Origin of the sequence: Bradyrhizobium sp. ISRA442, assembly GCF_038085055.1 — a bacterium.
Lineage (GTDB): Bacteria > Pseudomonadota > Alphaproteobacteria > Rhizobiales > Xanthobacteraceae > Bradyrhizobium.
Map to the genome: position 1 here is coordinate 1 of NZ_JALGCN010000014.1, position 115,343 is coordinate 115,343.

At 63.6% G+C, this 115,343-nt stretch carries 98 protein-coding genes (1 of these 98 running past the window's edge); 55 read left to right on the plus strand and 43 right to left on the minus strand.

Annotated elements, in window-relative coordinates:
- Positions 1–154 precede the first annotated feature (154 nt).
- The 3 genes from MTR72_RS26110 to MTR72_RS26120 form a co-directional block, all read right to left on the minus strand.
- Positions 155–1,474 carry a TRAP transporter large permease gene (locus tag MTR72_RS26110; RefSeq protein ID WP_341511547.1) on the minus strand — a complete coding sequence of 440 codons (1,320 nt, stop codon included), beginning with the start codon at positions 1,472–1,474 and terminating at the stop codon, positions 155–157.
- Positions 1,475–1,476: 2 nt separating this feature from the next.
- Positions 1,477–1,986, minus strand: coding sequence for a TRAP transporter small permease (locus MTR72_RS26115; RefSeq protein WP_027549560.1), 510 nt, complete (start codon positions 1,984–1,986; stop codon positions 1,477–1,479).
- A gap of 286 nt (positions 1,987–2,272) precedes the next feature.
- Positions 2,273–3,289, minus strand: coding sequence for a TRAP transporter substrate-binding protein (locus MTR72_RS26120; protein WP_280966898.1), 1,017 nt, complete (start codon positions 3,287–3,289; stop codon positions 2,273–2,275).
- Between the two features lie 257 nt (positions 3,290–3,546).
- Here MTR72_RS26120 and pobA point away from each other — a divergent pair, with 257 nt between their 5' ends.
- A complete protein-coding gene (gene pobA / locus MTR72_RS26125) occupies positions 3,547–4,716 on the plus strand; it encodes a 4-hydroxybenzoate 3-monooxygenase (protein WP_280966897.1) in 1,170 nt (389 codons plus the stop codon).
- A gap of 24 nt (positions 4,717–4,740) precedes the next feature.
- Here the strand turns inward: pobA and MTR72_RS26130 are convergent, their stop codons facing one another.
- Positions 4,741–5,373 (minus strand): glutathione S-transferase family protein, encoded by a 633-nt coding sequence (locus MTR72_RS26130; protein WP_280966896.1) that lies wholly within the window; start codon positions 5,371–5,373, stop codon positions 4,741–4,743.
- 11 nt (positions 5,374–5,384) lie between these two features.
- Positions 5,385–5,687: an ArsR/SmtB family transcription factor gene (locus tag MTR72_RS26135; protein WP_280966895.1), complete on the minus strand. Its 303-nt coding sequence runs from the start codon at positions 5,685–5,687 to the stop codon at positions 5,385–5,387.
- A 60-nt stretch (positions 5,688–5,747) separates the two neighbouring features.
- Between MTR72_RS26135 and MTR72_RS26140 the strand changes: the two genes are divergently transcribed.
- Positions 5,748–6,695: a threonine/serine dehydratase gene (locus MTR72_RS26140; RefSeq protein ID WP_445819640.1), complete on the plus strand. Its 948-nt coding sequence runs from the start codon at positions 5,748–5,750 to the stop codon at positions 6,693–6,695.
- A gap of 38 nt (positions 6,696–6,733) precedes the next feature.
- Here the strand turns inward: MTR72_RS26140 and MTR72_RS26145 are convergent, their stop codons facing one another.
- Both MTR72_RS26145 and glpK read right to left on the minus strand, forming a co-directional pair.
- On the minus strand, positions 6,734–9,181 hold the full coding sequence (locus tag MTR72_RS26145; protein WP_280966893.1) for a penicillin acylase family protein: 2,448 nt from the start codon (positions 9,179–9,181) through the stop codon (positions 6,734–6,736).
- A 44-nt stretch (positions 9,182–9,225) separates the two neighbouring features.
- Positions 9,226–10,728 (minus strand): glycerol kinase GlpK, encoded by a 1,503-nt coding sequence (glpK, locus tag MTR72_RS26150; RefSeq protein ID WP_280966892.1) that lies wholly within the window; start codon positions 10,726–10,728, stop codon positions 9,226–9,228.
- A gap of 193 nt (positions 10,729–10,921) precedes the next feature.
- On the opposite strand from glpK, the gene MTR72_RS26155 reads away from it, so the two are divergent.
- Both MTR72_RS26155 and MTR72_RS26160 read left to right on the plus strand, forming a co-directional pair.
- The gene (locus MTR72_RS26155) at positions 10,922–12,280 is read left to right on the plus strand and encodes an MBOAT family O-acyltransferase (protein WP_280966891.1); all 1,359 of its coding nucleotides are present in this window, start codon (positions 10,922–10,924) and stop codon (positions 12,278–12,280) included.
- Positions 12,281–12,291: 11 nt separating this feature from the next.
- Positions 12,292–13,176 carry a hypothetical protein gene (locus tag MTR72_RS26160; protein ID WP_280966890.1) on the plus strand — a complete coding sequence of 295 codons (885 nt, stop codon included), beginning with the start codon at positions 12,292–12,294 and terminating at the stop codon, positions 13,174–13,176.
- Between the two features lie 13 nt (positions 13,177–13,189).
- Here MTR72_RS26160 and MTR72_RS26165 read toward each other — a convergent pair whose 3' ends face one another.
- The 6 genes from MTR72_RS26165 to MTR72_RS26190 all read right to left on the minus strand — a co-directional run bounded on the left by MTR72_RS26165 (position 13,190) and on the right by MTR72_RS26190 (position 21,948).
- Complete coding sequence (locus MTR72_RS26165) at positions 13,190–13,963, minus strand: SDR family NAD(P)-dependent oxidoreductase (protein WP_280966889.1); 774 nt, start codon at positions 13,961–13,963, stop codon at positions 13,190–13,192.
- Positions 13,964–14,111: 148 nt separating this feature from the next.
- Positions 14,112–15,254: a pimeloyl-CoA dehydrogenase small subunit gene (gene pimD, locus MTR72_RS26170; protein WP_280966888.1), complete on the minus strand. Its 1,143-nt coding sequence runs from the start codon at positions 15,252–15,254 to the stop codon at positions 14,112–14,114.
- A gap of 177 nt (positions 15,255–15,431) precedes the next feature.
- Positions 15,432–16,622: a pimeloyl-CoA dehydrogenase large subunit gene (gene pimC / locus MTR72_RS26175; protein ID WP_280966887.1), complete on the minus strand. Its 1,191-nt coding sequence runs from the start codon at positions 16,620–16,622 to the stop codon at positions 15,432–15,434.
- Between the two features lie 166 nt (positions 16,623–16,788).
- Positions 16,789–17,976: an acetyl-CoA C-acyltransferase gene (locus MTR72_RS26180; protein WP_341511548.1), complete on the minus strand. Its 1,188-nt coding sequence runs from the start codon at positions 17,974–17,976 to the stop codon at positions 16,789–16,791.
- Positions 17,973–19,658, minus strand: coding sequence for a dicarboxylate--CoA ligase PimA (gene pimA / locus MTR72_RS26185; protein WP_280966886.1), 1,686 nt, complete (start codon positions 19,656–19,658; stop codon positions 17,973–17,975). Before pimA ends, MTR72_RS26180 begins: the two co-directional genes overlap by 4 nt.
- Before the next feature lie 193 nt (positions 19,659–19,851).
- Positions 19,852–21,948: a 3-hydroxyacyl-CoA dehydrogenase NAD-binding domain-containing protein gene (locus MTR72_RS26190; protein WP_280966885.1), complete on the minus strand. Its 2,097-nt coding sequence runs from the start codon at positions 21,946–21,948 to the stop codon at positions 19,852–19,854.
- A gap of 130 nt (positions 21,949–22,078) precedes the next feature.
- Between MTR72_RS26190 and MTR72_RS26195 the strand changes: the two genes are divergently transcribed.
- The 10 genes from MTR72_RS26195 (at position 22,079) to MTR72_RS26240 (ending at position 33,474) form a co-directional block, all read left to right on the plus strand.
- Positions 22,079–22,945, plus strand: coding sequence for an IclR family transcriptional regulator (locus MTR72_RS26195; RefSeq protein WP_280971139.1), 867 nt, complete (start codon positions 22,079–22,081; stop codon positions 22,943–22,945).
- Between the two features lie 66 nt (positions 22,946–23,011).
- Positions 23,012–23,809: an ABC transporter ATP-binding protein gene (locus tag MTR72_RS26200; protein ID WP_280966884.1), complete on the plus strand. Its 798-nt coding sequence runs from the start codon at positions 23,012–23,014 to the stop codon at positions 23,807–23,809.
- Positions 23,806–24,519: an ABC transporter ATP-binding protein gene (locus MTR72_RS26205; protein ID WP_280966883.1), complete on the plus strand. Its 714-nt coding sequence runs from the start codon at positions 23,806–23,808 to the stop codon at positions 24,517–24,519. Before MTR72_RS26200 ends, MTR72_RS26205 begins: the two co-directional genes overlap by 4 nt.
- 11 nt (positions 24,520–24,530) lie before the next feature.
- The gene (locus tag MTR72_RS26210) at positions 24,531–25,409 is read left to right on the plus strand and encodes a branched-chain amino acid ABC transporter permease (protein ID WP_280966882.1); all 879 of its coding nucleotides are present in this window, start codon (positions 24,531–24,533) and stop codon (positions 25,407–25,409) included.
- 2 nt (positions 25,410–25,411) lie between these two features.
- On the plus strand, positions 25,412–26,431 hold the full coding sequence (locus tag MTR72_RS26215; protein WP_280966881.1) for a branched-chain amino acid ABC transporter permease: 1,020 nt from the start codon (positions 25,412–25,414) through the stop codon (positions 26,429–26,431).
- Positions 26,432–26,456: 25 nt separating this feature from the next.
- Positions 26,457–27,692 (plus strand): ABC transporter substrate-binding protein, encoded by a 1,236-nt coding sequence (locus MTR72_RS26220; RefSeq protein WP_280966880.1) that lies wholly within the window; start codon positions 26,457–26,459, stop codon positions 27,690–27,692.
- Between the two features lie 119 nt (positions 27,693–27,811).
- Positions 27,812–29,038, plus strand: coding sequence for an ABC transporter substrate-binding protein (locus MTR72_RS26225; protein WP_280966879.1), 1,227 nt, complete (start codon positions 27,812–27,814; stop codon positions 29,036–29,038).
- Between the two features lie 266 nt (positions 29,039–29,304).
- The gene (locus MTR72_RS26230) at positions 29,305–30,534 is read left to right on the plus strand and encodes an ABC transporter substrate-binding protein (RefSeq protein ID WP_280966878.1); all 1,230 of its coding nucleotides are present in this window, start codon (positions 29,305–29,307) and stop codon (positions 30,532–30,534) included.
- A gap of 166 nt (positions 30,535–30,700) precedes the next feature.
- Positions 30,701–31,930: an ABC transporter substrate-binding protein gene (locus MTR72_RS26235; protein WP_280966877.1), complete on the plus strand. Its 1,230-nt coding sequence runs from the start codon at positions 30,701–30,703 to the stop codon at positions 31,928–31,930.
- A gap of 260 nt (positions 31,931–32,190) precedes the next feature.
- Positions 32,191–33,474: a glycerate kinase type-2 family protein gene (locus MTR72_RS26240; protein ID WP_280966876.1), complete on the plus strand. Its 1,284-nt coding sequence runs from the start codon at positions 32,191–32,193 to the stop codon at positions 33,472–33,474.
- A gap of 188 nt (positions 33,475–33,662) precedes the next feature.
- Here the strand turns inward: MTR72_RS26240 and MTR72_RS26245 are convergent, their stop codons facing one another.
- The 8 genes from MTR72_RS26245 to MTR72_RS26280 all read right to left on the minus strand — a co-directional run bounded on the left by MTR72_RS26245 (position 33,663) and on the right by MTR72_RS26280 (position 41,770).
- The gene (locus tag MTR72_RS26245; protein ID WP_280966875.1) at positions 33,663–34,187 is read right to left on the minus strand and encodes an NADH-quinone oxidoreductase subunit B family protein; all 525 of its coding nucleotides are present in this window, start codon (positions 34,185–34,187) and stop codon (positions 33,663–33,665) included.
- A 3-nt stretch (positions 34,188–34,190) separates the two neighbouring features.
- Positions 34,191–35,705 carry a hydrogenase large subunit gene (locus tag MTR72_RS26250; RefSeq protein ID WP_341511549.1) on the minus strand — a complete coding sequence of 505 codons (1,515 nt, stop codon included), beginning with the start codon at positions 35,703–35,705 and terminating at the stop codon, positions 34,191–34,193.
- A gap of 3 nt (positions 35,706–35,708) precedes the next feature.
- Positions 35,709–37,148, minus strand: a complete 1,440-nt coding sequence (locus tag MTR72_RS26255; protein WP_280966873.1) for a hydrogenase 4 subunit F — start codon at positions 37,146–37,148, stop codon at positions 35,709–35,711.
- The gene (locus MTR72_RS26260; protein WP_280966872.1) at positions 37,145–37,807 is read right to left on the minus strand and encodes a hydrogenase-4 component E; all 663 of its coding nucleotides are present in this window, start codon (positions 37,805–37,807) and stop codon (positions 37,145–37,147) included. The genes MTR72_RS26255 and MTR72_RS26260 overlap by 4 nt, the downstream gene beginning before the upstream one ends.
- 3 nt (positions 37,808–37,810) lie before the next feature.
- Positions 37,811–38,728, minus strand: coding sequence for a respiratory chain complex I subunit 1 family protein (locus tag MTR72_RS26265; RefSeq protein ID WP_280971138.1), 918 nt, complete (start codon positions 38,726–38,728; stop codon positions 37,811–37,813).
- Positions 38,729–38,763: 35 nt separating this feature from the next.
- A complete protein-coding gene (gene hyfB / locus MTR72_RS26270; RefSeq protein WP_341511550.1) occupies positions 38,764–40,764 on the minus strand; it encodes a hydrogenase 4 subunit B in 2,001 nt (666 codons plus the stop codon).
- Positions 40,765–40,804: 40 nt separating this feature from the next.
- Positions 40,805–41,074, minus strand: a complete 270-nt coding sequence (locus tag MTR72_RS26275; protein ID WP_280966870.1) for a helix-turn-helix domain-containing protein — start codon at positions 41,072–41,074, stop codon at positions 40,805–40,807.
- A gap of 174 nt (positions 41,075–41,248) precedes the next feature.
- Positions 41,249–41,770: a MarR family winged helix-turn-helix transcriptional regulator gene (locus MTR72_RS26280; protein ID WP_280966869.1), complete on the minus strand. Its 522-nt coding sequence runs from the start codon at positions 41,768–41,770 to the stop codon at positions 41,249–41,251.
- A gap of 176 nt (positions 41,771–41,946) precedes the next feature.
- Between MTR72_RS26280 and MTR72_RS26285 the strand changes: the two genes are divergently transcribed.
- From MTR72_RS26285 to MTR72_RS26295, 3 genes are read left to right on the plus strand one after another with little or no spacing between them, the layout of a single operon-like run.
- On the plus strand, positions 41,947–42,987 hold the full coding sequence (locus MTR72_RS26285; protein ID WP_280966868.1) for a branched-chain amino acid ABC transporter permease: 1,041 nt from the start codon (positions 41,947–41,949) through the stop codon (positions 42,985–42,987).
- Between the two features lie 6 nt (positions 42,988–42,993).
- Complete coding sequence (locus tag MTR72_RS26290; RefSeq protein ID WP_280966867.1) at positions 42,994–44,763, plus strand: branched-chain amino acid ABC transporter ATP-binding protein/permease; 1,770 nt, start codon at positions 42,994–42,996, stop codon at positions 44,761–44,763.
- Complete coding sequence (locus MTR72_RS26295) at positions 44,760–45,491, plus strand: ABC transporter ATP-binding protein (protein ID WP_280966866.1); 732 nt, start codon at positions 44,760–44,762, stop codon at positions 45,489–45,491. The genes MTR72_RS26290 and MTR72_RS26295 overlap by 4 nt, the downstream gene beginning before the upstream one ends.
- A 298-nt stretch (positions 45,492–45,789) precedes the next feature.
- Here MTR72_RS26295 and MTR72_RS26300 read toward each other — a convergent pair whose 3' ends face one another.
- On the minus strand, positions 45,790–46,416 hold the full coding sequence (locus MTR72_RS26300; RefSeq protein WP_280966865.1) for a pyridoxamine 5'-phosphate oxidase family protein: 627 nt from the start codon (positions 46,414–46,416) through the stop codon (positions 45,790–45,792).
- Positions 46,417–46,537: 121 nt separating this feature from the next.
- On the opposite strand from MTR72_RS26300, the gene MTR72_RS26305 reads away from it, so the two are divergent.
- Positions 46,538–47,422 (plus strand): LysR family transcriptional regulator, encoded by an 885-nt coding sequence (locus MTR72_RS26305; RefSeq protein WP_280966864.1) that lies wholly within the window; start codon positions 46,538–46,540, stop codon positions 47,420–47,422.
- A 58-nt stretch (positions 47,423–47,480) separates the two neighbouring features.
- On the opposite strand, the gene MTR72_RS26310 is transcribed toward MTR72_RS26305, so the two are convergent.
- The 3 genes from MTR72_RS26310 to metF form a co-directional block, all read right to left on the minus strand.
- Positions 47,481–47,897 (minus strand): PaaI family thioesterase, encoded by a 417-nt coding sequence (locus MTR72_RS26310; RefSeq protein WP_280966863.1) that lies wholly within the window; start codon positions 47,895–47,897, stop codon positions 47,481–47,483.
- 172 nt (positions 47,898–48,069) lie between these two features.
- On the minus strand, positions 48,070–51,930 hold the full coding sequence (gene metH, locus MTR72_RS26315; RefSeq protein WP_280966862.1) for a methionine synthase: 3,861 nt from the start codon (positions 51,928–51,930) through the stop codon (positions 48,070–48,072).
- A 6-nt stretch (positions 51,931–51,936) separates the two neighbouring features.
- Positions 51,937–52,872 carry a methylenetetrahydrofolate reductase [NAD(P)H] gene (gene metF / locus MTR72_RS26320; RefSeq protein ID WP_280966861.1) on the minus strand — a complete coding sequence of 312 codons (936 nt, stop codon included), beginning with the start codon at positions 52,870–52,872 and terminating at the stop codon, positions 51,937–51,939.
- A 385-nt stretch (positions 52,873–53,257) separates the two neighbouring features.
- On the opposite strand from metF, the gene MTR72_RS26325 reads away from it, so the two are divergent.
- Positions 53,258–54,274, plus strand: coding sequence for an LLM class flavin-dependent oxidoreductase (locus MTR72_RS26325; RefSeq protein WP_341511551.1), 1,017 nt, complete (start codon positions 53,258–53,260; stop codon positions 54,272–54,274).
- Positions 54,275–54,421: 147 nt separating this feature from the next.
- Here MTR72_RS26325 and MTR72_RS26330 read toward each other — a convergent pair whose 3' ends face one another.
- Complete coding sequence (locus MTR72_RS26330) at positions 54,422–55,279, minus strand: prephenate dehydratase (protein WP_280966859.1); 858 nt, start codon at positions 55,277–55,279, stop codon at positions 54,422–54,424.
- A 21-nt stretch (positions 55,280–55,300) separates the two neighbouring features.
- Positions 55,301–56,041: a 3-deoxy-manno-octulosonate cytidylyltransferase gene (locus MTR72_RS26335; protein ID WP_280966858.1), complete on the minus strand. Its 741-nt coding sequence runs from the start codon at positions 56,039–56,041 to the stop codon at positions 55,301–55,303.
- A gap of 219 nt (positions 56,042–56,260) precedes the next feature.
- On the opposite strand from MTR72_RS26335, the gene MTR72_RS26340 reads away from it, so the two are divergent.
- The 7 genes from MTR72_RS26340 (at position 56,261) to MTR72_RS26370 (ending at position 66,191) form a co-directional block, all read left to right on the plus strand.
- Positions 56,261–56,815: a c-type cytochrome gene (locus tag MTR72_RS26340; protein WP_280966857.1), complete on the plus strand. Its 555-nt coding sequence runs from the start codon at positions 56,261–56,263 to the stop codon at positions 56,813–56,815.
- Positions 56,816–57,027: 212 nt separating this feature from the next.
- Positions 57,028–58,938, plus strand: coding sequence for an extracellular solute-binding protein (locus MTR72_RS26345; RefSeq protein ID WP_280966856.1), 1,911 nt, complete (start codon positions 57,028–57,030; stop codon positions 58,936–58,938).
- 14 nt (positions 58,939–58,952) lie between these two features.
- On the plus strand, positions 58,953–60,833 hold the full coding sequence (locus tag MTR72_RS26350; protein ID WP_341511552.1) for an extracellular solute-binding protein: 1,881 nt from the start codon (positions 58,953–58,955) through the stop codon (positions 60,831–60,833).
- The gene (locus MTR72_RS26355; RefSeq protein ID WP_280966854.1) at positions 60,830–61,939 is read left to right on the plus strand and encodes a microcin C ABC transporter permease YejB; all 1,110 of its coding nucleotides are present in this window, start codon (positions 60,830–60,832) and stop codon (positions 61,937–61,939) included. The genes MTR72_RS26350 and MTR72_RS26355 overlap by 4 nt, the downstream gene beginning before the upstream one ends.
- A complete protein-coding gene (locus MTR72_RS26360) occupies positions 61,939–63,117 on the plus strand; it encodes an ABC transporter permease (protein ID WP_280966853.1) in 1,179 nt (392 codons plus the stop codon). The genes MTR72_RS26355 and MTR72_RS26360 overlap by 1 nt, the downstream gene beginning before the upstream one ends.
- 3 nt (positions 63,118–63,120) lie before the next feature.
- Positions 63,121–64,758, plus strand: a complete 1,638-nt coding sequence (locus tag MTR72_RS26365; RefSeq protein WP_280966852.1) for an ABC transporter ATP-binding protein — start codon at positions 63,121–63,123, stop codon at positions 64,756–64,758.
- 344 nt (positions 64,759–65,102) lie between these two features.
- Complete coding sequence (locus tag MTR72_RS26370; RefSeq protein ID WP_280966851.1) at positions 65,103–66,191, plus strand: winged helix-turn-helix domain-containing protein; 1,089 nt, start codon at positions 65,103–65,105, stop codon at positions 66,189–66,191.
- Between the two features lie 127 nt (positions 66,192–66,318).
- On the opposite strand, the gene MTR72_RS26375 is transcribed toward MTR72_RS26370, so the two are convergent.
- Entirely contained in the window at positions 66,319–67,161 is an 843-nt protein-coding gene (locus MTR72_RS26375) for a C40 family peptidase (RefSeq protein WP_280966850.1), read from the minus strand.
- A complete protein-coding gene (locus tag MTR72_RS26380) occupies positions 67,154–68,530 on the minus strand; it encodes a leucyl aminopeptidase family protein (RefSeq protein ID WP_280966849.1) in 1,377 nt (458 codons plus the stop codon). The genes MTR72_RS26375 and MTR72_RS26380 overlap by 8 nt, the downstream gene beginning before the upstream one ends.
- A gap of 206 nt (positions 68,531–68,736) precedes the next feature.
- On the opposite strand from MTR72_RS26380, the gene MTR72_RS26385 reads away from it, so the two are divergent.
- The 9 genes from MTR72_RS26385 (at position 68,737) to MTR72_RS26425 (ending at position 81,321) form a co-directional block, all read left to right on the plus strand.
- A complete protein-coding gene (locus MTR72_RS26385; protein WP_280966848.1) occupies positions 68,737–68,940 on the plus strand; it encodes a hypothetical protein in 204 nt (67 codons plus the stop codon).
- Between the two features lie 1,258 nt (positions 68,941–70,198).
- Entirely contained in the window at positions 70,199–71,149 is a 951-nt protein-coding gene (locus MTR72_RS26390) for a helix-turn-helix domain-containing protein (RefSeq protein ID WP_280971137.1), read from the plus strand.
- A gap of 253 nt (positions 71,150–71,402) precedes the next feature.
- Complete coding sequence (locus MTR72_RS26395; RefSeq protein ID WP_280971136.1) at positions 71,403–72,233, plus strand: alpha/beta fold hydrolase; 831 nt, start codon at positions 71,403–71,405, stop codon at positions 72,231–72,233.
- Between the two features lie 55 nt (positions 72,234–72,288).
- Positions 72,289–73,494, plus strand: a complete 1,206-nt coding sequence (locus MTR72_RS26400; protein ID WP_280966847.1) for an NAD(P)/FAD-dependent oxidoreductase — start codon at positions 72,289–72,291, stop codon at positions 73,492–73,494.
- A gap of 100 nt (positions 73,495–73,594) precedes the next feature.
- Positions 73,595–74,341 (plus strand): SDR family NAD(P)-dependent oxidoreductase, encoded by a 747-nt coding sequence (locus MTR72_RS26405; RefSeq protein WP_280966846.1) that lies wholly within the window; start codon positions 73,595–73,597, stop codon positions 74,339–74,341.
- A 284-nt stretch (positions 74,342–74,625) separates the two neighbouring features.
- The gene (locus MTR72_RS26410) at positions 74,626–75,573 is read left to right on the plus strand and encodes an MBL fold metallo-hydrolase (RefSeq protein WP_280966845.1); all 948 of its coding nucleotides are present in this window, start codon (positions 74,626–74,628) and stop codon (positions 75,571–75,573) included.
- Positions 75,574–76,803: 1,230 nt separating this feature from the next.
- The gene (locus MTR72_RS26415; RefSeq protein ID WP_280971413.1) at positions 76,804–78,261 is read left to right on the plus strand and encodes an NAD(P)/FAD-dependent oxidoreductase; all 1,458 of its coding nucleotides are present in this window, start codon (positions 76,804–76,806) and stop codon (positions 78,259–78,261) included.
- A gap of 26 nt (positions 78,262–78,287) precedes the next feature.
- The gene (locus MTR72_RS26420; RefSeq protein WP_341511553.1) at positions 78,288–80,327 is read left to right on the plus strand and encodes an FAD-dependent oxidoreductase; all 2,040 of its coding nucleotides are present in this window, start codon (positions 78,288–78,290) and stop codon (positions 80,325–80,327) included.
- A 61-nt stretch (positions 80,328–80,388) separates the two neighbouring features.
- Positions 80,389–81,321, plus strand: a complete 933-nt coding sequence (locus MTR72_RS26425; RefSeq protein WP_341511554.1) for a polyprenyl synthetase family protein — start codon at positions 80,389–80,391, stop codon at positions 81,319–81,321.
- 108 nt (positions 81,322–81,429) lie between these two features.
- Here the strand turns inward: MTR72_RS26425 and MTR72_RS26430 are convergent, their stop codons facing one another.
- The gene (locus MTR72_RS26430; RefSeq protein ID WP_280971135.1) at positions 81,430–84,483 is read right to left on the minus strand and encodes an AAA family ATPase; all 3,054 of its coding nucleotides are present in this window, start codon (positions 84,481–84,483) and stop codon (positions 81,430–81,432) included.
- A 560-nt stretch (positions 84,484–85,043) separates the two neighbouring features.
- Between MTR72_RS26430 and MTR72_RS26435 the strand changes: the two genes are divergently transcribed.
- Together MTR72_RS26435 and MTR72_RS26440 are read left to right on the plus strand one after the other, a co-directional pair.
- Positions 85,044–86,534 carry a metallophosphoesterase family protein gene (locus MTR72_RS26435; RefSeq protein WP_280966841.1) on the plus strand — a complete coding sequence of 497 codons (1,491 nt, stop codon included), beginning with the start codon at positions 85,044–85,046 and terminating at the stop codon, positions 86,532–86,534.
- A gap of 93 nt (positions 86,535–86,627) precedes the next feature.
- On the plus strand, positions 86,628–87,440 hold the full coding sequence (locus MTR72_RS26440) for a tetratricopeptide repeat protein (protein ID WP_280966840.1): 813 nt from the start codon (positions 86,628–86,630) through the stop codon (positions 87,438–87,440).
- 185 nt (positions 87,441–87,625) lie between these two features.
- On the opposite strand, the gene MTR72_RS26445 is transcribed toward MTR72_RS26440, so the two are convergent.
- From MTR72_RS26445 to MTR72_RS26490, 10 genes are all read right to left on the minus strand, one after another.
- Positions 87,626–88,600 carry a type II secretion system F family protein gene (locus MTR72_RS26445; protein WP_280966839.1) on the minus strand — a complete coding sequence of 325 codons (975 nt, stop codon included), beginning with the start codon at positions 88,598–88,600 and terminating at the stop codon, positions 87,626–87,628.
- Positions 88,601–88,609: 9 nt separating this feature from the next.
- On the minus strand, positions 88,610–89,587 hold the full coding sequence (locus MTR72_RS26450) for a type II secretion system F family protein (RefSeq protein ID WP_280966838.1): 978 nt from the start codon (positions 89,585–89,587) through the stop codon (positions 88,610–88,612).
- A 13-nt stretch (positions 89,588–89,600) separates the two neighbouring features.
- Entirely contained in the window at positions 89,601–91,064 is a 1,464-nt protein-coding gene (locus MTR72_RS26455) for a CpaF family protein (protein ID WP_280966837.1), read from the minus strand.
- 21 nt (positions 91,065–91,085) lie between these two features.
- Positions 91,086–92,354, minus strand: a complete 1,269-nt coding sequence (locus MTR72_RS26460; protein WP_280966836.1) for an AAA family ATPase — start codon at positions 92,352–92,354, stop codon at positions 91,086–91,088.
- The gene (locus MTR72_RS26465) at positions 92,351–93,085 is read right to left on the minus strand and encodes a CpaD family pilus assembly protein (RefSeq protein ID WP_280966835.1); all 735 of its coding nucleotides are present in this window, start codon (positions 93,083–93,085) and stop codon (positions 92,351–92,353) included. Before MTR72_RS26465 ends, MTR72_RS26460 begins: the two co-directional genes overlap by 4 nt.
- A gap of 21 nt (positions 93,086–93,106) precedes the next feature.
- Complete coding sequence (locus MTR72_RS26470; protein ID WP_280966834.1) at positions 93,107–94,582, minus strand: type II and III secretion system protein family protein; 1,476 nt, start codon at positions 94,580–94,582, stop codon at positions 93,107–93,109.
- An 11-nt stretch (positions 94,583–94,593) separates the two neighbouring features.
- Entirely contained in the window at positions 94,594–95,394 is an 801-nt protein-coding gene (gene cpaB / locus MTR72_RS26475) for a Flp pilus assembly protein CpaB (RefSeq protein ID WP_280966833.1), read from the minus strand.
- Positions 95,395–95,522: 128 nt separating this feature from the next.
- Complete coding sequence (locus MTR72_RS26480) at positions 95,523–96,047, minus strand: A24 family peptidase (protein ID WP_280966832.1); 525 nt, start codon at positions 96,045–96,047, stop codon at positions 95,523–95,525.
- A gap of 129 nt (positions 96,048–96,176) precedes the next feature.
- Positions 96,177–96,320, minus strand: a complete 144-nt coding sequence (locus MTR72_RS26485; protein WP_280966831.1) for a hypothetical protein — start codon at positions 96,318–96,320, stop codon at positions 96,177–96,179.
- Between the two features lie 74 nt (positions 96,321–96,394).
- The gene (locus MTR72_RS26490; RefSeq protein ID WP_280966830.1) at positions 96,395–96,559 is read right to left on the minus strand and encodes a Flp family type IVb pilin; all 165 of its coding nucleotides are present in this window, start codon (positions 96,557–96,559) and stop codon (positions 96,395–96,397) included.
- A 282-nt stretch (positions 96,560–96,841) separates the two neighbouring features.
- On the opposite strand from MTR72_RS26490, the gene MTR72_RS26495 reads away from it, so the two are divergent.
- The 3 genes from MTR72_RS26495 (at position 96,842) to MTR72_RS26505 (ending at position 99,027) form a co-directional block, all read left to right on the plus strand.
- Positions 96,842–97,669 (plus strand): sterol desaturase family protein, encoded by an 828-nt coding sequence (locus tag MTR72_RS26495; protein WP_280966829.1) that lies wholly within the window; start codon positions 96,842–96,844, stop codon positions 97,667–97,669.
- A gap of 158 nt (positions 97,670–97,827) precedes the next feature.
- The gene (locus tag MTR72_RS26500) at positions 97,828–98,331 is read left to right on the plus strand and encodes a pilus assembly protein N-terminal domain-containing protein (RefSeq protein WP_280966828.1); all 504 of its coding nucleotides are present in this window, start codon (positions 97,828–97,830) and stop codon (positions 98,329–98,331) included.
- Positions 98,332–98,379: 48 nt separating this feature from the next.
- The gene (locus MTR72_RS26505) at positions 98,380–99,027 is read left to right on the plus strand and encodes a TadE/TadG family type IV pilus assembly protein (protein WP_280966827.1); all 648 of its coding nucleotides are present in this window, start codon (positions 98,380–98,382) and stop codon (positions 99,025–99,027) included.
- Between the two features lie 28 nt (positions 99,028–99,055).
- Here the strand turns inward: MTR72_RS26505 and MTR72_RS26510 are convergent, their stop codons facing one another.
- The 3 genes from MTR72_RS26510 to MTR72_RS26520 all read right to left on the minus strand — a co-directional run bounded on the left by MTR72_RS26510 (position 99,056) and on the right by MTR72_RS26520 (position 101,364).
- A complete protein-coding gene (locus MTR72_RS26510; protein WP_063699053.1) occupies positions 99,056–99,268 on the minus strand; it encodes a cold-shock protein in 213 nt (70 codons plus the stop codon).
- A 270-nt stretch (positions 99,269–99,538) separates the two neighbouring features.
- The gene (infA, locus tag MTR72_RS26515; RefSeq protein WP_280966826.1) at positions 99,539–99,829 is read right to left on the minus strand and encodes a translation initiation factor IF-1; all 291 of its coding nucleotides are present in this window, start codon (positions 99,827–99,829) and stop codon (positions 99,539–99,541) included.
- A 26-nt stretch (positions 99,830–99,855) separates the two neighbouring features.
- On the minus strand, positions 99,856–101,364 hold the full coding sequence (locus MTR72_RS26520) for a DEAD/DEAH box helicase (RefSeq protein ID WP_280966825.1): 1,509 nt from the start codon (positions 101,362–101,364) through the stop codon (positions 99,856–99,858).
- Between the two features lie 504 nt (positions 101,365–101,868).
- Between MTR72_RS26520 and urtA the strand changes: the two genes are divergently transcribed.
- From urtA to MTR72_RS26595, 15 genes are all read left to right on the plus strand, one after another.
- Positions 101,869–103,191: an urea ABC transporter substrate-binding protein gene (gene urtA / locus MTR72_RS26525; protein WP_280966824.1), complete on the plus strand. Its 1,323-nt coding sequence runs from the start codon at positions 101,869–101,871 to the stop codon at positions 103,189–103,191.
- Positions 103,192–103,289: 98 nt separating this feature from the next.
- Positions 103,290–104,900: an urea ABC transporter permease subunit UrtB gene (gene urtB, locus MTR72_RS26530; RefSeq protein WP_280966823.1), complete on the plus strand. Its 1,611-nt coding sequence runs from the start codon at positions 103,290–103,292 to the stop codon at positions 104,898–104,900.
- Positions 104,897–106,075, plus strand: coding sequence for an urea ABC transporter permease subunit UrtC (urtC, locus tag MTR72_RS26535; RefSeq protein ID WP_280966822.1), 1,179 nt, complete (start codon positions 104,897–104,899; stop codon positions 106,073–106,075). The genes urtB and urtC overlap by 4 nt, the downstream gene beginning before the upstream one ends.
- Complete coding sequence (gene urtD, locus MTR72_RS26540) at positions 106,072–106,833, plus strand: urea ABC transporter ATP-binding protein UrtD (protein ID WP_280966821.1); 762 nt, start codon at positions 106,072–106,074, stop codon at positions 106,831–106,833. The genes urtC and urtD overlap by 4 nt, the downstream gene beginning before the upstream one ends.
- 3 nt (positions 106,834–106,836) lie before the next feature.
- The gene (gene urtE / locus MTR72_RS26545) at positions 106,837–107,532 is read left to right on the plus strand and encodes an urea ABC transporter ATP-binding subunit UrtE (RefSeq protein ID WP_280966820.1); all 696 of its coding nucleotides are present in this window, start codon (positions 106,837–106,839) and stop codon (positions 107,530–107,532) included.
- A gap of 37 nt (positions 107,533–107,569) precedes the next feature.
- The gene (locus MTR72_RS26550; RefSeq protein ID WP_280966819.1) at positions 107,570–108,415 is read left to right on the plus strand and encodes an urease accessory protein UreD; all 846 of its coding nucleotides are present in this window, start codon (positions 107,570–107,572) and stop codon (positions 108,413–108,415) included.
- A gap of 24 nt (positions 108,416–108,439) precedes the next feature.
- Positions 108,440–108,742 (plus strand): urease subunit gamma, encoded by a 303-nt coding sequence (locus MTR72_RS26555; RefSeq protein ID WP_172110074.1) that lies wholly within the window; start codon positions 108,440–108,442, stop codon positions 108,740–108,742.
- A gap of 9 nt (positions 108,743–108,751) precedes the next feature.
- The gene (locus tag MTR72_RS26560; protein WP_025576653.1) at positions 108,752–109,057 is read left to right on the plus strand and encodes an urease subunit beta; all 306 of its coding nucleotides are present in this window, start codon (positions 108,752–108,754) and stop codon (positions 109,055–109,057) included.
- Between the two features lie 290 nt (positions 109,058–109,347).
- Complete coding sequence (locus tag MTR72_RS26565; protein ID WP_280966818.1) at positions 109,348–109,887, plus strand: HD domain-containing protein; 540 nt, start codon at positions 109,348–109,350, stop codon at positions 109,885–109,887.
- 37 nt (positions 109,888–109,924) lie between these two features.
- A complete protein-coding gene (gene ureC / locus MTR72_RS26570) occupies positions 109,925–111,640 on the plus strand; it encodes an urease subunit alpha (protein ID WP_280966817.1) in 1,716 nt (571 codons plus the stop codon).
- Between the two features lie 140 nt (positions 111,641–111,780).
- Entirely contained in the window at positions 111,781–112,080 is a 300-nt protein-coding gene (locus MTR72_RS26575) for a putative quinol monooxygenase (RefSeq protein WP_063699041.1), read from the plus strand.
- 13 nt (positions 112,081–112,093) lie between these two features.
- A complete protein-coding gene (locus MTR72_RS26580) occupies positions 112,094–112,711 on the plus strand; it encodes an urease accessory protein UreE (RefSeq protein WP_280966816.1) in 618 nt (205 codons plus the stop codon).
- Positions 112,692–113,420 (plus strand): urease accessory protein UreF, encoded by a 729-nt coding sequence (locus MTR72_RS26585; protein WP_280971134.1) that lies wholly within the window; start codon positions 112,692–112,694, stop codon positions 113,418–113,420. Before MTR72_RS26580 ends, MTR72_RS26585 begins: the two co-directional genes overlap by 20 nt.
- A 165-nt stretch (positions 113,421–113,585) precedes the next feature.
- Positions 113,586–114,236, plus strand: coding sequence for an urease accessory protein UreG (ureG, locus tag MTR72_RS26590; RefSeq protein ID WP_280966815.1), 651 nt, complete (start codon positions 113,586–113,588; stop codon positions 114,234–114,236).
- Positions 114,237–114,514: 278 nt separating this feature from the next.
- A protein-coding gene (locus tag MTR72_RS26595) for a CHASE domain-containing protein (protein ID WP_280966814.1) crosses the window boundary here: on the plus strand, positions 114,515–115,343 show its beginning. The gene runs 830 nt beyond the window's last position; only the first 829 of its 1,659 coding nucleotides appear in the window; the start codon lies at positions 114,515–114,517; the stop codon falls past the right edge of the window.

Here is a 115,343-nt window from a genome sequence, read left to right on the forward strand (position 1 = left end):
TGGCGCGCGCAGCGCGCCGGATGAGGGGTCTCTGTCCGCGAATGAATCCTGTGCAATGGTGTTCGCGGATGCAACCCCTCATCCGGCGCTTCGCGCCACCTTCTCCCACAAGGGGAGAAGGGAAAGCAGCTCCTCGCTTGCGAGCGATCCATCATCAATGCGCCATCATGCGCGTCGGCAGCCAGGTCGCGAGCAGCGGGAAGGCGATCAGGATCACCAGCCGTACGAGGTCGGTCGCGACGAAGGGAATGACGCCCTTGAAGATGGTGGAGAACGAAACATCCTTCACCACGCTTTTGATGACGAAGACGTTCATGCCGACCGGCGGGTGGATCAGGCCGAGCTCGACGGTCATGACGATGATGACACCGAACCAGATCGGATCGAAGCCGAGATGCGTGACCACGGGGAAGATGATCGGCACAGTGAGGATGATCATCGCCATGGCGTCCATCAGGCAGCCGAGCACGAGATACATCACCATGATCAGCGCCAGCACGCCGTAGGAGCCGAGGCCGAGGCCGGTCAGGAACTCCGTGACCTTTTGCGGCGTTTGCGTCACCGTGAGGAAATAGCCGAAAATCAGTGCGCCGATCAGCACGGTGAACACCGCGGCCGCGGTGCGCGTGGCCTGAAGCAGCGAGGCCAGGATCTTTTCGCGATCGAGCCGTCCGGTCAGTACGCCGATGATGAAGGCCCCGGTGGCGCCGACGCCGCCGGCTTCGGTCGGGGTGAAGCGTGGCAGGAAAGGCAGACCGTAGAGACCGCCGATGACGAAGACGAACAGCAGCACCGGCGCCCAGATGTCCTTCAGGCCGGCAAAGCGTTCGCGCCACGGCAGCACCTTGCCCTTGGGCAGGAAGTCGGGCCGGAAGTATCCGATCAGGCCGATCGTGATCATGTACATGGTCATCGCGAGCAGGCCCGGGATGATGCCGGCGATGAACAGCTTTCCGATGTCCTGCTCGGTGATGATGCCGTAGACCGCGAGCACGGTGGAGGGCGGCAGCATCGCGCCGAGCGTGCCGCCGGCGGCGATCACGCCGGTGGCGAAGGATTGCGGATAGCCGAAGCGGCGCATCTCCGGATAGGCGACGGCCGAGAAGGTCGCGGCGGTTGCGACCGACGAGCCGCAGATCGCCGCAAAGCCGCCGCAAGCGCCCACCGTCGCAATGCCGAGGCCGCCGCGCAAATGCCCGACAAACCCGTTGGCGGCGCGGAACAGCTCGCGGCTCATGCCGGAATTGCTGACGAAGGAGCCCATCAGCAGGAACATCGGGATCACGCCGAAGGTGTAGTCGGTCACCGTGCGCATCGAGGTCTGGCCGACCAGCTTCAGCGCCGGGGTGCCGCCGACGAGATAGGAGAAGCCGGACACGCCGACGAGGCCCATGGCCATGCCGACGGGCACGCGCAGCAGCATCAGGAGAAATAAGGAAACGAAGCCGATTACGGCGACGGCATCGGTGCTCATGGTTACTCCGTCGCCTTCAGCTTGGGGTCGTGCATTTCTTCGGGGTGGAAGATCAGCCGGTAGGTGCGGATCGCGATCAGCAGCACGGCGGAAATGTCGCCGATCCAGGCGATCGCGAAGAACGGCCAGGTCGGCATGTGCAGGTCGAACGTCTGCACATTGTCGTTATAGGTGCCGCGCACCTTGTCGAACAGCGTCCAGGTCTGCACGGTGACGACGAACAGCAGCACCAGGGTCGCGAACACGTCGATCCAGCGCTGATAGCGCGGCGTGACATTGGCCCAGACCAAGTCGACGGTGATGTGGGTGCCGCGATAGGAGGTCGCGGCGATGCCCCAGAAGATCAGGATGCCGAGCAGCATGCGGCCGATGTCGAAGGAATCGGGGATCGAATAGTTCAGCGTGTTGCGCAGCAGCACAGACAGGAAGATGTCGAGCGCGACGATGCCGACGAAGCCGGCCGCGATCCATTCGATCGTGTCGATAAAGCGATCCATCCAGGCGCGCTTCATGGGATGGTCCTGTTGCGTGATGTCATTCTCTGGATCCAGGTCTCGCCGCGCAGTTCGCCTCTCCCCGCGTGCGGGCAGAGGCCGGAATTCGCGCGAAAGCGCGGTTTCCGGGTGAGGGGGACTCTCCGCGAGTCGGACTGTCACCGCCCTCGCGGAGACTCCCCCTCACCCCAGCCCTCTCCCCGCAAGCGGGGAGAGGGGGAGGAAGCGCCGTGCGCTCCCGACTTCCGCATCTGCAGAACAACGGCGGCGAGATGCTTCCCGCCGCCGCCTGCCTGTCGTCACGCTACTCCGCCAGCGCGTTGTACTTCTTCAGCGACGCCTTCAGGTCCGCGAGTGCCGCATCCGGATCGACGCCGGTCTTCTTCACGCCGTCGCCCCAGGTCTTGACCAGCGGCTCGGCGGCCTTCTTCCAGGCGGCGGTCTGCTCCGGGTTAAGCTTGTAGACCTCGTGGCCTTCTTCCGCCTTGATCTTGTCGATGCCGGCGTCCTCGAACTTGCCCCAGTGCTCGCCGACCACGCCGGCCATTTCGGTCGTACAGTTCTTGTCGATCGCCGCCTTCTGCTTGTCGGACATCGCGTTGTACTTGTCCTTGTTCATCACGAAGACGAAGGTCGTGACGTAGAGCGGCGCCTGCATGTCGTACTTCGTGACCTTGTCGATGCCGAACAGCACCAGCGAGCCCCAGGGGAAGGTGACGCCGTCGGCGACGCCGCGCTCTATGATGTCGCGCACTTCGGGCGCGGACGACTGCACATTGGTGCCGCCGAGCGAGGTGACGAAATTCGCCATGGTGGCGTGCGCCGGGCGGATCTTCAGGCCCTTCACGTCTTCCGGCATGACGATCTTCTTGGTGCGGGAGTGGAAGGAGGAGGGTGAGTGGACGAAGGCGAGACAGTATTTGACGTCCTTCATCTCCTTCTCGGCATATTTGCGGTACCACGCGTCGAGCCCCATCGAGCCGCCCTTGGCGTCCGAGATCAGGAACGGCACCTCGCCGGCACCGATGATCGGGAAGCGGCCGGGCTGGTAGCCCGGATTGACATAGGTGACGTCGGCGATGCCGTCGCGGGCCATGTCGTAATGGTCGAAGGCCTTGCCGAGCTGTTGCGCCGGGAAGACCTTGCCCTTGACGGTCCCGCCGGAATCCTTCTCCACCGCGGCCGCCCAGTCCTCCAGTGATTTCTGCAGCGGGTGCGAGGCCGGCACCCAGTGCGAGATCTTCAGATCGAAGGTCTTTTCCTGCGCAAACGCAGGCGTCACGCTTGCTGCCAGCAGCAGTGCCAGACAGGCTTTCCTCATCGGTCCTCTCTCCCTCTCTTGACCCGCAGCTTCACCGGCCCGGGCTCGTTAGTTAACATGTTATCTAATTCGCAGGCTTGTTCAAGCCGGAACCGGCGACGCATTGCCTGTGTTACGTCAGCCCTGTTGCATGGATTTGTCGCGCTGCGGCGACGCGCACTCCCTTTTGCCCAACCGTTATGTGATATAATTATCGTGCGCGGGCCAGCGCGACAAGCGAGCCGCGACGCACCCTACAGGATCGGGAGGAGCAAGTATTGCGGACAAAGGTCGCAATCATCGGGGCAGGGCCGGCGGGATTGTTGCTCGGGCAACTTCTGCACCTTTATGGCGTCGACAACGTCATCGTGGAACGGCAGAGCGCCGACTACGTGCTGGGGCGCATCCGTGCCGGGCTCCTCGAGGAAGGCACCGTCGCGCTGCTCGACGAGGTCGGGGCCGGCGGACGCGCCCATGCCGAAGGGCTGGTGCATGAGGGCATCGAGCTTGCTTTTTCCGGGCGCCGCCATCGCATCGACATGAAGGGCGCGACCGGCAAGACGGTCATGATCTACGGCCAGACCGAGGTCACGCTCGACCTCATGAATGCGCGGCAAGCGGCGGGCCTCACCACGGTTTACGAGGCCAAGGATGTCCGGCCGCATGATTTCGACGGCAGTCACCCGCGCGTAACTTACGTCAAGGACGGCACCACCCACGAGATCACCTGCGACTTCATCGCCGGCTGCGACGGCTTTCACGGCATCAGCCGCGCCACTGTCCCGTCCTCGGCGATCGAGGAGTTCGAGCGCGTCTATCCGTTCGGCTGGCTCGGCATCCTCTCGGACACGCCGCCGGTCAGCCATGAGCTGATCTATTCCAACCACGCCCGCGGCTTCGCGCTCTGCACCATGCGTTCGACCAAACGCAGCCGCTACTACGTGCAATGCGCGCTCGACGACCACATCGACCAGTGGCCTGACGACCGCTTCTGGGACGAGCTCAAGCGGCGGCTCGACCGGGAGGCGGCCGACAGCCTCGTCACAGGCCCCTCGATCGAGAAGAGCATCGCGCCGCTGCGCTCTTTCGTCGCCGAGCCGATGCGCTTCGGGACGATGTTTTTGTGCGGCGATGCCGCCCACATCGTGCCGCCGACCGGCGCCAAGGGGCTCAACCTTGCGGCCAGCGATGCGCATTACCTCGCGACCGCCTTGCGCGAATTCTACGACGAGAAATCAAGCGCCGGGATCGATGCCTATTCGACCACGGCGCTGGCGCGGGTCTGGAAGGCCGTGCGCTTCTCCTGGTGGATGACCTCGATGCTGCACAAATTCCCCGACACCGGCTCGATCGGCGCGCGTATCCAGCTCGCCGAGCTCGACTACGTCACGCACTCGAAGGCCGCGATGACGTCGCTGTCGGAGAATTATGTGGGATTGCCGTTCTGACGAGGCGCGGGGATCAGCTTCCGCTCACCCCTTCGGCGGGGCGAGCGGCTGCACGATCTCCTTGAACGGCGCCAGCGCCTCGCAAGCGTCGGCATGCGCGGCAAGCGCCGGATAGCGCGACGCATCGAACAGTGACGGGTGGGCTTCGCGGGTGAAGCGGACGACGCAGGCCACCGCGACGTCGGCGTGGCCGATGCGATTGCCAAGCCAATAGGGCGTCGTCACCTTTGCGCGCTCGGCCTCTAACACGCCGAGAACGTCGGCGATCTGCGTGGTGCAGCGCTCGACCCACAGCGCAAGCTGCTGATCCTTGCGCAGCACGCGCTCGTAGAGCAGGCTGACCGCCTTGTCGCCGAGGCCCGTGGCCAGCGCGCAGATGCGCAGGTGCCGCCGGCGCTCCGCGCCCGCGCGCGGCAGCATCGCCTTCTCGCTTCCGACGAGATCGTCGAGATAGTCGAGGATGATCGTGCTCTCGATCAGCGCCTCGCCGTCGTCGAGCACCAGCGTCGGCACGCGGCGCAGGGGATTGTACGGCGCGATTCTATCGGCATCGCCGAAGGTCGACCACGGTTTGTGGTCGAACGCGAGACCGTAGAGCCGCAGCGCAATCGCGACGCGACGGACGAAGGGGGAATCATATTGGCCGATCAGGAACATGGTTTGCACCTCTAGACGTTTTCCTCGATAGCGCGCTTCATCGCCGCGATCGCCGCCTCGTTACGCCGATACATCGTCCACTGCTTGATGCGCTTGGCGCGCACGAGCTTTGCGGCGGTCAGCACCCGCATGTGCTCGCTCACCGTCGGCGCGCTGACGCCAAGCTTCTCCGCGATCAGGAGACCGCAGACACCGTCCTTGACCAAGTCGCCGTCGACCTGCTCGCGGAAATGCTTTCGCGGCTCGCGAAGCCAATCCAGGATCTGCAGGCGGCGTTCATTGGCCAAGGCCCGCAGGACAAGCGCAATGTTCATTTAGCCATTTTGCTAATTATCTAATTGATGTCAACCCTCCGACGCGCTATCAGGGACATCATGACAGCGACCACGGACATCACGCGCGAGCGGATTGCGGCGACCGAGGCCATCATCCGCCCGCATATCCGGCGCACGCCGCTCCTGAAGGCCAGTCTCGCCGATTTTGGCTTGTCGGATCATCCCGTCATCTTCAAGCTTGAGATGTTGCAGCATTCCGGATCGTTCAAGGCGCGCGGCGCCTTTGCGAACCTGTTGCTGCGGCAGGTGCCTAAGGCCGGCGTCGTCGCGGCGTCCGGCGGCAATCACGGCGCGGCGGTCGCCTATGCGGCGCAGCGGCTCGGCATCCCCGCCACGATTTTCGTGCCGGAGATCACGTCGCCGGCAAAGGTGGAGCGGATCAGGAGCTATGGCGCGGCGCTCGTGATCGCGGGCAGCCGCTATGCCGATGCACTTGCCGCGAGCGAGGCCCATGTCGAGCGCACCGGTGCTATGGCGGTCCACGCCTACGACCAGACGGAGACCCTGCTCGGTCAGGGCAGCGTCGGATTGGAGCTGGAACAGGATGCGCCCGAGATCGACACGTTGCTCGTGGCCGTCGGCGGTGGCGGCCTGATCGGCGGCATCGCGGCATGGTACGTCGGCAACACCCGCATCATCGCGATCGAGCCGGAGCAATCGCCGACCTTGAATGCTGCTTTCGAGGCCGGAGCGCCGGTTGATGCGCCTGCCGGCGGCATCGCCGCCGACAGCCTTGCACCGCGGCGCGTCGGGCAATTGATGTTTCCGATCGCACGCGCTCACGTCGAGCGGGTCGTGCTGGTCGGCGACGACGCGATCCGGCGGGCGCAGGCCTCACTGTGGTCGAGCCTGCGCATGGTGACCGAGCCCGGCGGCGCGACCGCGTTTGCGGCGCTGCTCTCCGGCCGCTATCGTCCCGCGCCGAAGGAGCGGGTCGCGGTGCTGATCTGTGGCGCCAACACCACGGCGGTAAACTTCGAGAGCTGATTTGCGTCGGGGAGGATCATGCGCATCGTCCCCTCTTCCTACCGCGGCGTCAGCGTGATCGCCTCGGCGGTCGCGGCTTCGACTGCGGCGCGGCTGTAGAGCAGAGGCACATATTGCCCCGTCGCCCAGAGCGGCGCGAGGTCACGATAATGGCCGCTGAAGGGATCGCCCGACTGGCCCGGCGTGTTGATGGTGCGGCTCGCATCCCAATTGCCGACGTCGAGCACCATGCGGAACGAGGCGCCGGAGATGAGCCGGTAGTCTGCGCGGCGATAGGTGGCCGCGCGCGGTACATTGGCGGCGCCACCGAACGCGAGCGGGCCGACCGACAACTGCGTTGCCGTGGCTTTGTCGGCAAGTGGTATCAGCGCGTGGTCGAACTTTGCGACGTGCAGCCGGCCCCAGCGCCAGGTGGATGAATCAGGGCCGAGTTTGCTTGCGACATCGGCGATCGCTGCGCCCAGGCTGTCGCGCAGGATCTGGTCGCGCGTCGCAGCGGGATCGGAGCCGAGCGCGGCATCCGGAGATTCGAGGTAGGCGACGATCGCCGAAATGCTGGACGCCTCGGGCGCGATCATATCGGCCGCCTTGGGCGCTGTGGTCTTCAGCAGCACCGGTCCGAGATGGTTGGCGATCCAGACTTCGAACACCGCGGCCGCAGCGCTGTCGGCGGCGTCTCGCGCGTCCCACGGCTTGAGCAGTTCGAGGCCCTTCTTCACGTTGACATCATCGGAGGACAGGGGCTGCAGCAGTTTGACCAGCCGTCTCCCCAGCATCGCGGTGTCGTCGTTCTGCAAATCCATGGCGTCTGCGAGCGTTACCTTGCTGTTGGCCTGGAGCACCTCGACAATGCGCTGCCAGCGCGCGCTGTCGGCCCATTCGAAGCCGACCTTGCGTTCGCTGACGGGATAATCGGGCGGCAGGTTCATCTGGTTCGCGGTGGCGAGAAAACCCTGCTTCGGCTGATAGGCCTTCGGCAGGTCGTCGAGCGACAGAAAACCCTGCCATTCGTAGCGGCCGTCGCCCGGCACCGGCATCAATCCGTCATAGTTGCCGCGGCGCGGCGTCTTGCCGGCAGCGACCCAGCCGATATTGCCGCGCGTATCGGCATAGACCTGGTTCTCCGACGGCGCGCCCCAGCGCCGCATGGCCGCGAGGAATCCGTTCCAGTCCTTTGCCGTCATGTAATCCGACGAGCCGAAATAGGCCGAGGTGCCCGGCTCGAACCAGATCGAGCGCACGGCGAACGCGCGCTTGTTCGCCTCATCCACGAGGATGACGGGACCGTGCCGGGTAAATTTCAGCTCGAGGTCGCGATCGGCCTCGCCCTTGACCTGCTCTTTCTCGTGGACGACGCGCATGTCCTCCCAGCCGTTGCCATAGCGGTACTGGTTGGAGTTTTGCGGATTGAGCTCGTAGACGTAGAGGTCTTCCTGATCGACGTTGAAGATCGTCAATCCGAAGGCGATGGTGCCGTTGTGGCCGATCGAGATGCCGGGCAGTGCCGGCTCGCCGGCGCCGATCACGGACAGGCCGGGTGCGTTGAGCCCGACGATGTAGCGCAGCGAGGGCACGCTGTGCTCGCGATGCGGATCATTGGCGAGGATCGGACGACCCGTCGCGCTGCGCGACGGCGCGATCACCCAGTTGTTGGAGCCGATGGTGTCGCGCTGCTGATCGGCCTCGGTGAGGAACTTGTCGGGATCGTGCGCGAGCGCGGCGTGGCGGTCTTTCGGCTGCGCAAAGGCCACTGGGCGTATGGCGAGATCATAGGCCGCGAGCACGGCCTTCGGTACACTACAGGGATCGAGGCCGTCCGGGACCTTCGTTGTCCAGGCCGGCTCCAGCTTCACGCGAAACCGATCTGCGTCGAGGCCGGCCGCGCAGGCGACCAGCGAGCGCTTGACCTCGGAGGCGACGTTGCGCGTCAGCCCATGGCTGCGAACGCGAACAACATCCTCCGCGGCCCAGGGATCGGGCATGGTGCCGGCGATTCTGAACTCGATAGGCAGTGGACGCTTGCCCGCGCGGACCTCGGCCACATAGGCATTGATGCCGGCGACGAACGCCTCGGCATAGGTTTTCGCCTTGGGCCCGTAAGCCGCCCACTCCGCATTCATGTCGCCGCGATAAAGGAACAGCCGCAACGCCTTGTCCTGCTCGGCATAGGCCGGGCCAAAGTCCTTGGCGAGCAGGCCGAGCCCACGCTTGCGCCAGAGATCGATCTGCCAGAGCCGGTCACGCGCCGCGTTGAAGCCCTGCAGGAAGAACACGTCGTGCTCGTTGCCGGCATAGATGTGCGGGATGCCCCAGACATCGACCAGGATCTGGGCGGGCGCCTTGAGGCCGGCGACATCAGTCTTGACCTGGCGCGCGCTTTCGAGCGGGTTTTCCTTCTCGCGCGCTATGGCGGTTGAAGTCAGCAGTGCGGCGCAGATCGCCACGCCACAAAGCCTCGAGACGACCCGGTTGAAATCCGCGTTCATTATCGTTCCTCCGTTGTCGTTATTGGGCGCCCGCGGCGCGCCCGTCATTCCCCCTCGTCGCTCGCCAGCACGCCCTTCACCGCGCGCGCCCAGCCGGCGAGCTTCCGCTCCCGCGTCGCCTGGCTCATGTTGGGCTTGAAGCGATGCTCGAGGCGCCAGTTGTCGGCGAACTTGGTCGGCTCGGGATAGACGCCGGCATTGAGGCCGGCGAGATAGGCGGCGCCGAGTGCCGTCGTCTCCTGGATCACGGGGCGGTCGACGGGAGCGTCGAGGAGATCGGCGAGGCGTTGCATGGTCCAGTCGGACGCGGTCATGCCGCCGTCGACGCGCAGCACGACGCTGGCCGTCTCCGAGCTCGGCCAGTCGGCGCGCATCGCGGCCCAGAGGTCGAAGGTCTGGTAGCAGACGCTCTCCAGCGCGGCATGGGCGAGTTCGGCCGGGCCGGTGTTGCGGGTGAGCCCGAACAGCGCGCCGCGCACGCGCGGATTCCAGTAGGGCGCGCCCATGCCGACGAAGGCCGGCACGAGATAGACGCTCTGCATCGAATCGGATTGATCGGCGAGCGGTCCGGTCTCGGCGGCGTGCTTGATGATGCCAAGGCCGTCGCGCAGCCACTGCACCGCGCTGCCTGCGACGAAGATCGAGCCTTCGAGCGCGTAGGTGCGTTTTCCCTCGAGTTGATAGGCGATGGTGGTGAGTAGCTTATTCCTGGAGACGACCGGCGTGGTGCCGGTGTTGAGCAGCGCGAAGCAGCCGGTGCCGTAGGTCGACTTCATCATGCCCGGGCGGAAGCAGGCCTGCCCGATGGTCGCGGCCTGCTGGTCGCCGGCGATGCCGGCAATCGCGATCGCGCCGCCGAACAGGTCGGGCGTGCTCTCGCCGAAGCGGGCGGAGGAGTCCTTCACCTCGGGCAGCATCGAGCGCGGCACGCCGATGATCTCCAGGAGCTCGTCGTCCCACTGGCCGGTATGGATGTTGAACAGCAGCGTGCGCGAGGCGTTGGTGGCATCGGTCGCATGGACCTTGCCGCCGGTGAGGCGCCAGAGCAGATAGCAATCGATGGTGCCGAACATCAGCTCGCCGCGCGCGGCGCGGGCACGGGCGCCCGGGACGTGGTCGAGGATCCAGGCAACCTTCGTTCCCGAGAAATAGGGATCGATGATCAGGCCGGTCTTTTGTGAGATCACCGGCTCATGGCCGTCGTGCTTCAGTTTCGCGCAGATGTCGGCGGTGCGGCGGTCCTGCCAGACGATGGCGCGGTGCACGGCTTGTCCCGTAGCACGGTCCCACACCACCGTGGTCTCGCGCTGATTGGTGATACCGATCGCGGCGATGTCCTTTGCGGTGATCCCTGCCTTCCCGATCGCGTCGCGGCAGACCGCCACGGTCGAGGTCCAGATGTCCTCCGGCTCGTGCTCGACCCAGCCCGAGGCCGGAAAATGCTGCGGAAACTCCTGCTGCGCCGTCGCCGCGATGGAAATATCGCTGCGAAACACGATCGCGCGCGAGGAGGTGGTGCCCTGGTCGATGGCGAGGACGAAAGACATGGAAGCTACCTTGGCGTTTTCCCTGATCGGGAAGGTTATTGTGTTCCCGTCCAAGAAAAGGGATTGAACAAGGAAGGTCAATATCATCTGCAGCCGCCATGGCGAAAACTCGGGACGGCAAAGGCGAGCCGGGTCAGGGCACTAGGACCGTATCGACGCAAATGCTACATGCCAGCGGCAAAAACGGGGCTGCATGACGTTCACATCTCCAGAGTTCGGCGCCTACGTCGCTGTTGTCTTCGGCGCCTATTACTTGCCGCTGTTCCGAAACGTGCAGGTTCAGATCCTGGTACTAGCCAGCGTGTTCTTCTACGGCTTTGGCCAGCCGGATCTGTTGCCACTGCTGCTCGTCGCGGTGCTGGGGACCTATGCCTTCCTGGTACTGGCGTTCGACGATCGCGCGGTTTGGATGCCCGCAGGCATCGTATTCAACCTCGCGCTGCTCGCGTTCTTTAAATACAAGTTCCTGTTTATCGAGGCTGCCGCACTCCATCCGACCGGCGTTGCGCCGCTCGATTTCATGCTGCGGTTGCCGCTGCCGATCGGCATCTCGTTCTTTGTGTTCCACAACATCAGCCTTCTGGTCGACCTGACGCGGGAGAAGCAGCGGCCGCCGCTGAAGAACGTCTTTCTCTACATCATCTTCTTTCCGCAGCTTGTCTCGGGCCCGATCACACGCGCCGGCCAGTTCATGCCGCAGATCGTGCCCAAACGGATCGCCGACGTCGCCTTTGTGGAGGCGGCCAAATGGATCCTGGCCGGCTACTTCTTCAAGCTGTACGTCGCCAACAATCTCAACGAGATGACGTCCTATATGGACTTCCCGCTTTACGAGACGCTGCGCACGCAGGATCGCTGGCTCCTGGTGTTCCTCTACAGCTACCAGATCTACGCCGACTTCTTCGGCTATTCGGCGATCGCGCTCGGCCTTGGGCTGTTGTTCGGCTATCGCCTGCCGGTCAACTTCAACCTGCCCTACATTTCGACATCGTTCTCCGAGTTCTGGACGCGCTGGCACATCTCGCTGTCAAACTGGCTCAGGACCTACCTCTACATCCCGCTCGGCGGCAACCGGGGCGGTCCAGCGAGAACCTGTTTGAACCTGATGATCGTGATGACGCTCGGCGGACTCTGGCATGGCGCGAGCCTGAGCTACGCGCTGTGGGGTATGCTGCACGGGGCCTTTCTTGTCATCGAGCGCCCGTTCCTCAAGCTGCTTGACGAGGCCGGACCGACGATCCGGATCCTGCGCATGGGCATCGTGTTCCTGTGCGTGACTATGTTGTGGATTTTCTTCAAGCTGCCGAACTTCGATCATGCGCTTGCCTATCTGCAGGGGATGTTCGTGCCGACGACCAATCCAAATCCGACAAAGCTGTTCTACAATCTCGCGCTGCTCTACAGCCTTCCAGTGATCATCCAGCATCTCGGCATCAGTGGCCTTGTCGACGGCAAATGGCGACGATGGGAGCCCTATCTCTACGGCGCGCTCGGGGCGCTCGCTTATCTTGAGGCGGGGCCTGACGCGGCGTTCATCTACTTTCAGTTCTGAACATGAGGCGATTGTCGGCGGCACTGTCATGGCTGGCCAGATGTGCGGTGGTCGCGGCGGCCTTGCTGCTCGCGTGCCAGGTTGCGACGGCGTGGATCGGCACAGCCCTGCAACAGCCCGCGGTGACGACCCGCGATGGCAGCCTCATCACACTCAATCGCTATATCCAGGAGCCGCTGCCTGATGTTGTGCTGGTGGGCAGCTCGGTCACGTGGCGCCTGAAGGAAGAGTATTTCGCGCATCCGCGCGTGCGCAATCTTGGACTGGCGGGCGGCTCTCCGCTGACTGGCCTTGAGATCGTTGCGAAGCAGCGCCGCCTGCCGCGGATTGTGCTGATCGAGACGAACGTGTTGTCGCGTCGTGTCGATAACGCGTTGGTCCAGAAATTCTCCGGCGGTGTTCGTCCTGACGCCTTGTTTCTCCGCCCAATTCGAACGGTGATTGCCGCCTATGAGAGCTGGCGCCATGCGTCGCCCAGTCCCGCGCAGGTTCACGCAGAGCTTGAGCAGGTGTTGCGACAGCCTCCCGCGACGTTCGACAACACGGCTTATGCCGATCGTGCGCTGGAACAAATGAATGCTGAAGATCCGACGCTGGCGACCCGCGACAACGTCGCTCTGATCAAGGAACTCATCGCAGACATCGAACGGCGCGGAGCGCGGGCCTTGCTGATCGAGGTTCCGTACTCACCCGAAATCGAAGGATCGCGCTTCGCTCGGATCACCAAGGACATTGTCCACGGTGCGTTCCCGGACTCCCACCGCTGGCTGCCAATCGATCCGCCGCACGTCGACTTGCGGTGGGCCGACGGAATTCATCTCGACGAGCGATCTGCGCTTCTCGTAGTGCGCGCGATCGAAAAGGCCCTGGCCGAGCGCGGCGAACGCCCATCGTGATCGCCGCTGACGATTACACCGCCGCCGTGGTTACGCCGCCGTCGATGACGATAGTCTGGCCGGTCATGAAGCTCGATGCGTCGGAGGCGAGGTAGGCTACCGCGCCGGCGATCTCGTCGGGTTCGCCGATGCGGCGGAGTGGCGTGGTGGCGGTGCGGCGCTTGAGGAGGGCTTCGTCCTCCCAGAGGGCGCGGGCGAAATCGGTTTTCACAAGGCCCGGCGCGATGCAGTTGACACGCACGCCCTTGGGACCCCATTCGCCGGCGAGCGAGCGGCATAGTGCGAAGTCGGCCGCCTTGGAGATGCCGTAGGCGCCGATCACCGTGGAGCCGCGCAGGCCGCCGATCGAGGAAATGATGACGACCGAGCCGCCTCCGCGCTCCGCCATCTGCGGGATCGCGAGCGCCGAGAGCCAGATGTTGCTCTTGACGTTCGAGCCCATGATCTTGTCGAAGGCCTCATCGGTGATGTCGAGCAGCGGGCCGTAATACGGATTCACCGCGGCGTTGCAGACGAGGATGTCGATCTTGCCAAAATGCTTGGTGGCGCCCGCGATCAGCGCCTCGACCTCGTTCTTGCGGGCGATGTTGCAGGGGATGACGATGGCATCGCCGCCGGCAGCGTTGATGCTGTCGGCCACTTCCTTGCAGGCATCCGCCTTGCGCGAGGAGATCACGACCTTGGCGCCGAGTTTCGCCAGCAGTTCGGCAGACGAGCGGCCGATGCCGCGGCTCGAGCCGGTGACGACGGCAACCTTGCCGGTGAGATCGAACGGGGTGTTTTTCATTGGTGTTGGCCTCGCTGATTCCGCTTGTTCAGGCGTCATCGCCCGGCTCGACCGGGCGATCCAGTATTGCAGAGGCGGCGCGGCTAGAACCGAGAAGCCGCGGCGTACTGGATCCCCCGCTTCCGCGGGGGATGACAGTCATCGTGGATCAGATCAACCCGCCAGCATCGGCAACACGGCGCTGGTGATACTCGGTGTCGCCGAACGTGTTCTCGATCATGGTCAGGCGCTTGAAGTAGTGGCCGATCTTCGCCTCCATGGTCATGCCGATGCCGCCGTGGAGCTGGATCGACTGCTGGCCGACGAACTTCAGCGACTTGCCGATCTGCACCTTGGCCGCGGCGATTGCATTCGAGCGCTCCTTGGCATCCTCGAAGTCGTTCGCCATGGTGGCGAACATCGACATCGAGCGCGCCTGCTCGGCGGCGACGAACATATCGGAGGCACGATGCTGGAGGCTCTGGAACGAGCCGATTGCGACGCCGAACTGCTTTCGTGTTTTGATGTATTCGACGGTCGTCTTCAGCGACTCGTCCATCAGACCGACCGCCTCGGCGCAGAGCGCGACGCGGGCTTCATCGACCACGCGCTCGATGAGCGCGAGCGAATCCTCGGGATTGCCGATCGCAGCATCCGCGCCGACCTCGACGCCGGTCAAGGTGATGTCGGCGGCGTACAGGCCGTCCTGGGTGGGATAGCCCTTCTTGCTGACGCCCTTGGCGCCCGCAGGGACCAGGAACACGCCGATGCCGGTCTTGTCGCGGCGGTCGCCCTTGGTGCGCGCGGTCACGACAAGCGTGTCGGCGTTTTCGCCGTTGAGCACGACGAACTTCTCGCCGTCGATGACCCAGCCGTCACCCTTCTTCTTCGCCGTCGTGGTGACGTCGAAGAGGTCGTAGCGCGAGTTCTTCTCGAGCTGGGCAAAGGCGAGCGTCTTGCTGCCGTCGATGATGCCGGGTAGATGCGCGGTCTTCTGCGCATCACTGCCCGCGTGGCGCAGGAAGCCGCCGCCGATCACCACCGTTGCGAGATAGGGCTCCAGCACCAGCGCTTTGCCGAGTGCTTCCATCACGATCATGGTCTCGACGCCGCCGCCGCCGAAGCCGCCGTCGGCCTCCGCGAAGGGCAGGCCGAGCAAGCCCTGCTCGGCCAGCTTGCCCCAGACGGCTTTGCTCCAGCCGCCTTTCTCCTTCATGTACTTCTTGCGCTGCTCGAAATCGTAGGAATCGGTCAGCAGGCCGTCGATGCTTTCCTTGAGAAGCCGCTGCTCCTCGGACAGATCAAAATCCATGTTTCTCTCCAAAATCGACGGTGGCGTTTGCCCCTGCCGTCGCCTTACCCTCTGATGTCATCCCCGCGAAGGCGGGGATCCAGTAGACACTGCCGCCTGTCGTAACCACGGCTGCCGCGGCTTACTGGGTCCCCCGCCTTCGCGGGGGACGACAGCGTCCTTCGTGTACTCAGTCGCTCACAGCCCCAGCACCGCCTTGGCGATGATGTTGCGCTGGATCTCGTTGGAGCCGCCGTAGATGGAGACCTTGCGGTTGTTGAAGTAGCTCGGCGCGATCTGGGCGGTCCAGTCCATGGCTTCGTTCGAGCCGTCGTCACCATGGATGTCATACGGAGCCGCGAACGGCCCGATCACTTCCATGAGCAGCTCGGTCGTGGTCTGCTGGATCTCCGAGCCCTTGATCTTCAGCACGGAGGAGGCCGGATTGGGCTTGCCCTTGCCGTGCTTGCCTTCATCGGCGACGACGCGGAGCTGCGTCAGCTCGAGTGCCTTCAGCTCGATCTCGCAGGCCGCCAGCTTCTCGCGGAAGGCGGGATCCTGGATGATCGGGCGGCCAGCGGACTCGACCTTCGATGCCAGGTCCTTGATGCGGCGGATGCGCTCCTTGGAGACGCCGACGCGGGCGATGCCGGTGCGCTCATTGCCGAGCAGGAACTTTGCGTAGTCCCAGCCCTTGTTCTCCTCGCCGATCAGATTCTCGTAGGGCACCTCGACGTCGTCGAAGAAGACTTCGTTGACCTCGTGGCCGCCGTCGATGGTCTGGATCGGGCGCACGGTAACGCCCTTCGACTTCATGCTGAAGACGATGAAGGAGATGCCCATCTGCTTCTTGGCGCTGGCGTCGGTGCGGCACAGGCAGAAGATCATGTCGGCGTGCTGGGCCAGCGTGGTCCAGGTCTTCTGGCCGTTGATGATCCACTTGTCGCCCTTGCGCTCGGCCTTGGTCTTCAGCGAGGCGAGGTCCGAACCCGAGCCCGGCTCCGAGAAGCCCTGGCACCACCAATCGTCGACGTTGGCAATGCGGGGCAGGTACTTCTTCTTCTGCTCCTCGTTGCCGAAGGTGTAGATGACCGGGCCGACCATGCTGACGCCGAAGGCGAGCGGCTGCGGTGCCGGATAGGACTGCAGCTCCTCGTTGAAGATGTAGTGCTGCACGGATGTCCAGCCCGTGCCGCCATACTGCTTCGGCCAGTGGCTGACGCCCCAGCCCTTCTTGTTGAGGATGCGCCACCAGGCGACCATCTCGTCCTTCGACAGATGGCGGCCCTCGACCAGCTTGCGCCGCGTATCCGGCGGCACGTTGTCGCGGAAGAACTGCCGCACCTCCTCGCGAAACGCCTGCTCTTCCCTAGTGAATGCGAGATCCATCGGATCCTCCTGTGAGCGAAACCCAGTTTCTTCTTTTCTTCGTCATCCTGGCGAAAGCCAGGATCCATTACCACAGGCCTTCGTTGTGTCGGGCGGTGGCTGCCATTTGCGCCTCTTACCGAGACACGGGGTAATGGGTCCTGGCTTTCGCCAGGACGACAGTGACTTACTGCAACACCTCAAAAAGTCCCGCCGCGCCCATGCCGCCGCCGACGCACATGGTGACGACCGCATACTTGGCGTTGCGACGGCGGCCCTCGATCAGGGCGTGGCCGGTGAGGCGCGCGCCCGACATGCCGTAGGGATGGCCGACCGCGATCGCGCCGCCATTGACGTTGATCTTGTCAGGGTCGATGCCGAGCTTGTCGCGGCAGTAGAGCACCTGCACGGCGAAAGCCTCGTTCAATTCCCAGAGACCGATGTCATCGACCTTCAGCCTGTGGCGTTTGAGCAGCCGCGGCACGGCGAAGACCGGACCGATACCCATCTCGTCCGGCTCGCAGCCGGCGGAGACGAAGCCGCGGAAGATACCGAGCGGCTTCAGCCCGCGCTTGGCGGCTTCCTTGTCGCTCATGATCACGCAGGCGCTGGCGCCGTCGGAGAGCTGGCTGGCATTGCCGGCCGTGACGGTGAAACCTTCGCCGCGCACCGGCTTGAGGCCGGCGAGGCCTTCGGCCGTGGTTTCGGGACGCGGGCCTTCGTCCTGCGACAGCGTGACGTCCTTGAAGGAGACTTCGCCGGTGGCCTTGTCGGTCACGGCCATCTTGGTCGCAATCGGCGCGATCTCATCCTTGAACTTGCCGCCCTGCTGGGCGGCCGCGGTGCGGTGCTGGCTCTCCAGCGAATACTCGTCCTGCTTCTCGCGCGAGATGCCATAGCGCTTGGCCACGACTTCCGCCGTGTCGATCATGGGCATGTAGACCTCGCCCTTGATCTTGAGCAACGCCGGATCCTGGGCGTGGAAGCCGTTCATCTTGTCGTTCTGCACGAGGCTGATCGACTCGCCGCCGCCGCCGACCGCGATCTCGACGCCGTCGAAGATCACAGAGCGCGCGGCGAGCGCAATCGCCTGCAGGCCCGAAGCGCATTGCCGGTCGATGGTGGTGCCGGCCACGGTGACGGGCAGGCCGGCGCGCAGCAGTGCCTTGCGCGCGATATTGCCGCCGGTCGCACCCTGCTGGAGGGCCGCGCCCATGACGACGTCCTCGATCTCCTTCGGATCGATTTTTGCGCGTGCGACCGCTTCGCCGATGGCGTGGCCGAGCAGGGTTGCGCCCTCGGTGACGTTGAGCGCGCCGCGATAGGCCTTGCCGATCGGGGTGCGGGCGGTGGAAACGATGACGGCGTCGGTCAAGAGCGACCTCCTGATGCGAGTTGCTGCATGGATTGTGAGGGTTTTTGCTGCTGGCGCAGTTCGTGGCGCGACAGCTTTCCGACCGGCGTGCGCGGCAGGTCGTCGACGAACTCGACCGCGGCCGGCAATTCGTGTTTGCCGACCTTGCCGGTGAGCTGCGCGCGCAGCTCGTCGAGCGAGAACGACTTTGCATCCGGCCTGAGCTTGATGAAGGCCTTTGCGGCCTCGCCGCGATACTGGTCGGGAATGCCGAGCACGATCACCTCGTGCACGCCCGGAATGGTGTAGATCGCCTGCTCGATCATCTGCGGATAGACGTTGAAGCCGCCCGAGATGATCATGTCCTTCTTGCGGTCGACCAGGAAGAAATAGCCGTCTGCATCCATATAACCGATGTCGCCGGTCAGGAACCGACCGTCGGCAAAGGACTCGGCCGATTCCTTCGGCTTGTTCCAGTAGCCCTTGGTGACGTTCGGGCCCTTGATGCGGATCTCGCCGACCTCGCCCGGAGGCAGCACCTTCGTGGGATTGTCCAGCGCGACGACGTCGAGCTCGATGCCGGGCAGCATCAGGCCGATCGAGCCGGGCTTGTCCGGACCTTCCGGCGGATGGCCGGTGCCGGGCGAGCAGGTCTCGGTCATGCCCCAGCCGCTCCGCAACTTCTTGCCGACCTTGCTCTCGAAGAATTTCGCCACCTCGACCGGCAGCGGCGCGCCGCCGGAGCCGATCGCGTTCAGCGAGGAGAAGTCGCGCTTGGCGAGATCGGGCAGGGCGGCGATTGCGATCCACATCGTCGGCACGCCGGGGAAATAGGTTGCGCGCTTGACCTCGATGTCGCGCATCACGGCTTCGACGTCGAAGCGTTGATGGAGCGAGATCAAATTGCCGCGGCGGAGCGAGGAGAGCAGCACCACGGTGAGCGCGTAGATGTGGAACAGCGGCAGCACGCAGATCACGCGCTCGATGACGTCGCCGCGCGCGGCGCGCGCCGGCTTGCCCCAGACGTCGTAGATCGAGACGGCGGAGGTGAGATTGCCGTGCGTGAGCATCGCGCCCTTGGGCAGGCCGGTGGTGCCGCCGGTATATTGCAGCAGCGCGACGTCGTCGGCGGTGACGACCGGCCACTCCGCCGGCGCGGTAGCGCCATCGGTGAAAGTCTTGAAGGTGACGATGCGGGGATCGCTCGGGATCGCCGCCTGCGGCGTGCCGACCTTACCCCAATTGTCGTCCTCGCAGACGACGAGGCGGTCGATCAGGCCCTTGTCGAGGAATTTTAGCGCGGTCGGCAGCAAGGCCTGGAGGTTCGAGGTGACGAGCACCCGCGAGCCGGAGTCAGCGACCTTGTGCGTCAGTGCGATCTCGCCGTCGAGCGGCGAGAGATGCGCAACGCGGGCGCCGGCCTTCAGCGCGCCGAAGAAATTGACGGGATGGTCGGGCGTGTTGCCGAGGAACAGCGCGACCGACGAGCCCTTGCCGCAGCCGGCGCGCAGGAAGGCCGCAGCCGCGCGCTCGGCCATCGCCGCCAGCTCGGCGTAGCCGATCTGCCGGTCGCGAAACTCCAGCGCAGTGCGTGCGCCGTGATCGGCGGCGGCCCTCGACACCAGGTCAGGGAGCGTGCCTTGGACGATGGTGTCGTCCCACCGCACACCCTCGGGATAAAACTGTTCGCCGGGATGGGTCATTGACGATCGATACTCTGCAAAGCGGGTGCAACGATGTCGCGTGAGGTGGGCGCCAGCGGAAGGGCTCCCTTCCCCCTTGCGGGGAAGGGTTGGGGAAGGGGGTGCCACGAACGCCGGCGTTGCCTGGGGCTACCCCCCTCCCTGGCCCTCCCCCGCAAGGGGGGAGGGAACGGAGAGAGTGTGCCAGTCGACATCACGCCGCTTTCGATGCCGCCGCCAGCGAGGCGAACGTCTTGCCTTCGGCCGCGAGCTTCTTCAGCAGCGGCGCGGGCTCGAGGCTCGGGTCGTTGGTCTCCTTGGCGTAGAAGGCGAGACGATCGGCGATGTGCTTGAGGCCGACCGTATCGGCCCAGAACATCGGGCCGCCGCGGTAGATCGGCCAGCCATAGCCGTAGAGCCAGACCACGTCGATATCGGAGGGACGCGCCGCGATGCCTTCTTCCAGGATCTTCGCGCCCTCGTTGACCATCGGATACATCATGCGCTCGAGGATCTCCTCGTCGCTGACGACGCGCTTCTTGCGCCCCAAGCGCAGCAGCGTCTCGTCGATCAGCTTCTCGACCTCCGGATCGGGCAGCGGCGCGCGCGAGCCCGCCTCATACTTGTAGTAGCCCTTGCCGGTCTTCTGGCCGAAACGGCCGGCCTCGCACAGCGCGTCCGCGATCTCCGACTTGATGCCGCGGTCCTTGCGCGAGCGCCAGCCGATGTCGAGGCCTGCGAGGTCGCCCATCGCGAACGGCCCCATCGGCATGCCGAATTTTGTCACCACAGCGTCGACCTGCTGCGGCAGCGCGCCTTCGAACAGCAGCTTCTCGGACTGCTTGCTGCGCTGTGCCAGCATCCGGTTGCCCACAAAACCGTCGCAGACGCCGACCACGGCCGGCACCTTGGCGATCTTGCGCGCGATCGAGACGGCCGTGACCAGCGCATCCGGCGCGGTCTTGTCGGCGCGCACGATCTCGCACAGCTTCATGACGTTGGCCGGCGAGAAGAAGTGCATGCCGAGAACGTCCTGCGGACGCTTGGTCGATTTTGCGATCTCGTCGATGTTCAGATACGAGGTGTTGGAGGCGAGCACCGCGCCAGGCTTGGCGAACTGGTCGAGCTTGCCGAACACTTCCTTCTTCACCGCCATGGTCTCGAAGACCGCCTCGATGACGAGGTCGGCATCTCCGACATTCTCGATGCCGACGACGCCGTTGATCAGCGCCATGCGCTTGGCGGGCGCATCCGCCGGGATGCCGCCGCGCGCCGCGGTCGCCTCCCAGTTCTTCTGCATGATGCCCATGCCGCGCTTGAGCTGCTCCTCGCCGGTCTCGATCAGGGTGACGGGAATGCCGGCGTTGGCAAAGGACATCGCGATGCCGCCGCCCATGGTGCCGGCACCGAGAATGGCGACGCGGTTCACCGTGCGCGACTTGGTGCCCTCGGGCACGCCCGCGATCTTGTTGGCCTCGCGCTCGGCGAAGAACGCATAGCGCTGCGCCTTGGACTGGTCGCTGGCGACGAGCTTGAGGAAGCCTTCGCGCTCCTTCTTCAGACCCTCGTCGAACGGCAGGTCGATGGCATAGCCGACGGCATCGGCCGCCGCGAACGGCGCTTCCAGGCCGCGCGACTTCTTGGTCATGGCGGCGACCGCATTGGTGAAGATCGAGCGGTCGGCCTTGGCGGCGGCGAGCTTGGAGTCGTCGTCGCGCAGGCGGCGCAGCGGACGCTTCTCGGCGAGCAGTTTGCGGACAAAGGCTTCGCCGCCGGAGGCGGGGCCGTCGACGATCTCCTCGATGAGACCGTTCTTCAGCGCCTCAGTCGCCCCGATCGGATCGCCGCCGACGATCATCTTGACCGCGAGCTCCGGCCCCACTGCGCGCGGCAAGCGCTGGGTGCCGCCGGCGCCCGGCAGAAGGCCGAGCTTCACCTCGGGAAGGCCGAGCTTGGCCTCTTTCACGGCCACGCGGAAATGACAGGCCAGCGCGACCTCGAGACCGCCGCCGAGTGCGGTGCCATGGATCGCGGCAACGACCGGCTTCGGCGAATTCTCGATCTCCGAGAGCACGTCGTTGAGGGCGGGGGGCTTCGGCGGCTTGCCGAATTCGGTGATGTCCGCACCGGCGATGAAGGTGCGCCCGGCACAGGTCAGAACGATGCCCTTGATCGCGGGATCGGCGACCGCGGCCTTGATGCACTCCAGGATACCGCCACGGACTGCGGCACTCAGTGCATTGACCGGAGGACTGTTCACCGTGACGATCCCGACTTCGTCATGACGCTCAAGCTTGACCACTTCGCTCACGGCTTCCCTCCTTGGTGGGGATTCACTTTTGTTCGATTTCGCGGTGCGGAATTTAATTCCGCATCTTGACGGCAGGGTTATTTTGAAGCACGAGCCTTGTCAACGACTCCGCGCAAGAAGCAGATCAGGGATGAAGCGTACAGGAAAGAAGACTGCGACCGATCGAAATTTCGTCGTCGCGCTTTCCCGCGGACTTGATGTGTTGCGCGCATTCCAACCCAGCGACGGACTTCTCGGCAATCAGGAGATCGCGGCCCGCACCAACCTGCCAAAGCCGACGGTATCACGGCTGACCTACACGTTGACGAAGCTCGGATATCTTACTCCGGTTCCCCGTTTCGAGAAGTATCAGCTCGCGCCGGCCGCGATGGCGCTCGGCTACACCGCGTTGGCCAATCTGGGTGTTCGGCATTTGTCCGAACCATTCCGCGAGGAAGTCATGCGCGCGACGGGCGGTGCGGTCGCTGTCGGCGGCCGCGATCGCCACAGCATGATCTATTTCGGGCAGAGTCGCGGCAGCGAGACGGTCGGCGTTCAACTTGACGTCGGCTCCCGCGTGCCGATTGCAACCAGCGCGATGGGCCGCGCCTATTTCTGGGCGCTTGAGGAAGACGAGCGCGCGGAACTGCTGCGCGATCTGCGTGAACATTACGGCAGCCGCTGGCCCAAGCTGCGCGAGGGGCTCGAACGCGCCGGCGAGATCGTCGCGAAGCACGGCTTTGCGATCTCGGTCGGCGACTGGCACGACGACATCGGCGCCGCAGGCGTCGCGCTCAAGCTGAACGACGGAACCGGTCCCTATGCTTTCAATTGCGGTGCGCCCGCATTCCGTTTCACGGAAGAGCGTTTGATCAACGACATTGGACCGCGTCTGCTCGCAATGGTAAGGAACATCGAAGCGGCGCTCGGGGGTCTGGTGCCGCATTCAAAAAAACAAGACAGCAAAAAGCTGAAATCAGGAGGAAAAGTTGCGCGTGTGGCCGAGGGGATCAGATAGCCATTGTCATTGCCGGGAACGGCTCGCGCCGTCCCTCAGCCCACTGAATGGTGTGGGCGAGACGAGATGACGCAGGCACAGCTCGCGCAGGGGACATCGCCTCTGCTCGCGGTTCGCGACGTCAGCGTCGTGTTCGGCGGCATCGTCGCGCTCAACGGCGTGTCCTTCAACATGCACAAGGGTGCGATCCTCGGATTGATCGGCCCCAACGGCGCCGGCAAGACCACGCTCTTCAACTGCCTCTCGCGGCTGTATCAGCCGTCGTCCGGCGACATCCTGATGGAGGGCGTGAGCATCCTGTCGCGCCCTCCGCACCGGATCGCCGAGATCGGCATCGGCCGCACCTTTCAGAACGTCGCGCTGTTTCCGAACCTTTCGGTGATGGACAACGTCCGCGTCGGCGCTCATTCGAAGACCTCCAGCGACATCATCAGCGACTCGCTTCGGCTGGCTTGGGTTCGGCGCAGCGAGGCCGACGTCAACAAGAAGGTCCACGAGATCCTCGCCTATCTCAATCTCGAGGAAGTCGCCCACACGGTCGTCTCGGGCCTGCCGTTCGGCACGCAGAAGCGCGTCGAATTGGCACGGGCGTTAGCTGCCGATCCGAAGATCCTACTGCTCGACGAGCCGGCCGGCGGCCTCAATCATGAGGAAGTCTATGTGCTCGGCGATCTCATCCGCCGCATTCGCGACGATCGCCACATGACCGTGCTCCTCGTCGAACATCACATGGGCCTCGTGATGTCGATCGCGGACCACGTCGTCGCATTGAATTTCGGCAAGAAGCTCGCGGAAGGCACGCCCGCCCAGGTGCAAGCGGATCCCGATGTCATCAAGGCCTATCTCGGGAGCAAGGACCAATGACGACGCTGCTCAACGTCAAGGATCTGCGCGCCTATTACGGCCAGGTCCAGGCCCTTCACGGCCTGTCCTTCTCGCTCAACGAGGGCTCGCTGACGACGCTGCTAGGAGCCAACGGCGCCGGCAAGACCACCACGCTGCGCGCGATCTGCAACATGGTGCGCTCCACCGGCGCGATCGAGTTCGACGGCAAGCCGTTGAACAATCGCTCCACGGAAAGCATCGTGCGGTTCGGCATCGCCCACGTTCCGCAGGGCCGCGGCACCTTCACTAACATGACCGTGGAGGAAAACCTGCAGTTGGGAGCGATCACCCGCAAGGACAATGCCGGCATCGTCGCGGACATCGAGCGCATGTACGCGCATTTCCCCGTGCTGAAGCAGCGGCATACCCAGCAGGCCGGCACGCTGTCCGGCGGCGAACAGCAGATGCTGGCGGTTGCCCGCGCGCTCATGCTGCGGCCGCGGCTGATGCTCCTGGACGAACCGTCCTTCGGGCTCGCGCCGCTGGTCGTGCGGGACCTCTTCGGGATCCTCGGCAAGATCAATCGCGAGGACAAGGTGTCGATCCTGGTGGTCGAGCAGAACGCGCAGCTCGCACTCGAGCTCGCCGACCATGCCTATGTGATCGAGACTGGCCGCATCGTGATGTCGGGCAATGCCAAGGACGTCGCGAACAACGAAGAAATCCGCAAATCCTACCTGGGTTACTGAGGAGCGGCACGATGGAGCTTTTCACCAACCAAATCCTGGCTGGGATTGCCACCGGCGCCATCTACGCCTGCATGGCGCTCGCCGTGGTCATGATCTACCAGGCGATCGACCATCTCAACTTCGCGCAAGGCGAGATGGCGATGTTCTCGACCTTCATCTCCTGGCAGTTGATGCAGTGGGGCGTGCCTTACTGGGGCGCCTTCGTGATCACGCTGGCGCTCTCCTTCGTCGGCGGCATCGCGATCGAGCGCATCCTGTTCAAGCCGCTCGCCAAAGCGCCGGTGCTGACCAACGTCGCCGGTTTCATCGCGCTGTTCGCGATCATCAACTCCTCGGCCGGTCTGATCTGGGATTTCACCATCAAGCAGTATCCGACCCCGTTCGGCTCGGCGCCGTTCCTGGGCAGTCAGCTCATCTCGACCCACCAGGCTGGTATGATCGGCGTCACCCTGCTGCTCCTGGTCGGGCTCTACTTCTTCTTCCAGTACACGCGCATCGGTCTCGCCATGCGGGCCGCCGCCTCATTGCCTGAATCGGCCCGCCTCGTCGGCATCAACACGAGCTGGATGATCGCGCTCGGCTGGGGCATGGCGGCTGCGATCGGCTCGATCGCCGGCATGCTGATCGCACCGGTCGTGTTCCTCGAGCCCAACATGATGGGCGGCGTGCTCATCTACGGCTTTGCCGCCGCGGTGCTCGGCGGATTGTCGAGCCCGTTCGGCGCCGTGGTCGGCGGCTTCCTCGTCGGCATCTTCGAGAACCTCGCCGGCACCTACATCCCCGGCGTCGGCAATGAGCTGAAGCTCCCGATCGCGCTCGCGCTGATCATCTCCGTCCTGGTCGTCAAACCCGCTGGCCTGTTCGGCCGGCACATCGTCAAGCGAGTTTGATCATGAGCGCCGCAGAAGAAGTCGTCGCAGAAGGCCATCAGGCGGTCGAGGCCGTTCCGAAGCGAGCCATGACGCTGGGTACCGGCACCTCCATCGTGGTGCTGCTGCTGCTCCTGGCCGTGCCACTGTTCGCCAAGAACTTCATCATCTTCCAGTTGACCCAGTTGCTGTATCTGGGGCTTGCCGTGCTGGCGTTGAACATCCTGACGGGTGGCTCAGGCCAGTTCTCGCTCGGCCAGAGCGCGTTCTATGCCATCGGTGCCTACGTCACCGCGGTGCTGATGGAGCAGTTCAACGTCAACTACGCGCTGTGCCTGCCGATCGCCGGCGTACTCTGCTTCGGGGCCGGCTTCTTGTTCGGCCAGCCGGCGCTGCGGCTCTCCGGCGTCTATCTGGCGCTTGCGACCTTCGCGCTCGCAACCGCCATGCCGCAGCTTCTGAAGCTGAATTTCCTCGAGCACTGGACCGGCGGCGTACAGGGCCTCGTCGTCACCAAGCCCGATGCGCCGTTCGGCCTGCCGATGTCGCAGGACATGTGGCTCTACTACTTCACGCTCGTCGTCACGCTGGCGATCTACATTTTGTCGGTGAACCTGTTGCGCTCCCGGTCGGGCCGCGCCTTCATGGCGATCCGCGACAATGAGATCGCCGCCTCCGCGATGGGCGTCAACGTCGCGCTCTACAAGACGCTCGCCTTCGGCGTCTCAGCCGGCATCACCGGCGTCGCCGGCGGCCTCAGCGCGATTGCTGTGCAGTTCGTGGCACCGGACAGCTTCACCATCACGCTCGCGATCCAGCTCTTCCTCGGCATGGTCGTCGGCGGCGTCGGCTGGCTGCCCGGCTCGATCGTCGGCGCCGCGTTCATCATCTTCGTCCCGAACATCGCCGAGGGCATCTCCAAGGGCCTCTCCGGCGCGGTGTTCGGCGTGCTCCTGTTCCTCGTGATCTACCTCGTGCCGCATGGCGCAAGGCAGGCCGCGATCCTGGGCCAGCAGCTCGCTGGCAAACTCAGAAAGAACTGAAGAAACTTTAGTGAAGGAGACCAAATTGCTTCTTGGAAGAACACTGCGAACCGCCGCGCTGGTTACGGCAACGGCGGTCATCACTTTCACCTCCGGCGCAGCACTCGCCCAAAAGAAATATGACACCGGCGCTTCGGACACCGAGATCAAGATCGGCAACATTATGCCGTACAGCGGTCCGGCGTCGGCCTATGGCATCATCGGCAAGACCGAAGAAGCCTATTTCAAGATGATCAACGAGAAGGGCGGCATCAACGGCCGCAAGATCAATTTCGTCACCTATGACGACGCCTATTCGCCGCCGAAGGCGGTCGAGCAGGTGCGCAAGCTCGTCGAGAGCGACGAGGTGCTGGCCGTGTACAATCCGCTCGGCACACCATCGAACACCGCGATCCAGAAATATCTCAACGCCAAGAAGATCCCGCAGCTCTTCGTCGCCACCGGCGCCACCAAGTGGAACGATCCGAAGAACTTCCCCTGGACCATGGGCTGGCAGCCGTCCTACCAGAGCGAAGCGCAGATCTACGCGAAGTGGCTGATGAAGGAGAAGCCTGACGCCAAGGTCGCGATTCTCTATCAGAACGACGATTTCGGCAAAGACTACCTCAAGGGCACCAAGGACGGACTCGGTGCCAAGGCTTCGTCCATGATCATGCTGGAGGAGAGCTATGAGGTGTCCGAGCCGTCGATCGACGGTCACATCGTCAAGATCAAGGCCGCGAATCCCGACGTGCTCCTGATCTATGCCACACCGAAGTTCGCGGCCCAGACCATCAAAAAGACCGCCGAGCTGGGCTGGAAGCCACTCCAGATCCTTACCAACGTCTCGATCTCGGTCGGCAGCGTGATGAAGCCGGCCGGCTTCGACAACGGCCAGGGCGTGCTGTCGGCAGCCTATGCCAAGGACTCCACCGATCCGCAATGGAACAACGACCCTGGCATGAAGAAGTGGAACGAGTTCGTCGACAAGTACATGCCGGGCGCCGACAAGACCGACACCGGCATGGTCTATGGCTACGGCGCAGCGCAGACGCTCGCCAAGGTCCTGGAAATGTGCGGCGACGATCTGACCCGCACCAACCTCATGAAGCAGGCGGCGAGCCTGAAGGATTTCGCGACGGATACCCTCCTGCCCGGCGTCAAGATCAACACCAGCGCGACCGACTTCGCGCCGATTTCCCAGCTCCAGATGCAGCGTTTCAAGGGCGAGAAGTGGGAACTCTTCGGCGAGATCATCAGCGGCGACGTCGCATCCGAATAAGGCGCTGGCGTAACAGTCCGGCCTTGCAAAGCTCCCGCGACCGATCGCGGGGGCTTTTTGTTGACGTCAGGCGCCAATCTTGTTCAATGCGGCGCCGATCCAACCGGGGTGGGAGAACAATGACTGCCGTTCGTTTTCAGGTTGCGGCCGTTTCGGCCGTGGTCGCGTTGTGCACTGCGATGAGCAGCCCCGCGCTGGCGCAAAAGAAATACGACAGCGGCGCTTCGGATACCGAGATCAAGATCGGCAACATCATGCCCTATAGCGGTCCGGCCTCGGCCTATGCCGTGATCGGCAAAACCGAGCAGGCTTATTTCGACAAGATCAACGCCGAGGGCGGAATCAATGGCCGCAAGATCAGGTTCATCTCCTACGACGACGGCTACTTGCCGCCGAAGACGGTGGAGCAGGCGCGCAAGCTGGTCGAAAGCGACGGCGTGCTGCTGATCTTCGGCTCGGTCGGCACCTCCACCAACGGTGCCATCCGCAAGTACATGAACGAGAAGAAGGTGCCGCAATTGTTCGTGGCGAGCGGCGCCTCGAAATGGAACGATCCCAAGCAGTATCCCTGGACCATGGGATGGCAGCCCAGCTACGCGAGCGAGGCGCACATCTATGCCAAGTTCATCTCGAAGGAGAAGCCGGACGCCAAGATCGGCGTGCTCTACCAGAACGATGATTTCGGCAAGGATTATCTGAGGGGGCTCAAGGACGGCCTCGGGGCCAAAGCGTCGATGATTGTGCTGGAGGAGGGCTACGACACCTCGGAGCCGGCCGTCGACGAGCATGTCGTGAAGCTGAAGGCCGCGGGCGCCGACGTCCTCGTCAGCATCACCACGCCGAAATTCGCGGCGCAGGCGATCAAGAAGGCGGCCGAGATCAACTGGCATCCGATGCACATCGTTTCGAACGTCTCGGCGTCGGTCGGTGGCGTGCTCGAGCCGGCGGGTCTGGAGATATCGCAAGGCATTCTGTCGGCGACCTATCTCAAGGACGCCTCCGACCCGCAGTGGAACGCCGATGACGGCATGAAGAAGTTTTACAACTTCCTCGCAAAATTTGATCCGAAGGCGAACAAGCTCGATGCGGCCGTGGTGTTCGGCTATGCTGCGGCACAGACCATGGTGAAGGTGCTTCAGATGTGCGGCGACGACCTGACACGCGAAAACATCATGAAGCAGGCGGCGAGTCTGAAGGATTTCGAGCCCGACACGCTCCTGCCCGGTATCAAGATCAACACCGCGCCGGACAATTATGCCCCGATCGAGCAGCTCCAGATGATGCGGTTCAAGGGCAAGGGATGGGAGCTCTTCGGCGATGTCATCTCCAGCGAACTCGGCCACTAGCAGGCCTTGCATCTGTACAACCAAGAGTACGGATGGATTGAGCCAACGCAACTAAAGATCAACTTGTCGGCTCCGCGGCAGGATCTCATCTGCCGGAATATTCCCCATCGCACCGAATAAATCGCGCGCCCTGCGCAGTTCCGCAGGGGGCGTTTTTCTTGCTGGCGAACCCTGAAGGGTATTCAATCTGCCCCGGAGCGAGAGGCAAACCGCCGCTCCCAATCAACAAAAAGCGACACATTCAACCGGATCCTAGGGAGATCAAGATGCCTGCAATGCATGTGCGATTGGGGGCCTTCTCGGCCGCCCTCGCGCTGGCTGCTACGCTCTCGACGGCAGCCCCGGCGCAGAAGAAATACGATACCGGCGCGACCGACACCGAGATCAAGATCGGCAACATCATGCCCTATAGCGGGCCGGCGTCGGCCTATGGGGTGATCGGCAAAACCGAAGAGGCCTACTTCCGCAAGATCAATGCGGAGGGCGGCATCAACGGCCGCAAGATCAACTTCATCAGCTATGACGACGCCTACTCGCCGCCGAAGACGGTGGAGCAGGCACGCAAGCTCGTCGAGAGCGACGAGGTGCTGCTGATCTTCAACTCGCTCGGTACGCCGCCGAACACGGCGATCCAGAAATACATGAACTCGAAGAAGGTGCCGCAGCTCTTCGTCGCCACCGGCGCCACCAAATGGAACGACCCCAAGGACTTTCCCTGGACCATGGGCTGGCAGCCCAACTACCAGAGCGAATCCATCATCTATGCGAAATACATCCTGAAGAACCATCCGAACGCCAAGATCGGCGTGCTCTACCAAAACGATGATTACGGCAAGGACTATCTGAAGGGCTTCAAGGATGGTCTCGGCGCCAAGGCAGCCTCTATGATCGTGCTGGAGGAAAGCTACGAAGTCTCCGAGCCGACCATCGACTCCCACATCGTCAAGCTGAAGGCGAGCGGTGCCGACGTGTTCTTCAACATCACCACGCCGAAGTTTGCGGCGCAGGCGATCAAGAAGAACGCCGAGATCGGCTGGAAGCCACTGCATTTCCTTAACAACGTCTCGGCGTCGCTCGGCAGCGTGATCAAGCCTGCCGGTTTTGAGAATGCGCAGGACATCATCTCCTCGATCTACCTCAAGGACCCGACCGAACCGGAATGGAAGGATGATGCCGCGATCAAGGCTTGGAACGAGTTCCTGGACAAGTACTACCCCGAGGCCAACCGAACCGACGTGTTCGTGATGTATGCCTACATCGTGGCCCAGGGCCTCGTGCACGTGTTGAAGAACTGCGGCGACGATCTGACCCGTGCGAACGTCATGAAACAGGCGGCCAGCATCAAGGACTACGAACCGTTAGGTCTGCTGCCGGGCGTCAAGGTTAATACCAGCCCCACCGACTTTGCCCCGCTTTCACAATTGCAGCTCATGCGCTTCAAGGGCGAAAGCTGGCAACGGTTCGGCGACGTCATCAGCGCCGATGTGAGTGGCTAGCCGGAGAGCGACTTAGGCGCATACGGCCTCGGTGCATACTAAAGAAGCAGCCCCTGGGGCTTTTTCTTGAAGGCGCCAACCAAATCGTATTGAATTGCGGCCGCGTCGCCAAAAACACTCAAGTCAAGAAAAGGAACGCACACACCAAGAAAATAGGGAGATAGGAATGCCCGCTGTCACCGGCAAACTTGCGGCCGCGTCACTGGCGCTCGCGCTCATTGCGGCCTCGACCTCCACTGTATCGGCGCAAAAGAAATACGATACCGGCGCGACCGATACCGAGATCAAGATCGGCAACATCATGCCCTACAGCGGACCGGCTTCCGCCTACGGCATCATCGGCCGCACCGAAGCCGCTTATTTCAAGAAGATCAACGACGAAGGCGGCATCAATGGCCGCAAGATCAACTACATCAGCTATGACGATGCCTATTCGCCACCGAAGACGGTGGAGCAGGCGCGCAAGCTGGTCGAGAGCGACGAGGTGCTGTTCATCTTCAACTCGCTCGGCACACCGCCGAACTCGGCGATCCATAAGTACATGAACTCGAAGAAGGTGCCGCAGCTCTTCGTCGCGACGGGCGCCACCAAGTGGAACGATCCGAAAGACTTCCCCTGGACGATGGGCTGGCAGCCCAACTATCAGAGCGAGACGCAGATCTACGCGAAGTGGCTGCTCAAGAACAAGCCCGATGCAAAGATCGCCGTGCTCTACCAGAACGATGATTACGGCAAGGACTATCTGAAGGGTCTCAAGGACGGCCTCGGCTCCAAGGCCTCCTCGATGATCATCGCCGAAGAGAGCTATGAGACCTCCGAGCCGACCATCGACAACCACATCGTCAAGCTGAAGTCGACCGGCGCCGACGTCTTCATGAACATCACGACGCCGAAATTCGCAGCGCAGGCGATCAAGAAGAACGCCGAAATCGGCTGGAAGCCGCTGCACTTCCTCAACAACGTCTCGGCCTCCGTCGGCAGCGTGATGAAGCCCGCCGGCTTCGAGAACGGACAGGACATCATCTCAGCCGACTATCTGAAGGACGTCTCGGATCCCGAATGGGCCAACGATCCCGGCATGAAGGATTTTCTGGCCTTCATGAGCAAATACTTCCCCGAGGGCGACAAGCTCGATAAGGGCACGATCGTCGGCTACGCCGTGGCGCAGACGCTCGTGCAGGTGCTGAAGCAGTGCGGTGATAATCTCACGCGCGAGAACATCATGAAGCAGGCGGCAAGCCTGAAGGACTTCCGCACGGAGGCGCTGCTGCCCGGCATCCAGATCAACACCGGACCGAACGACTTCGCGCCGATCAGCCAGCTCCGGCTCGAGAAGTTCAAGGGCGAGCGGTGGGAGCTGTTCGGTGACGTGATCAGCGCCGATGTAGGCGGCTAGACTTGCCGCGTCACAACATCCAGGATGAGGGTGGGTGCCTGTGACGCAGCAGAGCTAGCGGTCTGAAAGACCAAGGCTGGAAGCCCCCCGCGGGACCGCCGCGCGGGGCTTTCAGTTGCGTGCGGATTATCGTCACGCGATTGCACAATCGAATGATCGCAAAGCCCGCTTACGCTTTCCCGCATGATGCGCTAGGCAGGTGAGTGGCGAGCCGCATCGCGCACTCGCCGGTCACTCCAGTCCGCCGAAGGCCCTCGCCAATGACCGATCGACGTCCTCTTCTCCGTGCGCTCTACGATGCTGCCGTCGCCGCCGCCCATCCCGACGTGGTTCTGGCGCCGCACCTGCGGCCCATCCCCAAGGGGCGCGTGATCTGCCTTGCCGCCGGCAAGGGCGCTGGCGCCATGGCTGCGGCTGCGGAGCGGCACTATCTCGACGAACTCCATCTTGCGCCGGAGCGGCTGGTCGGCATCGCCACCACCCGCCACGGCTATGGCGTGCCGACGCGGCGCATCCGGGTGGTCGAGGCTGGACATCCCGTGCCCGACGAGGCCGGCCTCAAGGGCGCCGCCGATACCCTCGAGCTCGCGCGACAGGCCGGGCCGGACGATCTTCTCCTGGTGCTGCTCACCGGCGGCGGCTCGGCAAACTGGATCGCGCCGGTCGAGGGGATCAGCTTCGCGCAGAAGCAGGCGGTCAACAAAGCGCTGTTGCGCTCCGGCGCGCCGATCGGCGAGGTCAACACGGTGCGCAAGCACCTGTCGCGCATCAAGGGCGGCCGGCTCGCGCGTGCGGGGCGGAACGCCGCCGAGATCGTGACGCTCGCGATCTCCGACGTGCCGCATGACGAGGCCTCCGCGATCGCCTCCGGGCCCACGGTGCCGGATCCGACCACGCTTGCGGATGCGCGTGCCATCGTGGCGAAGTACGGGCTTCAGATCGACGAAGCCGTGCGCCGCGCGCTCGACGATGCCGGCAATGAAAGCTGCAAACCGGGTGACGCAGCCTTCGCGCGCGCGCATTTCGAGCTGATCGCCCGCCCGAAGCAATCGCTCGACGCAGCAGTGAAGCTCGCGAAAGAGGCGGGCTTTGAGACGATCGATCTCGGTGCCGATCTCGAGGGCGAGGCGCGCGAAGTCGCGGCCGATCACGCCAAACGCGCGCTGCAGGCGCGCGCGGCCGGCAAGCGCGTCGCGATCCTCTCCGGTGGCGAGCTCACGGTGACCGTGCGCGGCAATGGGCGCGGCGGCCCGAACCAGGAATACGCGCTGGCGCTTGCGGATCTGTTGAAGGACACCACCGGCATCGCGGCGCTGGCCGGCGACACCGACGGCGCCGACGGCGGCGCTGGTAAGCCCACTGATCCTGCCGGCGCGCTGATCGACGCGGCGACATTTGTGAAGATGAGGGCGCAGGGGCTGGAGCCGCAGGCCTACCTCGCCAACAATGATGCCTCCGCGTTCTTCGAAGCGACCGGCGACCTCTTGCTGCCGGGCCCGACGCTGACCAACGTGAACGACATCAGGGTGATTTTGGTGGATTGAAGCGCGCTTGATCCGGCGTCGTCGCGGGGCCAGCCCTCGACGCGCTGTCGTTCCCCGCGAAAGCGGGGAATCCAGTACGCCGCGGCGTCTCCGTATCCTCGCACTGTCTCTGGAATACTGGATCGCCCGATCAAGGTCCGGCGATGACGCCGGGAATGTGGCAAGCGTGCCGCGTCATTGCGAGCCGCTCACCCCTTCCCGCCGACGTGCTCGAGCAGCGCGAGCAGGCCCTTCAACAAGTCCGTCGGCGACGGTGGGCAACCGTTGATGTGCAGATCCACCGGCACGACCGCGGACACGCCGCCGACGCTCGCGTAGCTGCCTTTGAAAATGCCGCCATCGATCGCGCAGCCGCCGACCGCGACGACCCATTTCGGATCGGGCGTCGCGTTGTAGGTCCGCTCCAGCGCCTGCCGCATGTTCTTGGTCACGGGACCTGTGACCAGCAGCACGTCGGCATGGCGCGGCGAGGCGACGAAGCGCAGGCCGAAACGTTCGATGTCGTAGAAGGCGTTGGACAGCGCGTGGATCTCCAGCTCGCAGCCGTTGCAGGACCCGGCATCGACCTGGCGAATGGCAAGAGAACGCCCAAGCCTGGCCTGGGCGGCGCGGTCGACCTTCGTTGCAAGCTCTGCCAGCGCCGAATCGTCCGGCGCCGGCGCGGGCTCCGTCAGCGAACCATGGGTGAGGCTTTCGAGCAGGGTCTTGCGCATGGTTTAGAGGTCCACGCCCGAATAGGAACAGTTGAACGACTTATTGCAGAGCGGGAAGTCGGCAATGATGTTGCCCTCGATCGCGGTTTCCAGCAGCGGCCACTGGAACCACGACGCGTCGCGCAGGTGGCAGCGTTCCACGCGCAACGCGCCATCGAGCCGCAGCCACACCAGAACGTCGCCGCGGAAGGCCTCAGTGAGCGTCATGCCTTCACAAGCACCGTGGCCGATCCTGGCAGGTAGCGCTGTTTCGAGCTCTCCCGGCCCAAGTTGGTCGAGGATCTGCTCGATCAACACGATGCTCTGCTCGACCTCGCGGATTCTGATCCAGACCCGCGCGTTCACGTCACCGGCCTGCAGGACCGGCACCTCGAACGATAACGCGTGGTAAGGCGGGTAGGCAGTCGCCCGCCGCGCATCGAAATCGCGGCCCGAGGCGCGGCCGACATAACCGCCGGCGCCAAACTGGCGCGCATATTCCGCCTTCACGATGCCCGTGGTGACGGTGCGGTCCTGTAGGGACGCCGTGTTGTCATAGAGCTCGATCAAGCGCGGAAAGACCTTTTGTAGTTCCGCGAGCAGCGCGCGTAGCGCGGATACGCCGTCCGCCGCAATGTCGCGCGTCACGCCACCGGGCACGATGACATCCATCATCAGGCGATGGCCGAACGCGACATTCGCAGCGCGCAAGCAGCGCTCACGCAAAATGCCGGTCTGGGCATGCATCAGCGCGAACGAAGCGTCGTTGCAGATGGCCCCGATGTCGCCCAGATGATTGGCGAGCCGCTCCAGTTCCGCCATCAGCGCCCGCAAAAGGGTCGCCCGTCTCGGCGCCTCGATCTGCAGTGCCGCTTCCACGGCACGCGCAAAGCCGAAGGCATAGGCGACGGCGCTATCGCCGGAGGTGCGGTTGGCGAGTTTTGCCGCGGCCTCGAGGCTCGCGCCCTGCATCAGCGACTCGATGCCCTTGTGGGTGTAGCCGAGCCACTGCTCCAGCCGCACCACATGCTCGCCATTGGCGGTGAAGCGGAAATGGCCGGGCTCGATGGTCCCGGCATGGACGGGGCCGACCGCCACCTGATGCAACGCCTCGCCCTCGGCCGGCAGGTATTGGTACGGCCGTGCGTCGCGCGATGTGTTGCGGCCGGAGAGCGGATAGGATTTGCCCCAGGCATAGTGGTCGAGCCATGGCCGCAGATCGTCGGCGAGGGTTGGAGCAAGGCCGAACAGATCATGGATGGTCCGCTCCAGCCGCAGCGCCGGCGGATGACGGCTGGCGACGCTCGGAAATGTGCCGGCCGTACACTCATAGCTGACGACCGCGATCTCGGCCGAGCCTGCATCGAGCATTGCCATATGCACCGCGGTCGGCTCGCCCCAGAAGCCGAGCAGTGTGAGGCCTCCCTCGACCAGTCGATCGATCGCCGCCTGCCAGCCCGCCTCCGTCACGACCGCGCGCGGCCAGGGCCGGTGCGACAACGCCGCACTGACATGGGGGATGCCGTCGAGGATGCCCATCGCTTACCCCAGGAGCTTCGCGACGTTCTGGAATCCGGTGACCAGCGCCGGCGGCAGATAGATGCCGGCCATCAGCACCAATCCGAGATGCGTGAACATTGGCACATAGGAGGCTTCCGCGGGCGCGGTCTTGCCTTTCGCCTCGCCGAACATCACCGCGCCGACCCGCAAGAAGAGCCCGCCGAGCGCGATGATGATGCCGAGTACCAGGATTACCGTCAGCCAGGGGGCGCGGGCGAAAGTCGAGCTCACCACCAGAAACTCGCTCATGAAGATGCCGAGCGGCGGCAGCCCGACGATGGCGATGACGCCGAGCATCAGGCCCCAGCCGAGCGCGGGGTTGGTCGCCGTGAGCCCGCCGATATCGGCGATCTTCTGTGTGCCCTTGACCTGTGCGATATGGCCGACCGCGAAGAAGATCGCCGACTTGGTCAGCGAATGCATGGTCATGTGCAACAGCCCTGCGAAATTCGCGAGCGGCCCGCCCATGCCGAAGGCGAAGACGATGATGCCCATATGCTCGATCGAGGAATAGGCGAACATCCGCTTGATGTCGCGGCGCCGGTACAGCATCAGCGCGGCGAAGATCACCGAGATCAGGCCCATGGTCACCATCAGCGGACCCGGCGCGATCGCCGCGGAGTTGACCGCGAGCATCATCTTGAAGCGCAGGAGCGCATAGAGCGCGACATTGAGCAGCAGGCCGGACAGCACCGCCGAGATCGGCGTCGGGCCCTCGGCATGCGCATCCGGCAGCCAGGCGTGCAGCGGTGCGAGGCCGACTTTGGTGCCGTACCCGAGCAGGAGGAAGACGAATGCGACGTTGAGCAACGCCGGGTCGAACTGTGCGGCGTGCTTCACCAGCACCGTCCACACCATGCCGTCCAGCCCCTCGCCCACCACGGGGCGAGCCGCCATATAGACCAGAATCGTGCCGAACAGCGCGAGCGCGATGCCGACGCTACCGAGGATGAAATATTTCCAGGCGGCTTCCAGCGCCTCGTGGGTGCGGTAGATGCCGACCATCAGCACGGTCGTCAGCGTCGCCACCTCGACCGCAACCCACATCAGGCCGATATTGTTGGCGACGAGCGCGAGGTTCATCGCGAGCATCAGCGTCTGGTACATCGCGTGGTAGAAGCGCAGGAAGGCCGGCGCCAGGCGCCCGGTCTCGATCTCGTGCTGGATATAGCTCGCGCTGAACACCGATGTGGTGAAGCTGACGAAGGTGGTCAACACGATGAAGACCTTGTTGAGGTCGTCCACCAGCAGATACTGCCCGGACACCGGCTCGACCACGAACAGGGAGAGCGAAGTAAGGAAGGTCGCGAGCGCTGCCACCACGTTCAGCTTCGCCGTCTGCCGGTAGCCGGGCAAAATGGCCAGCAGCGCGGCCGAGACGGCCGGGATCAGGAGGATGGCGCTGAGGGCGTCGATGCTCATCGCCGCTCTCCGCGAAAACGATCAAGCGCCTGCACGTCCACGCTGTCAAAACGCTCGCGGATGCGGAACAGGAAGATGCCGATCACGATGAAGGCGATCAGCACCGAGAAGGCGACGCTGATTTCGACCACCAGCGGCATGCCCTTGGCGCCGGTTGCCGCCAGAACCAGCCCGTTCTCCAGCGACATGAAGCCGACGACCTGGCTCACGGCGTTGCGCCGGGTGACCATGATCAGGAGCCCCAGCAGCACCACCGACAGCGCGAAGGCAAGGTCCTCGCGCGCGAGTGCATCGGCACCTGGCGTCACCCGCAACATCACCACCATCGACAGCGCGACGAGGCCGATGCCGGCCAGCATGGTCAGCCCGATGCCGATCACGTTCTCGATCTCGCGGTGGATGCCGAGTCGCCTGATGATCCGGTGCAGCGCCACCGGGATGATGATGGCCTTGAAGACGAGCGCGATCAGCGCCGTGAGATAGAGATGCGGCGCTTGCTGCACATAGGCCTGCCAGGCCACCGACAGCGCCAGCACGCCGGCATGCAGCGCATAGACATTGAGCAGCGCATAGAGCCGGTCCTGGTAGAGCATCATGAAACTCGCTAGCACAAGGGAGCCGGCGAGCAGGTGGGCGATGTCGAATTGCAGGCTGCTCATCTCTTAGAGGCTCCCCGACACGAAGCGCGCAAGGGTGGCAAGCAACGCCAGCATCAGCGCCGCGCCCAAGAACTCGGGAATCCGGAACACGCGCATCTTGGCGATTGCGGTCTCGAACACGGCGAGCAAAAAGCCAAGTACCATCAGCTTGCCGAAATAGAGCAGCGCGCCAAAGACGAGCCTCGCAATGCTCGCGTCCGCAGTCGCCGTACCCCATGGCATGAACACGCAGGCGATCAGCGAGACATAGAGCAGGAGCTTGAGCTGCGACGACAGATCGATCAGCGCGAGATGCCGCCCCGAATATTCCAGCACCATGGCCTCGTGCACCATGGTGAGTTCGAGATGGGTGGCGGGGTTATCGACGGGGATACGGGCATTCTCCGCCAGCGCTACGATGGTCAGTGCCACGAACGCCATGCCCAGCGACACACGCAGACCGACCGCGTCAGAGCCCATGAACTCGGCCACGTAGGAGAGCTGCGTCGAGCCGGCGATCATCGCAACCGAGAACACCGTGATCAGCATCGCGGGCTCGGCGAGGGAGGCGATCATGACCTCACGGCTGGAGCCGATGCCACCGAAGGCGGTGCCGACGTCCATGCCTGCGAGCGCTTGGAAGAAACGGGCGCTCCCGAGCAGCGCAATGATGGCGATGAGATCGGCGGTCCAGGAGAACAACAGGCCGTTGCCGAAAGTCGGCACCAGCGAGGCGGCGACCCAGGTGCCCGCGAAGATCAGATAGGGAATGATGCGGAACAGCCAGGATGCGTTGTCCGCGAGCACGACGTCCTTGCGCATCAGGCGAATGAGGTCGCGATAGGGCTGGAGCAGTGGCGGCCCGCGCCGGCGTAGCAGCCGGGCCTTCACCTTCCGTACGAAACCCGTCAGCAGCGGCGCGAGCCCCAGCACCAGCGACATCTGGGCGCCCTGGGAGAGGATGTCGCGCAGCGCGCTCACAGTGTCACCACCAGCAGCAGCACGATGAGCGCGACGAAGACCAGCGTGAGGTAGCGGCGGATGGTGAGGAACTGCAGGATATTGATGCGGTCCGTCGCAAAGCCGATGACCTTCGCAACCGGCGCGTACAGCGCCTCCCAGATCAGATCGTGCAGTTCGACCCGGAGCCGCGCAGGAAGCGGCGAGGACGGCGGCGGCATCTCGCCGATCTCGCGTGCGGCAAAGATGACGCTGCCGAACACGCGGCGGATCGGCTGCGAGAAGCTGGAGGCTGAGTACTGGATCGCCGGGTTCGGATCGGGATAGCCGCAATCCCAGGCCGGCGCGCGGCGTAAGCGGTCGGAGGCGAGACGGTGAATGGCTGACGCCGCCACCGTGCCGCACAGTGCCGCGAACAGGAACACCAGAAGGCCGTTATAGGAGCTGCGGCTTTCCGCGATCGGCACGATGGTGAGCCACTGCAATCCGACCTGATTCGGCATGATGTTGCCGACCATATTCTTGCTCACCGGCGCCAGCGCATCGATGAACAGCCCGGGCAGGATTCCGGCAACGAGGCAGAGGGCGGCAAGCATGAGCATCGCGGCCAGCGAGAAGCGGTCGGTCTCACGCGCTGACGCCGCAACATCCGAACGCGGCCGGCCGAGGAAGCTGATGCCATAGAGCTTGACGAAGCAGGCCGCGGCAAAGGCGGCCGCGAGCGCCAGCAAGCCGCCGACCGCCGGAATGACCAGCTTGAGACCCCAGGAGGGCAGTTGCGGTGAGAGCAGGATCGCCTGGAAGGTCAGCCATTCCGAAACGAAGCCGTTGAACGGCGGCAACGCCGAGATCGCGACGCAGCCGACCAGCATCGCGAACGCCGTTTTCGGCATGTGATGGATCAGCCCGCCGAGCTTCTCCATGTCGCGCTCGCCGGTTGCTCCCAGCACCGCGCCGGCGCCGAAGAACAACAGGCTCTTGAACAGCGCATGATTGAAGACGTGCAGCATCGCCGCGGTGAAAGCGAGCGCGGCCACCCAGTCGAGCCCTTCCGCCTTGAAAGCCAGCGCCAGCCCGAGGCCGGTGAAGATGATGCCGATATTCTCGATCGTTGAATAGGCGAGCACGTGCTTGATATCGCGCTGCATCAGCGCATAGAGCACGCCCAGCGTCGCCGTCGGACCGCCGACCAGCAGCACCACCAGGCTCCACCACCACACCGGTTCGGGCAGAAGGTCAAAGACGATGCGCACGAAGCCGTAGACGGCGACCTTGGTCATGACGCCGCTCATGAGGCCGGAGACGTGGCTGGGTGCCGCGGGATGGGCGAGCGGCAGCCAAGCGTGCAGCGGCACCAGGCCAGCCTTGGAGCCAGCACCCAGCAGCACGAGGATCACCACCATGCCGGTCAGCGCAGCGGAAGGATGCGAGGCCCGGATCGCATCGAAATCGTAACCGGCGTCGCTCGCGAGCAGGCCGAAGGCGAGCAGCAGCGCCAGCGTGCCGAAACTTGCCATCAGAAGATAGACATAGCCGGCGCGGACATTCTCGGCCTCCCGGTGATGCGACACCACCATCGCCCAGGAGGTCAGCGACATGAATTCCCAGGCGACCAGGAAGCTGAAGGCATCGTTTGCCAGCACGACGACGTTCATCGCAGCGAGATAGGCAGGATAGAACGGCAGCACGCGGCCGGGGGAGTCCTCGTGCCGGCCGTAGCCGAGCGCGAACAGGCTCGCAGCGGCGCCGCCGAGATTGACGACGACGAGGAAGAAGGCGGACAGCGCATCGAGCCGGAAATGGGCACCGAGCCAGGGCAGGCCGATCGGCAGTGTCGCGCTCGGCGTCAGATGCGGGAAATAGAGCAGATCGGACAGCGCCGTGAGACATAGCGTCGATGTGGCGATCAGGCATCCGCCGTAAAGGATGATCGAGCCGTGCGGGCGCGTCGACAGCAGGACTCCCGCAGGCGCCAGCGCCAGCAGAGCCGCCACTGACCATAGCGCCACCGCGATCATGGCCGCTCCCGGATCATGATCTGTGCGCGCGTCGTCATCGCTATTGGTCGCCTGAGCTCGGGGGGCGAGGCTTCAGCCGCACACCGCGGCCCCCGGCGCTCGACGTCGCCCCCTCGGCGATCAGCTCGATGCCGGCAGCCGACAGCGCCTCGACCAGCTTCATCAGGGAATCGACATTGCCGCGGATCACCCCTTCGGAGGCCTCCATGCGCTGGATCGTCGGCAGCGACAACGAACTGCGCTGGGCAAGTTCGCGCTGGTCGATTCCCAGCAAGGCGCGGGCGGCTCGAAGCTGCGCTGCGGTGATCACGGGGCGGAACGTCCGTGGCAGTTACGTTGATTGATTTGGCAAGCCTAAGGCATGCTAAATGATGCTTCAAGCATCATTTTCTATATGCGGCGCGTCATTCCGTTCGACCGGCAGCGCATGCCACGGCGCGAGATTCCGGGTTCGCGCTCGCGCAGCCAAGAATGACTGCCCGCCTCAAAACTCGTTGGCGATCTTGGAAAGCATCGCGATCAGGGCCTCGCGATTGGCGGTCCCGAGCAGGTCGTTCAGCCGCGCCTCGTGCTTGGTGGCGACGAGCTTCTTCGCGCGGGTCAGCACCGCCTTGCCCTTGTCGGTCAGCACCAGGATGTGCGAGCGGCGATCGTTGGTCGAGCGGATCCGCGCGCACAGGTCGCGGCTCTCGAGATTGTCCAGCATGGCCACGAAATTCGGACGGAGAATGCCGAGGGTGGAGGCGATCTCGGTTTGATTGCGCCCCGGATTCTTCTCGACCAGCAGCAACACCGAGAACTGGGCCGGGGTGAGCTGGAGCGAGGCGACGCAGCGCAGGAAATTCTCGAACACCTTGAGCTGGGCGCGCTTGAGCACGTAGCCGAGCTGCTCGGAGAGCTCGCCGAGCTGGAGGGCCTCGGCGGGCGCCTCGGGCGGGTCCTTGCGGCCCTTCGTCGCCTCCGCAGTTTTTTCCGCGGATTTTTCAGCGGTTTTGGAAACGGTCATCGCCTCATGCTCGCAATCCCGCTAAATTCGGGACGGGTCGTTTGTCGCCCTTGAGATTATATTTGATAATTGTTATTGACCATATCAAATATCGTCAGCGTTTTTCAATGGCTGTGAGCGGACCATCCACCCCAATCGCGGGACCGGGTCCGGATCTTTAGGGGGAGCGTCCGGTCTTGAACACCACCATCATGCTGTTCCTGGTGCAGGACGGCATCACCAATGGCGCGATCTACGCGCTGCTCGGATTGGCGCTGGTGCTGGTGTTCGCAGTCACCCGCGTCATCCTGATCCCGCAGGGCGAATTCGTCACCTATGGCGCGCTGACCTATGCCTCGCTCGCTTCCGGGCAGATGCCGGGCACGGCCAAGCTCGCGCTCGCCATGGGAATCGTCGCCTTCGTCCTCGACCTCGTCGCCGCGCGCAAGGCGCTGCACGGGCGGCTGGTTGCGCGGACCTTCCTCACCAACATCGTGCTGCCGGGACTCGTGCTGGCCGTCACGCTCTATTTCGCCGGCCAGAAGCCGCCGGTCGCGGTCGCAATGGCATTGTCCCTGGTGATCGTCGCGCTGATCGGCCTGTCGCTCTATCGCATCGTGTTCCAGCCGCTCGCCCACACCTCCGTGCTGGTGCTCCTGATCGCCTCCGTCGGCGTCCACCTCGCGCTCCAGGGGTTGGGCCTCTTGTTCTTCGGCGCCGAAGGCCAGCGCGGACCGGCCGTGCTGTCCGCCGCGTTCACCGCAGGCTCGCTGCGCTTCACCGGCCAGAGCATTACGGTCTACGCCATCACCATCGCCTTCATCGTCGGCCTGTGGCTGTTCTTCGGCCTGACGCTCTACGGCAAGGCGCTGCGCGCGACCGCCGTCAACCGGCTCGGTGCGCGCCTTGCCGGCATCCGCACGACGCTGTCGGGGCAGATCGCCTTCCTGCTGGCGTCCGTCATCGGCGCGCTCTCGGGCATACTTATCGTTCCCATTACAACCCTCTACTACGACAGCGGCTTCCTGATCGGTCTGAAAGGCTTCGTCGCTGCGATCATCGGCGGCCTCGTCAGCTATCCTCTCACCGCGGCCGCGGCCCTCGTCGTCGGCATCGTCGAGGCGTTCTCGTCCTTCTATGCGAGCAACTACAAGGAGGTCATCGTCTTCATGCTCTTGATCCCCGTGCTGCTGCTGCGCTCGCTCGCAGCTCCCGCGGTCGAGGAAGAGAAGGACTGACGCGCGATGCAGACCCGGCTTCCCACCATCGTCTTCGCACTTCTCATGGCGGCGATCCCGTTTGTTCCGGGTGTGCCGCCGTTCTGGATCGTGCTGCTCGACAATATCGGCCTCGCGGCGCTGGTCGCGATGGGCCTCGTGCTGCTGACCGGCGTCGGCGGCCTCACCTCGTTCGGGCAGGCGGCCTTCGTCGGCTTCGGCGCCTACACCACGGCGGTGCTGTCGACGGCCTATGGCCTGTCGCCCTGGCTCACCCTGCCGCTGTCCTTGCTGGTCAGCGGCTTGTTCGCGGTGCTGCTCGGCCTCATCACGGTCCGGCTTTCCGGCCATTATCTGCCGCTCGGCACGCTCGCCTGGGGGCTGGGGCTGTTCTACCTCTTCAGCAAGCTGGAATTCTTGGGCCGCAACGACGGCATCTCGGCGATTCCGCCGCTGTCGATCGGCTCGTTCAGGATGCTCGATCCCGGCTCGATCTATTATGCGGTCTGGGTTGCGGTCATCCTCTCCGCGCTGCTCACCATGAATCTGTTGGACTCACGCACCGGACGCGCCATCCGCGCGCTCCGGCGCGGACATGTTGCGGCAGAGGCCTTCGGCGTGCATACGCCCCGTGCAAAGCTCCTGGTCTTCATCCACGCCGCGGTGCTGGCCGGCCTCTCGGGCTGGCTCTACGCGCACCTGCAGCGCGCGGTGAACCCAACGCCATTCGGCGCCCAGGCCGGCATCGAATATCTCTTCATCGCCGTGGTCGGCGGCGCCGGCTACGTCTGGGGCGGCGTGCTTGGTGCTGCGATCGTCGTGATCCTGAAGGAGGTGCTGCAGAGCTACCTGCCGCTGATTCTGCCGGGCTCGGGCCAGGTCGAGACCATCGTGTTCGGCATCATGCTGGTGCTGCTGCTTCAGCTCGCGCCTGGCGGCGTCTGGCCCTGGCTGATGTCGTTCCTGCCGCAGAAGACCAGCGGTAAAAAGCCGGATACGTCGCTGACCTTGCCGGCACGCGTCCGCGCCGCCGGTGAGACCGGAGTGCTGCTCCAGGTCGAGAAGGCGCGCAAGCAGTTCGGCGGCGTGATCGCCGTCAACAACGTCTCCTTCGACGTTCGGGCCCGCGAGATCGTCGCGCTGATCGGGCCTAACGGCGCGGGAAAAAGCACGACGTTCAATCTCATCACCGGCGTGCTGTCGGCCACCTCGGGCTCGATCTCCGTGCTTGGCAAAAAGGTCGACAATGCGCCGCCGCAGGAGATCGTGGAGCTTGGCATCTCCCGCACCTTCCAGCACGTCAAGCTGGTGCCGGACATGACCGTGCTCGAGAACGTCGCGATCGGCGCGCATCTGCGCGGTCATTCCGGCCCCATTTCCTCGATGCTGCGGCTCGACCGCACTGATGAGGCCAAGCTGCTCGCCGAAGCCGCGCGCCAGATCGAGCGCGTCGGCCTTGCCGACCAGATGCATCAGCTCGCAGGCAGCCTGTCGCTGGGCCAGCAGCGCATCGTTGAGATCGCGCGTGCCCTGTGCGTTGATCCGATGCTGCTCCTGCTCGACGAGCCGGCCGCGGGCCTGCGCCACATGGAGAAGCAGCGGCTCGCGGCGCTCTTGCGCGAATTGCGCGACGGCGGCATGTCGGTGCTGCTGGTCGAGCACGACATGGGCTTCGTGATGAATCTCGCCGATCGCATCGTTGTGCTCGACTTCGGCACCAAGATTGCGGAGGGCACGCCGGCCACGATCAAGACCAATCCCGAAGTGATCAAGGCCTATCTCGGAGTGGCGGCATGAGCGCGCTGTTGTCCGTCACCGACGCGCATGTCGCCTATGGCAAGGTCGAGGCCGTCCGCTCGGTCTCGCTCGAAGTCGGCACGAACGAGATCGTCACCATCGTCGGCGCCAACGGCGCCGGCAAGACCACGCTGCTCTCCGCCATCATGGGCATCCTGCCGCTGAAGGGCCGCGTCACTTTTGCCGGGCAAGATCTCGCGCGGCTCGACATCGAGGACCGCGTCGCGATGGGCCTCGGCCTCGTGCCGGAGCACCGCGAATTGTTCGTGACCATGAATGTCGAGGACAATCTCGAGCTCGGGGCTTTCCGCATCGAGAAGAGCCGGGCGAAGGCCTCGATCGAGCGGGTCTATGCGCTGTTTCCGCGCCTCAAGGAGCGTCGCAAGCAGCTCGCCGGCACCTTGTCCGGCGGCGAGCAGCAAATGCTGGCGATGGGCCGCGCGCTGATGGGAGAGCCGAAACTCTTGATGCTGGACGAGCCGAGCCTCGGTCTCGCCCCGATCATCGTGGCCGACATCTTCCGCATTGTCACCGAGCTGCGCGCCAGCGGCGTCTCCGTGCTCCTGGTCGAGCAGAACGCGCAGGCCGCGCTGAAGATCGCGGACCATGCCTATGTGATGGAGCTCGGCGAGTTCGTGCTCAGCGGCAAGGCCAGCGACATCGCCGCCAACGAGCGCGTCGCGGCCAGCTATCTCGGCTTCCAGCACGAAGGGGCGAGTGTGCTGTGATGAGCTCGTCGAGCCGAGGCGGGTGGTGGTGGCTTAGCGACGGTCGCCGCTGCATTCTCGCTGTCATCGCCCGGCTTGACCGGGCGATCCAGTATTCCAGAGGCAGTGACGCATACGGATAGGCTGCCGCGTACTGGATGCCCCGCCTTCGCGGGGCATGACCACATGCGAGAAATTGACCCGGAAGTTTCGGGGGACGATGAAAGCCGGATTCGCAGAGGCTCCCGCTCACCCGGAGTTCGCGCTTTGCGCGGATTCCGGCTTCTCCCCGCGAGCGGGGAGAAGCGAAGAGGGCCCCTCAACGCGAAGCCGGCGCCTTCGCCTTCAGCGCCCCCACTTCCGCTTCCAGCTCCGCAATCCGCTGATCGCGTGCCGCCAGCGCCGCGGCCACATCCGCCGCATCGAACTTCTGCGGGATGTGCTGCGGGCAGTTCGTGTCCCATGCCGCGATCTTGAACAGGATCACCTGCTCGGGCCGTGCCCGATATCCTTTCGGCATCAGCGCCTGCGTCAGCGCATCGTCGTCCTCGACGACGCGCGCCTCCCCCCAGATCTTCACGCGGCGGCGATGGGCATAGTCCATCACAAAGATGTAGGCCTTTGGATTCTCCGACAGATTGCCCTGGGTGAGATATTGCTGGTTGCCGGCGTAGTCGGCAAAGGCAAGCGTCTGCTTGTCCAGCACCTTCAGAAAGCCCTTCGGCCCGCCGCGGTGCTGGATGTAGGGTTGGCCATCGCCTGAGGCGGTGGCCAGATAGAAGCTGTCGGCATCGGCGAGGAACGCCGCCAGGTTCTCGTCGACCTCGGTGCGCCAGCCGCGCTGCTCGGCGCGGGCATAGGCCTCGCGCGACCCCTTTCGGGTCTGGATCGATTTCACCGCCGGCGTGAACGCCACGTCGCTCGCATGGGTGTGCGCTGCCGTCATGGAACATCTCCTGAGAATCCCGGCGCATTTCGCGTCTTTCGGGCCTTAAGAATGGAGCTTCTGGCGGTTAAAACAATCGCGTCTCTTGACACTTCATCGTTGCGATATATGCAATAATGAAATGGACCGCCTCGATGCCATGCAGGTCTTCGTCACCGTCGCCGATTTGCGCGGCTTCGCGCCGGCCGCGCGCAAGCTGCGGCTGTCGCCCTCGGCGGTGACGCGGCAGATCGCGGCGCTGGAGGAGCATCTCGGCGCGCGCCTGTTGCAGCGGACCACGCGGCAGGTCGCGCTGACCGACGTCGGCGCGCGCTACCTGGAGCGTGCCAGGCGCATTCTCGCCGATGTTGAGGAGGCGGACGGCTCCGCGCGGGAGGAGCGCAAGCGGCCGAGCGGAAAACTGGTGGTGTCGGCGCCGGTCGGCTTCGGCCGGCTGCATGTCGGGCCGGTGATGGCCGCCTATCTCAAGCGCTACCCCGACGTTGCCTGCGAGCTGCGGCTGTCGGACCATCTCGTCAACCTCGTGGAAGATGCCGTCGACGCCGCGGTACGCATCGGCCACCTCGCCGATTCCTCGCTCATGGCGCGCCAGGTCGGCGCCATGCGGCGGATCGTGGTCGCCGCGCCGACCTATCTGAAGCGCCATGGCGAGCCGAAGACGCCGGAAGCGCTCACCTCGCACCAGACCATCCAGTTCGGCCCGGCGTCCGAATGGCGTTTCCTCCGCGACGGCCGCGACATCGAGGTGGCACCTCACCCCCGCTTCATCAGCAACAGTGCCGACGCCGCCCTGCAATATGCCGAGGCCGGCGGCGGCGTGACGCGCGTGCTGGCCTACCAGGCTGCTGAGGGCTTAAGGCGCGGGCGGCTCAGAATCGTGCTGGCGAAGTACGAACAGCCGGTGCTGCCGATCCACGTCGTCTACCCGACCTCGCGCCTGCTCTCGGCCAAGGTGCGGGCGTTCATCGATCTCGTCGTGGAGACGACCGCGTGGAGGTTTGGGTAGGCGCTCGTGTCCTGGACGCGCTGCAGCGTGAAGCGCCCTTGCGCAGAGCCACGAGAGGCTACCCCTTCTTCGGCACCACGCGGAACGTGCCGCTGGCGCGCGCGATCACGGTGTCGTCGGCCTTGATCAGGCTCTGCGCGAAGCAAATCGTGCTGCCGGTCTTGATCACCTCGCTCTCGATCGACAGCCATTGTCCGATCTCGGCCGAGCCGACGAAATCGACCGACAGCGAGATCGTCACGAATGACGTCGTCCAACCCGTCGCCTGCGCGCAGCTATAGCCCATGGCGTTGTCGGACAATGCCGCGATCAGCCCGCCATGAATCAAGCCGCGGCCATTGGTGTGCGGCTTTGCCAGCCGCAGGCCGAGGATCACGGCCTTGTCTGTCTTCTTGGCGTACAGAGGCTCCCAGGGCTCAGTGAGCGGACTCTTGCGGAAATGCGGTTCAAAACCTTCGGGAATGATGGCGGTCATGGTCGGCTCGCGTGCTGGAGTTGGGTTGGCCCCATTGAACGCGATCTCGATGACGGTTTCACCGCCTACAAAGTTTGAAACGGAATTTGCGCGGATGTTTGAAATGCGACGACCGCCAAATTGCCGAGGCGGTCATCACTTTCGAGCGGAGCATGTTGGCGAGAAGGGATATTTATCCCGCGCCCACGCGCTTTTTCTGCCAGACGAGGTGGACCGCGCAGGTGCAGCCCGGGGGATGGGAGGCAAGATCGTCCGAAGATACGTCGTTCGCTGGCGTCGCCGCGAATGAAGCTTTGGCCGCACCCTGCTGCGCCGGGATGTAGTTCAACACCGGTGCAAGCCAGCGTTCGACCTCGGCGACATCCATGCCCTTGCGCGCGGCGTAATCCTCGACTTGGTCGCGCTCGATCTTGCCGACGCCGAAATAGTAGCTCTCGGGGTTCGCGAAATAGAGCCCCGACACGGACGAGCCGGGCCACATCGCAAAGCTCTCGGTCAGCTTCACGCCGGCCGTCTTCTCGGCGTCGAGCAGTGCGAACAGCGTCGCCTTCTCGGTGTGATCGGGCTGCGCGGGATAACCGGGCGCGGGACGGATGCCCTGATATTTCTCCAGGATCAGCTCTTCGTTGGAGAGTGCCTCATCCGGCGCATAGGCCCAGAACTCGCGGCGCACGCGGGCATGCATGCGCTCGGCGAAGGCTTCGGCAAGGCGATCGGCGAGCGCCTTGCAGAGGATGGACGAGTAATCGTCATTGGCCTTCTTGAAGCGATCGGCGACCGCGTCCTCGCCGATGCCGGCGGTGACCACGAAGCCGCCGATATAATCGGGCACGCCCGTGCCGGCCGGCGCGATGAAGTCGGACAGCGCCGCGTTGAAGCGGCCCTCGCGCTTCTCGAGCTGCTGACGCAGCGTATGCAGCGTCGCAATCGTCTTCGTCCGGCTCTCGTCGGCGTAGAGCACAATGTCGTCGCCTTGTGCGTTCGCCGGCCAGAAGCCGATCGTCGCGCGCGCCCGGAACCATTTCTCCTTGACGATGGTGTCGAGCATTTTGCGCGCATCGTCATAGAGCGAGCGCGCGACCTCGCCGACCTTGGCGTCGTCAAGGATGGCGGGGAAGCGGCCGGCGAGCTCCCAGGTCTGGAAGAACGGCGTCCAGTCGATGCAGTCGACGAGCTCGGCGAGGTCGTACGCGTCGAACGTTTTGGTGCCGAGGAAGGTCGGCTTCATCGGCTTTGCCGCGGCAAAATCGATCGGCACGCGGTTGGCGCGGGCATCGCTAAGCTTCAGGCGCTTCTTGTCGGCCTGCGCGCGCAGATGCGCCTCGGAGATCTTGGCGTATTCCGCGCGCACCTCGGCGGCGTAAGCCTCGCGCTTGTCGGGCGAAAGCAGGGAGGAGGCGACGCCGACGGCGCGGCTGGCGTCGTTGACGTGCACCACGGGCCCCGCCTGGTAGCTCGGGTCGATCTTCACCGCCGTATGCACGCGGCTCGTGGTGGCGCCGCCGATCAACAGTGGGAGCTTCAAGCCTTCGCGCTGCAATTCGCCGGCGAAGAACGCCATCTCGTCGAGCGAGGGCGTGATCAGGCCGGACAGGCCGACGATGTCGGCCTTCTCCGCCTTCACGGTCTCGACGATCTTGGCGGCCGGCACCATCACGCCGAGATCGATGACCTCGAAATTGTTGCACTGGAGCACGATGCCGACGATGTTCTTGCCGATGTCGTGGACGTCGCCCTTTACGGTGGCGAGCACGATCTTGCCGGCGGACGATTTGGCGTCGCCGCCGATGCCGCTGGCGAGATTGCGCGCCTTCTCCTCTTCCATGAACGGCATCAGATAGGCGACCGCCTGCTTCATCACGCGCGCGGATTTGACGACCTGCGGCAGGAACATCTTGCCGTCGCCGAAGAGGTCGCCGACCACATTCATGCCGGCCATCAGCGGGCCTTCGATGACGTCGAGCGGCCGCGCGGAGGCGGCACGAGCTTCTTCCGTATCCTGCTCGATGAACTCGGTGATGCCGTGCACCAGCGCATGGGACAACCGCTTCTCGACCGGCCATTCGCGCCAGGCCAGATCAGCTTCCTTGCTTTCGGTCTTCTTGCCGCGGAATTTTTCGGCGAGCGCGAGCAGGCGTTCGGACGCGCCCGGATCGCGGTTGAGAACGACGTCCTCGCAGGTCTGGCGCAGCTCCGGATCGATGTCGTCATAGACGATCATCTGCCCGGCATTGACGATGCCCATGTCCATGCCAGCCTTGATGGCATGATACAGGAACACCGAATGCATGGCCTCGCGCACCGGCTCGTTGCCGCGGAACGAGAACGACAGGTTGGAAACGCCGCCCGAGATGTGCGCCCCACGCAGGTTCTGGCGGATCCAGCGCGTCGCCTCGATGAAGTCGACGCCGTAATTGTTGTGCTCCTCGATGCCGGTCGCGATCGCGAAGATGTTCGGGTCGAAGATGATGTCTTCCGGCGGGAAGCCGATCGTGTTCACGAGGATGTCGTAGGCGCGCTTGCAGATTTCGGTCTTGCGCTTGAAGGTATCGGCCTGTCCGGTTTCGTCGAAAGCCATCACGACGACCGCCGCGCCATGGCGGCGCGCGATCCTGGCCTCGTGGATGAACTTCTCCTCGCCTTCCTTCAGCGAGATCGAGTTGACGACCGGCTTGCCCTGTACGCACTTCAGGCCGGCCTCGATCACCGAGAATTTCGAGGAGTCGACCATCACGGGCACGCGGGCGATATCCGGCTCGGCGGCGACGAGATTGAGGAAGGTCCGCATCGCGGCTTCCGAGTCGAGCAGACCCTCGTCCATGTTGACGTCGATGATTTGCGCGCCGTTCTCGACTTGGTCGCGCGCGACTTGCAGCGCGGCCGTATAGTCGCCCGCGGTGATCAGCTTGCGGAAACGGGCCGAGCCGGTGACGTTGGTGCGCTCGCCGACATTGACGAAGGGAATAGCGTCCGTCAGCACGAACGGCTCGAGGCCGGAGAGCCTTAAGCGCAGCGTGATCTCAGGCACGATGCGCGGCTTGTGCGGGGCGACGGCGGCGGCAATCGCCGCAATATGCTCCGGCGTGGTGCCGCAGCAGCCGCCGACGATGTTGACGAGGCCGTCGCGCGCGAACTCGCCGATCAGGCGCGCCATGTACTCCGGGCTCTCGTCATACTGGCCGAACTCGTTGGGCAGGCCGGCATTGGGATAGGCGCAGACCAGCGTGTCGGCGACGCGGCCGATGTCGGCGATGTGCGCGCGCAGGTCTTCCGCGCCGAGCGCGCAGTTGAAGCCGATGGTGACGGGTTTTGCGTGCCGAACCGAATTCCAGAATGCCTCCGGCATCTGGCCGGAGAGCAGGCGGCCGGACTTGTCGGTGATGGTGCCCGACACCATCACGGGCACGTCGATGCCGCGCTCTTCTGTGATCTCGGCGATCGCATAGAGCGCCGCCTTGGCGTTCAGGGTGTCGAAGATGGTCTCGACCAGCAGGAGGTCGACGCCGCCGTCGATCAGGCCCCTGATCTGCTCGCCATAGGATTCGCGCAAATCGTCGAAGGTGACGGCGCGGTAGCCGGGATTGGCGACGTCGGGCGAGATCGAGGCGGTGCGGTTGGTCGGCCCGATGGCGCCGGCGACGAAGCGCGGCTTGCCATCCTCTGCCTGGACGCGCTCGGCGGCGTTGCGGGCAAGGCGTGCGCCCTCGCGAGCCATCTCGTAGACGACGTCGGCGAGGTCGTAGTCGGCCTGCGCGATCGAGGTGGTCGAGAAGGTGTTGGTGGCGACGATATCGGCGCCGGCGCGCAAGTAGGCGGCGTGGATGTCCTCGATCGCCTGCGGCTGGGTCAGGATCAACAGGTCGTTGTTGCCGCGAAGGTCGCGGTGGAAGTTCTTGAAGCGCTCGCCGCGGAAGGCGGCTTCGTCGAACTGCAGGCCCTGGATCATCGTGCCCATGGCGCCGTCGAGCACCAGGATGCGCTCGCGCGCGGCGGCGAGCAGGGCGTTACGCTTGGGCGAGACGGGTACGGTCATCTGGTCTTACGCAGCCTTCTGGGCGCTCTTGGCGCGAATGCCGAGCAAATGGCTGATCGCGAACACGAGATCAGCACGGTTCATGGTGTAGAAATGGAAGGTGTCGACGCCGTGCTTGGCCAGCTTGTGCACCTGGCCGGCGGCGACCGTCGCGGCGACGAGCTTCCTTGTATCGGGATCATCGTCGAGGCCGTCGAATTTCTCCGCCAGCCAGTCCGGCACGCTCGTGCCGGCGCGGGTGACGAAATTGCGGGCCTGCTTGAAATTATGCATGGGCATGATGCCCGGCACGATCGGTATATCGATGCCGCGGGCGCGCACGCGATCGAGATAGCGGAAGTAGAGGTCGTTATCGAAGAAGACCTGCGTGATCGCGCGGGTCGCGCCCGCATCGACCTTGGCCTTCAGCGTGTCGATATCGGCATCGAAGTCGCGGGCTTCGGGATGCTTCTCGGGATAGGCGGATACCGAGACCTCGATGTCGGCGTGCCGCTTCTTGATGCCGGCGACGAGTTCGGCGGAGGTCTGGTAGCCGTCGGGATGGGTGGAGTAGGGTGTGCCGATGCCGCCGGGCGGATCGCCGCGCAGACCGACGATGTGCCGGACGCCGACCTCGTGGTAGCGGTCGACGATCTCATCGATCTCACCCCGCGAGGCGCCGACGCAGGTCAGATGCGCGGCCGGCAGCAGCGCGGTCTCCTTCAGGATGCGCGTGATGGTGGCGTGGGTGCGCTCGCGGGTCGAGCCGCCGGCGCCATAGGTCACCGAGACGAATTTCGGCTCGAGCGGCGCCAGGCGGTTGATGGTCGCCCAGAGATTGCGCTCCATCTCTTCGGTCTTGGGCGGAAAGAACTCGAAGGAGATCGCCGGACGCTTCGCGAGCTGCTCGTTTTGCCCGGTATCTTTTCCGTTGTCCTGGGCCGTCGTCGTCGGCTCGGTCATGGCCCCACTCACTCCAGATCTCTTCGCAACTGCGGCAGGTTTGGTTCGAAGCCCCTAACATAGGCCAAACCAGCCTCGCTCCATAGCCCATCGCTGGTGGGAAATGGCCCACTATCGCAGAATATGGCTGTACTTTCGTGCCATCTTCTGTCTTTGTGGGAAACCTTTTATTCGATAAATATGTTATATATCAGTATTATAAGTTTGATGCGGCTCGCCGAAAGCTTTGCAGATATCTGTGGGCAATGTGAAAGTATGATGATTATGACCGGCAGCGTCCCAACCAGCTTTCGGCCAAACCTTCGTCGCGTCGCGGCTGGCACACGCCAGCCCTGCTGCATCAGGCCATTGCCGCCTCCGCGCAGCGCACTACTTTCAACCGGCCATGATGCCGCTTTCCGTTCTCGACCTCTCCGTCGTCACCACGGGCACAAAACCTGCCGCAGCGCTGCGCAACAGCATTGATCTGGCGCGCCATGTCGATGGACTCGGTTATGCCCGTTACTGGCCCGCCGAGCACCACAACCTCGCCTCGGTGGCAAGCCCGGCCCCCGACGTGATGATCGGCCAGATCGCGGCGGTGACAAAACACATCCGCGTCGGCTCCGGCGGCGTGATGCTGCCCAACCATGCGCCGCTGGTGGTGGCCGAGCGCTTCAAGATGCTGGAGGCGCTGTTCCCCGGCCGCATCGACCTCGGCCTCGGCCGCGCCCCGGGCACCGATGGCGCCACCGCCTACGCGCTCAGAAGCCGGCTCGACCGCCGCGAGGGCGACGACTTCCTGGAGCGGCTGCACGAACTGATCCTGTGGGAGACCCGCGAATTCCCCTCGGGCCATCCCTACAACAATGTCGTCGCGATGCCGGACGACACCCGCCTGCCGCCGATCTGGCTGCTAGGCTCCAGCGACTATTCCTCGGAATTGGCCGCGCAGGTCGGCATGGGCTTCGCCTTCGCGCATCATTTCGCGTCGCACGATGCGATCGACGCGATGGTGCATTACCGCAATCGCTTTCAGCCTTCGGCCTGGCGCGCGACCCCGCACGCGATCCTCGCGGTCGCCGTCATCACCGCAGGCACCGATGAAGAAGCGGAAAAACTCGCTTCGTCGTTCGACCTCAACCGCTTGCGCCGCGACCGCGGTCAATATCTGCCGCTGCCGAGTGTCGAGGAGGCGCTGGCCTATCCCTATACCGACGCCGAGCGCGCCTCGATCGCCCGCAACCGGTCGCGCCTGTTCGTCGGCAATCCCGCCACCGTGCAGCACAAGCTGAAGCCGCTGATCGATGCCAGTAAGCCGGACGAGCTGATGGTCATCACCGCGGTGTACGACCACAGCGCGCGGAAGAAGTCGTATTCGCTGCTGGCCGAGGCGTTCGGGCTGGTGAAGCAGATGGTCTGAGTCGTCGTCCTGGACAAGCGCAGCGAAGCGGAGCGCAGATCCAGGATCCATAACCACAGGAAGTGGTTTGACGAAGACTGACAACCACCAGCTCGTGCCACAACCGCTCCCTGGGGTTGTGGGCCCTGGCCTTCGCCAGGGCGACAATTACTCCATCTGCTCGCTGAACGTCGCGCGGAACGGGTGCCCCGGATAAACTCCGACAATGCGGAATTCGCGCGAGAAGAATTTCAGCTCCTCCAGCGCAAAGGCGAGCCCCTTGTCGTCGGGATGGCCGTCGACGTCGGCATAAAACTGCGTGGCGAAGAAATTGCCGTCGACCATGTAGCTTTCGAGCTTGGTCATGTTGACGCCATTGGTGGCAAAGCCGCCGAGCGCCTTGTAGAGCGCGGCCGGCAGGTTGCGCACCCGAAAGACAAAAGTGGTGACCAGCGGGCCGGAGCCCTGGGCGGCCCATTTCGGCTCGCGCGCCAGCACCACGAAGCGGGTGGTGTTGTGCGCTTCGTCCTCGATGTCCTCGGCGAGGATGTCGAGACCGTAGATCTGCGCCGCTAGGCGCGAGGCGATCGCGGCGACCGTCTTGTCCTTGCGCTCGGAGATGTCGCGGGCGCTGCCGGCGGTGTCGGCAGCCACGATACCCCTGATGCCGAGCTTGCGGATGATGCGCCGGCATTGGCCGAGCGCATGGACGTGGCTCTCGACGCTCTTGATGTCCGAAAGCTTGGTCCCCTTCACCGCCATGAGCTGGTGCCGGACCGGCAGGAACCATTCGCCGATGATGAAGAGCCCGGAGGCCGGCAGGAGGTGATGGATGTCGGCGACGCGGCCCGCCACCGAATTCTCGATCGGGATCATGCCGAGATCGGCTTCCCCCGACGAGATCGCCGACAGCGCGTCCTCGAAGGTGGCGCAGGGCATCGGCTCGGCGTCGGGATAGGCCTCGACGATGGCGATGTGGGAATTGGCCCCGGGCTCGCCCTGGAATGCGATTTTCAGCTTGCTCATGATCGGTCTTCTAACAGCGGCTCAGGATTTGGAAAGGATGCTGCGGGCGGTTTCGAGGTCGGGCGGCGTGTCGACGCCGCGAGGCACGCTGTCGACGATGATGATGTCGATGCGCATGCCGGCTTCCACCGCCCGGAGCTGCTCCAGATTTTCCTGAACTTCCAGGGGGGAGCGTGGCAGCGAGACGTAGCGCTCTAGCGCTGCGCGGCGGTACGCATAGAGACCGATATGATGGTAACGCGGTCCGTCGCCGTAGGGGGCGGTGGCGCGGGTAAAATAGAGCGCCCGCAGCCGCCGCGGCCCGATCGGCGAGCCGATGGCCTTTACGACGCTCGGGGCGAGGTCTTCTTCCTCGGTGTGGATCTGTGAGGCCAGCGTCACGATGTCGACCACAGGGTCGTCAAAGGGCGGCAGCACCTCGCGGATGGTCTGCGGTGTGATGGTCGGGAAGTCGCCCTGGAGATTGATCACGATCTCGGCCTTGCCGTCCGGATCGAGCTTCTGCATGGCCTCGTGGATACGGTCGGAGCCGGAAGGGTGTGTGGGGCGGGTCATCACGGCCTCGCCGCCATGGGCGGTCACGACGGACGCGATCTCGTCCGTATCGGTTGCCACCGCGACCCGGCCGATGCCGGCGGCTTCGGCCCGCCGCAGCACATGCACGATCATCGGCAGTCCTGCGATATCGGCGAGCGGCTTGCCGGGCAGGCGGGTGGCCGCCATGCGGGCCGGGATCAGCACCAGGATGCGGGGATCGATCATCGGTTCAAGGGCCTGGAAACGGGGCGTTTTCCGCGCCGAGAAATGGGGTGGGGATGGGGTGAAAGCGGGGCCGTTTATACGGGTTGCCAGACCCCGGGCAAACCGATATCTCAATCGGAAACTCGGGGGGATAAAAAGGAACGATTGATTCTCCCGAGGCTCGTCCTGGCGGCCGTTGGGGCCGCCGTGTCATTCTTGCGGTGTGGGGCCTGGCCGGAAATGGACTCCTTCGAACTCAATAAGATCCTCGGTGCTGTGCTCGGCACCTGTCTCATTCTGCTGGTGACGAGCTTCGCCGCCCAGGCGCTGTTTTCGCCCAAGATGCCGGAAAAGCCGGGCTTTGAGATCGCCGTGAAGGAAGAGGCCGGCGACAAGGGTGGCGCCGCTGCCGCTGCGGCACCGTCCGAGCCGATCGAAAAGCTGCTTCAGACCGCCTCCGTCGAGAAGGGCGCGGCCGCCGCCAAGAAGTGCGCCGCCTGCCATACCTTCGAGAAGGGCGGCCCGAACCGGGTTGGTCCGAATCTCTACGGCATCGTTGACGACCACCGGGGCGAGGGCCGCAACGGCTTCAACTTCTCTGCCGCGATGAAGGCCAAGGGTGGCACCTGGACCATCGACGAGCTGAACAAGTTCATCGCCAATCCGAAGGCCGACATCCCTGGCACCGCGATGGGCTTCGCCGGCATCCCGAAGGACAGCGAGCGCGCCGACGTCATCGCCTATCTCAACAGCCTCTCCGACAACCCGAAGCCGCTGCCGACCGCCTCGAAGTAAGGCTTCTCGGCACCGATCTTGGATATGCGGCCAGGCTTAAAGCCTGGCCGTTTCCATATTGGGGGGTGTAGGGCGGTGTTATCGGGGCGTTTCGCCGCAGGGGGCGGCCCGGGCGACCTTCCAAGATGAGGAAAAAGCAACATATTCGGTCGAAACCTTGCCGTATATTGGGACCTTAAAGAAGGACCCTCCTTCAAGACAGGGATGTTGATTTGGCCATTACCCGACGCGACCTTTTGCTCACCAGCGCCGCGGCTGCGGCGATTCCCGCTCTCGGTTCCGTCGCGGGTGTTCCCGTCATCGGGCCGGCCGAGGCGCAATCGGCTGGTGAATTGTCTTCAGGTGAGCTCCCTTGGCGCCATGCGCTGTCGCTGTTCGGTGACATCAAGTACCCCGCCGATTTCAAGCGCTTCGACTATGTCAATCCCGATGCGCCCAAGGGCGGCATCGCCCGCCTGATCTCGCTCGGTACGTTCGACAATTTCAACATTGCGGTTGCCGGCATCAAAGGCTCGCTCGCGCCGGCCGCGGCGCTGATCTACGAAACCCTGATGACCCGTGCCCAGGATGAGGTCGGCACCGAATATGGCGAACTGGCCGAGGCCGCGCAGCATCCGGACGATTTTTCCTGGGTGACCTACCGCCTGCGGAAAGAGGCCCGCTGGCATGACGGCAAGCCGGTGACGCCGGAGGACGTGATCTTCTCGCTGGAGACGCTGAAGAAGCAGTCGCCGATGTATGCGTCCTACTACCGTCACGTCGTGAAGGCTGAGAAGACCGGCGAGCGCGAGGTCAAGTTCACCTTCGACGCGCCAGGCAATCGCGAATTGCCGACCATCGTGGGCGAACTCACCGTGCTGCCGAAGCACTGGTGGGAGGGCGCCGACGCCCAGGGGCGCAAGCGCGACATCAGCGCGACCACGCTGGAGCCGCCGCTCGGCTCGGGCGCCTATCGCATCAAGGAATTCGTCGCCGGACGTTCGATCAAGCTCGAACGCGTCAAGGACTATTGGGGCGCCAAAGTTCCGAGTCAGATCGGCACCAACAATTTCGACGAGCTGCGCTTCGAGTTCTTCCGCGACAACCTCGTCGCGCTGGAGGCGTTCAAGGCCGACCAGGCCGACTGGATCGCGGAAAACTCCGCCAAGCAGTGGGCGACCGCCTACGACTTCCCGGCGGTGGCCGAGAAGCGGGTGATCAAGGAAGAGTTTCCGATCAACGACTCCGGCCGCATGCAGGCGTTCGTCTTCAACATCCGGCGTCCCCAGTTCAAGGATGCGCGGCTGCGCCGGGCCTTCAACTACGCCTTCGACTTCGAGGAGATGAACAAGCAGCTCTTCTACGGGCAGTACACCCGTATCAAGAGCTATTTCGAAGGAACGGAGCTCGCTTCCTCCGGCCTGCCGGAGGGCGAGGAGCTGAAGATCCTGGAGACCGTGAAGGACAAGGTGCCGCCTGAGGTCTTCACCACGGCCTACCAGAACCCGGTCGGCGGCAATCCGGAAGCCGTGCGCGCAAACTTGCGCGAGGCGGCGAAACTCTTGAAGGAGGCCGGCTTCGAGGTCCGCGACCATAAGCTGGTCGACGCCTCCGGCAAGCCGCTCACGGTCGAGATCCTGGTGCAGGATCCTTCGTCGGAGCGCATCGCGCTGTTCTACAAGCCGTCGCTGGAACGCATCGGCGTTAGCGCCTCGATCCGCGTGGTGGACGACGCGCAGTACCAGAACCGGCTGCGCAGCTTCGACTTCGACATGATCATCGATCAGTGGGGCGAGTCGCTCTCGCCGGGCAATGAGCAGCGCGAGTTCTGGGGCTCGCAGGCGGCCGACATGCCAGGCGCGCGCAATACCATCGGCATCAAGAATCCCGCGGTCGATGCGCTGATCGAGAAGGTGATCTACGCCAAGAACCGTGGCGAGCTGGTCGCCGCGACCCGCGCGCTCGATCGCGTGCTGCTGTGGAACTTCTACCTCGTGCCGCAATTCACCTACGGCTTCTCGCGCTACGCCCGCTGGGATCGCTTCAGTCATGCCGATCCGCTGCCGAAATATGGCCGGTCCGGCTTGCCGACGCTGTGGTGGTACGATGCCGAGAAGGCCGCCCGCAACGGAAAACGCTCTTGAGGAAGCATTTGCGCATGGCGCAGCTTTCACGCCGGCATGTGCTGGCCCTAGGCGCAGGCGGCGCGCTCAGCGCTGCCTGGCTGCGCGGCGCGGCGGCGTCGGAGGCGCCCGCCGAGGTCCATGGCATCTCGGCGTTCGGCGATCTCAAATATCCCGCCGACTTCCACCACTTTGACTACGTCAATGTCGGCGCGCCGAAGGGCGGCACGTTTTCCCTCATCCCCTCGGTGCGCGCCTACAACCAGTCCTACCAGACCTTCAACTCGCTCAACGCGTTCATCCTGAAAGGCGACGGCGCGCAAGGCATGGACATGACGTTCGCGCCGCTGATGGTGCGAGCGAGTGACGAGCCGGACGCGATGTACGGGCTCGCCGCCAAGTCCGTGCAGATATCATCCGACAAGCTGGTCTATCGCTTCACCATGCGGCCCGAGGCGAAATTCCATGACGGGACGAAGCTGACTGCCCACGATGCGGCATTTTCGCTGACGGCGCTGAAGACCAAAGGCCATCCACTGATCATCGTGCAGATGCGCGACATGGTCAGCGCCGAAGCGCTCGATGATGCGACACTGGTTGTTACCTTTGCCAAGGGGCGCGCGCGTGATGTGCCGCTCTATGTCGCGAGCTTGCCGATCTTCTCGCAAGCGTACTATGCGTCTCGGACATTCGAGGAATCGACTCTGGATACTCCGCTTGGTTCGGGGCCGTACAAGGTTGGAAAGTTCGAGGTCAATCGCTACATCGAATTCGAGCGGGTGAAGGACTGGTGGGCTGCCGATCTGCCCGTTTGCCGGGGCAGCTACAATTTCGACGTCGTGCGCTATGAATTCTATCGCGATCGCGATGTCGCCTTCGAAGGCTTCACCGGTAAGAACTATCTCTACCGCGAGGAATTCACCTCTCGCATCTGGGCGACGCGCTACGACTTTCCTGCCGTGAAGGATGGTCGCGTCAAGCTCGAGGTCGTGCCTGACGACACGCCTTCTGGTGCGCAGGGCTGGTTCATCAACACGCGACGCGAGAAATTCAAGGACCCGCGCGTGCGCGAGGCCTTGATCAACGCTTTCGACTTCGAATGGACCAACAAGACCATCATGTACGGTGCCTACGCGCGCACCGTGTCGCCGTTCCAGAACTCGGATCTGATGGCGGGCAACGGACCTCCTTCACCGGAAGAGCTGAAGCTGCTGGAGCCGTTCCGTGGTCAGGTGCCGGACGAGGTCTTCGCCGCACCGTTTGCGCCTCCGGTTTCGGACGGCTCCGGGCAAGACCGCAGCCTGCTGCGCAAGGCGCGGCACCTGCTGAACGAAGCGGGAGTGCCCATCAAGGACGGCAAGCGGACGCTGCCGAATGGCGAGGTGTTCAGGATCGAGTTCTTGTTGGACGAGCCCTCCTTCCAGCCGCATCATGCGCCCTACATCAAGAACCTGGCGACGCTCGGCATCGAAGCGAGTGTGCGTCTCGTCGATGCCGTGCAATACAGGGCGCGCCAGGAAGATTTCGACTTCGACATGACGATCCAGCGTTTCAGCATGTCGGCGACGCCGGGCGATGCCATGCGCTCGTTCTTCTCTTCGCAGGTCGCGGCAACCAAGGGCTCGTACAACCTTGCCGGCATCGCCAGCCCGGCAATTGATGCCATGATCGAGAAGATCATCGCGGCCGAGAGTCGCGACGAATTGACCGTCGCCTGCCATGCTTTCGACCGTCTGTTCCGCGCCGGCCGCTACTGGGTGCCGCAATGGTATAACAAGACGCACCGGCTGGCCTATTGGGATCAGTTCGATCATCCGCAGAAGCTGCCGCGCTATGCGAACGGCGTCGGCGCTCCGGATATCTGGTGGCACGACTCAGCCAAGGCGGCCAAGCTCGATCAGGCGAAATCACAATGAGCGCCTATATCGCCCGCCGCATCCTCCTGATGATCCCGACGCTGCTCGGGATCCTGTTCGTGTCCTTCGTCGTCGTGCAATTCGCGCCGGGCGGTCCAGTCGAGCGCGTGATCGCACAGCTCTCCGGCGCCGATACCGGCGGCAGTTCGCGCATCTCGGGCGGCGGCGACTTCGCGCAGCGGGCTCCGGGACAGGTCGGCGCAGGTGGTGACGCCATCAACTCGAAATACCGCGGTGCGCAGGGGCTCGATCCCGATTTCATCAAGAAGCTCGAAGCGCAGTTCGGCTTCGACAAGCCCGCGCCGGAACGCTTCGCGCTGATGGTGTGGAATTTCGCCCGCTTCGATTTCGGCAAGAGCTATTTCCGCGACGTCAGTGTGATCCAGCTCATCAAGGAGAAGCTGCCGGTCTCGATCTCGCTCGGAATCTGGCTGACGCTGATCACCTACCTGATCTCGATTCCGCTCGGCATCCGCAAGGCGGTGAAGGACGGCACGCGCTTCGACACCTGGACGTCGGCTGCGATCATCATCGGCTTTGCCATCCCCGGCTTCCTGTTCGCGATCCTCCTGATCATCCTGTTCGCGGGCGGCTCGTTCTTCAACTGGTTCCCGCTGCGCGGCCTGACCTCGGACGGCTGGTCGCAGTTCCCCTGGTACTGGAAGATCATCGACTATTTCTGGCACCTGGTCCTGCCGCTGATCTCGATGGGTCTCAGCGCATTCGCGACCATGACGCTGCTCACCAAGAATTCGTTCCTGGACGAGATCCGCAAGCAATATGTCATGACTGCGCGCGCCAAGGGCTGCGGCGAGGGCCAGGTGCTCTACGGCCACATCTTCCGCAATGCGATGCTGATCGTGATCGCGGGCTTCCCGGGCGCGTTCATCCACGCCTTCTTCTCGGGCTCGCTCCTGATCGAGACCATCTTCTCGCTGGACGGACTCGGCCTGCTCAGTTTCGAGAGCGTGCTCAACCGCGATTATCCCGTCGTGTTCGGCACGCTCTACATCTTTTCGCTCGTCGGTCTTGTGGTCAATCTGGTCTCCGATCTGACCTATATGTGGATCGACCCGCGGATCGACTTCGAGGCGCGGGAGGTCTGATGACACTGACCGCGCCAACCCCGGTCGAGACCACGTCGAAATCGCCGTTCGGCGAAGCCGTGCCGATCACCCGCAAGTCGTTCGCGCCATCGCCGCTGAACAAGCGGCGCTGGCAGAACTTCAAGGCGAATCGGCGCGGCTACTGGTCGTTCTGGATCTTCATGGTCCTGTTCGTGGTGTCGCTGTTCGCCGAGCTGATCGCCAACGACCGGCCGTTCCTGATCAAGTATGACGGCCACCTCTACTGGCCGGCCTTCGTGACCTATTCGGAGACGACTTTCGGGGGCGATTTCGAGACTGCGGCCGACTACCGCGATCCCTATTTGCAGAAGCTGATCAAGGACAAGGGCGGCACCATCGTCTGGCCGCTGATCCGTTACTCCTACGACACCCACAATCTCGACCTGCCGACGCCCGCGCCGTCGCCGCCGACCTGGATGCTCACTGAGAAGCAGTGTCAGCCGGTCGTCGAGAAGAAAGGCCTGAAGAGCTGCCGCGATCTCGAATATAACTGGCTCGGCACCGACGATCAGGGCCGCGACGTGGTGGCGCGGCTGATCTACGGCTTCCGGATCTCGGTCCTGTTCGGCCTCTGTCTCACCATCGTATCGTCGATCATCGGCGTCGCAGCCGGCGGCATCCAGGGCTATTTCGGCGGCTGGATCGATCTCACCTTCCAGCGCTTCATCGAGATATGGACGGCGATCCCCTCGCTCTATCTGCTCCTGATCCTGTCCTCGGTGCTGGTGCCCGGGTTCTTCGTGCTGCTTGGAATCCTGCTGCTGTTCTCCTGGGTATCGCTGGTCGGCCTCGTGCGCGCGGAATTCCTGCGCGGGCGCAATTTCGAATACATCCAGGCCGCGCGCGCGCTCGGCGTATCGAACGCGGTGATCATGTTCCGGCATCTGTTGCCGAACGCGATGGTGGCGACCATGACGTTCCTGCCATTCATCGTGTCGTCCTCGGTGATGACGCTGACCGCGCTGGACTTCCTCGGTTTCGGCCTGCCGCCCGGATCGCCCTCGCTCGGTGAGCTCCTGTCGCAGGGCAAGTCCAACGTGCAGGCGCCGTGGCTCGGCTTCACCGGCTTCTTCTCGGTCGCGATCATGCTGTCGCTCTTGATCTTCATCGGCGAAGCCGTGCGCGACGCTTTCGATCCGCGCAAGACGTTCAGGTAGACCATGGACGCGATCAACCAGCCCCTGCTTGCCGTGCGCGACCTCTCGGTGGCCTTCCACCAGGGCGGCGCCACTACGCTTGCGGTCGACAAGGTCTCGTTCCAGATCAAGCGCGGCGAATGCGTGGCGCTGGTCGGCGAATCCGGATCCGGCAAATCGGTCAGCGCGCTCTCGATTCTGAAGCTGTTGCCCTATCCGAATGCCTCGCATCCCTCGGGCAGCATCCGCTTCAAGGGGAACGAGCTGATCGATCAGTCCGAGCGGCAGATGAGGGAGATTCGCGGCAGCGACATCTCGATCATCTTCCAGGAGCCGATGACCTCGCTCAACCCGCTGCACACGATCGAGGCGCAGATCGGCGAGATCATCCAGCTCCACAATCCGACCGGCAATGCGGAGGCGCGCCGCCGGACGGTGGAACTGCTGACGCAGGTCGGCATTCCCGACCCCGAAACCCGGCTCAAGAGCTATCCGCACCAGCTCTCCGGCGGCCAGCGCCAGCGCGTGATGATCGCGATGGCGCTCGCCAACGAGCCGGATCTTCTGATCGCGGACGAGCCGACCACGGCGCTCGACGTCACCGTGCAGGCGCAGATCCTGACGCTGCTCGCCGAGATACGCTCGCGGCTCGGCATGAGCCTGCTCTTCATCACCCACGATCTCGGCATCGTGCGCCGCATCGCCGACCATGTCTGCGTCATGAACGGCGGCAAGATCGTCGAGCAGGGACCGGTCGAGCAGGTCTTCAAGAGCCCGAAACATCCCTATACGCGCGACCTCTTGGCCGCGGAGCCGAAGCCCGACCCGGCGCCGCCGCAGCCGGGTGCGCCGGTGGTGATGTCGGCCAATGAGCTGAAGGTCTGGTTTCCGATCAAGCGCGGCTTGATGCGCAAGACGGTCGGCCACATCAAGGCGGTCGACGGCGTCAGCGTCGCCGTGCGCAAGGGCGAGACGCTCGGCGTCGTCGGCGAATCCGGCTCGGGCAAGACCACGCTGGGGCTGGCGCTGTTGCGGCTGATCTCCTCGAACGGCAGGATCGTGTTCTTAGGCGAGGACATCCAGGGTCTCCGCTTCAAGGAGATGCGTCCGTTCCGGCGCGACATGCAGATCGTGTTCCAGGATCCGTTCGGCTCGCTCAGCCCGCGTATGTCGATCGCCGACATCATCGGCGAAGGGCTGTCGGTGCATCAGCCCAAGCTGTCACGCGAGGAGCGCGAATCCCGCGTCGTCAAGGCGCTGGAGGATGTCGGGCTCAACCCGGAGACGCGCTTCCGCTATCCGCATGAATTCTCCGGCGGGCAGCGCCAGCGCATCAGCATCGCCCGTGCGATCGTGCTCGAGCCCGATTTCATCGTGCTGGACGAGCCGACCAGCGCGCTCGACATGCTGTTCCAGGCGCAGATGGTCGACCTCCTGCGCGAGCTTCAGCGCAAGCGCAATCTCACCTACATGTTCATCTCGCACGACTTACGCGTCGTCGCCTCGCTCGCGAGCCATCTCATCGTGATGCGCGGCGGCAAGGTGGTCGAGGAAGGCCAGGCGGCGGACCTCTTCAAGAACCCCAAAACCGACTACACCCGCGCGTTGTTTGCGGCTGCGTTCCGGCTGGAGACGGCCGGGGATGGATCGGTAGCGACGTAGTCTCCGTCATTTCCGGGAAATCGCATGTGGCCCTTTGGAGGCTGTCGGCGTGCTCGGTCTCATGGTTCGAGACGCGCCGTAAGTCGGCGCTCCTCACCATGAGGGGTCTGAGATCTCGCCGCGAAACAAGACCTCATTCTGAGGAGCCCGCCAAAAGCGGGCGTCTCGAAGGATGGGCCGCAAGGAAAGCCGCTACCAGGCGTTGAACCTTCCGCAGCATCATGGCCGGGCATAGCCGTCCCACTTGATATTCGGCTTACATTTTCCCTCCCGAAGGCTTATTCTCGCCGGTCAATCGCTGCCGCGCTCTCGGTGGATGGAGGGCAAGCCTGGGGAATGGTGCCATGCGCTATTTCTTCGAGGACTGTGTGTTGGACACCGATCGGCGCGAGTTGCGGCGCGGGCCCGCTGTTGTGCGGACGACGCCGCAGGTTCTCGACCTGCTCGAATTTTTGATCAGAAGCAGGGATCGCGTCGTCAGCAAGGATGATCTCATCAACGCGATTTGGAAGGGGCGCATCGTATCTGATGCGGCGCTGACGACCCGGCTGAACGCCGTCCGACGCGCGATCGGCGACTCCGGCGAGCAACAACGTCTCATCAAGACATTTCCACGAAAGGGCTTTCGTTTCGTGGGCGCTGTACACGATGAGGATCGGTGCTCGGGAAATGCGGTGGTCTCAGCCGCCCTCGCAGAACCGCCAAAGCTTGCCCGCACAGCCGGCAAGGCCGCGGCTTCGGTCCGAGATCTCTCTGAAAAAGGAGCTGGCAAGTGGCGATTCCGTGACTGGCTGGGTCACCTCAGAAGTCCTTTGAAGTTCGTCGGCGGAGCGCTGGCGTCGGTTGCCGCCATCGGCGCGATTGCCGGCGGCTTTGCCGGTTATTGGAATGTCTGGATGGCGATCCGTGCCGACGTCGTTCGGGAAGCTCAAAAGATCCAGGGACAACCGACGGCCAGGCCCGAGATCGCGCCTCGTCTCTCTCTCGTGGTGTTGCCCTTCGTCAACCTCAACAACGATCCGGAGCAGGACCGCTTTGCCGACGCCATCACGACAGATTTGACGACTGGTCTCGCGCGAATGCCCGCCACTTTCGTCATTGGACGCGAGACCGCCTTGACCTACAAGAACAAGCCGATTGATCTGAAGCAGCTCGGGACGGATCTCGGCATCCGCTGGGCTGTCCACGGCGCGGTGAGACGCAACGGAGACCAGGTCTGGATCAACGTATCGCTAACCGATCTTCAGACCACCCGCGACATCTGGTCGGATCGGTTCGACGGCGACCGAACAAATCTGGCCGTCTTGCAGGATAGCATCACGGCGCGGCTTCTCTGCGTTGCACACCTGCACCTCCGTCAATATGAAGAAGCCATCGAACAGTGTAGCCGCTCGTTAAATATCGGCGCGACCTTTCAAGCTTACATGAGTTGATCTCGGCTTACGGGTATGTGCACGCCCTAAAGCATGATCCGGAAAAGTGTGAAGCGACTTTGCGAAAAGATCATGCTCAAACAATAACCTAAAGAGCGATGACGATTCGTCCCGATCTCATCGCGCTTTAGAGCCGCTTGATCGCCGCGACCTCGCTGCCCGCCTGCTTGATCCGCGCGATGGCCGGCTCGATCGCCTCGATCACGGTCGCCATGTGATGCGCGTTGGCGTGAACCATGGTGCTGTCGTCGCGCACGATCGCGACATGGCCTTTCCAGAAGATCAGGTCGCCGCGTCGCAGTCTGTCCGCTTCGTGTGGCGCGAGCGCGCGGCCGAGGCCGGCCTGCTGCATGTCGCTGTCGCGTGGGCAGCCGATGCCTGCTGATGTCAGCGAGACCTGCACGAGACCGGAGCAATCGATGCCGAGGCTGCTCTTGCCGCCCCACAGATAGGGCGTGCCGACGAAACGCTCCGCGACCGCGACGAAATCCGGCTCGCGATGATCGAGTGCGGCAAGATGCGTCTTCGGCACATATGTCCCTTCACGCGTCACCGCGAAGTCGCCGTCCTCGCGTGCCACGGCAATCTTCGATCCCAGCACGAGCGTGTCCGCGGGCGGCAGCTTGATGGAGGGACCGGGAAAGGCGAACGTTCGCAGCGCGCTCACCAGGTGGGTCGGCGCGGTTCCGGGCCGCGCCAGCGCCGCATCCGGCAGCCAGCCGACATAGCCGTCGTCGGCAAGCTGGCCCCAGGCCCAGCCTTCTCCGTTGCGATCGTAGATCGTGACGCGCTCGCCGCGCAGCGCCTGTGTCATCAGCATCGCGTCCGATGACGGGCGTTCACGCATCGGCGCGATCGCCTCGATCACCTCGAATTCCTCGCCGCTGACGAAGCGATCGGCCTGGACCTTGCCTTCGAGATATTTGGCGGCGAGGTCGCCCCGCGCCGGCGTCAGCCGCGGATCATGCATAGCGCTGGCTCAGCAATGTGTAGAGGGCACGTGCGGCCTGGCATTCGCCGCCTTCCGGGCGCGCCGGCTTGGCCGACGGCGTCCAGCCGTAGATGTCGACATGCAGCCAGCTTTTGGCGTGCTCGACGAAGCGTTGCAGGAACAGCGCACAGGTGATCGAGCCGGCAAAGCTGCCAGACGGTGCGTTGGTGATGGTGGCCGTCTTGGAGTCCAGCCATGCATCGTAAGCCGGCCACAGCGGCATGCGCCATAACGGATCGTTCTCCTTCGCGGCGCAGCGCGCGACGTCGGCGGCGAGCGCCTCGTCATTGGTGTAGAACGGCGGCAGATCCGGCCCCAGGGCAACGCGCGCCGCGCCGGTCAGCGTGCCCAGATCGATCAGCAGATCCGGCTCCTCCTCGTCGGCCAGCGCCAGCGCGTCGGCGAGCACCAGGCGTCCTTCCGCGTCGGTGTTGCCGATCTCGACACTGATGCCCTTGCGCGAGGGGAAGATGTCGAGCGGACGGAAGGCGTTGCCGGAGACCGCATTCTCCACGGCCGGGATCAGCACGCGGAGCCGCACCTTCAGCTTCGCATCCATCACCATGCGCGCGAGCGCCAGCACGTTGGCGGCGCCACCCATGTCCTTTTTCATGATCAGCATGCCGCTCGACGGTTTCAGGTCGAGCCCGCCGGTATCGAAGCAAACGCCCTTGCCGACCAGCGTCACCTTGGGATGTCCAGGATTGCCCCAGCCGATGTCGATCAGCCGCGGTGCGCGGCCCGAGGCCATGCCGACCGCATGGATCAGCGGAAAATTTTTCGCCTTCAGATCCTCGCCGACAGTGCAGGCAAAGCTGGCCCCGAACTCGGCCGCGAGCGCTTGCGCGGCAGCGGCCAGTTCTTCCGGCCCCATGTCATTGGCCGGCGTGTTGATGAGGTCGCGCGCCAGCATCGCGGCATCGGCGACCCGGTCGATCTCAACCGCGTCGACGCCGTCCGGCGGCACCAGGCGCACGTCGGGCCGGTCCGTCTTGCGATAGCGGGCGAAGCGGTAGCTGCCGAGGGCGAAGGCCAGCGCCGCCAGCCGTGCGTCGTGCGGTGCATTGGCAAAGCGATAGCTGCCGGGCGGCAACAGGCCCGGCAAGGCACCCGGCCGGAACAGATCGCGCGATCGGGCGCCGTTGTCCTCAAGGCCGAACAGGACCTGCGCAATCGCGCCGTCCGGCGCGGGCAGCGCGAGATAGGTCCCCGGCTTGGCGGTAAAGGCGCTCGCGGTGGCGAACTGCCGTTGCGCCGGCGGCAGCGTCTCGCAAACCGCGTCCCAAGTCGACTTGGTGACGAAAGTGATCGGGATGGCGGTCGGGGACGTCTCGAAGACGGAGGGCATTGGCAGGTCCGGATCGTCAGATCAAAGAGGCAGTGTGGCGGCCAAGAGACTTCGCAGAGTTTCGCCGCGCCTGCAATCGGCTTTGCGAGCACCGCTCGGCAAGCCGCTACTCGCCTCCGGGGCGTCATGCTAGGTTCCGTGCACGGTCGCGGAACGGCGCGGAGATTGCCGGCGACCGAAGACCAGCAGTGCCGGGAGGAAATGCAATGGACGTCGTGTGGAGCATAGTCACATTCTTCGGCCACGCCATCGAAGCGATCTTTGGCTATGTCGAGCACCACCACTGGATCTTCGCGTTCCTGGCAGGCGGCTACGTCTTCTATCTTCACGATCGCTCCGTCCATGCGCGGTTCGACGCGCTCGACAAGCGCCTGGACGAGATCCGCAAGCGTCTCGCCATCGAATATTGATCGGAGCTCGGCCGTGTACCGATAAACTCGTTGGTGGCTACGTCAGCTTCGCCCCAATAGCGATCGGGCGCGCGGGGCCGCGCAATATGTCGCGAAGGGTCATGAGCTGACTTCCAAAATGAAAGAGGTCGCCAACTGAGGCGGCCTTAAGTCTTGTCGGTGTCGTCCGACGACCGCGCGATCAAGGCGCCACCCTCAGCAGAGTGAAAATTCGATGATCGCGGCTCTTGGTTTAGATTAGATGTCGCGCTGCCTTGTGGTCGCGGACGACCAGACCTGCCGCTATTGCGTCCTCATGAGCCCGTTCGCGTAATCGTTCTTCGGGTTGTACCCGGACTCACGTAGATTTCGGAGATACAAGGCATGGTCGCTGCTGCTGACACCACCGGGCGCCACGATTGGGGTCGCGGCTATGCTGGCATGTGCGTTCATCACGTTGCGATGATGAGTCCGCTGAGCGGCCAAAGCGACGGACGTAGAGAGAGTGAGGATAGCAAGACCGACGACAATGCTTCTGGTCATGGCAACAGCTCCTCTGTGTATCCGCCCCAGGAGCGCGTGCTTAAACTATAGCGTAACCTCAAACTCCTCCCATCACACATTTCCGCGATCCCTCGTGCATCGTGTGGTCATTCAGCTCCTGTCAAATCGCAAGTCTCCAATCGCAGCGGTTTGGGTCTGCTGTTCATTCGACAGCCGACCTGTCCATTGTCGCAGGCGGTTGACAGCGTAGAGCCCGATAACCGTCGTCGATCCGCAACCTACCAGCGAGAGAAATTAGGTTTGACCTTCTCGATCAACTCCGTCGACCGGTGCATCGCCTATCGCGTTCAGTAGCTTTGTGACGACAATCATCACCAGGATTCGGAAGGAGTCCTGACAGCACGCCGGGCCGATCGCTGCAAGACGATTTTCGGAGCGGTTTCAAAGTCGTTTGGGCCCCGTCCCGGTTTCGAGAGATGTTCGCTCAACATCTCAGGCCAATCACCTCGAACGCCTATGAAAGCGCAGACGCGTTCTTTCAGGCTTGGCCGCGCTTGATCACGGCTTCAGTCGCGCATGGCACTATACAGCGACTTTGAGCAGAATCAGACAAAGCATGGCCGTTTTAGGAAAGATCACGTGGTTCTACGCGCCTAGAACGCGGCGTGTACCGGACCAATACGGGCAGACAAGAAGCAACGGCCTCGTACCGGCCCACAGACAGCCGGCGCCGAGCGAGCGCATGGCCTCCCCCCAAAGCGAACAATGCACCGGCATGAGCAAGCCAATCTTGTCCGATGTTTCGAAGAATCTTTCGGCCGCATCTGAGGCGCGCGCGAGCAACGTTCCGATTGCCGACGGGCGTCGTGCCGATGCAGAGATGGCCCGCGTGCTCGGGACCGAACCATTTCGCATGGCGTTGGACGCCTCCGGTGCCGGGATCGCCCACTGGAAACATGAACCATTGCACGACGTCGTCGAGGCCATGAACCACCACGTCATCATGGCTTACAACGGCATGATACAGCGCATGGAGCGACGGTCGGGAAGATCAGTTACGAATGGAACGTTTCGTCCCGGAGTTGTGATCATCATTCCGGAAGGATCAAGCTCCCGATGGGATATTCCCAAGCCTGTTGATGTCGTCCAGCTCTATCTTCCTCACGCAACGCTGAAGCGCGTCGCCAACGAAGCCGACATCGCCACGCCGATCGATCTCATGGAGCGAACGGCGCATCCCGACCCCTTTACATCTCGATTGCTCTTGAGCGCAGCCGATGTCATAGACGGCAATGGGGCCCTGGATACGCTGTTCAGGCATCAGTTGACGGATCTCCTGGCCACGCGCCTCCTGGTTGCGCACGCCGGCTCGCCAACCACGTTCCAGCCGACCATCGGTGGGTTGTCGCCGAAAGTCCTGCTCCGTGCCATCGAACGGTTGCGCTCGGACAGCGATGCGGACGTCTCCCTCGATGCGCTGGCTTCCGATGCCGGCCTGTCGCGCTTCCATTTCTGCCGCGCCTTCAAGGAAAGCACCGGGCTTTCGCCCCATGCCTGGCTGCGCCAGTACCGGCTCGAGCAGGCCATGAACATGCTGCGTGACCCCGACGCATCCGTGGTCTCGGTCGCAGCGGCGCTTGGCTATGGCTCCCAGACTGCCTTCGCCGCCGCGTTCAAGCGCCTGACCGGCGAAACGCCGAGCAATTGGCGGCGACGATCGCGTTAACAGCAATCGCGCTGCAAACACCTCAATCGCTATGGGGCAGCGCGGACCCTGATTAGCTAAATCATCTTCATGACCACGCCTACTGCATGGAGATGAACAAATGGCCTGGATCGTCAGTCAGTTTGCAAAAGCCTCGCGGCGAAACGTGCTCGCGAGCGGGCTCACCTACGCGGCTTCCTTAACTGTTCGCTCCTCTTCGGCCGCCGGCAAAGAAACCAATGTTTCGACATCTGGCGCTCGAGGGACCAATCTCGTGACCTCCGTCACGACCAAGGATGGCGTGGAAATATTCTACAAAGACTGGGGACCGAAGTCCGCCCAACCAATCGTTTTTCACCACGGTTGGCCGCTGAGTTCCGACGACTGGGAGACCCAGATGCTCTTCTTCGTCGGCAAGGGCTACCGTGTCATCGCCCATGATCGCCGCGGTCACGGGCGCTCGAGCCAGCCAAGCGACGGCCATGATATGGATCACTACGCGGCTGATGCCGCAGCCGTCGTCGAGCATCTTGATCTTCGCAACACCATTCATGTCGGCCATTCCACTGGCGGCGGTGAAGCCGCGCGTTATGTTGCGCGTTACGGCAGGGATCGCGTAGCCAAACTGGTTCTCATCGGCGCCGTACCGCCATTGATGGTGAAGACGGAGGCCAATCCGGGCGGCTTGCCCATCGAAGTGTTCAATAACCTGCGCGCTCAGCTCGCAGCGAATCGTGCACAGTTCTATTTCGGTTTCGCGAGCGGCCCCTTCTACGGCTACAACCGACCGGGTACGGAGGCGTCGCAAGCGGTCATCTGGAACTGGTGGCGCCAGGGGATGATGGGCAGCGCCAAGGCGCACCATGACGGCATCAAGGCCTTCTCGGAAACGGACTTCACAGAGGATCTGAAGAACATCAACGTGCCCACGCTTGTGCTGCATGGCGGGGACGATCAGATCGTGCCCGTCGCAGACTCTGCCCCTCTTTCGGCGAAGCTTTTGAAGCGCAGCATCCTGAAGATCTACGACCTGCTGCCGCACGGCTTGTGCACGACGCATGCCAACATCATCAACGCCGAGCTTCTCTCGTTCATCTCGGCCTAGTCGTCTTCCGGCGGCCTTTTTGCGTTCGAGCATCCCAACCACAGGAGTAGATCATATGCGACTCGTCATCATCGGCGCCGGCTTCGCCGGTATGTACGCCGCCCTTTCCGCTGCCCGCCTGCGCGACATCAGAGGCGCTTCACCCGAAGAGCTCGAGATCGCGATGGTCGCGCCAGAGCCGACTCTGGTGGTCCGCCCACGGCTCTACGAAGCGAAGCCGGAGACCCTGACGGCACCTCTCCAAGATGTTCTTAGAGCCATCGATGTTGTCTACGTGCAAGGCAGCGCTGAGACGATCAACACCAAATCCCGCACGGTGGAGATCGTCACGGCCAAGGGCACCAAGAAGAGTCTTTCCTACGATCGAGTGGTTGTGGCGACCGGTAGCCGGCTTTTCCGTCCGAATATCCCTGGTCTCGCCGAGCATGGCTTCAGCGTTGACCAGCTCGATGACGCGATCGCCCTCGACCGGCATCTGCACAGTCTGGCCGATCGACCGGCAAGGAACGGGCGCGACACGGTCGTTGTGGCCGGCGGCGGCTTCACCGGCATCGAGACGGCCACCGAGATGCCGGCGCGGCTTCGCGCGATCCTCGGCAAGGAGGCCAAGACGCGCGTCATCGTCGTCGATCGGAACAGTGTGATCGCTCCCGACATGGGCGAGGGTCCGCGTCCGATCATTGAACAGGCAATGCGCAAGCTTGGTGTGGAGATCCGGCTTGGCGCTGGCGTCGCCGAACTGGACAAGTCCGGCGTCACGCTTTCGAACGGCGAACGCATCGAATGCGCGACCGTGATCTGGGCCGCCGGCATGCGCGCGGCTCCGTTGACCGCGCAGATCCCAGCCGAGCGCGACAATTTCGGCCGGCTGCTGGTCGACCGCGACCTACGCGTGTTGTCGGTGCCTGGCGTCTTCGCCACCGGCGATGCCGCCAGGGCAGCATGCGACGAGGTCGGCAATTACGCGCTGATGTCATGCCAGCACGCCACGCGGATGGGTGCCTTTGCCGGAAACAATGCCGCCGCCGAGCTCCTGGGTGTTCCGACCAAGCCCTACCACCAGAAGGCCTACGTCACCTGTCTCGATCTCGGCGAAGCAGGCGCGCTGTTCACCCGCGGCTGGGATCGCAAGGTGGAGATGGTCGGCGACGTCGCCAAGAAGACCAAGCAGGAGATCAACACCGTCTGGATCTATCCGCCGCGCGCCGAGCGTGCCGCCGCGCTGGCCTCGGCCGATCCGGAGCGCGTGACTGACCTCTAGGCGTCTCACACGACATCGGCCGCGAACTCACGCGCGAGCGCACGGCAGCCTGGCTCGATGGCGGCTGGACTGCCCAGTAGACCAAAGAAGGAGATCGAAGATGAAAAGTGAAAAGGTCGTCATCGTGACGGGTGGCAGCTCTGGCATCGGGCGGGCGGCGGCACTACGGTTTGCCGGACAAGGCGACAAGGTGCTCGTGACCGGCCGCCGTCCCGGCCCCGTCGAGGAAACGATTGCCGAGCATGCGAACATCGCCGGTCTCGTTGCAGATGTCGCCTCGGCCGAAGATGCCAGGCGCACAATCGCCAAGGCGGTCGATACCTGGGGCAAGGTGGACGCCTTGGTCAACAACGCGGGCGCAGGGGCAATCCTCCCGCTGGCCGATGCGACAGCCGATCGGATCATGGACATTTTCTCCGTGAATGTGGTCGGCCCAAGTCTGCTCGCCGCCGCTGCTCTTCCTCACCTGAAGGCAACACGGGGCACGATCATCAATGTCTCAAGCACCTTCGGTCACAAGCCGGCGGCTGGACTGTCCCACTATGCAGCCAGTAAGGCGGCTTTGGAGCACCTGACCCACTGTTGGGCGCTGGAGCTTGCGCCAATTGGCATACGGGTGAACGCCGTCGCGGCGGGGCCAACGGAATCAGGCGCTCTGACCGGCATGATGGGGCTGTCCTTGGAACAGGCTGCGGCGATCAAGGAGCAGGAGCGCGCGCGCATCCCGCTCGGGCGGCGCGGCGTTCCGGACGACGTCGCAGAATGGATCGTGCGGCTTGCCAGCCCAGCTTCGGAATGGATGACGGGGCAGGTGGTCGCTATCGATGGTGGCTTGGGACTGTCTTAATTGCAGGACCGTACGGCCGCATTGCGACGCCGACCATTGTTGCCCGAGTGAGCCTTTGTCCCGCGAAAGCCTGGGCGATTGGCGCAGGCGCATCCTTGGCAGCAATCGCCCTATAGGGACCGCAACCGCTCTGGGGCAGTCGCAAGTCAAGTTCGATAGACCATCACGGTGACACGCCGATCGTGTCACCGATCTCTGAACACCAATGTTGATCGCGCTTCGCACGCGAGAAGCGCGACCCGTCCAGAATCGAACGTCCAGATCAAACGCAGGAGTTTTCAAAGATGAACCAGACGATCCGCAACACTCAGCAGGAGACAAACGTGAGCCTAGATACTGCAGTTAGATCGAAGCCTGACGAATTGGTTCCGTCGCGCTACGCGCTGAAGGTCGGCGAGATCGACGTGCTGGTGGTCAGCGACGGGGTGCTGCCGCTGCCCACCAAGATGTTGGGACACAACGCCGACCCGGCGGTGCGGGCGGCCTGGCTGAAGGACATGTTCCTGCCGCAGGACGCTTTCGACTGGGCGCTGAACGCGGTTCTGGTGCGCAGCGGCGGTCGGACCATCCTCATCGACGCAGGATTGGGAGGCGACCCCGACTTGCACTTGCCACGGGCCGGGCAGTTGATCAAGCGACTGGACGCCGCCGGGATCGATCTTGCGTCCGTGACCGACGTGGTACTGACCCACATGCACATGGACCACGTCGGCGGGCTGCTCGTCGACGGGGTGAAGGACCGGCTGCGCCCGGACCTGCAGATTCACGTGGCGGCCGCAGAGGTCAAATTCTGGGAGTCGCCCGATTTCTCCCGCACTTCCATGCCGCCAGGATTCCCGGACGCGCTTCGGTCGGCCGCCAAGCGGTTCGTGAAAGAGTACCACAATCAACTGCGGCAGTTCGATGAGGAGCACGAGGTGGCGCCGGGCGTCGTCGTCCGCCGCACCGGCGGCCATACCCCCGGGCACAGCGTGGTCCGCCTCGCGTCCGGCGGTGACGCGCTGACATTTGCCGGCGACGCCGTGTTTACCGTCGGGTTCGACCAGCCCGACTGGCACAACGGTTTCGAGCACGACCCCGAGGAGGCGGCGCGCGTCCGGGTCCGTCTTTTGCGGGAGCTGGCTGAGACCGGCGAGATGCTGGTGGCCACTCACCTGCCGTTCCCCTCCGTCGGCCGGGTGGCGGTCGATGGCGACGCCTATCGTTGGGTCCCGGTCTTCTGGGACTACTGACCACGCGTCGGAACGGCGGGAAGGGCCGAGGTGACGTTAGCAGAAGAGGCCGCCAACTCAGGCGGCCTTACTCTCCGGAAGGCGGTTGCTGGTCCACTCGCTGACGCGCCTCCAGCCCGTCAGCAAGGGCCTTGTACTCGCGCGCCATTTTTTCGAGCTCTTCTCTGGTTTCCTTGTGCCCTGTGATGGCAGCTTGGAGACGGCAGTCGCGCTCTAGTGTGCGGTACTTACGATGTGGCATTGTGACCCCCTCGTCACAAGGAAAGACCGTTTTTAGCCGATGCTCCTTGGCCGGGAAATTAACTGGGATAATCGCCGCCGGATTTGCTCAGGGGACTGGACCTCCTTAGGGAATGGCCCTTGCGTTTTTCGGCCGAGGATGTGTCGGGCATAGGAAACCGTTTCAAGACTTCGGCGGCTTCTATGGCGAATTGTCGCGGACTCTCCAAATCCTGAGTTTCTCGCTGGCACGGCGGAGATCGTCGGCGACCGAAGATCAGGCGTGCCGGGAGGAAATGCAATGGACGTCGTGTGGAGCATGGTCACATTTTTCGGCCACGCCATCGATGCGCTCGACAAGCGCCTGGACGAAATCCGCAATCGTCTCGCCATCGAATATTGATCGGAGCTCGGCCGCGGACGCAAACCCATTGACGTGTCGCGACGAGGGCGACGTCCGCTTTGCCTGTCAGCGATCGAGTTCGCACGGCGGCGCAATGTGTCGTGAAGGACCTTGAAGCGAACATCTCGACCTCACCTGCCTCGTGTCCTGCCTCCGAAAGCGGACGTCGCGCTCGATCAGCAAAATCAAGCTCTTACACCTCATCATCTGAGCTTTATCGAAGAGCGGGCGGCGGCGAATGACTGAATGCGCGGCGTGCCTTCGCAAACGCACTCGCGCCCGGGCGTTGCCCCCGAGGACAACGCGAACTTTGCTCGATCCTTGTCGACGTCCTGCCTGTCAGCTATTTTGATTGAGCGGCTTCCTGCTCTCATCCGCGGCGGCTGCATTCAGCGGCCTTACGCCCTCATATTCGGCCGGGCCTTAGCCTAAGCGGGTGTTGGGCAAGTCGCCACGGTGTTAACTTGGTCGACCAGATCAGCCGTTTTTGCACTGCTCCCGAAGGAATTGCATTTTAACAATCGTCGCTTGACGCCACCACCTTTGCTCTGAAATCCTGATTCGATGTCATCGGGGGATTTCGTTTGTCGAATTCTGACCTTTATGACGTGATCGTCATTGGAGGCGGTCCGGCGGGCTCCACAGTCGCGTGGTCGCTAGCTCGGCGTGGCGTGCGTGTGGCCGTCATCGAGCGTGCCATCTTTCCACGCGAAAAGGTCTGTGGCGATTTTGTCGAACCCGCAGGACTGCGAATCCTGGAGAGCATGGGAGTTCGCGAGGCACTGAACGTCGCGTCGCTGTCGCCGATAACATCCACCCGCATTTACTTCGGCCCAAAGCTCGGTTTTCGCGGTGCGATCCCGTACTATCAAGCCGACCACGGGTTACCGCCCCACGGCTTTGTCGTGCCCCGCCATATCCTGGACCAGCATCTTTTAGACCGCGCGCGAGCCATGTCGGCCAAAGTGTATGCCGGCTACGCCGCAGGTGGAATCCGACGTGAAGATGGTTTGATCCATGTCAATGCGCGAGCCAAGGACACCGACCTCACACTTAGATCACGGCTGATCGTAGGTGCGGATGGCGCGGAATCGCTTGTTGCCAGGGCGTTCAACCTCGAATCGAACGACCGCGCTCACATCTCGATAGCCCAGCGTGCCTATGTCGAAGGAATTTCGGTACAGGATGGTGAAGCAACCGTCTGGTTCGATGAAGACATCGTGCCCGGTTACGGCTGGTTGTTCCCCATGGCTGGAGGCAGGGCGAACATTGGAGTCGGCACGCTCAGTGAGACCTGCAGCCGGCACGGTCATTCCGTGCCCAAGGCTTTCGCCGCGTCAATCGAGAGACTCAGGATCCGACATCCCGGCTGCGCCGGCATCAAATTGGTCAGCAAGCCGATCGGTGGTGTTGTGAAGATGTATGGCGGGGTCGGTCCGAATTATTTCGACGGCGGAGTCTTGATCGGCGATGCCGGTGCGTTCGCCGATCCGATGACCGGCGAAGGCATCACGCAAGGCATGGAGTCGGCTTTGATCGCCTCCTCGACCTTACTAAAATCCCTCGAGCTCGGAAAATTTGATGCCTCATTCCTGGCGACCTTCGAGCGCGAATTTCGATCCTACTTCGATCCGGGCATGCTCTTCCTCGGCTTCTGCGCCGCGGTGATGCGGAATTGGCACTTCCGTGAATTTTGGATGCGGTCGGCAATGCGCGGCTGCGAAAGGGCAATGGCCAGCAAAGACTTTGCCCGTACTGCAGGCGCAGGCTTCGGAGGCTTGAACGTGCATCCTCTCGGCATTTTGCGAGAGATCGGGGCAAGTATCCTCCACTACCTGAGCGAAGGCGCGCTGAACGCTCTGCGAAACCTCGTCATCCAGGGGACGATCGGCAACCAAGCAATGCTCGACGACCTGGTCGTGTGGCAGAGCGCCTGGAAAAGCTCGGTCGACGCCGATCCCGACTGGCACGCAGCCTGGGTGGCCGATATCACCAAGAGAGCTGCGAAACTCGGCCCATCATTGTTGAGCCGGGAGAATCCCAGAGTTCGAGGATTGTTGGTCTAACCATCAGGATTTCGAGGAGAAGGCCCGTGGTCTCCAGTGCATCGCAGCGCAAGAAGTCTAACCAAGCGGCGAAGTCCGAAAGGGAAGTCGCGATCATAGGCGGCGGCATCGCAGGATTGACCTGCGCGCTGCGCCTGTCGGAGCGCAATTACGAGGTGACGCTATATGAACAGGACGCGATGTTGGGAGGCCAACTCTCCTCCAAAAAGAGCGGAAAGGATGGCATGTACCACGACGTCTACACCCATCTGTTCTGTGACTGGTACGTGAATTTTTGGCGAATCGTAAAGGACGACCTGAAGATCAAACGAGAGGATGTTTTCGAGCCGCGATTCAGCGTCAAGCTTCTGCTTGATCCTCGCGGTTCCCGAGATTCGAACAACGGCGCACCAAAGTACGTGGAATTAAAGAACCCAACCACGGCGCAGAACGTTATAGACAATCTCTCGTCAGGAGCACTACCCACTCCCGACATGTTTCTGGTCGGCTTCACTCTTCTTGACTTGGTCTCGCAGCCGTTTAGTTCGTCGATCCTTCAGCAACAGTCCTTGAACGGCTTTTTGTACTCGCGCCCTTACGCCACTGAGGACTGCGCCGATTTGCATAATACCATTCTGAACGAAATTTGGTGCACTTCGAGCAGCGACACATCTGCTGCAGCCTACAAGGACTTCGTCAAACACTCGCTTGGCAGCCGCGGCTTGCCGTTTGCCTGGCTGTTGCGCGGAAGCCTCGAGGAGAAGTTGATCAAACCTTGGCGGGACAAACTGGAGAAGGTCTGTAAAGTCGAGATCTCTGCTCCGGTCGACAAGGTCGAGCTCGCAGATGACAACAAGATAGAGCTCACCCTGGCGAACGGCAAGAAGGCGACGCACGCGAATATCGTGTTGGCTGTACCTGCTCCCGAACTTGCAAACCTCGTGATGAAGGGCAGGCCCGAACGAACTATCGTTCATCGCATCCCGGAACTGTCCGAGCTCCAACGCATGAGAACGGCGAATATTCTCGTTGTGACCGTGGTCTTCAACGAGAGGCTTCCCGATATCCCTCGCGAGCACGTCGGGTTGGCCGCGTCTCGTGGTTACCTGACCTTCATCGACATCTCACAACTGTGGACCGATTTGAGCGAGAAACCACGGACGGTTCTGGTGCTGGCCGCATCTGACGCGAGCCATTATCCCGCGGGCGACGACAAGCTTTGGGGCCATTTGATGTTGCAAGAGTTGGCAAGGTACCTGCCTTCGGTAGAGCCGGGTGACGAATGGGGAGACCCCAAAAGCAATATCGATTATTCGAAATCACTTGCCCAAAATAACCGCACTCATCCACTGTTTCTCAATGACATGAATTCCGAGCAATTGCTGGTTGAACCATATTATCCTGAGCAGTTGCAGAACGTGTTCTTCGCCGGCGATTTCTGTCGCAACGACGTGAATATGGCCACGGTTGAGTCGGCAGTCTTGAGCGGCCTCCACGCGGCACACGAGTTGGTGAAAAAAACGGATGGAAAGTCCGACATCTCTGTCGCGCTCTGCGACCTTCCCAGCTCGGCACAATTTGCGGCGGCGAAGCTCGTTTTGCTTCCTCTTGCCTATGCTGCTTTGGCCTGGTCAGCGGTGAATGCCGGCGTCCGTGATTTGGCGAGCAAGGACCCGGAAGAGAGCCTGACACCTCTCTCAATGCTGGCGTTGATCCCGCCAAGATACCTGGCTGATATGGTGGTGAGCCTCGAGAATCTGGCAGTTGCTTTGCTTTCGCGTCACGAGCCTAGCGGTTCAAACTGGCTGCTCCAGCAGGCTTCGGGAGCAGTGGCCCGGCGCCTGCTCGCGGCAAGCGATCGCCTCCGCGATGCCGCCCCTGAGGGATCGGCCGACACGCAGCGCACTTTCGCCCTGATGACGGATGTTCTCAGGGCGATGGGGACTCGGATCAGTGAACCTCGTGTCGCGCCTGCCGAGAGGGTCAGCCCGCGAACGACGCGCATGGAAACCAGTGGGCTCCTACGCGGCTCAGGGCGCTACCGGCCAAATTTTGACTATGCTCGAAGGCATCGCGTGAAGCCTTGAACAAAGAGGTGCTTGATCAGCATCGTTGAAGCGCGGGCGACCGAAGGGGGAAGATGTCGCGATGTCGAAGGCAACGACAGAAAACATAATAGCTCAGCTTGGCTTCAGGGAGGAGATGCAGCAGCTTCGGGAAATTCTTGACACCTGGATTCGCGGCGCCGACGGCCAGATCAAGCCGCTGCTGGAATGGCAATTCATAACCAGCTCGAAATATTTCAGGCCTCTCACTATCTTCAGCGTTTATCGAGCCATCACGGACGAGCCGATTCCGAACCGTTTGATCTATTCCGCGGCCGTGGTCGAAATGATGCATAATATGACGCTCATCATCGACGACATCGTCGACGGATCAGAAGCGCGCCGAGGCAGGCCGACCCTGCATTGCCAGTTCGGGCTCCTGCAGGCCCTTATGGCTTCCGGCTATATCGTAGCCGACGGCTTTCGGATGACGGCGGGAGACCGAATCGATATCCGTCTGATTTCCGACTTGATCAAGCGTCTGGGGGCTGCCGAATGCCTGCAGTGGAATCTCCGACGACAACCGCTCGGGGTCAAGGATTGGCTGGTTATCGCCGGCGAAGATACAGGCTCAATGTTTGAGACATGCGCATGCGTCGCCACCAGAGACGATCGGCTTCGCAAATTTGGCGGGCTGCTCGGCGTCCTTTACCACGGATGCGACGACGTGGGCGATGTCAAAGGGCTGGAGTCACTGGGCGGCGGCGGAGAAGAGGACCTGAGGGATGGAATTCTTACGCTTCCCGCCTCGATCGCCATCCAAGACGAGGTGATCGCAGAATTGTTCTGCAAGCCAGAGCGATCTGCTGACGAGCTGGAGCAAATCGCGCGGGCGATCAAGGCCGCCGTACCGGCCGCCGAGGAGCAACTCGACCAATTGGCGGCGGAGGCCAAATGGGAGGCACATCTGCATAGCGCCAACCCGGCAACTTTGTACGCGCTTGTCGACCATACTCGAGAGCTGTCGCGCCGTTAAGGCCTGATGGGCTTTGGTTGAATCGATGCGAGCCGAGAGCTCAAAACACCTCTGCCGTAGGGAGAGGTAAACCCCGGACGGCAGACCGAGCCTGATCTCATCAAGCTTTTAGCCTGAAGCCACGGGCGCAAGACGTGAAATCTCCGCCATGAGCGATTTGGCTTCCCGCAGGTCGGCGGTTTGGAAACTTCGACGGAGGCAGGAATAAATAGGCGTTAGAATTTCCAGTGCGGCGACATGATCGCCGCCGCGCGACAGTAACCGCGCCAGGCTCGTGGCAGCACGAAGCTCCCAGGCCTTGTGCCCGAGCGATCGCGCCAGCTCTATAGCATTGCGAAAATCCGCCTCAGCCATCGCGGGCTGCCCTAGTTCAAGCCTGAGCTCGCCGCGCCAAGTCAAGGTGTGCGCTCGCCATATCAATTCCTGAGGGTTCGCGACCAGAGCGTCCTCCACGGTTTGCACCGCCGCTCCAACATCGCCAGCTCGCGCGTGCGCCTCCGAGAGCAGCGTGAGGAAGTAGGTAATGGCGACTTTCGCTCCTGAGCTGGCGAAGCCAGCCAGGGCCTGGTTGATCAGTTCCACGCCTTCAAGGCCGCGTCCAAGCTGCGATTTGGACCAACCGAGCAGTACACGCGCCAGATCCGAGGCGTAATTGAGCCCGTGCTGCTGTGAAAGGGCAAAAAGCCGTTCGGCAACAATCTCCACCTGTCGCGGGGCCCTGAGACACCAATGGAGATTGCCTTTGAAATGCAGCGCCATCGCCATTGCATAGGGATCACCGCTTTTCTTGGCGAGATCCATCGCACGGGACATCCGCTCGCGCGCGAGATCAAGACGACCAGCCTGCCAGGCGGCGCGGCTCGCCACGCCTATCGGGATGATGAGATAGGATGCGGCGGAAATCGACTTGGTATCAAGCATCGGAGAGAGCTTGGCGAAGTACTCCTCTACTCCGGAAATGTCTCCGGCGTAGAACCGCGCCTGTACCTGCGCATAGTGGGCGAAAAACAAGTGGCTGGAGTTCGGGCCTTCAGTCAAGGCGATATCGAGGATCTCCTTCGCAAGCGAGGCGGCGGTCGCGTAGTCGCCCGTGAAGAATATCGAGGCCCAGGTTCGCGCGCCCTGACGTACGAGTTGCGCGACGTCGCCGAGACGTTCCGCGAGTGCCCGAGCGTGCGCGCCAAGCTGCATAGTCTCCGGGGCGGAATAACCTTTGGTCACCTGCAGCACGCGCACAAGCGAGCTGCAGAGGTCCAGTTCAGTCCTGTCGCGCTCTTCGGATGGCGGCAGCCGCTCCAGCAGCGCACTTGCCTGACGGAAGCCCTCTTCCGCTTCCTTGAACGCGCATCGCGCGAGAGCCGCCTGTCCTGCATTTTTCCAAGCGGCAATTGCCGGCTCGGCTTCCGCCGCTTCTGACCAATGCCGGGCAAGTAGCGCCGGGTGCGCCGCGGCCAAGGCGGGAAATTGTTCACCGATCGTCCGCGCGACGCCTGCATGCAGATCGCGCCGCTCGCTCTTGAGTAACCCTTCGTAGGCCGCGTCGCGAATCAATGCATGCCTGAATTGGTAGGTCGCTCTAGGAGGTTTGCCTTGCATGTAGATCAAATCCGCCCGAACGAGTGCATCGAGTCCTGACTGTACGAAGTGGTCCGAACCCGGCATGACCGCTCGAAGCAGCGGGTAGTCAAATTCGCGTCCAATCACGGCCGCGACCTGCGCCACCCTCCGCGCCGGTCCAAGCCGATCCAAGCGTGCGGTTAGCGAATCAAGCAGAGTCGCGGGAATATCGTGTGGTGCCGGATCTTGATCGCCCTCCAACAGGAATGACAGCAATTCTTCCGCAAAAATTGGAACGCCATCGGAGCGTTTGACGACCCGAGCCATGACATCCTCGGTCAAATCGATATCCGAGGATCCAGCGATCATCTCGCCGATCTCGTCGTCGCTCAATCTTCCCAGGACGATCGACTTGTCCGTCTTGCGCAATTGCCAGGGCGGGTTGTACCCTTTCCTCGCCGTGGCCAGCACCATCAGTGGAACGTCGGCACTCCGCTCGATCAACATCCCAATCAGCTCGATGCTGGAGGGATCAACCCAATGAAGATCTTCGATGGCAAGGATCAGCGGCTGGCGCTTCGCCAGTTGCAGCACCCACTCGGCCAAGCCCGCCAATAGTCGTCCCCTTGCTTCTTCCGGCGGGACCTGTTCCGGCTGATGATCTTGCGCCGGCGGAAGATTCAGCATGTCTGCAATGAGAGGCATCATCGCCGTGGGATCGAGCCCATTGAAGCTGATCGCGCGCTCAAGCTGGCGCATCTGGCCTTCGGCCCTTTCGTCTTTCGTACGGTCCAAAGCTTGCGCCAGCAGTCCGGTAACCGAATGGAATGGGGTACTCTCGGCGAAGCGCTCACCGGCACAGTCCATCCAAATATGCGCATCTCTGATACCGGCGCGGAATTCTCCGACCAAACGCGACTTTCCAATCCCCGGCTCGCCGCTCAGAAGAACGTACTGTCCTGCGCCCTTCTGCGCAGAGAGCCAACTCGACGACAGCGCATCGAACTCGCGCTTGCGGTTGACAAACAAGGTTGCCCCGCGAACACCATCCTGCCGCCAGCTTCGACCGACGCCGCTCGGAGCGACTGCCCGGTAAAGGTGGACTGGACGCGCAATGCCTGCCAGTGCGGAGGTGCCATAGTCCTCCACGATGAACTGGCTCGATACAAGATCGTGCACGGCACTCGTCATCAAGACTGAGTTGGGAGCGCACTTGGCCTGAACGCGCGCCGCGATGTTGGGGGTATCGCCGAAGACTTCGACCTTGTTGGTGCCCAACTGGTCAATGACCACCCACCCACTGTGGATTCCAACGCGCACCGCGAGTTCGGAGCTTATCTTTCCTGCAAGCTGCCTGTTTAGCGGCTCGAGCGTCTCGATGATCGCAAGGCCGGCACGGACCGCACGTTCTGCATCATCTTCGCTCGCAGTTGGCCATCCGAAATAGGCAAGCACGCCATCTCCCATGTATCGGGCAACATAGCCCCCCAAACCCGTGATAGCGCTCCCGGCTGCCTCAAGACACTCGGTTACGATGTCGCGCCACTCTTCGGGATCGCGTTCGGACGCAAGGCGGGTCGAGTTGACCAGATCTCCAAAGAGCACGGTCAAATGGCGCCTCTCGCGCTGAACGCGTTCGGTTGAGAACCCGGCGATGCTGTGCGGGCCCAATCCGGACAAAGCGGGAATTGATAAAGGGGCACCGCAATCGGCGCAAAACCGCTTGGCTTGCTGACTGGCCGCACCGCACTTTGTACAACGCATGCCACGCTCGCAACTTATGTTGGTTCGAGCCCAGCGGCAAAGCAACTACTCGGGCCGACCCTTAATTCCACCCACGGCAATTGTTTGGTTATCCTACCATTGATCGAAGCTCTTGAGCAAAGACAGATTCCCCATAACGATGGCAGGACCATTCGCGGACCCACCTCGTATCTTGCCGTGAGAACGGTCGCTCACGACAGGACGGCGCATGGACAGTCGTAGTTTACTAGCGCTGCGGTTGTGGCATTATCGTAGAATATTTTAGATTGTGATTATGGCGCGTTCTGCACGATGGAGCTTAAGAACGCAACGGTATACCGATCGATGCCGACTTGGACCGGTTCGTCGCAGGCATTTTTCTCATCGCTTTGGCCGCGTAGCATTCCCATGAGGCGGCGCAAATGGATAGGTCGTTCGTCATTGCGCATATTTCCGACCTGCATCTGGACGGATCGGGCCGGCTGCTTCCCGCGATCGATGCTCTCGCCGCTGCGCTGGGCGAGAGGATGCCGGAGTTTTCGACAGTTCCAGATCGCATCCTGCTGATGACCGGCGATCTCGTGAATGATCCGAGGCCGCGCGCGCTCGACGAGGCGCTCGCGGTCATCGCGTCCTTCCGGCAAAGCGGCTTATTCACCGACATTCAGGCGGTCGCCGGCAATCACGACGTCAAGCGTCCGAGCCAGCGCGGCGGCCGGCACGACGCCTACGACTACCTGCATCTGCCGCGGACGTCGAAGAGCATCTACTACCGCCAGTCCGGCCTGGACCTCGTGCTGCTGGATTCCAACAGCGCCAGCCTCTCCACGCTCGAGAGCAGCACGATCGATGCGAGCGCCTACAACGCGATGGTGTCCCGCTCCGCGCGGCTGAGCGTCGAACTCGCAGGGAATCTAGGCTCGGCCGGACGCGCCGACTATGCCGAGCCCGCAGAAAACCTGGTGCGCGTGCTGGCGCTGCATCATCATCCGCTGCCGCAGGCGACCGGCGAGGGAAAGCGCTTCCTCGGCGTCCCTGACGAACCGCTGATGTATCTGGCCGCGCCCGCGACGTTTCTCGAAGCGGCTACCTCGCTCAACGTGAATCTGATCCTGCACGGTCACCGGCATGTTGAGGGTCTCGCCCGCTATTCGGTCCCCGATCCGCGCGCCACAGCGAGCGAGGGCGGCGAGGATTTCTGGCGCACGATCTACGTGCTCTCCTGTCCATCCTCGACTGGGCAGGGCGGCGACGAGGCCGGCTTCAACATCATCCATTTCGGGCCGTCGCCCGATGCGGGCAGCCCGCATTACCGGTTCGCCATCACCCGGTATTCGCGACTGCGCAATGATGGTGCCTTCAAGCCGCTCGATAGCAACCTGCCGGACGGCATCATCAGGCTTCCGGCGGGGCGCGATTTCTCCCGCGATCCCGCCTTCCAGTCGGCGATCGAGATCGCCTCATGCGCGACGTTGAACCGGGATCTGCTCGTGGCGCTGGCCCGCCGGTTGCTGGCGCGGCGCGCCTTCTACGACGATCGCGAACTGAGCTGGGCGGACGCGCTCTACACCTATCTCGTCACGTCAAAGGCGTGGAATGATCTCGACAGCAAGTCCGCAAAGCCGGGGGGCAAGCCGCTGGGTGCGGCGAGGGCGCTGTTGAACGCGTTGGTCGAGCAATCGGCGGATGTGCTCGGCGTCGATCGCGCCGAGCTCGACGAGCTCCGTGCGAACCCGCTAATCAATCGTGCCGACCTGCTGCGCCGACTTCCGAAGATGCCGCGCGAGGGCATCGACGTGCAGCAGCAGATCCGGCAGAGGCTGCGGCTGCTGCTGGACCTGAACGATCAGGTGAAGGCGCTCGGCCTCGATCCGGGTCTCGGCAACGAGGCGCCAGCGGGAACGCCGCACTGAGGATGCGGCGGCCTGTCGTTAACTGGCCGTTAGGGTTAACAGTCTATTGCTGACGCGTTCGGCTCGATCAATCGGCTCAAGAGTCAAGGCGTCATGCGTCAACGGTTCAGTCCAGCCCGGCTTCTTGCGTCCACGTCGCTGGTTGCGATGGTGACGGTCAGCCTCGGCGGCTGCACCGCCATGTCGAAGCTCTCCGACGTCACCGGCTCGGTCGGATCGCGAGCGGAAGCCGCTCCCGCCGATCCCGCGCGCGCCGTCGAAGCCTATGGCGAGCGCTACCGTGCAAATCCCAAGGACGCCGACGTCGCGCTCGCTTATGGCCAGGCCTTGCGTGCCAATGGCCAGCGTGCGCAGGCCGCCGCCGTGCTCGAGCAGGCGACCATCGCCCACCCCGGCAACAAGGCGCTGCTGGCCCAATACGGCCGCGCGCTCGCCGACAACGGCAATTTCCAGCAGGCCTTCGACGTGCTGTCGAAGGCGCACTCGCCCGACAATCCGGATTGGCGCCTGCTCTCCGTGCAGGGCACCGCGCTCGATCAGATGGGCCGGCATGAGGAGGCGCGCAGCTATTATGCGAGCGCGCTGAAGATCATGCCGGGCGATCCCGGCGTGCTCTCCAATCTCGGTCTGTCCTACATGCTGTCGAAGGACCTGCCGAAGGCCGAGGAAGCGCTGCGGCAGGCCTATGCCTCGCCACGTGCGAGCGGCCGGGTGCGGCAGAACCTCGCTCTGGTGGTCGGCCTGCAGGGGCGCTTTGCGGAAGCCGAGACCATCGTGAAGGCGGACCTGCCGCCGGACCAGGCGGCGGCCAACGTCGCCTACCTGAAGGACATGCTGAACCGCAACGAGGCGCCGCGCGGCGCGGCCAAGCGCACGCCGGTCGCCTCCCTCAGCCAGTCCGACTGATCGGCCGTTTCTCGAGACGGCACGGACCGCGTGCGCGGCCGCAGCGATTTTGCCCTGGGGATCAGTTAGTTCGCTGGATCCGCAAGGCCTTGAGCCGGCGGTTGCCGGCTACTTTGCATGGGGTTGTTTTTCGATATTTTGCGATCGGCCGCACGTAGTCAGGCCGGGCCTGACCTCATCGCGCCCTAGTGCAGCTCAGCGACCTTGATGCCGGTCGGTCCGAGAATGACGACGAACAGCACCGGCAGGAAGAACAGGATCATCGGCACCGTCAGCTTCGGCGGCAGCGCGGCCGCCTTCTTCTCGGCCTCGTTCATGCGCATGTCGCGGTTTTCCTGCGCCATGACGCGCAAGGAATGGCCGAGCGGCGTGCCGTAACGCTCCGCCTGCTGAAGCGCCAGACAGACCGACTTGACGCCCTCGAGACCGGTGCGCCGCGACAGGTTCTCATAGGCGACCTTGCGGTCCTGCAAGTAGGACAGCTCGGCCGTGGTCAGCGTGAATTCCTCCGACAGCGCGATCGACTGGCCCACGATCTCGGTGGCCACTTTCCGGAACGCCATTTCGACCGACATGCCGGATTCGATGCAGATCAGCAGCAGGTCGAGCGCGTCCGGAAAGGCGCGCTTGATCGAGAGCTGGCGCTTGGAGATGGCGTTCTTGAGAAACAGCATCGGCGCCTGCAGGCCGAGATAGGCCGCGCCGATGCAGATGCCGATCTTGATCGGCATCGGCTTCTCCATATGGGCGATCAGGAACACGTAGAGGATAGCGCCGATGAACAGCACCAGCGGGGCGACCATGCGGGCGAACAGGAAGGTGATGTAGGGCGCGTGGCCGCGATAGCCCGCCATCACCAGCTTCTCGCGCGCGGCTTCCTGCGCCAGCCATTTGGTGAGGTTGAAATCCTCGACCACCTTGGAGACGAGCTGCTTGGGGGTCTGGCGCAGCGAGACCTTCTCGCCCTTGGAAAGGCGCTCGCGCTCGCGCTGCCGGATGCGCTCGCGCTCGCTCGCCACCGCCTTCATGCGCTTGGCGAGGCCTTCGCCGGCGAACAGCGGCATCACCAGCGTATAGACGGTGGCGCTGGCGGCGATGGCCGCCAGCAGCATGGTCATGAAGCGGACGTCATGCAGTTTCGCGACGAGAAATTCGACCATGCGGCACCGTCAGAAATCGAAGTTGATCATCTTCTTCATCACCATGATGCCGATCGACATCCAGACGACGCAGCCGACCAGCATGAGCTGGCCGGTGGGATGGGTCCACAGAAGCGAGATGTATTGCGGGGTGGTGAGATAGACCAGGAACATGACGATCGGCGGCAGCGAGCCGATGATGCCGGCCGAGGCCTTGGCCTCCATCGACATCGCCTGGATCTTCTCTTTCATTTTCTTGCGATCGCGCAGCACCTTGGAGAGGTTGCCGAGCGCTTCGGAGAGGTTGCCGCCCGATTTCTGCTGGATCGACACGACGATGCCGAAGAAGTTGGCTTCCGGCAGCGGCATGCGGTCGTAGAGCCGCGCGCAGGCCTCGCCGAGCGGCATTCCGATCGCCTGCGTCTCGATGATCGCCAGGAATTCGCTGCGCAGCGGCTCCGGCGAATCGGCGGCGACGACCTTGATCGATTCGAACAGCGGCAGGCCGGCCTTGATGCCGCGCACGATCACGTCGACGGCGTCGGGCAGGGCGGCCAGGAATTTGTCTTCGCGGCGTTTCTTCAAAAAGCTCAGCGCCCAGCGCGGTAGGCCGAAGCCGCCGGCAAAGGCGAGACCGGCGGCGCCGATCAGGCCTCCGCCGACGAACAGTGCGACTGCACCCAGCACGCCGCCCAACACGGCGGAGACGATCCAGAATTTCTGCGGCGTCCAGTCGAGCCCCGCCTGCGACAGGCGGACGCTGAGCGGAACGCTCTTCTCCTGCTGGCGCCGCGCCTCGAGATCCTTGAGCGTGGTCTCGACCTGCTCGCGGCGCGAACGTTGGGTCTTCTCGGCCGCGCGGGCCGTGGGGGCCTCGGCGCGGGCGATCGAGGCACGGCGGCTCTCCGCCTGCCGCTCGCCGGACAACAGCGGATAAAGGAAGACCCACGCGATGCCGCCGGCGGCGGCGGTCGCAAGGAAGGTGAAGGCGAGGACCTGCATGTTCATGGTGGCACCCTGCTCACGCCTTCGCCGCCGCTTCGGCCGCGTCGAGCGCTGCGGCCAGGCGATTCTCCTCGCCATAGTAGCGGGCGCGTTCCCAGAACCGCGGACGGCCGATGCCGGTCGAGCGGTGCCGGCCGATGATCTTGCCGTTGGCGTCCTCGCCCATGAGGTCGTAGACGAAGATGTCCTGGGTGATGATGGTGTCGCCTTCCATGCCCATCACCTCGGTGATGTGGGTGATGCGGCGCGAGCCGTCGCGCAGTCGCGCGGCCTGAACGATGACGTCGATCGAGGCGCAGATCATCTCGCGGATGGTACGCGAGGGAAGGGAAAAGCCGCCCATCGTGATCATGGATTCGCAGCGTGAGAGCGCCTCGCGCGGATTGTTGGCGTGCAGCGTGCCCATCGAGCCGTCATGGCCCGTGTTCATGGCCTGGAGCAGGTCGAAAGCCTCGGGTCCGCGGACTTCGCCGACGATGATGCGTTCGGGACGCATACGCAGGCAATTGCGCACCAGTTCGCGCATGGTGACCTGGCCCTCGCCCTCGATGTTGGGCGGGCGGGTTTCCAGCCGGACCACATGGGGCTGCTGGAGCTGGAGCTCGGCCGCGTCCTCGCAGGTGATGACGCGCTCGTCGTGCTCGATGTAGTTGGTGAGACAGTTGAGCAGAGTCGTCTTGCCCGAGCCGGTACCGCCGGAGATCAGCACGTTGCAGCGAACGCGGCCGATGATCTGGAGGATCTCCGCGCCCTCCGGCGAGATCGCGCCGAACTTGACGAGCTGATCGAGCGTCAGCTTGTCCTTCTTGAATTTGCGGATGGTAAGCGCGGGACCGTCGATCGACAGCGGCGGCACGATGGCGTTGACGCGGGAGCCGTCGGCGAGGCGGGCGTCGCAGATCGGCGAGGATTCGTCGACGCGCCGGCCGACCTGGCTGACGATGCGCTGGCAGATGTTGAGGAGCTGCTGGTTGTCGCGAAAGCGGATGCCAGTGCGCTGGATCTTGCCAGCGACTTCGATATAGACCGTGCCCGCGCCGTTCACCATGATGTCGGCGATGTCGTCCCGCGCGAGCAACGGCTCGAGCGGGCCATAACCGAGCACGTCGTTGCAGATGTCGTCGAGCAGCTCTTCCTGCTCGGCGATCGACATCACGATGTTCTTGATCGCGATGATCTCATTGACGATATCGCGGATCTCCTCGCGTGCCGATTCGGAATCGAGCTTGGCGAGCTGAGCGAGATCGATGGCCTCGATCAGCGCGCCGAAGATGGTCGCCTTGACCTCGTAATAGTTGTCCGAGCGGCGGGTCTCGATGGTCGGCGCGGGCTTGGCAGGAGCAAGCGGCGGCGAGACGACGGCCGGCGGGGGCGGCGCGCGCGACACCGTGGGCGCCGAAGCCTGGACAGGCTCTGGCGACACGGCACCGGGCTTGGGGGCCCGAAAGTCGGTGTCTGTTCCGCTACGCTTACCGAACACTTAACAACTCCATGCGGCGGCCTATTTTCCCCGCAACTTGTCAATCAGGGGTGAAAGCAGGGACGACTTTTGCTTCTTGGCCTCGCTGCGGCCGGTCAGGCGCTGGGCGATCTGCAGGAACATCTCGATCGACTTGTGGTTGGCGGAGATCTCCGCGATCATCTGGCCGTTGTTGGCGGCGGATCCGAAGATCTGCGGCTCGAACGGAATCGAGACGACCGGCTGGCTCTCGATCGCCTTGGCGAACTCGGCGGCGGCGATCTCCGGCCGTTTCGGAATACCGACCTGGTTCAGGCAGTAGAGCGGCGGCCGGTCGTTGGGACGCGCGGCCTTGAGCAGATCGAACAGGTTTTTGGTGTTGCGCAGGTTGGCGAGGTCCGGCGCCGCCACGATCAGGATGTCGTCCGCTCCGATCAGCGAGCGCTTGGTCCAGCCCGACCATTGATGCGGGACGTCGAGCACGATGCAAGGCATGGTGGAGCGCAGCGTGTCGAACACGGCATCAAAGGCCTCGCTGCCGAAGTCATAGACCCGATCGAGCGTCGCCGGCGCCGCCAGCAGGCTGAGGTGATCGGTGCATTTCGACAGCAGGCGGTCGACGAATGCGGTGTCGATGCGATCGGGCGAGAACACCGCGTCTGCGATGCCCTGCGGCGGATCCTGGTTGTAGTCGAGCCCGGCGGTGCCGAAGGCGAGGTCGAGATCGGCGACGACCGCGTCCATGGCGAGGTCGCGCGCGATCGCCCATGCGACATTGTGGGAGATGGTGGAGGCGCCGACGCCGCCCTTGGCCCCGACCACGGCGATGATGCGGCCGACCGCCTTGGCTTCCGGTGCCGAGAACAGGTTGCAGATCGATCGCACGACGTCGATGGCGCCGACCGGCGCGAGCACGTAGTCGCTGACGCCGCGACGAACCAGTTCGCGATAGAGCATGACGTCGTTGATGCGGCCGATCACGATGACGCGGGTGCCGGCATCGCAGACCGTGGCGAGTTGGTCGAGGCCGGTCAGGAGGTCGCTGCGGCCGTCGCTCTCCAGCACGATGACGTTCGGCGTTGGCGCGGAGCGGTAGGCTTCGATGGCGGCCGCCATGCCGCCCATCTGGATCTTGAGATGGGCTTTGCCGAGACGGCGATCCTCGCCGGCCGATTGGACGGCGGCGGCGGTCTCCACCGTCTCGCAGAAGGCCTGGACCGAGACGCGCGGCGCGGGCGCAATATGCTCCTCGACCGGCGGAGGAGGGGCCTCCGGCTGCTCTTGTTGAGTCTGGCGAGCGTAGCTGATCATCTGCCGGTGTCGCTGAGTTTGGCCTTGTCGGCTTCAGGATAGGTGATCGCCGTCGGAGTGCCCTTACGGTACTTCTCGAGAAGCGTCGTGCGCCGTGCCGTGTAGGACGGCGTTTCGGGCCGCGGCTGCTCCAGGTCCGACGGATTGTCGACCATGGCGGCGAGGTTGCGCTGATAGGCGCAGCCGAAGTTGTAATACTGCTTGTTCTCGAACCAGCCCCTGTTCTTCATCGAGGGGCCGATGTCCTCGGGCCACACGCCGCAAGGGCCGGCGACCGCCGCGATCTTCGAATAGGTCAGCCGGATCGGTGGCAGGAAGCGCCTGTCCTCGGGCTGATAAGGGCGCGCCATGACGGCGCGTGGCGGCACGCCGGCGGCCGCCATCATCGCCTGGATCTCGCGCAGCGTTTCGGCCGCCGGACGCGCATTCGGCGTGCCGGCCGGCACGTCGATATGGATCGCGCCGGTACCCTCGCGCAGCCAAGCCGACGCCAGACCCATGACGTCGGCGCGCTGAGCCGGCGTCAAGCCGCCGCGGGCATGGCCGACGAAGACGACGATCGAGCGGTTCTGCTCTTCGATCGCGATCGGATGGCGCTGCTTGTAGTCGTCGGGAATGGAAGCGGTGACCGCCTCGTCGTGCTGGCAGCCGCCGAGCGCCAGCGCCATACCGACGAGTGCGCCACCGAGGCGGATGGCGCCTTTGCGAATCTGGGGTGGTCTTGTGATCATAGCGAAGTCCCCGTTTCCGCCTCAGTCGGTGATGAAGCCGTAGGTGCCGCGATAATTCCGCGCCGGATCGGTCCGGCCAGGCACGCCGTAGATGCGATTGATGTTGCCGATCAGCTCGGCCTGCGGATCGGCGGGTGCGGCAAAGCCGTCATCCGGACGCGACAGGTCCTTCTGCGCCACCGCGCGCACGATATAGGGCGTCACGATCACGACGAGCTCGGTCTGATTGTTGACGAAGTCGCGGCTGCGGAACAGCGTTCCAAGAACCGGAAGCTGCATCAGGCCCGGCAATCCGCTGACCGCCTGCTTGGTCTGATCCTGGATCAGGCCGGCCATCGCCATTGCGCCGCCGGACGGAATTTCGAGCGAGGTCTCCGCGCGCCGGGTTTTGATCGAGGGCACCGTCAGCGAGTTCACCGAGGTCGAGGTCACGGCCTGCGACAGCGTGATCGCATTTTCGTTGGACAGTTCCGACACCTCGCTCATCACCCGCAGGCTGATCTTGCCCTCGGTAAGCACCACCGGGGTGAAGTTGAGCGAGACGCCGAACTTCTTGAAGCTGATCTGGGTAGTACAGACATGGGTGGTGGGATCGCACGCATAGCCGGCCGGCACCGGAAATTCACCGCCGGCGACGAAAGTCGCCGATTCACCCGAGATCGCGGTCAGGTTCGGCTCGGCCAGCGTGCGGATCACGCCGGCGGTCTCCATCGCGCGCAGAGTGGCCTGCACCGACGGGCCTCCGCCGAACTTCGCGGTCAGATTGTTGCCGTCCACGAGATTGCGGCCGAGGGCCGTGAACGGGTTGGAGTTGGTGAAAGTCACCACCGACGTGCCGTAGTTGAGATTCGCGGAGAGATCGATGCCGAGCTGCTTGACGATGCTCCGCGCGACTTCAGCGACCGTGACCTTCAGCATGACCTGATCGCGGCCGCGGACCACGATCGAGTTCACCACCTTGTCCGGGCCACCGGCGAGCCGGGCGGCGAGATCGTTGGCCTGCTGCGCCTCGATCGGGTTGGCAGCCGTACCGGTCAGGATGACGCCGTCGCCGAGGCCGTCGATCTGGATGTCGGAATTGGGCAGGATCTGCTTCAGCGCGGCGCGAGCGCCGTTGAGATCGCGCTTGACCGCGATGTCATAGGCCGCGATCTGCTGGCCGGCGGAATCGAAGAACACGATGTTGGTCTGACCGACGGTGGCGCCGATGATGTAGGCGCGCTGCGCCGAGCGCACCACCGCATTGGCGATCTTCGGGTCGGCGACAAGCACGTCCTTGATGTCGCGCGGCAGGTCGATCACGACCGACTTGCCGACGCCGAGCGAGAGGAAGCGCGCGTTCATCTGGCCGTCGGCCGCGATCGGCGTCACGGGGCGGTAGTCGGCGGCGAGCACGGGAGTAAGCATCGGGTTGAGCGTCAGCGCGGCCACGGCGGAAAACGACAGGGCGCGGACCACCGCGGTCCGCAGCTTCGCCGTGTTGACCCTGCATGTCATCTCGCAAGTCCTCATCGTATCTTTGCCGTCTGGCTGGGTACGCCGTAGCGAATGATCGAAATGCCGTCGCGCTTTTGCGCGGACTCGTCGAGGAGCGTGTTGTCGCTCATCTTGACGTCGGCAATGCTGCGTAGCGCCAGCGACAGCGTGCCGCTCTGGCGGGCGGCGGAAAGCGTCGAGGTCTGCGCGGGATTGAGCTCGAGGGTGACGGTCTTGCCGACCACCGCGTTCTGGCCGTCCTTTTCCTTCGGTGCCTGGTCGATGGCGAGCACGCGGACATTGGCCAGGATGATTTCGGAGGTGACGATGTCCGGCGCGCTGCCGCTCTCGTCCGGATTCTTGAGGCGCCGAGTGAGAAGCACGTCGACGCGATCGTTAGGCAGGATGAAGCCGCCGGCACCCGTCTCCGGCGAGATCTCGGTGGAGACGGCGCGCATGCCGCTCGGCAGGATTGCGGCCATGAAACCCGAGCCCTCGGCCTTGACCAGCTTCTGGTCGCGGATCGGCTCGCCCTGGATGAAGGGCGCCCGGGCGATCGAACCAGTGACCTGGGTCGCGCCATCGGGACGCTCATTGCGGCGGATGAAGGTGGCGCTGGCGGTCGCTGACGGCCAGGTCTGCCACTGCACGTCTTCGGGCTTCACGGTCTGGCCGAGGCCGATGTCGTTCTTGGCCACCAGCACGTCGACGGTCGGAAGCTGCGCGACCGGAGCGGGAGGCGGCGCAGAATTGTCCGAGCCGCTCGCGAGGTACGCGGCGACACCGCCGGCGCAGATCGCAACCGTCAGGACGACAATGCGTGCCCTATTCATACGCTTCACTTTCCAACAAAACGCCGCGACGCTGCCGCCGCCGTGATCGGCAGTTGACCAGCTATTCGTCAAAGCATGGTTAATGAGGCGTATCTAAATCGCCTTAACGCCCGGTGTATCCCGTGCGTTCAGCGCAGTGCGAGGTGGGCGAGGTCGATCGCCTTCACCCACTCGGTCTCCGGGTAGACCATCAATGCGCTCGTCGCGAGCGCAATGCCGTAGGGGATGCCGCTCTCCTTGGCATGCAGCCGCGCGAGCCAGGCTTGGCCGGCAAGCCCGTAAGGCAACGGCCATTGCCGGAATTGCAGCAACAGCAGCGTGAGCGCCCCGCCGAACAGCGAGGCGTAGAGCAGGAAATTCATCAACTGTGCGAAGCCGAACCAGAGCGCGACCGAGGCCGCGACCTTCGCGTCGCCGCCGCCGACCCAGCCCATCGCGAAGCAGGTGAAGGCCACGACCAGCATGAGCGCGCCGGCGCCGACATGAGCCAGCATGTCGTAAGGTGCCATGCCACCGGCAATGGCGAGCACGAAGAAGCCGGCGACCAGCGCCAGCGACACGCGGTTCGAGATGGTCATGGTGAAGAGATCGCTCGCCGCCGCGAACGCCATCAGGGCCGGGAACAGCAGAAGGCGCGCGAGGTCGAGAATCATGGGCTGTTTCCTGGGATCAGCGCATCTGTCGCGGGATCGGGGCGTCGCCGCACGCTAGCCGGCCAGTGCTAAACAAACCGACAACGGCGATGGCGACCTCGGCGCCGGGAAAACCCGGGGCGGGCGGCTTCACCAGATGCTGGCAATTCGCGCCGCGAGCGCGACCACCGCGAGCAGCAACGCAAGACAAACCCAGTAGGCCGGCGCGTCGGTCCGCACCGTCTCCGCCTGGTTTGCCGTGAACGCGGCATCGGTCCTGTACTTACGCAACACGACGGGAACTCGATGTGTCCAGAAAAACAAAGGCCCCGGCAATCCGGGGCTTTTGCTGCGGTCTGTCCGGCCGCTTACTTCAGCGAGGAGCTGATCGCACTGAACTTCGCGTTCAGCGTCGTGCCGAGGCTGTTGACCACGGTGATGATTGCGAGCGCGATGCCGGCAGCAATCAGACCGTATTCGATTGCGGTGGCACCGGATTCATCTTTCACGAAACGCGCAATCAAGTTCTTCATGAGCAAAACTCCATCTCGGGTGGGGCGGCCGCGGTCGGGCGCTGTCCTCTACGCGCTCGAACATGAGAGCCGAGCTCTTTCGGTAGAGTTAATCCGATCGGGGAAACTCGAATGCCGGGCGATGCTTTTCGCGACGGTGAATTTGACCTTAAGACGTCGCTCGCAATCCGCCTCCATTCGCGGTGCACCGAATGGATGCCGGAGCCGGCGGGCGGCTTCACCCTCCCTTAAATTTCGGGGAGTACGCCTGGAGGCGCCTCGAATTGGAAGGAAAGGCGACGAATGTCGAGCCTACCCATGCAAGTCGCCTTGATGCTCGGCGAAACCATCGAGAAGGTCGTTCCCATCACGCTCATGCTCGCGCTCGTCTTCACGGTGCTCGAGCATTTCTGGGCGTGCAATCCCGGCGCGCCGTGGTGGCGCAAGCGGGAGATCGTGACCGACATCTGCTACTGGTTCTTCGTCCCGGTGTTCGCCCGCACCATGCGGATCGGGCTATTGATCGTCGGCGCCGGCGTCGTCTTCAACATCCACGATGCCGACGAGCTCATCGCCTTCTACGACAACGGCCACGGCCCGCTATCGCAGCTTCCGCTCTGGGTGCAGGGCGCACTGTTCCTGATCCTCTCCGACTTCATGCTGTACTGGCTGCACCGGCTGTTCCACGGCGGCGGGTTCTGGAAATACCATGCGATCCACCACTCCTCGGAGGAGCTGGGCTGGATTTCCGCTGCTCGCTTCCATCCCGTCAATCTCGTGCTCGGCACGATCGGCGTGGATGTCGTGCTGCTGATGGCCGGCATTTCCCCGAACGTCATGATCTGGGTTGGCCCGTTCACCACCTTCCACTCGGCGTTCGTGCACGCCAACCTGAACTGGACCTTCGGGCCGTTCAGATACGTGCTGGCGACGCCGGTGTTTCACCGCTGGCACCACACCTCGCTCGAGCAGGGGGGCGATACCAATTTTGCCGGGACTTTCCCGATCTGGGACGTGCTGTTCGGTACCTTCCGGATGCCGGAGGGTGAACTGCCGCAGGGATACGGCAAGGACGAAGCGACCATGCCGAAGGAGATCGCCGGCCAGCTCGCCTATCCGTTCCGTCAATAGCAATGGTCCGGCCGAGGCGCCGTAACAGCGCAAGGCCATTCAAACAATAGTCGGCAAGTTTGCGGAACGTTCACGAATTAAGTGCAGGTTAGCGGGGTCGGGCGCCGGCTCCGCTTCGGTATCGCTTCTGCCGGTATGTGACGTCCCGGGAGTAGAGTATGCGTAAAGAGTTCCTGCGCCGTCATGCGCGCATCGGTCTTCTGGTTGCGGCCGCCATGCTGGCGTCACCCGCTGCCGGCCTTGCCGAATCCAGTGCCGACACCATTGCCGTCAATGTCGATCAGGCCAAGCTCGTGAGGCTCCCCGGCAAGGTGGCCACCATCGTGGTCGGCAATCCCCTGATCGCCGACGTCACGCTCCAGCCCGGCGGCATGATCGTCGTGACCGGCAAGGGCTACGGCGCCACCAATTTCATTGCGCTCGACAGGGCTGGCGAGATCCTGGTCGATCGTCAGATCCAGGTCGAAGGCCCGAGCGACCGGCTCGTCACCGTCTATCGCGGGATCGAGCGCGAGTCCTATAGCTGCATGCCGATCTGCCAGCGCCGCGTCACGCTCGGCGACAGCGACAAATACTTCAGCACCGCGATGAGCCAGGCCGGCTCGCTGAGCAGCACCGCCAGCGGCAGCGCCGGCGCGGCGGCTGCTGCCAAGGCGAACTAGCACGATCGGAGCTGGCGGGACGGGAAGTCCGCCTGCGGTTTTCCCTCAGTGCGCGATTTCGTCGCCGACCGGCGCGCACTCGCTGCGACTGAATTCGCGGTCATCGTGCCGCTGATGCTGGTGATGTTCTTCGGCACGGTCGAGTTTTCGTCGGCCATAGCGATCGATCGCAAAGTCACGTTGATTGCACGGACTCTGTCCGATTTGACGTCGCAGTCAACGACGCTGGCCGATACCGACATGCAGAACGCGTTCACGGCTAGCATCTCGGCTATCATGCCTTACGACGCTACCTTCGTGAAAGGCACGATCTCCGAGATCTATATCGATGCCAACAGCATTGCCACGATCCAGTGGAGCAAGACCGGCACCATCACGAGCGGCGCGATGCAAGCGACGCTGGCGACCTCGGCTCGGAAGGCCGGCGACAAAGGTCACCACGATGATTCCGTCGGCGCTCTTGATTCCGTCGAGCTACCTCATACTCAGCGAGGCGAGCTACACGTACACGCCTTCGGTGGGCTACGTGTTGAAGTCGAGCATACCGCTGAGCGATCTCTCCTACACGCGGCCGCGCCAGGTCACTTGTGTTCCCTACAACGGCGTACCGTCGTCGTGCTGAAATCTGCGAGCGGATACTGGAATCAAAAAAGGCCGTGCATCGCGCACGGCCTTTTCCTTGGTTCGTTCGCTTGAACCGGTCAGGGCGGTAAGCCCTTAAAGCTCAGCCTGCGGTGCGGAGGTTGTCCGCCGCCGACTTGCCGGAACGGCGGTCGGCCACGATCTCGTACGAGACCTTCTGGCCTTCGCGCAGCGTGCCGAGGCCGGCGCGCTCGACGGCGCTGATGTGAACGAACACGTCCTTGCCGCCATCATCGGGCTGAATGAAGCCATAGCCCTTGGTCGCGTTAAACCACTTCACGGTTCCCATGCTCACGGGGGTAGTCCCTTCTCAAGTACACAATGTCTGAGCCCGCTCGCGCAGGCAGGTTAGATCGAATTTTTGGAAGGGTCGTCAGCGTGTCTGAACCGGCTGTACCGGTGGATGCTAATGTCGTCCGGCCGAAAATCGATTAATTCATTTTATTGGAAATAGGGCCTCAAAACAATCCTGACGCGCACGATTTTTTGATCCGCCGCGATTTACGCGGCAAATCAGCATACAGGTCAGCATTTTAGTTCCGCGCCTTCCGCGCCAGAGGGCTCGCTAGCGGCGGCGGAACTGGCCTCCACGCTGCGCGCCGCCCCGCGGCGGGCCGCCGGGCGTCGAGGGACGTTCGTCCTTGTGGCGGAAAATCAGCCGGCCCTTCTCCAGATCATAAGGCGACATCTCGACCGTGACGCGGTCGCCCGCGAGGGTCTTGATGCGGTTCTTCTTCATCTTGCCGGCGGTGTAGGCCACGATCTCGTGCCCAGTGTCGAGCTGGACGCGGTAGCGCGCATCGGGGAGGATTTCGGTCACCAGTCCTTCGAACTGGATCAGCTCTTCCTTAGCCATGTGGTTGTCTCCAGGTCGTGGGACGACTAGTGCGAATGCGGATTGCGGTTCGGTCGGCCGTTGGGGCGACTCTCGCGACGCAAAAAGGCAACGCCTTGTATTCCATCAGGCTTGCCTGCGCTATGCGCGGGACGCTGTTCCGACCGATCGTTTGGTGGGGAATTCACCTTACCACCGGAACGGCGGCCGCGGCGAGACCCCTTCGATGCCTTGTGGCCGTCGGCGGCCCTGCCATCAACAGGTCTGCCCTCGACATGACGCCCCTCGCCAGGCCGTCCGTCACCGTACCTTGCGCCCTGCGGCCGCTGGCCGGAGCGACCGGACCGGCCCGGCCGGTGGTGCTGCGCAGCCGCGGCGGACGGAGCATGGGCGGCCTCGCGGCCGGCGTCGGTACGGTGATCCTCTCGCGGCAGCGCCACTCGGATCAATCGCTCAATGTCGCGGAGATAACTAAGTTCCTCTCCGCCCGCGACCAGCGAGATCGCGGTGCCGTCGGCGCCGGCGCGCGCGGTGCGGCCGATACGGTGCACATAGGTCTCGGGCACATTGGGCAGGTCGAAATTGATGACATGGCTGATGCCGTCGACATCGATGCCGCGAGCGGCGATGTCGGTGGCCACCAGCGTGCGGATCTCGCCGGAGCGGAACTGGGCCAGCGTGCGCTCGCGATGGTTCTGCGATTTGTTGCCATGGATGGCGTTCGCGGCGATGCCGGCCTTGGCCAGCGTCTTCACGACCTTGTCTGCGCCGTGCTTGGTGCGGGTGAAGACCAGCGCGCGGTTGATCGGCTCCTCCTTCAGGAGCTTGGTCAGGAAGGCGGGCTTGGCCGAGAAATCGACCTGGAGGATGCGTTGGTTGATCCGCTCGGCGGTCGAGGAGACCGGGGTCACCGCGACGCGGGCAGGGTCACGCAGCATCGAGTCCGCCAGCTCGGCGATGTCCTTCGGCATGGTGGCCGAGAAGAACAGCGTCTGCCGCTTGATCGGCAGCTTGGCGACGATTTTGCGGATGTCGTTGATGAATCCCATGTCGAGCATGCGGTCGGCCTCGTCCAGCACGAGGAATTCGACGCTCGAAAGCTTCAACCCGTTGCTCTGCACGAGGTCGAGCAGGCGGCCGGGGGTCGCGACCAGGACCTCGACGCCCTGCATCAGCGCGCGGACCTGACGGCCCATCGGCACGCCGCCGATGGCGAGCGCCGAGGTGAGGCGGACGTGGCGGCCGTAGGCGTTGAAGCTGTCGAGGATCTGGCCGGACAACTCGCGGGTCGGCGACAGCACGAGGACGCGGCAGGTCTTGGCTTGCGGTCTGATGCGGTGTTCGAGCAGGCGGTGCAGGATCGGCAGCGCGAAGGACGCGGTCTTGCCGGTGCCGGTCTGGGCAATGCCGACGACGTCGCGGCCGGTCAGTGCCAGCGGGATGGTCTGGGCCTGGACGGGCGTGGGTGTAACGTAATTTTCTTCACGAAGCGCGCGGGCGATGGGTTCGGCGAGGCCGAAGTCCTGAAACGAAGTCAAAAGATGGGTTCTTTCCATGTCAAAAGCGAACGCCCGGCGCAGTCGGCGGGGCGCGCGCAACAAGGTGTCGAGAAGACACCTGCGTGTTTGGGGTGTCGGATGGCTTGGGAGATATGGGCAAGCCAGAGGCCCGAAAGGGCTTAAGAACACGCGGCTCGCTACGATCCCTTGATTCGCAAGGGATCTCTGCCCCCATATGGAACATCGAGGGGGCGCTTTCAAGGCGCGGACGTTGCGGAGATCGATTGCGGCGCAAAAATTGTTATGCCGGAAATTTAGACAGAAATACCTTTTTGCTCAAAAATTAGACTGACTGCCGCATTGGCATACATTTCATTCGCCCAAGTTTTAAGCAGGCGCGTCGCCATGAAACTTCGATTTTTGCAAAATTCCTGAATAGAACCAGTGGCTTGCCGGATGCTCAACCCATGGCACGGTTCTTGCGATTCCATTAATCGCAGGCGGCCGTGGGGCCGTTTCGCAGCGTTCTTTCCACGTCTGCGTCAGGGAGATGATACAATCATGCTTACCAAATCCACTCACGATATAGCGGCGTCATTTAGCCGCCGCGGCGTGCTCGCCGCGACCGCCGGACTGATGCTCGGTCTGGCCTCATTGACCGGCGCGAAGGCCGCGGACGACACCATCAAGGTCGGCGTGCTTCATTCCCTGTCCGGCACCATGGCCATCAGCGAAACCACGCTGAAGGACACCATCCTCTTCCTGATCGACGAGCAGAACAAGAAGGGCGGCGTGCTCGGCAAGAAGCTCGAGGCCGTCGTCGTCGATCCCGCTTCCAACTGGCCGCTGTTCGCCGAGAAGGCGCGCGAGCTGATCACCAAGGACAAGGTCTCGGTCGTGTTCGGCTGCTGGACCTCGGTGTCCCGCAAGTCCGTGCTCCCGGTCTTCAAGGAGCTGAACAACATTCTGTTCTACCCCGTGCAGTACGAGGGTGAGGAGAGCGAGCGCAACGTGTTCTACACGGGTGCGGCGCCCAACCAGCAGGCTATCCCCGCCGTCGACTACCTGATGAAGGAAGAGAAGGTGAAGCGCTGGGTGCTCGCGGGCACCGACTACGTCTATCCGCGCACCACCAACAAGATCCTGGAAGCCTATCTGAAGTCGAAGGGGGTCGCCCAGGAAGACATCATGATCAACTACACGCCGTTCGGTCATTCCGACTGGCAGACGATCGTGGCCGACATCAAGAAGTTCGGCTCGGCCGGCAAGAAGACCGCGGTGGTCTCGACCATCAACGGCGACGCCAACGTTCCCTTCTACAAGGAGCTCGGCAACCAGGGCATCAAGGCGAAGGACATCCCGGTGGTCGCGTTCTCGGTGGGCGAGGAAGAGCTCGCCGGCATCGACACCAAGCCGCTGGTCGGCCATCTCGCCGCCTGGAACTACTTCGAGTCGATCAAGACTCCGGCGAACGAGAAGTTCATCAAGGACTGGCAGGCCTACACCAAGAATCCGAAGCGCGTGACCAACGATCCGATGGAAGCGCACGTGATCGGCTTCAACATGTGGGTGAAGGCGGTCGAGAAGGTGAAGTCGACCGATCCGGACAAGGTGATCGACGCGCTGCCCGGCATCGAGGCGCCGAACCTGACCGGTGGCGTGTCGAAGATGCTGCCCAACCACCACATCACCAAGCCGGTGTTCATCGGCGAGATCAAGGGCAACGGCCAGTTCGACGTGGTCTGGAAGACCCCGGGCCTCGTTCCGGGCGACGCCTGGTCGAAGGAGCTCGACGGCTCCAAGGACCTGATCGGCGACTGGGTCGAGAAGAAGTGCGGCAACTTCAACGTCAAGACCAACAAGTGCCTCGGCTCGGGATCCTGATCCAAGAGCACTCGACCAAGGCCTGACGGCCCATTGCACACTTGGAGAGGGCGGCGATCCCGCCGCCTTCTCCATCCATTTCTGCCGGGATTTTCACAGTGCCAGCCAAACTGTCCGCTCGTCTCTGCTCGCTTGCGCTCTCGCTGTTTCTGATCGCGTTCGCGCTGCCGGCTTTCGCCGGTCCGTTCGAGGATGCGGTCGCCAAATTTGCCAACGACGAATTCTCCGACACGGAGGAGGCGATCGGAGTGGTCGCGAGCAGCGGCAACCCGCTGGCCTTTCCGATCATCAGCGCGCTCCAGGACGGCCGGCTGATGGCCGATTCCGACAGCAAGAAGGTCTACGTCACCGGCACCGACGGCAAGTCGATCGACGCCGCGACCGGGCAGCCGGTCGCCAGCGTTCCCGACAGCGCCAGCGCGGTCCGCCTCAACAACCGGCTGCGCCGCAGCGTCGACGCCGCGCTTGGCAGCCTGACGCTGCAGTCGCCGGATGTCGCGACGCGCCTGCAGGCCGCGCAATCCGTGTTCAAGTCGCACGAGGAGACGGCGCTCGACGCCGTCGAGAGCGCACTCGCCAAGGAAACGAACAAGTCGGTCAAGTCAGCGCTGGGCGAAGCCCGCGCCGCGATTCTGCTCTACAAGTCCGACGCCACCGAGTTGCAGAAGCTCGAGGCGGTCGCCACCATCAAGGCGCGCGGGGACCAGGAAGCGCTGGCCCTGCTCACCGGTATCGGCAGCGACCAGCCGCCCTCGGTGACCAAGGCGGCGGCGAGCGGGATCGGCTCGATCCAGAACACGCTCGCGGTCTGGTCGACGGTGCAGAACGCCTGGTACGGCCTCTCGCTCGGATCGGTGCTGCTGCTGGCGGCGATCGGACTTGCCATCACCTTCGGCGTGATGGGCGTCATCAACATGGCCCATGGCGAGATGGTGATGATCGGGGCCTACACCACCTTCGTGGTGCAGGAGGTGATCCGCACCCGCTACCCCGGCCTGTTCGACTATTCGCTGCTGATCGCCGTGCCGCTCGCCTTCCTGGTCGCCGGTGCGATCGGTGTCCTGATCGAGCGCAGCATCATCCGCTTCCTCTATGGTCGTCCGCTGGAGACGCTGCTTGCGACCTGGGGCCTGTCGCTGGTGCTGCAGCAGGCCGTGCGCACCGTGTTCGGCCCAACCAACCGCGAGGTCGGCAACCCCTCCTGGATGAGCGGCGCCTTCGAGCTCGGTCAGATCACCATTACTTATAACCGGCTCTGGATCCTCATCTTCACGCTCGCCGTGTTCGCAATCCTGCTCGCCATGCTGCGCTACACCGCGCTTGGCCTTGAGATGCGCGCGGTGACGCAGAACCGCCGCATGGCGGCCTCGATGGGCATCGCCACCTCACGCGTCGATGCGCTGACCTTCGGCCTCGGTTCCGGCATTGCCGGTATCGCCGGGGTGGCGCTGTCGCAGATCGACAATGTCAGCCCCAATCTCGGCCAGAGCTACATCATCGACAGTTTCATGGTCGTGGTGTTCGGCGGCGTCGGCAATCTCTGGGGCACCCTCGTCGGCGCCTTCACACTCGGTATCGCCAACAAGTTCCTGGAGCCGGTTGCGGGCGCCGTGCTCGGCAAGATCGCGATCCTGGTTCTGATCATCCTGTTCATTCAAAAGCGCCCGCGCGGCCTGTTCGCGCTCAAGGGCCGTGCGGTGGAAGCATGACCCCTCACATGCTCACCCGATCGCTGGACCGCGGCGCGGCGATCTTCCTCGCCATCGTCGCGGCTTGCGGGATCCTCATCCCGCTGTCCAACATGCTGCTGCCGGCGGGCTCGTTCCTGCAGGTGCCGACCTATCTGGTTGCGCTCTGGGGCAAATATGTCTGCTACGCCATCCTGGCGCTGTCGATCGACCTGATCTGGGGCTATTGCGGCATCCTCTCGCTCGGCCACGGCGCCTTCTTCGCGCTCGGCGGCTACGCCATGGGCATGTATCTGATGCGGCAGATCGGCACCCGCGGCGTCTACGGCAACCCGATCCTGCCCGACTTCATGGTGTTCCTGAACTGGCAGAAGCTGCCGTGGTACTGGTACGGCTTCGACATGTTCTGGTTTGCGGCGCTGATGGTGCTGGTGGTGCCGGGACTGCTCGCCTTCTGCTTCGGCTGGCTCGCCTTCCGCTCCCGCGTCACCGGCGTGTACCTGTCGATCATCACGCAGGCGATGACCTATGCGCTGCTGCTCGCCTTCTTCCGCAATGATTTCGGCTTCGGCGGTAACAACGGCCTGACCGACTTCAAGGACATCCTCGGCTTCAACGTCCAGGCCGAAGGCACGCGCGCCGCGCTGTTCGCGCTGAGCTGCCTGGCGCTGATCGTCGGCTTCCTGGTCTGCCGCGCCATCGTCTCGTCCAAGCTCGGCAAGGTTCTGATCGCGGTGCGCGATGCGGAATCGCGGACGCGCTTCCTCGGCTACCGCGTCGAATCCTACAAGCTGTTCGTGTTCACGGTGTCGGCCTGCATGGCCGGCGTCGCCGGTGCGCTCTACGTGCCCCAGGTCGGCATCATCAACCCGTCCGAATTCGCGCCGGGCAACTCGATCGAGGCGGTGATCTGGGTCGCGGTCGGCGGCCGCGGCACCCTGGTCGGTGCCGCGCTCGGCGCGGTCGTCGTCAACTACGCCAAGACGTTCTTCACCTCCGGCGTGCTGGCACCGTACTGGCTGTTCATGCTGGGTGCGCTGTTCATCTTGGTGACGCTGCTCCTGCCGAAAGGCATCGTCGGCACCTTCAATTCCTGGTGGGAGGCGGCGAAGGAAAAACGCCCGGCCGAGACCGCTGCGAGCGCTGCGGCCGAAGATGGCATCGCGGAACCGAACATGGCGAAGGAGCGGTCATGAACGTGATGGATTCCCGCGCGACTTCCGCAATGCTCTATCTCGACGGCGTGCACGTCTCGTTCGACGGCTTCCATGCCATCAACAACCTGTCGCTGACGCTCGAGCCGGGCGAGATGCGCGCCATCATCGGCCCGAACGGTGCCGGCAAGACCACGATGATGGACATCATCACCGGCAAGACCAAGCCCGACGAGGGTACGGTGCTGTTCGACGGCGTCACCGACCTGACGCGGCTGGATGAGACCCGGATCGCCGAACTCGGCATCGGCCGAAAATTCCAGAAGCCGACCGTGTTCGAGAGCCAGACCGTGCAGGACAACCTGCTGCTCGCGCTCAACGTCGATCACTCCGTGCGCGGCACCCTGTTCTGGCGCGGCAGCAGGGCGGAGTCCGAGCGCATCGACAAGGTGCTGGAGACGATCCGCCTCACCGACGCGCGCAACCGCCTCGCCGGCAGCCTCAGCCATGGCCAGAAACAGTGGCTCGAAATCGGCATGCTGCTTGCGCAGGATCCAAAACTGCTGCTGGTCGACGAGCCGGTCGCCGGGATGACCGACGTCGAGACGCATCTCACGGCCGAGCTGCTCAAGGAGATCAACAAGACCCACACCGTCATGGTGGTCGAGCATGACATGACTTTTGTGCGCGAGCTCGGCGTCAAGGTCACCTGCCTGCACGAAGGCTCCGTGCTCGCGGAAGGCACCATCGACCAGGTCTCGTCCAACGAGCGGGTCATCGAAGTATATCTGGGACGCTGACGCATGCTCGAGGTCAAGGACATCAATCTCTTCTATGGTGCTGCCCAAGCGCTGCGCGGCGTCTCGATCTCGGCCGAGCCGGGCAAGGTGACCTGCGTGCTTGGCCGCAACGGCGTCGGCAAGACGTCGCTGCTGCGCGCCATGGTCGGCCAGTACCCGATCGCATCGGGATCGATCGTGTTCGACGGCAGCGACATCAGCTCGCTCAAGCCCTACGAGCGGGCGCGCAAGGGGATCGGCTTCGTGCCGCAGGGCCGCGAGATCTTTCCGCTGCTGACGGTCGAGGAGAACCTCAAGACCGGCTTCGGTCCGCTGAAGCGCGAGGACAAGCACATCCCGGACGATGTATTCTCGCTGTTTCCGGTGCTGCAATCCATGCTGGGCCGGCGCGGCGGCGATCTCTCGGGCGGTCAGCAGCAGCAGCTCGCGATCGGGCGTGCGCTGGTGATGCGGCCAAAACTGCTCCTGCTCGACGAGCCGACCGAGGGCATCCAGCCCTCGATCATCAAGGACATCGGCCGTGCCATCTCCTACCTGCGCAATCTCGGCAATATCGCCATCGTGCTGGTCGAACAATATCTCGACTTTGCCTGCGAACTCGGCGACAGTTTTGCGGTGATGGATCGCGGCGCGGTGAAGTACACCTGCGATCGCAGCAATCTCGACGCGAGCGAAATCAGCCGCCAGATGGCGCTGTAGGCCAGGAAATTCTGCGGCCACCGGCTGGGGGAGGCGGATGCGCAGCGAGCTATCAGGCAATTTGTCGGAGTTGGAGTCGTCGGTCTTCGAGGCCAACCGTGCCCGCGGCGCGGTGCGGTTCGACGTCCATGCCAGGGACGGCGTCACGCGCCGCGGCACCCTGCATGAGTCCGGCTCCCTGCGCGTGCGCTTTCCCTCGCCCGAGGACGAGGGATTATCGGGCGTGTTCGTCAACACGGCCGGCGGGGTTGCCGGCGGCGATCGCTTTGACATCGAGATCGCAGCCACTGATGCCGCTCGGCTGACGCTGACCACGGCGGCAGCCGAGAAGGTCTACCGTACCCCGGGACCGGCGGCGCAGCTCAACATCGCCTTGACGGTCGGGACCGGTGCGCATCTTTCCTGGCTGCCGCAGGAGACCATCCTGTTCGATCGTGCGCGCGTGCAGCGCCGCTTCGACATCGAGCTCGATGAGGCCGCGTCGCTTTTGCTTGGCGAGATCGTCGTGTTCGGCCGCACCGCCATGGGCGAGCGGATGGAGCAGGGCGAGTTCGTCGATCGCTGGCGGCTGCGCCGCGGCGGCAAGCTGGTCTTCGCCGAGACCGTCAGGCTCGACGGCGATATCGGCAAGAAGCTCGCGCGGCCCGCATTCGCCAAGGGGGGCGCCGCCATCGGCACCGCATTGATCGTGCCTGGTGATGAGGCCTTGGTCGAGTGTCTCCGCGAGGCGGCCGACTCGTTTGCCGGCGAGGTCGGGATATCCGCCTGGAACGGCTTTGCAATGGCGCGCTTCTGTGCCCAAGATGCGGCCCGTTTGCGCGCGGACATGATGGCGGTGCTGGCGCGCACGGATGCGGCCTTGCCGCGGTTGTGGCTGAATTGATGATGTGAACGGAAGAGAAGTCGCATGAACCTGTCTCCCCGCGAAAAGGACAAGCTTCTGATTTCGATGGCGGCCATCGTGGCGCGGCGCAGGCTCGAGCGCGGCGTCAAGCTCAACCATCCCGAGGCGGTGGCGATCATCTCCGATTTCATTCTCGAAGGCGCGCGCGACGGCCGCACCGTCGCCGAGCTGATGCAGACGGGTGCGCAAGTGCTGACCCGCGACCAGGTGATGCCGGGCATTCCCGAAATGATTCACGACATCCAGGTCGAGGCGACCTTTCCGGATGGGACAAAGCTCGTCACCGTGCATGAGCCGATCAGGTAGGCGCGCAACATGATCCCCGGTGAACTCTTCATCCAGGACGGCGAGATCGAGCTCAATGCCGGTCGCAAGACCGTGACGCTGACGGTCGCCAACACCGGCGACCGCCCGATCCAGGTCGGCTCGCACTACCATTTCTTCGAGACCAACCCGGCGCTGAAGTTCGACCGCAAGAAGGCGCGCGGCATGCGCCTCGATATCGCCGCCGGCACCGCCGTCCGCTTCGAACCCGGCCAGACCCGGGACGTCCAGCTCGTCGCGCTCGCCGGCAAGAAGACCATCTACGGCTTCCGCGGCGACGTCATGGGGAAGCTGTGAGGCAGGCTAAGGCGGGCGCAGTGATTCACTGTGAGGTGAGCGAAACTGGATCGCTCCCTCCCCCCTTGCGGGGGAGGGCCGGGGAGGGGGGTAAGCCCCGGGCTCCGGCAGCAGTGGTATCGCACGCTCGGGTAACCGAAATTGGCAACGTCATCGATGACGTCGAGAGTACGGTCCTCACGATACGTCGTGCAGCCGAGCAAGGTGCACCCCCCTCCCTGATCCTCCCCCGCAAGGGGGGAGGGAACGCATCGCGCGATACGTCAAACGATGTCGAGGAGGCCTAGATCATGCTGCCCGCCATTCGCCTCATCTCTGAAGCTGCCGAGCTTGCTGCGCGGCGCCATAACGGCATGGCGCGCAAGGCGCGCGGCAACGAGCCTTATATCAACCACCTTGCCGAGGTCGCGAACCTGCTTGCGGCTGCGACCGATGGTGCCGATGCCGAGCTGGTCGCGGCCGGCTGGCTGCATGATTCGATCGAGGATACCGACACCACGCGCGAGGAGCTGGCGAAAAAATTCTCCGAGCGCGTCGCTTCCATCGTGGTCGAATGCACCGACGATATGAACCTGCCGAAAGCCGAGCGGCGACGACGACAAGTCGTCGATGCGCCGAAAAAGTCGGCCGGCGCCAAGCTGATCAAAATCGCCGACAAGATCAGCAACATCGAGGCACGGATTCGTTCCAACCCCACTACTGAGGAGCGCGCCGACCTGATTGACTATACCGATTGGGCCGAGCAGGTGGTCGCTGGCTGCCGCGGAAGCAATTCCTACCTCGAGACGAAGTTTGACGATGCAGTGCAACGAGCGAGGGCCTCGCTGTGAGCACTCACACAACATTGAAACGCGAACGGGGCTTGTGATGTCCGTGAAGATGAAGCGATCCGTCTATGCCGACATGTTCGGCCCCACCACCGGCGACAAGGTGCGGCTGGCCGACACCGATCTCATCATCGAGGTGGAGAAGGATTTCACCACCTATGGCGAGGAGGTGAAGTTCGGCGGCGGCAAGGTGATCCGCGACGGCATGGGGCAATCGCAGGTCACGAGCCGCCAGGGCGCGGCCGATACCGTCATCACCAATGCGCTGATCGTCGACCACTGGGGCATCGTGAAGGCCGACGTCGCCATCAAGGACGGCATGATCTCCGCGATCGGCAAGGCCGGCAATCCCGACATCCAGCCGGGTGTCACCATCATCATCGGCCCCGGCACCGACGTCATCGCGGGAGAAGGCAAGATCCTCACCGCCGGCGGCTTCGACAGCCACATCCACTTCATCTGCCCGCAGCAGATTGAGCACGCCTTGATGAGCGGTGTCACCTCGATGCTCGGGGGCGGCACCGGTCCGTCGCACGGCACCTTCGCCACGACGTGTACGCCCGGCCCCTGGCACATCGCGCGGATGATCCAGTCGTTCGATGCCTTCCCGGTCAATCTCGGCATTTCCGGCAAGGGCAACGCCTCGCGGCCGGCGGCCCTGGTCGAGATGATCAAGGCCGGCGCCTGTGCGCTGAAGCTGCACGAGGACTGGGGCACGACGCCGGCCGCGATCGACAACTGCCTGTCGGTCGCCGACGATCATGACATCCAGGTCATGATCCACACCGACACGCTGAACGAATCCGGCTTCGTCGAGGACACCATCAAGGCTTTCAAGGGCCGCACCATCCACGCCTTCCACACCGAAGGCGCCGGCGGCGGTCACGCGCCTGATATCATCAAGGTCGCAGGACTGAAGAACGTGCTGCCGTCCTCGACCAATCCGACGCGGCCGTTCACCCGCAACACCATCGACGAGCATCTCGACATGCTGATGGTGTGCCATCACCTCGATCCGTCGATCGCGGAAGACCTTGCGTTTGCCGAGAGCCGCATCCGCAAGGAGACCATCGCCGCCGAAGACATCCTGCACGACCTCGGCGCGCTCTCGATGATGTCCTCGGACTCGCAGGCGATGGGCCGGTTAGGGGAGGTCATCATCCGCACCTGGCAGACCGCCGACAAGATGAAGAAGCAGCGCGGATCGCTGCCGCAGGACCAGGGCAAGGACAACGACAATTTCCGCGTGAAGCGTTACATAGCCAAGTACACGATCAATCCCGCGATCGCCCATGGCGTCTCAAAGCTGATCGGCTCGGTGGAAAAGGGCAAGCTCGCCGACCTCGTGCTGTGGTCGCCCGCCTTCTTCGGCGTCAAGCCGGACTGCATCATCAAGGGCGGCTCGATCGTGGCAGCTCCCATGGGCGACCCCAACGCCTCGATCCCGACGCCGCAGCCGGTACATTACCAGCCGATGTTCGGTGCCTTCGGCAAGGCGCGCACGGCATCATCCGTCGTGTTCACCTCGAAGGCTGCCGTCACCGCCGGCCTCGCGCGAAAACTCGGCATCGACAAGAAGCTCTATGCGGTTCAGAACACCCGCGGAAAGATCTCCAAGAAGAGCATGATCCACAACGACGCGACGCCCAATATCGAGGTCGATCCGGAGACCTACGAGGTCCGCGCCGACGGCGAACTTTTGACCTGCGCGCCGGCCGAGGTACTGCCGATGGCACAGCGATATTTCATGTACTGAAATAGCGCCTCGACACATGTCCCAAGAATAGGTCCCGAGCGATGTCCGGGGGCAGTTTTTCCGGTTTTGCGTTCGATCCCGCCTGGTCTAATGTCGCGCCCGGTATCTTACCTTAGAAAGAAAAGCCGGGAGGATTTCTCGTGATCTACGTTGTTGCCACCTTGACCATCAAGCCCGAAACGCGCGCCGAATTCATCGCAGCCGCCACCGCCTGCATCAAGGAGACGCGGAAGGAGCCCGGCAACATCGCCTATGATCTGCACGAGAGCGTCACCGATCCCACCAAGATGGTGTTCGTCGAGCAGTGGGAGAATGCCGAGGCGCTGGTTCCGCATCGTGCCATGGAGCATATGAAGACGTTCGGCCGCGTGGCGGTGAAGTGCTTCACGGCACCGCCGAAGATCGAGGTGATCACGCCGGAAAAGGTCGAGACCAGGTAATAGGGTAAAGCGCATGATCCGGGCGACGCAGGTACGGGGACAGCACCGCTTCACGGAGGCGCCGGCGGATACGGTCGTGCTCGATTTCGACGACCGGCACCGGCGCCGCATGGCGATGACGGGCACGCGCGGGCTCGAATTCCTGCTCGACCTCGAAAACGCCGTCGCGCTTCGCGGCGGCGATGCCCTGGAACTGGAGGACGGCCGGCTGATCGAGGTGGTCGCGGAGCCCGAGCCGCTGCTGGAAATCCGCGGCCGCGATCCGCACCATCTCATCCGCGTCGCCTGGCATCTCGGCAATCGCCATTTGCCGACGCAGATCATGGCCAAGAGCCTGCGCATCCGCCGCGACCATGTCATCGAGACGATGGTGAAGGGGTTAGGCGCGCGCGTGATCGAGATCGAGGCGCCATTCGATCCCGAGGGCGGCGCCTATGCCGATGCAGCTCATGCACATGACCACGCGCATGGACATGACGCCCATGCGCATCACGATCACGGACATCACCATCACGATCACGGCGACCATCACCACGATCATGATGGCCACGATCATCACCATCGCCACGACGAGCATTGCGACCACCCCGATCATCACCATGGCCATAGCCATGCTCATGACCACAAATGAGCCGGTCGAGTCCGGCTGCTTGACCGAGCGGGAGGCGGCGGCGCTGTACCGGTTGATGACCTGGCTGTCGCCGGCGTTTCCAGTCGGCGGCTTCTCCTATTCCAGCGGCATTGAATGGGCAGTCGAGGCGGGCGACATCACCGACACCGTGACGCTCGCCGACTGGCTCGGTGCGATGCTCGGCGACGGCGCGGGCATTTGCGACGCGATCTTTCTGGTCCATGCTTACCGCGCCGCCGAGGCGGTCGAGGGCGCCTCGCTATGCGAGATCGCGGAGCTCGCTGCGGCCTTCGTGCCTTCGCGCGAGCGGCAGCTCGAGACGACCTCGCAGGGGCGCGCCTTCATCGACATCGCGCGAGCGGCGTGGGATGCCGACGGGTTGGATGCCATGGTCGCGGCATGCCGTACGCCATTGGTCTATCCCGTCGCGGTCGGTGTCGTTGCGGCCGCCCATGGCGTGCCGCTGCCGCCGACGCTGCACGCCTTCCTGCACGCGCTGGTCTCGAACTGGATCTCCGCGGCAAGCCGGCTCATTCCGCTCGGCCAGACCGACTGCCAGCGCGTGCTGGTGATGCTGGAAGCTGCGGTCGCCGCGACTGCCAATCGTGCGCTGCATGCGCTACTGGACGATCTCGGCAGCGCGACGTTTCGCGCCGATCTCGCCAGCATGCGACACGAGACGCAATATACGCGGCTGTTCAGGTCGTGAGGGCTGCGCCGCGCACTCCGCCGTCGTCCAGGCGAAAGCCAGGACCCATAGCCACAAATGCCCGTGGTTATGCGTCCGTATGGCCTCAGCCTGCCGCGACAACAAAGTTCGGTGGTAATGGGTCCTGGCTTTCGCCGGGACGACGATAGGAAAGAGCAAGCTACAATGGCTAAATCTCATGGCCCCCTGCGTGTCGGTGTCGGCGGCCCCGTCGGATCGGGCAAGACAGCGCTGATGGACCTGCTCTGCAAGACCATGCGCGAGCGCTACGACATCGCTGCGATCACCAACGACATCTACACCAAGTGGGATGCGGAATTCCTGGTGCGCTCGGGCTCGCTGACGCCGGATCGTATCGCCGGCGTCGAGACCGGCGGCTGTCCACACACCGCGATCCGCGAGGACGCCTCGATGAACCTTGCGGCGGTTGCGGACATGCGTGCGAAGTTTCCCGATCTCGACTTGGTGCTGATCGAGTCCGGCGGTGACAACCTCGCTGCCACTTTTTCCCCGGAGCTCGCCGACATTACGATCTACGTCATCGACGTGGCCGCTGGCGACAAGATTCCGTCCAAGGGCGGTCCCGGCATCACCCGGTCCGACCTCCTGGTCATCAACAAGATCGACCTTGCCCCCCATGTCGGCGCCTCCCTCGAGAAGATGCAGACGGACGCCAAGCGGATGCGCGGCGAGCGTCCGTTTGTGATGACCAACCTGAAGAAGAGCGAGGGGCTCGACCGCATCGTCGGCTTCATCGAGGCCAAGGGCGGCTTGGAGCGCGGCTTGAAGGACGGCTTGCGGAGCGCGACGACATAGCGCAGTCTTTATGGCCGTTAACACCTGCGGCCAAACTGTATCCGCGGAACAAATTTGCGGCACAGCGATTAACGCACTTAGTGTCCGGAGCAAACCTCTTTGGCCGGACGATCGGCCGGGCGAATTAAGCTTTTCGGGCGACCCAAGTTGCGTACTGATGCCTCCTCCTTCATTATCTCCCCTACTGAGGTCCACTCTGTTTCGGCACTTGGCCGTTCGAGCGGCGTTCATATGCTTCGTGTTTATTGCCGACTTCCCACCTTCTCCTGAGTAGTCGCGTGGTCCGGCTGGGTTTCATCATCGGCTTCATCGCTCTGCTCGGAGTCCTGCTCTCCGGGCTCGCGGCCTATCGCGTTCACGACCAGGAGCTGGCGCTCGACCGCATCGCGCTGGCGCGCGCAATCGACGTTCACGCGAGCCTGGTCCAGGACCGGCTGACCGAGCGTGAGCTGCTTGCGCGTGTCGCCTCGGGCCTGTTCCGCGCGCCGTCCGTGATCAAGCCCAACATGCTGGAGCCGCTGCGCTCGGCCATTTACGCCTTCAAGACCGATTTCGTGGTGGCCGGCTGGATCGCCCGCCTCAAGCCGAACGAGCTGGCCGCGGCGCAGGCGGCGATCGCGGGCGCGGGCTTTCCAAATGCGAAGATCCGCACCTACGATGACAAGCCGATCGATCCGGCCACCGTCACCCAGCCGATTGACGTGCTGTTGGACCTCGAGCCGCGGAGCGACGAGACCAAGGCGCTGCCTGGCCGCAGCTACGACCAGGATCCGGTTCTCAGCGCCATGCTGGCACGTGCCAGGGTCGAGAAGAGGTCGGTTGCCTCCGACCCGGTCCCGCTGCTGCGCGGCAACGGGCCAGTCGGAGTCATCGTGGCCGCGCCCGTGATTCCCGAAGGCGCGACCGAGCCGGCGGGCTTCATCACGTTTTCCTACGAGCTCGCCTCGCTGATGCTGACCAACGACGACATGTCGTTGTTCTCCGTCGCGCTGAAGGATCCGCGCAAGGATGGCGGCGAGCTCGTGGCCAATGACCAGGGCGTGGTCTCCACACGCATGGCCTCAGCCGACGGACCGGCGCGGTCGGCAACGCGCACGCTGAGCTTCG

Bases quoted from the DNA above. Each gene is read 5' to 3' on its own strand.
- MTR72_RS26390 (WP_280971137.1), top strand. From the start codon at position 70,199: ATGAGCAAGCCAATCTTGTCCGATGTTTCGAAGAATCTTTCGGCCGCA.
- pimD (WP_280966888.1), bottom strand. From the start codon at position 15,254: ATGGATTTTGATCTGTCCGAGGAGCAGCGGCTTCTCAAGGAAAGCATC.
- ureG (WP_280966815.1), top strand. From the start codon at position 113,586: ATGGCTAAATCTCATGGCCCCCTGCGTGTCGGTGTCGGCGGCCCCGTC.
- MTR72_RS26115 (WP_027549560.1), bottom strand. From the start codon at position 1,986: ATGAAGCGCGCCTGGATGGATCGCTTTATCGACACGATCGAATGGATC.
- MTR72_RS26560 (WP_025576653.1), top strand. From the start codon at position 108,752: ATGATCCCCGGTGAACTCTTCATCCAGGACGGCGAGATCGAGCTCAAT.
- MTR72_RS26520 (WP_280966825.1), bottom strand. From the start codon at position 101,364: ATGGAAAGAACCCATCTTTTGACTTCGTTTCAGGACTTCGGCCTCGCC.
- MTR72_RS26260 (WP_280966872.1), bottom strand. From the start codon at position 37,807: ATGAGCAGCCTGCAATTCGACATCGCCCACCTGCTCGCCGGCTCCCTT.
- MTR72_RS26325 (WP_341511551.1), top strand. From the start codon at position 53,258: ATGATGCCGCTTTCCGTTCTCGACCTCTCCGTCGTCACCACGGGCACA.
- MTR72_RS26155 (WP_280966891.1), top strand. From the start codon at position 10,922: ATGACGTTCACATCTCCAGAGTTCGGCGCCTACGTCGCTGTTGTCTTC.
- cpaB (WP_280966833.1), bottom strand. From the start codon at position 95,394: ATGAATAGGGCACGCATTGTCGTCCTGACGGTTGCGATCTGCGCCGGC.
- MTR72_RS26250 (WP_341511549.1), bottom strand. From the start codon at position 35,705: ATGGGCATCCTCGACGGCATCCCCCATGTCAGTGCGGCGTTGTCGCAC.
- MTR72_RS26335 (WP_280966858.1), bottom strand. From the start codon at position 56,041: ATGATCGATCCCCGCATCCTGGTGCTGATCCCGGCCCGCATGGCGGCC.
- MTR72_RS26245 (WP_280966875.1), bottom strand. From the start codon at position 34,187: ATGCGCAAGACCCTGCTCGAAAGCCTCACCCATGGTTCGCTGACGGAG.
- urtC (WP_280966822.1), top strand. From the start codon at position 104,897: ATGACCCCTCACATGCTCACCCGATCGCTGGACCGCGGCGCGGCGATC.
- MTR72_RS26280 (WP_280966869.1), bottom strand. From the start codon at position 41,770: ATGACCGTTTCCAAAACCGCTGAAAAATCCGCGGAAAAAACTGCGGAG.
- pimC (WP_280966887.1), bottom strand. From the start codon at position 16,622: ATGGATCTCGCATTCACTAGGGAAGAGCAGGCGTTTCGCGAGGAGGTG.
- MTR72_RS26555 (WP_172110074.1), top strand. From the start codon at position 108,440: ATGAACCTGTCTCCCCGCGAAAAGGACAAGCTTCTGATTTCGATGGCG.
- metH (WP_280966862.1), bottom strand. From the start codon at position 51,930: ATGACCGTACCCGTCTCGCCCAAGCGTAACGCCCTGCTCGCCGCCGCG.
- MTR72_RS26370 (WP_280966851.1), top strand. From the start codon at position 65,103: ATGCGCTATTTCTTCGAGGACTGTGTGTTGGACACCGATCGGCGCGAG.
- MTR72_RS26265 (WP_280971138.1), bottom strand. From the start codon at position 38,728: ATGTCGCTGGTGCTGGGGCTCGCGCCGCTGCTGACGGGTTTCGTACGG.
- infA (WP_280966826.1), bottom strand. From the start codon at position 99,829: ATGGCTAAGGAAGAGCTGATCCAGTTCGAAGGACTGGTGACCGAAATC.
- MTR72_RS26465 (WP_280966835.1), bottom strand. From the start codon at position 93,085: ATGATCACAAGACCACCCCAGATTCGCAAAGGCGCCATCCGCCTCGGT.
- MTR72_RS26340 (WP_280966857.1), top strand. From the start codon at position 56,261: ATGGACTCCTTCGAACTCAATAAGATCCTCGGTGCTGTGCTCGGCACC.
- MTR72_RS26445 (WP_280966839.1), bottom strand. From the start codon at position 88,600: ATGGTCGAATTTCTCGTCGCGAAACTGCATGACGTCCGCTTCATGACC.
- urtD (WP_280966821.1), top strand. From the start codon at position 106,072: ATGAACGTGATGGATTCCCGCGCGACTTCCGCAATGCTCTATCTCGAC.
- MTR72_RS26480 (WP_280966832.1), bottom strand. From the start codon at position 96,047: ATGATTCTCGACCTCGCGCGCCTTCTGCTGTTCCCGGCCCTGATGGCG.
- MTR72_RS26330 (WP_280966859.1), bottom strand. From the start codon at position 55,279: ATGAGCAAGCTGAAAATCGCATTCCAGGGCGAGCCCGGGGCCAATTCC.
- glpK (WP_280966892.1), bottom strand. From the start codon at position 10,728: ATGTCTTTCGTCCTCGCCATCGACCAGGGCACCACCTCCTCGCGCGCG.
- MTR72_RS26210 (WP_280966882.1), top strand. From the start codon at position 24,531: ATGGAGCTTTTCACCAACCAAATCCTGGCTGGGATTGCCACCGGCGCC.
- ureC (WP_280966817.1), top strand. From the start codon at position 109,925: ATGTCCGTGAAGATGAAGCGATCCGTCTATGCCGACATGTTCGGCCCC.
- MTR72_RS26145 (WP_280966893.1), bottom strand. From the start codon at position 9,181: ATGAACGCGGATTTCAACCGGGTCGTCTCGAGGCTTTGTGGCGTGGCG.
- MTR72_RS26400 (WP_280966847.1), top strand. From the start codon at position 72,289: ATGCGACTCGTCATCATCGGCGCCGGCTTCGCCGGTATGTACGCCGCC.
- MTR72_RS26565 (WP_280966818.1), top strand. From the start codon at position 109,348: ATGCTGCCCGCCATTCGCCTCATCTCTGAAGCTGCCGAGCTTGCTGCG.
- MTR72_RS26195 (WP_280971139.1), top strand. From the start codon at position 22,079: ATGAAGCGTACAGGAAAGAAGACTGCGACCGATCGAAATTTCGTCGTC.
- MTR72_RS26495 (WP_280966829.1), top strand. From the start codon at position 96,842: ATGTCGAGCCTACCCATGCAAGTCGCCTTGATGCTCGGCGAAACCATC.
- MTR72_RS26135 (WP_280966895.1), bottom strand. From the start codon at position 5,687: ATGAACATTGCGCTTGTCCTGCGGGCCTTGGCCAATGAACGCCGCCTG.
- MTR72_RS26435 (WP_280966841.1), top strand. From the start codon at position 85,044: ATGGATAGGTCGTTCGTCATTGCGCATATTTCCGACCTGCATCTGGAC.
- MTR72_RS26470 (WP_280966834.1), bottom strand. From the start codon at position 94,582: ATGACATGCAGGGTCAACACGGCGAAGCTGCGGACCGCGGTGGTCCGC.
- MTR72_RS26255 (WP_280966873.1), bottom strand. From the start codon at position 37,148: ATGAGCATCGACGCCCTCAGCGCCATCCTCCTGATCCCGGCCGTCTCG.
- MTR72_RS26165 (WP_280966889.1), bottom strand. From the start codon at position 13,963: ATGAAAAACACCCCGTTCGATCTCACCGGCAAGGTTGCCGTCGTCACC.
- MTR72_RS26140 (WP_445819640.1), top strand. From the start codon at position 5,748: ATGACAGCGACCACGGACATCACGCGCGAGCGGATTGCGGCGACCGAG.
- MTR72_RS26440 (WP_280966840.1), top strand. From the start codon at position 86,628: ATGCGTCAACGGTTCAGTCCAGCCCGGCTTCTTGCGTCCACGTCGCTG.
- pimA (WP_280966886.1), bottom strand. From the start codon at position 19,658: ATGACCCATCCCGGCGAACAGTTTTATCCCGAGGGTGTGCGGTGGGAC.
- MTR72_RS26375 (WP_280966850.1), bottom strand. From the start codon at position 67,161: ATGCATGATCCGCGGCTGACGCCGGCGCGGGGCGACCTCGCCGCCAAA.
- MTR72_RS26290 (WP_280966867.1), top strand. From the start codon at position 42,994: ATGCAGACCCGGCTTCCCACCATCGTCTTCGCACTTCTCATGGCGGCG.
- MTR72_RS26425 (WP_341511554.1), top strand. From the start codon at position 80,389: ATGTCGAAGGCAACGACAGAAAACATAATAGCTCAGCTTGGCTTCAGG.
- MTR72_RS26410 (WP_280966845.1), top strand. From the start codon at position 74,626: ATGAACCAGACGATCCGCAACACTCAGCAGGAGACAAACGTGAGCCTA.
- MTR72_RS26205 (WP_280966883.1), top strand. From the start codon at position 23,806: ATGACGACGCTGCTCAACGTCAAGGATCTGCGCGCCTATTACGGCCAG.
- MTR72_RS26305 (WP_280966864.1), top strand. From the start codon at position 46,538: ATGGACCGCCTCGATGCCATGCAGGTCTTCGTCACCGTCGCCGATTTG.
- MTR72_RS26500 (WP_280966828.1), top strand. From the start codon at position 97,828: ATGCGTAAAGAGTTCCTGCGCCGTCATGCGCGCATCGGTCTTCTGGTT.
- MTR72_RS26300 (WP_280966865.1), bottom strand. From the start codon at position 46,416: ATGACGGCAGCGCACACCCATGCGAGCGACGTGGCGTTCACGCCGGCG.
- MTR72_RS26385 (WP_280966848.1), top strand. From the start codon at position 68,737: ATGGACGTCGTGTGGAGCATAGTCACATTCTTCGGCCACGCCATCGAA.
- MTR72_RS26550 (WP_280966819.1), top strand. From the start codon at position 107,570: ATGCGCAGCGAGCTATCAGGCAATTTGTCGGAGTTGGAGTCGTCGGTC.
- MTR72_RS26360 (WP_280966853.1), top strand. From the start codon at position 61,939: ATGACACTGACCGCGCCAACCCCGGTCGAGACCACGTCGAAATCGCCG.
- MTR72_RS26355 (WP_280966854.1), top strand. From the start codon at position 60,830: ATGAGCGCCTATATCGCCCGCCGCATCCTCCTGATGATCCCGACGCTG.
- urtA (WP_280966824.1), top strand. From the start codon at position 101,869: ATGCTTACCAAATCCACTCACGATATAGCGGCGTCATTTAGCCGCCGC.
- MTR72_RS26405 (WP_280966846.1), top strand. From the start codon at position 73,595: ATGAAAAGTGAAAAGGTCGTCATCGTGACGGGTGGCAGCTCTGGCATC.
- MTR72_RS26380 (WP_280966849.1), bottom strand. From the start codon at position 68,530: ATGCCCTCCGTCTTCGAGACGTCCCCGACCGCCATCCCGATCACTTTC.
- MTR72_RS26450 (WP_280966838.1), bottom strand. From the start codon at position 89,587: ATGAACATGCAGGTCCTCGCCTTCACCTTCCTTGCGACCGCCGCCGCC.
- MTR72_RS26215 (WP_280966881.1), top strand. From the start codon at position 25,412: ATGAGCGCCGCAGAAGAAGTCGTCGCAGAAGGCCATCAGGCGGTCGAG.
- MTR72_RS26120 (WP_280966898.1), bottom strand. From the start codon at position 3,289: ATGAGGAAAGCCTGTCTGGCACTGCTGCTGGCAGCAAGCGTGACGCCT.
- hyfB (WP_341511550.1), bottom strand. From the start codon at position 40,764: ATGATCGCGGTGGCGCTATGGTCAGTGGCGGCTCTGCTGGCGCTGGCG.
- MTR72_RS26230 (WP_280966878.1), top strand. From the start codon at position 29,305: ATGCCTGCAATGCATGTGCGATTGGGGGCCTTCTCGGCCGCCCTCGCG.
- MTR72_RS26240 (WP_280966876.1), top strand. From the start codon at position 32,191: ATGACCGATCGACGTCCTCTTCTCCGTGCGCTCTACGATGCTGCCGTC.
- MTR72_RS26130 (WP_280966896.1), bottom strand. From the start codon at position 5,373: ATGTTCCTGATCGGCCAATATGATTCCCCCTTCGTCCGTCGCGTCGCG.
- MTR72_RS26225 (WP_280966879.1), top strand. From the start codon at position 27,812: ATGACTGCCGTTCGTTTTCAGGTTGCGGCCGTTTCGGCCGTGGTCGCG.
- MTR72_RS26350 (WP_341511552.1), top strand. From the start codon at position 58,953: ATGGCGCAGCTTTCACGCCGGCATGTGCTGGCCCTAGGCGCAGGCGGC.
- MTR72_RS26235 (WP_280966877.1), top strand. From the start codon at position 30,701: ATGCCCGCTGTCACCGGCAAACTTGCGGCCGCGTCACTGGCGCTCGCG.
- MTR72_RS26365 (WP_280966852.1), top strand. From the start codon at position 63,121: ATGGACGCGATCAACCAGCCCCTGCTTGCCGTGCGCGACCTCTCGGTG.
- MTR72_RS26460 (WP_280966836.1), bottom strand. From the start codon at position 92,354: ATGATCAGCTACGCTCGCCAGACTCAACAAGAGCAGCCGGAGGCCCCT.
- urtE (WP_280966820.1), top strand. From the start codon at position 106,837: ATGCTCGAGGTCAAGGACATCAATCTCTTCTATGGTGCTGCCCAAGCG.
- MTR72_RS26310 (WP_280966863.1), bottom strand. From the start codon at position 47,897: ATGACCGCCATCATTCCCGAAGGTTTTGAACCGCATTTCCGCAAGAGT.
- MTR72_RS26200 (WP_280966884.1), top strand. From the start codon at position 23,012: ATGACGCAGGCACAGCTCGCGCAGGGGACATCGCCTCTGCTCGCGGTT.
- MTR72_RS26110 (WP_341511547.1), bottom strand. From the start codon at position 1,474: ATGAGCACCGATGCCGTCGCCGTAATCGGCTTCGTTTCCTTATTTCTC.
- metF (WP_280966861.1), bottom strand. From the start codon at position 52,872: ATGACCGAGCCGACGACGACGGCCCAGGACAACGGAAAAGATACCGGG.
- MTR72_RS26490 (WP_280966830.1), bottom strand. From the start codon at position 96,559: ATGAAGAACTTGATTGCGCGTTTCGTGAAAGATGAATCCGGTGCCACC.
- MTR72_RS26295 (WP_280966866.1), top strand. From the start codon at position 44,760: ATGAGCGCGCTGTTGTCCGTCACCGACGCGCATGTCGCCTATGGCAAG.
- MTR72_RS26580 (WP_280966816.1), top strand. From the start codon at position 112,094: ATGATCCGGGCGACGCAGGTACGGGGACAGCACCGCTTCACGGAGGCG.
- MTR72_RS26585 (WP_280971134.1), top strand. From the start codon at position 112,692: ATGCTCATGACCACAAATGAGCCGGTCGAGTCCGGCTGCTTGACCGAG.